Origin of the sequence: Actinacidiphila cocklensis (assembly GCF_907177275.1) — a bacterium.
Classification (GTDB): domain Bacteria; phylum Actinomycetota; class Actinomycetes; order Streptomycetales; family Streptomycetaceae; genus Actinacidiphila; species Actinacidiphila cocklensis.
In genome coordinates this window covers 115,344-230,686 of record NZ_CAJSLV010000001.1, presented here as the reverse complement: position 1 = coordinate 230,686, position 115,343 = coordinate 115,344, and the positions used below count along the sequence as shown (strand labels likewise).

Below are 115,343 nucleotides of genomic sequence, written 5' to 3'. Positions count from 1 at the left end.
ACACCCTGTCCGACCTCACCCCGCAGGAGCGACACGTGGCGACCCTGGCCGCCTCGGGGCTGACCAACGCGGAGATCGCCGGCCAGTTGTTCGTCACCACCTCGACCGTCGAGTTCCATCTGAGCAGGGTGTTCCGCAAGCTCGGCATCACCTCGCGCAAGCACATCGCGTCCCGGCTGAACCAGACCGGCCCCGAGGACTGACGGGCCGCGTACCCCTCTCGACGAGTGCGGCCGCTCCGTCGCCCTCCGGCAGAAGCCTCCGCGGCACAAGCCGGTTCAGAGAAGTCCCTGCTTCAGGGCGTACGCGACCGCGTGTACCCGGTTGCGCAGGCCGTGCCGCACGATCATCTCGTGGATGACGTATTTCACCGTTCGCTCCGAGTAGTGCAGCGCCGCCGCGATCTCCGCGGTGCTGAACCCGGCGGCGAGCTGTCGCAGGACGGCGATCTCCCTCGATGTGAAGGATGCCGGTCCGTCGCCCGCGTCGGCGGTGGGGTCGTTCCACCGCCGGGTGCGGATCTGCTCCAGCAGTGAGCCGAGGAGTGGTTGCGGCAGGGACGCGGCGCCGCGGGTGACGACGCACAGCGTGTCCGTGATGTCCGCGAGGGTGGTCCCCTCCCGTGGCATGAAGGCCACGAGTCCCATCGCGACGACGCGGACGAGCTGCTTCGCGGTGGGCTTCCTGGCCACGAGCATCAGCAGGGGGTTGTCGGCGGGGTCGTCCTGGGAGAACCGCTGGATCGAGGTCAGGGTCCTGTCCGTCACTTCTCCGGTGATGACCAGCACGACGTCAGGTCTCTCCTCGGTGTCCGGGGGAAGGACCAGTACCCGGTCGTCGGCTGTCAGATGTGCCTCGACCCCCTGCGCGGTCAGTGTGTCCTCCGACAGGACGACGATCTGTACGGTGCGCGACGATCCGGAACCGCGCGCCGGGTCAGCCTCTCCGAGAGTGCGAACTTCTTCGCGTCGCACGCAACGACCTCCTCGCTCGATGGGGCCACGCCGCCGCGGCGGCTTTCGGATGCGCGGGGCATGTGGCGCGTCCCGCGCATCCGGCACCGTGTTCGCGGGCTGACGGGTCAGAGGGTCTTGATCTGCCCGCCGTCGATGACGATCTCGGCTCCGGTGATGTTGCCCGCCACCGGAGAGGCCAGGAAGAGGACGAGGTCGGCGACCTCGTGCGCCTCGGTGATCCGGCCCAGGGTGATGCCCATGCTCTGCGGCACGATCACGTCGAGCGCTTCCTGCGCGGTCGTGCCGGCGGCCGCGGCGGTGGCGTCGGCGAAGCCGCCGGGCGCGGTCCAGAAGGGGGTGCGGACCGGTCCCGGGGAGACGGCGTTGACGCGGACGCCCTGGGGGGCGAACTCCTCGGACAGCGCCTTGTTCAGGTTGGTCAGCGCCGCCTTGGCGGCCGAGTAGTCCACGACCATCGGGAAGGGCAGCTGGGCGTTGACGGAGCTGATGTTCACGATCGCGGCCCCGCCTGCCTGGAGCAGGTGCGGCAGGGCCGCGCGGCTGGCGCGTACGGCGCTGAAGAAGGTCAGGCCGAAGACGTTCTGCCACTGCTCGTCGGTGACCTTGAGGAACGACTCGCGGGGCTCGGCCACGCCGACGTTGTTGACGAGGAGGTCGATCCGGCCGTGCCGCTCCGCGGCCTGGCGGATCAGGGTCTCGGGGCCCTCGGGCGTCGACAGGTCGACGGGCACGACGGTGATGTCGTGGTTGACCGCGAGCGCGTCGAGCTCGGGGGTGGAGGTGCGGCTGCCGGCCACGACCTTGACGCCTTCGCGGGCGAGCCCCTCGGCGACCGCCAGGCCGATGCCCTTGCTGGCTCCGGTGACGACGGCGACCTTGCCCTGGAGGTGCAGTTCCATGACGGATCCTTTTCTGGATTGATCAATACAGATCTATGACGCGGGTCGGCCTGTGCGGCACCGGCGGAGGGGCGAGCCCCCTCGTGCGGTCCGGTCGGACCTCCCTGCGTGCTCCCGGCGGGAGCGGTGCTTTCTGGATCGTTCAATCAAGTATGCGTCGAAACTATTCCGCACCCCTGGGACCGCCCTTCGTCACCCCTCGGGCGCCACCGCTCGTGCCCGTCGGCCGGAGTGCGGGCTCCAGCCGCTCACAGGGCGCCCACCCGCATCGCGTAGGCGACCGCATGGGTGCGGTTGCGCAGGTTGAGCCGCCGCGTCACCGCGAAGATGATGTTCTTGATGGTGCGCTCGGAGTAGTTGAGCTTCACCGCTATCTCGGTCGTGTCCAGACCCTCGGCCAGCAGTCTCAGCACTTCCACCTCGCGGCCCTCGAAGCCGCCCGGCAGGACCCCTCCGCCCGGATCGCGCAGCAGCGTACGCATCTCCTCGACCAGCGACCTGAGCAGTTCCCCCGGCATCTGCGCCCCACCGGCCCGGCTCGCCACAACGGCTTCGACGATCTCGGGGAAGCCGGTCTGCGCCCGGGGCAGCACGCTGACGAGTCCGTGCCGGACGGCGCGGGCCAGCCGCGGCCTGCTGATGCGGTCGGCGACCAGGACGATCCGCATGTCGGGATTGGAGGAGACGGCGGACGCCTCCGCCATCCACGTCATGGTCTCCTCGGTCACCTCGTTCGCCAGGATCAGGACGACGTCCGCGCGGTCCGCCTGGTCGACCGGCAACAGCGTCGTCCCCTCCGACCCGCGCAGGAGGACTTCGGCGCCCTGCAGGGACACCGGATCGGCCGCCCGGACGGCGATCGATGCCGAGGCAGGGGATCTCTCCTTGGAAGTCAACGCAGGTCCTCCGGGATCGGCGCGACGTGGTCTCCACGCACGATCGCGATGATGTGGGGGGGGTTCCCACGGTCGGTCTCGCCCGTGGAACCGCCGGCCGGGTGGTCTCCTGAAGCCGGGTGTCCGTTCGCCGCCCCGTGTCGAACACCGCCGCGGTCGCGCTCACGGGGCGACACGCCCCGGGCCTTCCCCGCGACAGCGCGACGGCATGCCGCACCCGGGCTCTCCGTCCGGCGCTCGATCTAGCGCTGAGACCGGATGGGTCCGCCGGCAGAGCTCCGCGGCCACAGCGCGTCCCGCGAAGTCCCCTCGGCATCGGCGCGCGATCGCCCCACCGCGCTGGTCACTCTCCCGTACATGCCCACCGTCGTTCCACGCGACAACGCTTGCTCGTTTCGAGGGACCATACAACCGCCGTAGGCAGTCGCCGGGCACGAGAAGTCCTCACCTAAGGAGGGTTGCCCTTTCAGGCGGTATGGCTGCTCGATCGACCCTGCGGCGGAACCCGCAGGCCCGAAGAAAGTGAAAGGCCCGTACCTCCCGCGCCGTTCATCCGTGGGCGAAGCCCACAATAGTTGATTGACTATTCCATAAATCGCGTTACCGTGGATATATGGCTCGCACCAGGGAGTTCGACATCGATCTGGCGGTGGACCGCGCCATGAACCTGTTCTGGCGCCGGGGCTACGCCGAGACCTCCCTGCAGGACCTGCTGAAGGAGCTGTCGATCGGCAGCGGCAGCTTCTACGCGGCCTTCGGCTCGAAGGAGCAGCTCTACCTGCGCACCCTCGAGCGGTACGTCTCCCTGCAGCACAGCGACCTGGAGAAGATCCTCGACGGGGCGCCGGAGATCCGGTCGGCCGTCCGCACGATGCTCGCCTCGCTGATCGAGATGGACATGGCCGAGCCCACGCGCGGCTGCCTCGTGGTCAGCACCGCCACGCAGTGCGCCGACCAGCCCTGGGCGGCAGAGCGCGTGAACAAGGCGATCCTGCAGGTCGAGGGGATCCTCGCCGGCGCCCTGGAGCGGGCGCAGGCGCGGGGCGAGATCTCGGCCGACAAGAACCCGAGGGAGCTGGCCCGCTTCCTGACCACGTTCGTCCAGGGGATCCGGATCGTCGGCGCGGCACAGGTCGGCAGGGAGTTCGTGGCGGACGCCGTCAACACGGCCGTGCGCACGCTGGACTGACCGCCCTCGCGGGCGCCGCCCTCACCGGCCGCAGCGCTGCCCGAACGGGCAACCTCGCTGGTCAGAGCGCTCCACTCCCCCACCATTCACGCCGGCAGCACGCCCGCCACACGTCTGACGGAGCACACGGGCGCAGAACATGTTTAGCATTCAACTTCCCAGACCTAGTGGAGAGAAACATGCCGGTCAACGACCCGATCACCCCTGAGCCGCTTCTTCAGCTCGGCCTCGGCTTCATGGCCTCCAAGACCCTTCTCAGCGCGGTGGAGTTGGGCATCTTCACCGCACTTGCCGGCGGTGGCCGCAACCGCGAGTCCCTCGCCGCCGAGGTGGGCCTGCACCCCCGCTCCTCCGCCGACTTCCTCGACGCCCTGGTGTCGCTCGACGTGCTGGACCGCGACGAGGACGGCACCTACCGCAACACCGCCGCCGCGGACCTGTTCCTGGACCGGAACAAGCCGTCGTACGTGGGCGGCATCCTGGAGATGGCCGACGCCCGCCTCTTCGGCTTCTGGAACAACCTCACCGACGCGCTGAAGACCGGCGCCCCGCAGAACGAGGTCGCGCACAGCGGCGCCCCGTTCTTCGCCACGCTCAGCCAGGACCCCATCGCCTGGCGCAACTTCCTCAACGGCATGAACGGCGTCAGCACGCCCCTCGCCGGCGCCCTGGCCGCCGACTTCGACTGGACCGGACGCCGCCACGTCGTCGACCTCGGCGGAGCCCTTGGCGCCGTGCCCGCCGCCGTCCTGCGGGCCAACCCGGACATCACCGGAGCCGTCTTCGAACTGCCCCCCGTGCGCCCGGTGTTCGAGGAGTTCGTCGCCGCCCACGGCTTGGCCGACCGGCTCGCCTTCCACGGCGGGGACTTCTTCTCCGACCCGCTGCCCGAGGCCGACGTCTACGTCATGGGGCAGATCCTGCACGACTGGAACCTGGAGCAGCGCCGGTTCCTGCTCGACAAGGCCTACGCGGCGCTGCCCGAGGGCGGCACCCTCATCGTCTACGACGCCATGATCGACGACGAGCGCCGCCGCAACACCTACGGCCTCATGCTGTCGCTCAACATGCTCATCGACACCGAGGGCGGCTCCGAGTACACGGTCACCGACGTCACCCGGTGGCTCCGGGGCGCCGGCTTCCGCAAGGCGGAGGCCCGCCCCCTGATCGGCGGCTACACCGCCGTCTACGCCACCAAGTGACCCCGGCTCCCACCGGCACACTCTGACGCGCGGCACGGCGAACGGCCCCGGCCCGGCCCACCGTTCGCCGCGCCTCAGGCGCCGGTGCCCAGAAGGCGGGTCACGAGGTGGTCGATGTCGACGCAGCTTCCCTCCGTGCCCGGCGGCACGACCTTGTGCACCCGGTCCAGGAAGTCGGCAACGGCCGAGGTCCTGATGTCGAGCGCTGCCGACCCGACCTGCGACCTGACGACGACGCGCACCACAGCGCCCCGCGAAGACAGCCGGGGCGCGACGAGGACGGCTCCTTCGCCGACGGGTCGGCTCATTCCCTCCCGCAGGAGATCCAGCGCGAAAATCCAGTCGACCGTGCCCGTCGAGGCTGTCCCGATCGACAGGAGTACGGCGTAGGGGTCCGAACGCTGATAGTGAAAACTGGCCGGTAGTGAAACCTGTGGCTCACCTCCCACGAGCACATGCACTACCAGCTCACAGGTGACCCTCGTTTCCGCGGCTCTTGACGACGGTTGATTCATTTCCTACCCGTTCAACAAGGTCTGGGGGACGGCAGCTCTTCTGCGAACGACCCTAGGCCTGCCCATGGCGGGCACTTGTCGAGCGATGTACGGAAGGTAGCCCAGGAGAGAACCCGGCGCGACGGACCAGCCGAGGTCGGCGACCTTCGGGTTCACCTGCGGGGCGCCGGCGGTTCACACAGGTATGTCACAGGTACTGCGCACCCGGCAGCAGCGTGCATTCCCGTCCAACTCCGGCATCATGTGCGAATATCCTGTAGCCGTACAAGCATGATCGTCAAGCAGAGTTCGTCGTCCTCGGCGTCCAGCAGGTGGGTGACCCATCGAGCCGGCGCAGCCGCGGAGGGACGAGGCACAGGGGGGTGGGTCGGGTGACCGACGTGGACGGTGTGGAATTCGGGGCGCTGCTCAGGCGGTTGCGTCTGGAGGCGTCGCTGACGATCGAGGCACTGGCTGAGGCCTCGGGAGTCAGTGGCCGCGGAATCGGAGACCTGGAGCGGGGACGCCGGGCAACTCCGCAAAGAGGAACGGTCGCCGCGCTGGCGAACGGGCTGAACCTGCCCGAGGCGGAGCGGGAACAGCTGCTGGCCGCGGCCCGGATCGGCCGCAACCCCCGCCAGAGCCTCGCCGACGTGCGCGCCTTCCCGCGGGGTATCGACGACTTCGTCGGCCGGGAGCACGAACTCACCCAACTGGCCGCGCTGGCCGAGCAGGCGTCCCTCGGGCGGTCACAGGTGGTGGCGGTGTCCGGGCCTCCGGGTACCGGGAAGACCACCTTGGCGCTGCAGGCCGCCCGTGAGCTGGCGGAGCGCTTCCCCGACGGCCAACTGGTACTCGACCTGCGAGGCATGGACGACGAGCCGCGCAACCCGGCGGAGCTGGCGCTGCGGGTACTCAAGGCCGTCGGGGTGTCCGACCGGGACCTCGCCAAGGCCGGCCCGCAAGGTCACCCGGAGCTCTACCGGCAGGCACTGGCCGGGCGTCGCTACCTGCTGGTGCTGGACAACGCCCGAGACGAGGCCCAGGTCCGCCCCCTCCTGCCGAGCTCCGGTGCGGTGATGGTCCTGATCACCAGCCGGAGGATGCTCACCGGGCTGGAGGACGTCGAACGCCTGCCCATCGGCGAGCTGTCCCCCACGGACGCCGGCATCTTCCTGACCGGTGTGATCGGCCAGGACCGCGCGGCCACGGACCCCGACGCACTCGCCGAGGTCGCTCTGCGCTGCGCCTACCTGCCCCTTGCCCTGCGCGTGGCAGGCAACTGGCTGGCGACGCGCACCGGCTGGACGGTACGCCGCCTGGCCGATCGGCTGGCTCTGCAAGAGCGCCGTCTGGACACCCTTGCCGCCGGCGACATCCGCGTCTCGGCGGCCTTCGACCTGTCCTACCGGCAGCTCACCCCGAATGCCGCCCGGCTCTTCCGCCTCCTCGCCCTGGTCGACGGTCCGGACGTCGGCGTCGCAGGCAGCGCCCAACTCACCGGGCAGGAGTTCTTCGACGTCGAAGACACCCTTGAGGAGCTGGTCGAGACCGGGCTGCTGGGCTCCGACCGGGATCGGTACCGTCTCCACGACCTGCTGCGGCTGTACGCCCGCGACCGGCTGAGAGCCGAGGAATCCGAGGAGGTGGCCGCGGCCGCCCGGTCCGCGATGCACCGCTGGCTGCTGGAGACCGCCGTCGTGGCCGGGCGCTGGTTCGATCCCGACTTCGGTGCCCCCGCTCCCACGTGGCAGGGAATCGTCCCGCTGTCCACCGCGGACCAGGCCCGCCAATGGCTGCAGGCAGAGGGCAGCAACTGGCTCGCAGCCTTCCGTGCCGCCGCCCTCCAGGAGGACCACGCCGCCGTGGTCGAGGTCGCCGAGGCCCTCCACTGGTTCTCCGACCAGTGGATCTTCTGGGGACACTGGCCCGAGGTCTGCGCCACTGCCGCCGACAGCGCCCACGCCCTGGGCGACCCCCGCCTCGAAGCCACCCACCTGAACCTCCACGCCTGGGCGCTGCTGATCTGCGAGGGCCGCCACCGCGACAGCATGGACCGATCGGCCGCAGCACTCGAGGCGGCCCTGCTGGCCGACGATATCCCCCAACAGGCCTGGTCCCACAGCTATACGGCCTGGGCGCTCAGCCACCTCGCCGACTACTCCGCGGCAGCACCGCACAACCGCGAAGCGGCTCGGCTGTTCGAAGCGGCGGGAGACCTGCACGGCACCCTGCACGCCATGTGCAGTCACGCCGACACCCTGCTGCGCGCGGGGCTTTACGAGGAATCCATCGCCGAGCACCTCCGTACGCTCGCCTTCCTCGATCAGGCCGGGGACGGCATCGAGCCCCACAGCGCTGCCTTCAACCGCACCAACGCGCAGACGTCGATCGGCCAGGCCCACACCCTCCTCAAGAACTGGGAGGAGGCCGCCGAACACCTGCGGACCGCGGTGAGCCTCGCCCGTGCGAGGGCCAATCCGGGGCTCGAGAGCCGCGCGCTGATCCATCTTGCCGAGGCGCTGCTGGGCGGCGGACACCGGGAGCAGGCCGAGGAGGTCTACGCCCAGTGCCTCGGCCTCGGGAGTTCCGCCAACCCGCAGCACCTGGCGACGGCCCAGGAGCGCCTGGCCGAACTCGGTCACCGATGAGCCTCGTGAGCGGCGGTCACGGTGCCTGCTGCAACGTGAAGTCACCGGGAGTCGAACGCCCCTGGACGAGCTTCACCCGAGTGGTCGCCGACTCGTAGCCCTCCATCGACACGGTCACGGTGAGCGGGTCACCGTGGGCGTCGAGCCACAGGGCGAAAGTGCCGTCCGCCGCGGTCGTCACCGTATGGCTCGACGTCCTGCCGTCGAGCCGGACGGTGGCCCCCGCGAGGGGCGCGGTGCCGCCGGCCCCGTCGGCACCGAGCACGGTGCCGGCGTATCCGCCCCAGCCCTTGGGCGGTTTGACGGTCATCGTCACCGGGACCGCAGCGACGTGGTACGGCGTGTCGGTGCTCACGCCCAACTGCGCCGGATAGTCGCCCGGTCGAGTGACCTCGGAGACCGTGGCATCCAGGGAGACCGTCACCGTGGCACTGGCCCCTGGGCGGAGTGTCGCCTGCTGTCCGTGGAGACCGAGCCAGGTCACGTCGTCCGTACGGTCGCCCTGATCGTATCCGGGCAGCACGCCGACGGTGGCGACCGGCAGCAGGAGGCTGGAGGTACCGCGTCTGCCTCCGACGCTGTAGAAGCCGGGAGCCGCACCACCGCGGTAGACCGCGGCAGCGGCGTTGGGCAGCGCTGTCCAGGTGCCGGCCCGGGGGTCGTAGGCGAAGCCCTTGTTGGTGACACCGGCCGCGACCCTGCCGCCGATGGTGAGGAGCCGGCCGTTCGCTGCCGTATAGGCCGATCCCCACAGCGCGACGGGCATATCAGCGATCCGCGACCAGCCGTCGGTCACCGGGTCGTAGGCGTAGGCGTGCTTCGTGATACCGCTGTCCGTGTTGCCGCCGGCGCAGTAAAGCATGTCGGCGATCTCGCCGCATGCGGTCCAGGAGACGGTCTCGGGGTACGAGGCCATCGCCGACCACTTGTCGGTGAGCGGGTCGTAGGCGTACACGTCCGTGGTGAGGCAGGAGTCCTTGGTGCATCCGCCGACGACGTACAGCTTGCCGTCCACAACCGAGCTTCCGGAGGCCGCGTAGGGCTTGGGTGAGGGCGCCCCGGTGGTCCAGGTGTCGGAGGCCGGGTCGTATATCTCCAGCTTGGCATCGGGTGTGCCGTCGGTGCGCCATCCGCCCACGGCATAGAACTTGCCGCCGATGAATCCTCTGGCCGGCGCGTCGCGGCCGTCGGCTGCCGAAGCCAGTTGCGACCAGGTGTCGGTACCGGAGTCGTAGGTGTACAGATCCGAGGTGTAGGTGGTGCCGTCGAAGCCGAAGGCGGAGTAGAGCCGGCCGCCGTCCGCGGCGACCGCGTTGTCCATGGTGGCCGTCGGCAGGTCTGCCACCGGCTGCCAGGCGCCGCCGTCGGCCGGGGGCGTCGACCCGGTTCCCGCAGGACCAGGGCTGCTGAGTTGCTCGGTGACGGTGAAGGTGGCGGGGGCCTTGCCCGTGTTCGTCACCGTCAGTTTCCTCGTGCCTGCGCCGTCCCACGGCAGTGTCTTCTCCACCGCTGCCGACGTGATGGTGAGCCTTCCCGCCTGGAGACTGCGGTCGATCCGGGTCACCCCGTCCGGCGCGACGCTGGCCGCCGCGGTCCCGGAGGCGAACCTGCTCTTGGCCATCGTGAAGGACTGTCTGCCAGGAGTGCCGGAGAAGAACCAGTAGAAGCCGTCGCCCAGCTGCGGATCGCTCGGAGTGGCCACCGTCAGGCCCGTCTGCCCGCCGTCGTCGGCGTTGCGAACGGTCGCACCGAGGACGCCGGCACCGGTGTTGGCGTCAGTGATGACACCGGCCACCAATCCACCGCTCACGGGAGTGATGGGGCGGTTGCCGACGAAGACGTCGTCCAGTTCCCACCAGAGGTTGTAGGCGCCGATGAAACGGAACCGCACTTGTACGGTCTTGGCTCCGGCGTAGGCGGCGACCGGAATCTCCACGTGCCCGGTCTGTGTGACGTTGTACGTCCGCAGAGTGGTCCAGGTGGTGCCGCCGTCGGTCGTGATGTCGACCGCGCCGCTCTGACCGGTCTGGTGGAAGTAGTTCATGTCGAAGGAGATCCGGGGCCTGGCGTAGTCGCTGAAGTCGTAGACCGGACTCACCAGTGACGTGTCCTGCCGGCGGCCTCCGCCGCCGAAGTAGTAGCTGTCGGCTATCGCGAAGGCCCCGCTGCCTCCGGTGGTGTTCGTCCGGTGTCCGGGGTCCGAGAACTCCCAGCCGCCGGTGGTGCCGGCTGCGTTGACGACGCTCCAGCCGTCGGGTGGGGAGTCCGTCGCGTCGAACGGTTCGGTGCGGCCGACGGTCCCTACGTCGTAGCCCGCGACGGTGTCCTTCTCGGCGTCCACGGGGAGGGCGACGTCGACCGCTCCGGTCGAGGATCCGAGGGTGACGTCCTTCGTGACCGTCCGGTAGCCGGGGTACTGGGCGACGATCTTCAGCGTGTAGTCATGGTCTTCCGGCAGTCTCAGCTCGTAGGTGCCGGTGAAGGGGTTCGTGAAGACCGGTGCGCCGGGCACGTCCTGGGCGGTGACCGACGCGTAGAGCGGATATCCGTGGCCGGAACCGTCGGTGACCTTACCGGTGACGGTCCGGGACGCGGCAGTGTCGAGCGAGATGTCCTGCGTGATCGAGTCGCCGTCGGCGACGGTGACCGCCTGGACGGTCCTGTTGCGGTAGCCGTAGGCGGCGGCGCGCAGATCGTAGCTGCCGGGCGGAAGCGTGAGCGAATAGTGCCCGCGGGAGTTCACGGTGACCTGGTATCCGTCGGCGGTGACGGTGGCCGCGGTCACCGGGGCTCCGCTGGAGTCCGTGACGGTGCCGCTCACCTTGCCGTTCGGGTAACTGCGGAACGCGGTGAGGCCGTTGGGTGTGCCGAGACCCGTCGGCCCGTCGTAACCGGCTGCCGCGGTGCACAGATAGGCCGGCTTGCACGTGCCGTTCACGCCGCTGGTGACGTCGTTGAGGGCGGACCGCTTGAAATAGGGGTAGGAGTTCGGATAACTGCCCGCGGCGGGAACGCCGGCAGCGGCGTAGACACCGGTGATGAGGGGAGCGCCGGCGCTGGTGCCGCCCATCGTTCCCCAGCCGTTGTATCCGTACGTCTGGTAGACCGCCACACCGGGGCGGGCGTCGGCGACCGCGGCCACGTCCGCCACCGTCCGCCCGTCGCAGCCTGTGTCCGTCTGGAAACCGGGTTTGGGCTCGTACGCCGAACACCCCGAACCGGTCGCGTACCACGCCGACTCGGCCCAGCCACGCGACGTGGTCGTGCTCCGGGTGAGCGTCGTGCCGCCGACGGCGGTGACGAACGGGGAGGCGGCCGGGTAGGTCACGCCGTACCCGAGGTCGCCGGAGGACGCCACCATGACGACACCGGGATGGTTGTAGTGGGCGTCGAACTCGGTGGACTCCGCCGGATCCTCACCGCTGCCGGGCACGCTGGTGTAGTCACTGCCGTAGGAGTTGGAAACGTACTGCACTCCCTGCGCGACCGCCTGGTCGACGGCGGCGAACATGTCCTCGAAGAGGGAACTGTCCGCTTCCACCAGCAGGATGTGAGCGGCGGGCGCGGAAGCCGAGACCATGTCCATGTCGAGGGATGCCTCCCCCGCCCAGCTGGCATTGGGTCCGGGGTAATCGGTACCGCCACGCTGGTCGACCTTGCGGAAGCAGCCGTTGGCGGTCGTGCACGCGGGCAGGCCGAACTGGGAGCGGTAGACGGCCAGATCGGACTCCGCCGTCGGGTCGTCGTAGGCCACCACGATGGCGACGGTGCGGCCCTCACCCCCGTCTGCCGGGAGGCTGTACGCGCTCTGCAGGTCCGCTGCACCGTATCCGTCGGGTGTCGCGGCGGCCGACAACGCCTGCTGGCGGCTGCCGGGTTCGTTGCGCCGAAGAGCAAAACACCCGACCCTGCCGGGCTGCGGCACATCGCACACCGGCTCGACGAGCGGCTCGGTGGGCTGCACGGCTGCGCCGCCGCTCGATTCCGCCGCCGCTGCCGCCACGGCAGGAGGCAGGCCGGAGAGCAGCACCGCCACCACCATCGAGACGACGGCCGTCAGGCGCATGGGCGCCGGACCAGGTCTCGCAGTGACCAGCCCTGATATCCGCAACGTGCGACTCCTGTGCGCTTGCTCCCGGGACCAGCCCTTGGGACAGCCGGTTGAAGACGAACCCATGTTCGCCACAGACGTTTTCGCAGATGTGACGACGAGAAGTCAAGTAACAATATTTGTCAGCATGTTCCGGGTATGCGACACGGCACCGACGGGGTCGGTGTCGGCCTGGACGGAAGCCTAGGAGCCGGGAACCGGCACGTGCGCCTGTCCGCGCACCGACTCTGTTCTGTGCGCGCACGGTTCCCGCGACGCTCGGTCGACGGGGCCGCCGAGCCGCCTCAGGCCTGGACCGGTCCGCCGCTCCGTGCTGATGGGAGCGGGCACGGGAGGAGGGCCTCCCTGGGCAAGGCCCCGTGCGTTCGTCGGCGCACGCCTGAAGCACCAGTTCCTAGAGTTTCACCCTGTCCGCTTTCTGAGGAGATGATGAGCATGAAGGTATTCACCACGCCGCTTCTTCGGGTGTGGGCATGGCAAAAAGACGCCGCATGCCGAGGAATGGACAGCTCCGTCTTCTTCTCACCTGTCAGCGAAAGGGGCCGAGCCCGTCGACGCCGGGAAGAAGAAGCACGGACAATCTGCCGTGCGTGCCCCGTGAGCGGCCCCTGCGGCCGCTTCGCCCATGCCTCACAGCAGGAGTACGGCGTCTGGGGCGGCTACACCGAGAGTGAGCGGCGTTCCATCAAGCGCGTCACCGACCGAACGTGATCCCATGGCTTCTGCGACCGGAGACACTCGACTCCCACGCCCGCGTGAATACTCAGTCACCAGCATTTCGCTGTGCCATGAGGAGGGGAATCCCGCGGATGTCGTCCAGCGTCACAATGACCCCTGCCAGTGCGCAGGCGACCCGCATGCCGATCAGGCTGTCGACCTCGCCGGGCTCCAGGTCCTCCCAGTCGGCGATTCCGGCGGATTCGAACGCGGCGGCCAGCTCGGCGGGCATACCTGGGAGCCGCTCCTCCAGGCGGAGACCCTCGATGACGACCTCCTCGACTTCCTCGCCGTCCACGGCATAGTAGAGACCGGCATGGCCGTTGATGGTGTACACCGTCGTCATCGCCGTCCGGCCGCCACGGGAGAGGATCTCCGCGGTGCCGTCGAAGGTGTATCCCAAATCGTCGTAGACGAAGGTCCATTGCCCGATACGTCCAGCCAACAGCGTGGCGGCGTCTCCCGTGTCGTCGGCGAATGCGGCACTTGGCAGCGACGTGTACGGATTCGGCTTGCTGTCGGGCAGCACGCACGGCCGGATGGAACCGGCGTCGACGCCGAGGGCCTCCAGCGCCTGGCGGGGTTCGATGTTCTGCGCGACATGCAGACTGTGGTTTGGATCCTGGCTGGCCAGGCCGGCTATCCACACCGGCGACCCGTCCGGATCGAGCGTTTTCCGCGGAAATCCAGGCGTAACCATGGGCGACCTCTTTCCCGTCCTCTGTCCTGTTCTGCCGCACCCGAAAAGGTGCGGCAGGTCGCTCTGACGAGATTGCGTGCCGAGCGACTGCCGAACAAGATAACCGGGGGAGAATGGTGCCCGGCAACTCGACGGTGAGCATTGGCCGACCGCCCATTCACGTCAATGCTCGGCATGAAGATCTGCTCGAAAGCGCAATGACGGTGCTTGAGAGGGCAGCGGGCGCTCCGGCGGCAACGGGGGTCCGGGTGAGGCGGTGAGGGCCGACCCCCGCAGGCGCCACGCCCGCAGGGCCTGCGCCTGGGCCGACGCGGCCCGAGTGCTGGAGCACCCGCCCCGGAGGGGTCGCGAGAATTTCTTCCTGCACTTCTTCCTGGTACGTCCCGTGAGGCTGCGATGTGCTGAGACAGCTCGCTGTGAGCCAGGCTGCTCTGCTCGTCGACAGATCAGGCGGCCGGAGACCGCCCGTGCTGGACGGCCGCGTCGGCTACGCGTCCGCATGACCTTGTCAGGGAGTTGCCGTGTCCGTAGTGTCCACTGCTCCGCTGTCCGTCTCGGACCGAGCGGACTACTGGCAGGACGCCGTATCGCGGGCGTTCGTCCCGCTGGATGTCGTCCTGCACGAAGACGCGCCGGCGGCAGCGTCGATCGTCACCCGCCAGGTGGGCTTCATGCAGGTCTCCACGGTCACGGCCGGACCGCAGACGGTCACCCGAAGTCCCCGGATGATCGCGAGAGACGGTAAGGAGACTCTGGCTCTCACGCTCCTGCACCGAGGGACCGCCGAGCGTTCGCAGGACGGCCGGGACGCCGTCGTGCGCCCCGGGCAGTTCTCGCTCTCGGACTCCAGACGCCCCTTCAGCAAGTCACTGCGGCAGGCGTTCAGCCTCACGTCGTTCCATTTTCCCAGGTCCGCCCTCGCAGTGACCGACCTCGAACTGCAGGCGGTGACGGCCACGCCCTTCGGGGAGGACGAGGCACTCTCCGCCCTTCTGGCCGGGCACCTGAAGCGTCTCGGCAGGAGCGCGGGTTCGGTCCCTGTCGCACAGGCCGACAGGCTCGCCGCGGTCACCTGTGATCTGCTGGCCTGCCTGATCCAGGAGAGGCAGGGGCGGCTGGCCCCCCAGGAGCCTGCGGCGGTCGAGGCGATGCTCCTTCGCGTCAAGGAGTACATGCTGCAGCATCTGGCGGATCCGGACTTGTCCCTTGTGGCGGTCGCCGCCGCTCACCACGTGTCGCTCCGGTATCTGCACAAGCTCTTCGAGTCGGAAGGCGCCACCGCGGCGCGGTGGATCCAGCAACAGCGTCTGGAGTGCTGCCGCAGGGAGCTGGCACGGGCGACGTCCCACGCCCCGACCGTGGCGACGGTGGCCCAGAGCTGGGGCTTCGCCAACGCCTCCCATTTCAGCCGGGTCTTCAGACTCGCCTACGGAACCTCTCCCCGGGAATACCAAGCAGCCGCGCGCGGACGTTCGAGGTGACAGAAGCCATGTACATTGCGCCCGCTCGTACGGTGAACGAAGTCCAGGTCGCCCGCCAGGCGGCCGATACGTCGCCGGGTCACTGGCGCCGTGCTCTGCACGGCACGCTCGGGGCGGTTGACGTCGCAGCGCCTTGCGAGCAGCACCCGGGAGCCATCCGGACGTTCCGGCTGAGCCACTTGAAGGTCGCCGCCATAGAAGGGGGTGCGATGCGCCTGTGGCGGGCGCAGCCACCTGTCACAGGGGACGACGGCCTCCTGGTCGTCATGCTGGTGGTCAGCGGAGCCGCTGTGGTCGAGCAGGACAACCGCCGGGTCTTCCTGAAGCCTGGCGAACTGGTCTTCTACGACACGGCACGGCCCGTGTCGCTCGAATTCCCTGGCCCGTTCCGCGTGAAGCTGATCGTCGTGCCACGCCGACTCATCGGTCTGAGAGACGAGCATCTCCAACGGATCATCGCGACGGCGATCCGTCCCGACACGACCATGAGCTCGATGGCTGCCGGGTTTCTGGTCCACCTCGTCGACACGGCGGCGAACTGCCCCGCACCCGCGGGAGTTCCCCTTGCACACAGCGCCATCGATCTTCTGAGCCTTCTGGCCGAGGAGTTGCTGAGCCTGAGGTCACCGGCCCCGGCAACCGCCGACCGTCTGCCGGCGGTCAAGAAGTTCATCGAACAACACATCAACGACCCCGACCTGACCCCGCAGACAGTGGCCCGCGCCCACTCGATCTCCGTCCGATACCTCCACAAACTCTTCCAGGCCGAAGGCGACACTCCCGGTCAGTGGATCCAGCGGTGCCGACTGCAGAAGTGCCGAGGTGAACTGGCCGGGCTGAACGCCACGAAGCGCTCCATCGCCGGAGTGGCCCGCCAGTGGGGCTTCACCAGCGCGTCCCACTTCAGCCGGGCGTTCCGGTCCCTGTACGGGATCAGCCCCGCCGAGTGGAGAGACCCCGGCGTGAAAGTCCTCAGGGAGTCCGTTGCCGGATGAGCACGAATCGTCGCCTGCGGCGCCGCTGGGACCGCCAGCTTCCCCTCCTGGACCGCAGCCGACCTGCTGCTCGCAGGGAGCAGCAGGTCGGCGTGCGGTGGGATCAGTGACGCTGATGCAGCGGGTCCGCCCCGCCGTGACCAGCTCCGATGGCGGTGTCGAACAGGAGTTTCGCGCTCACTGCTGCTCCGTCGGTATGCATGCTGTCGGCCACGGCCCCCGCCCGTGCGACGGTCTCGGCGCCGAGAGCCGTCGCGAGTGCGGCTGACAGGGATTCGGTGGTCGGAGTCGGGCCGTCGTGTGCCGCGCCGATGCCCAGGGCGGCCACCCGGCCGGCCCAGTAGGGATGGTCCGCCGACTGGGGCAGCACCACCTGCGGCACTCCGGCCTGGGCGGCTATCGTCGTGGTGCCCGCGCCGCCGTGGTGCACGACGGCGGCCACCTTGCCGAACAGCGCCTGCTGATTGGCCTCGCCGATGACGAAGCAGTCGTCGCGGTCGTCGATCCGCGCCAGTTCGGCCAAGCCGCGGCCGACGATCGCGCGGCGGCCGTGCGCGCGGATCGCCTCGATGGACACCCGGGCGATGTCCGCCGGGACGTCCTCCGCGCTGCCGAAGCCGACGAACACCGGGGGTGCGCCCGCGTCCAGGAACGCCAGCAGGTCGTCCGCCAACGGGCGTTCGTCCGGCAGGATCCACGCCCCGGTGTGCACGACGTCGAGCTCCGGGGTCTCCGGCCAGGGCCCCAGGACCGGGTCCGACGCCAGCCAGGGCCGGCCGGTGAACACGAAGTCGTAGACGTCGTCCACCGGCGGCAGGCCGACCGAGGCCCGGTGGGCGTTGAGCGCCCCGCCGTACAACGAGGTGAGGGTTTGGGCGTGCAGGTCCCACAGCACCCGGTTGTCGGTCACCTCCGGCGGGAACGACTGGCCCGGCAGCATCGCGGGGGGTGGTTGGTGGTGCGACCGCAGCAGCAGCGGACTGAAGGTGGCGTACACGTAGGGGATACCGAGTTTCTCGGCCGCCGACCGCGAGGAGAAGTGCGCGAGCCCGGTCGCCAGCAGCACGTCGCATCCCTCGGCGGCCGCGGCGACCGTGCTGAACTGCTCGGCCAGCTCGGTCCCACGCTCGGAGGTCGCCGATTCCGTCGACGGCTCCGTGATCGCGACCTTCGGCTCGCCGACCGTCACCAGTTCCGCGCCGACTCTGCTCAGCAACTCCGCGAAGACCTCGTCCGGCGGCGCGCAGACCCTCACCTGGGCGCCGAGTTCCCGTAATCGCACCGCGAGCGCGGCCAGTGGTTCGACATCCCCGCGCGACCCGTACGTCGATAACAACACACGCATTACGTAACTCCCGTCTCGTAGGTACCATCCCCTGTCGGCAATTCTGCGGCCGGACAAGGGCCTTGCGGCAAGTCCCCCAGCGCGCTGTACGTTGGCAACTGTGTAGGTTTCAGCCGCCTGCGGCAGCATCCACGGCCGTCCGGCGAACAGGACGCGTAGGGCACGTATCCCCGCTGTGGCCCTCCGACCTGCGGCGAGACGGCAGGCGAGCGCGACTTGTCATGCCCCGGGGAAGTGGACGTCGTAGCGGTCCTGGTGGGGCAGCAGATCCTCGAACGGCGCCAGCCCGTGCTGGACACGCCCCAGCGTCCGGAAGTAGTCGAACCGTTCCACTCCGGGGGTCAGTACGACGAGGAGTTCGACGCCCCCGCCGGGGGCAGCACCGAACGCATGCGTCAGTCCCGGCGGTACGAGGACCAGCCCGCCCTCCGTCACCGTTGCGGACTCCGCGCCGAGCAGGAAGTCCGCGGTTCCGCCGAGCACGTAGAACAGTTCGGTGGAGCGGGTGTGGAAATGATTCGGCGCCCCGGCCGAACCCGCGCCCAGGCTCAGCCTGTTCACCCCCGCCGCGCCACCGTCGGCCAGCAGCCGGAAGACCCCCTCGTGGGGCAGGGGCACTTCCTCGGCGTCCCCAGCCCGCACCACAAGCGCTCCCGCGCGCCCTCCCATGGCGTCTTCCGCACCCGCGACCCACACGTGGTTTCCCATCCGTCGTCCTTCCGCCGCTTCCGGTCCCTCGCACCGACCGCTCCATTCGAGCAGGGCGACAGCCGCCGAACCAGCGCCCATTCGCACGTACAGTCATCTCCGATCGGGATGGGCCGGGGGGAGGTCGGCAGATGGAACTACGGCAGCTGCGGTACTTCGTGGCGGTCGTCGAGGAAGGCGGTTTCGGCCGAGCCGCCGAGCGACTCCATACCGTCCAATCGGCGGTGAGTCGCCAGATCGGCATGCTGGAGCGGGAACTGGGCCTGTTGCTCTTCATCCGCACCACCCGCCGGGTGAGTCTCACCGGCGCCGGGGAGCGGCTGCTCCCGGAGGCACGGGCGGTACTCGCCGCTGCCGCCCGCACCCGGGCGGTGGCCGCCGAGGTCGCGGCGGGCGCGACCGGCGTGCTCAGACTGGGCACCGTGCACGGCCCGGGGGACCGGGTCTACCAGCTGCTGGAGAAGCTCGCGGTCCGCGCGCCCGGGCTCCGAGTGCGGCCCGTCCGGCTGCCGGTGACCGAGCGGCTCGCTGCGGTGCGGTCCGGCGAGCTGGACGCGGCCCTGGTCCGTGCCCGGCCCGACGCGCCCGGCCTGGAGCTGCTGCCCCTGTGGCAGGACCGGCTGTACGCGGCCCTGCCGGGCGGGCATCCGCTGGCCGAAGCCGCGGAGCTGGCTCCGGACCGACTGGCGCACCTGCCGCTGCGGCTGGCCGCGCGGGAGGACAACCCGCCCTTCCACGACCTGGTCGCCCCGCTCGCCGGAGCACCGGCCGGACCCCCCTTCACCGACCTGCTCGCCACGTTGACGTCGATCGGCGCAAGCCCCCTGGCCCCGTCCTGGACGGTGTTCTACGAGGTGGGGCCTCTGCCGAATCTGCCGCGCACGGCGATCCGGCCGCTGGCCCGGCCGGCTCTGACCACGTACCTCGCGGTACTGCCGGGGCCGCCGGGACCGGCGCTGCGCCACTTGCTGGCAGCTGCCACCGCCCACGCCCCGGAGCCCGGGGGCACGCACGGCTGAGAACCGAACACAAACGCCGCCAGGAGGAGCAGCGACGGCGCCACGCTCCTCCAGCTTCCGCCGCTCATCCGCACCGTCCCGGTCGCGTCGGCCGGCCCCACGGCCGCATCCACCGGTCGCAGACTGCGCTCGATCACAGTCCGGTGGCCAGCCAGACGGTCACGGCCGCGGTGGCGGTGAGCCCGACGTTGAGTGCGATCCGGCGGTCCTCGCCGGTCAGGTGGACAGCGATCGCACCGATCTGCAGGAGTACGAAGCCGATGGCCGCGGCCGGCGCCAGCCAGGAGGCGACGCCGGTCAGCGGCGGCACGACCAGCCCGGTCGCACCGAGTATTTCGACCGTCCCCAGTGCCCTGGTGGCGGGCAAGGGTATGCGGTCGACCCAGGCCATCATCGGCCGGAGCTGATCGCGGCTGCGGACCACCTTCACCGTGCCTGCGTAGGAGTAGAAGAGCGCGAGCAGTCCCGCGACGATCCAGTAGGCGATGTTCATCGTTCCCGTTCATGGGCCACCGGATCACGGGGACCCGTCGACGCGTCGATTGCCGCGCCGGTGGAAAGGAGGGTGGCCGGGGCGGGCCGTCGGCTTCAGGCGAGGTCGGTGGCGGGCCGGGTCGCAAAGCGGCTCATCGCCTCGATGTTGGCCTGTGGCGTCAGCGGCCGGCCGCCGGCGAGTACCTCCTGGAGGTCCCGGAAGTACTGCACATACAGGTCGGGGGTGAATGTGCTGAGCATGACGGCGGGTTGATCGGTCGGGTTGGCGAAGGTGTGCGGGGTACCGGGCGGAACCATCACGAGCGTGCCCGTGGTGGCGTCGTGGTCCTCGTCGCCGACGGTGAACCGCACGGTGCCGGAGAGGACGTAGAAGCCCTCGTCATGCCGGGCGTGGCGGTGCTGCGGCGGTCCCTGGGTGTGCGGGGCGAGGACGGACTCGGCGATCGCGAGGCGGTGCCCGGTGTGGCTTCCGTCCTCCAGAACGCGCATGCGCGTGGTCCCCAGAACGATCGTTTCGCCGCCGCCGGGACCCACCACCGATACGGCAGGGTCAGGATGCGGCTCGCCGGTCTTCGCTTCTTCGGTCATGCTCACGAGTGCACCGCCAGAAGCATGGCGGTGTCCAAGACCCGTCCCGCAGCGCCGATACCCCGTGGGTATCGTGGCAGCGTGGAGCTATGGACCCTGCGCTACTTCGTGGCGGTCGCCGAGGAACGCCACTTCGGCCGGGCCGCCACCCGACTGCACATGAGCCAGCCGCCCCTGAGCCGGGCGATCAAGCGGCTGGAGGCTGACGTCGGCGCCCTGCTGTTCGCCCGCTCGCCGACCGGGGTCACGCTCACCCCGGTCGGCATGGTGCTCCTCGACGAGGCGCGGGACCTGCTCGACCATGCCGACCGCGTCCGTGTACGCGTCGGCGCGGCGGCCGGCGTCGCGACCATCACCGTCGGCATCCTGGGCGACGGCACCGACCCGGGAGTGTCCAGGCTGGCCGCGGCCTACCGCAGAAACCATCCCGGAATCGACATCCGCATCCGCGACACCGATCTGACCGACCCGACGTGCGGGCTGCGCGCCGGACTGGTCGACGTCGCCCTCACCCGGGCGCCGTTCGACGAGACCGCCCTGGCGGTCCGGGCGCTGCGGACCGATCCGGTCGGCGTGGTCCTGCGCGCCGACGATCCGCTGGCCCGCCGCGACAAGCTGCGGCTGGCCGACGTGGGCGACCGCCGCTGGTTCCAGTTCCCGCAGGGAACCGACCCCCTCTGGCAGTCGTACTGGAACGGCGGCAGGCCACGCGAGGGCCCGGTCGTGCACGCCGTCCAGGAATGCCTGCAAGCGGTGCTGTGGAACGGCACGGTCGGCATGGCCCCGCTCGGACACGACCTGCCCGCGGAGTTGGCCGTGGTACCGCTGGCCGACATGGCGCCGAGCCGGGTGGTGGCGGTGTGGAACGAAGGCGACACCAACCCGTTGATCCGCTCCTTCATCGAGATCGCCACAGCCGCGTACCGCCACTGAGCACCCGGCAACGGTGCTGCTGCCGGGTGCTCGTGCCACCGACTGGGCGCTTACGCGGCGAACTTGCCTGCCTCGACGACCCGGTCGCGGCCCGGCGCCGGGCCAAGCGGGAACTCCCGTACCGGCGGCTACGGTGGTGTCGGCGTGAAGAACCGACCCGCACCCGCCGGGGGTTACGCGCATCGCCCGGGCACGAAGCACAGACCGGAGGACAACGGCCTTGACCGACCAGGGATTCACCGCCGACGAGATCGACACCAGCAGGCCGCATCCGGCCCGCATGTACAACTACTACCTCGGCGGCAAGGACAACTACGAGGTGGACCGCGAGGCCGCGCAGCGGGTGATCGACCTGGCGCCGGAGCTCGTGCCCATGGCAAGGGCCAACCGGGCGTTCATGCACCGGGCTGTGCGGTTGCTGGTCGAGAGCGGCGTCCGGCAGATCATCGACATCGGCACGGGTATCCCCACGTCGCCGAACACCCACCAGGTCGCGCACGAGCTGTCGCCGGATGTGCGGGTGGCGTACGTGGACAACGACCCGATCGTGGCGACCCACGCCGGCGCCCACCTGCTGGGTACGGGCAACACCGGTTTCCTCCTGGGTGATCTGCGGGACCCGCAGAGCATCCTGAACCACCCGACCATCGGCGAGCTGATCGACCTCGACCAGCCGGTCGGCCTGATGCTGATGGCGATCCTGCACTTCGTCCAGGACGACGAGGATCCGGCCGGGCTGGTCGCCGCGTACCTGGACGCGCTTCCGGCAGGCAGTCACCTGGTCCTCACCCACTCCACCACCGACTTCCACCGGTCGGACCCGAACTGGTCGCAGGCCCGGGACGTCTACCGGGACAGAAGGGCCACCGCCGCGCTGACCCTGCGGCCGTACGAGCAGGTGCTGGGCCTCTTCGGCGACCTGGAACTGCTCGAACCCGGACTGGTCCAGGCACCGCTGTGGCGGCCGGACGGCCCGGCGCCGACCGCGGAGGAGCTGTCGCACATCGGTTTCTACGGCGGCGTCGGCTACAAGCGCTGAGCCGCGCCCGCCGCGCATCCGGCCGCATACCCGTCTGCGTATCGCCACCGGCCCGCGCCGGACAGCGGAGGACGACGGCCTCGGGCGACGAGGGATCCACCGCCGGCTGCACGCCTTCTCCGTCATGGCGGTCGACAGCCGCGTCCATGAGTACCCCCAGGCCACTGGGCGTGCCCGCCGTGCTGAGCACGTCTCTTGACTCCCGCGTCCGCGACCGCGAAGAATGGCCCGACCACCTATGACAACGTTGTCGACGTAGGAGACCCGCCGTGAGCACTGACCCCGCCAGCCTGGGCAGAAGGCGTTTCGCCCAACTCGCCGCCCTGACATCCCTCGCGGTCGCCACGCCGCTGTCGGTCGGAGCCGTCCCGGCGACTGCCGCACCCACGGGCCAGGACGCGGCCGGCGGGCCGGGCGCGGGCGGTGCCCCTGACGACGTCGCCGCCGCGTACTACCAGGCGCTGCTGACCCACACCCGCTGGGCGGAGACGCAGTGGGACGCCAAGGCCGGCTCCTACGCGCGCACCGACTACAACTTCGTGGTCGTCCTCGGCAACGCCGTCCTGCTGACGCGCGGCACGTACGACGCCGCGAGCGCGGGCGTCGACAAGGAGACGCTGCGGTCGCACACCCTGGCCACGATCCGGCACTTTGCGGCGTCCAACCGCCTCACGGGCGGCACCGAGTGGGGGAAGACCCTCTTCTTCGACACCACCTTCCAGCTCTACTTCGTGCTCGCAGCACGGCTGCTCTGGGACCAGCTGGACGCGGTGACGCAGGGCCACGTCGACACGATCGTCCGCGAACAGGCGGCATACACCACCGCGTTGGGAAACGGCAACGACCCGGCTTCCGGCTCATGGACGCCCAACGGCGCCAAGGGCGGCTTCGTCGGGGACACCAAGCTGGAGGAGATGGGCGTCTACGCCCAGTCGCTCGCCCCGGGCCTTGCCTGGGCCGCCGACGACCCGCGGTTCGGCGACTGGAGTGCGGCGTACGGCCGGTGGAGCCGCAACGAGACCGGGCTGCCGGCTGCGGACCTGGCCAACCCCGCCGTGGTCGACGGCGTCGCGGTCAGTGCGAACACCGCGCAGAATCTGTACGACACCTTCATCGTGGAGAACCACGGCTCTTTCGGGCCGCATTACCAGCAGGAGTTGTGGCGCACCTCGGGCCGCAACGCCGCGCACTTCCTGACCGCCGGCCGTCCGCTGCCGGAGGTGCTCACCGCGCAGCCGAACGCCGAGCAGCTGTGGCGCACTTTGCTGATGGTGATGAGCGACGCGGGCGAGCCGCTGATGCCGATGGTCGCGGACCGTGAACACCTTTACGGGCGCGATGTGATCCCGCTGGCCTTCCTGGCGCAGGTGGCCGGGGACCGTGCGGCGGCCTGGGGCGAGGCCGCGTTGGCCGCACGGCTCGCGCCGTACCAGGCATACGCGCCGCTCTACCGGCTGGCGAAGTTCTCCGGCGAGGCGAAGTACGAGCCCGAGGCCCGCGCCGAGGTGGCGATCAGCTATCTGCTGCACGAGTGGCGCGCGGCCCACGGCGGGGTCGTCGAGCCGCTGTCGGACCTGGAGATGTTCCAACGCGCCTCGGGTGTGCAGGACTTCGGTGACGGTCCGGGCCTGGTGGCCCATCAGACCCCGGCGGCCTGGGCCGGGTCGGTCAGCAAGCCGGGATTTGTGAAATTCGGCTGGCAACCGGCCCACGACGACTGGCTGTTCGCACTCAGCGGCGTCACCCCGATGTTCCTGCCCGCGACGGCGGCGAAGGTGCTCACGCGGACGGTGGCGACGTACCGGCAGGTCCGGGACGGATTCGACGCGACCGCGACCCTGTTGACGCTGGACTCGGGAAGGGCCGGATTCACGACTCTGCCGTCCGGCGCCGTGGTCTACGCGACCAGTGGTACGGCCGCGGGTGAAGGCTCCCTGCGCGTGCAGAACCTGACGATGCCCGGTGTCGCCGGGCTCGACGGAAGCCGTACGTACACCGCGGCCGAGGGCAGCGCGCAGGTCGCCTCGCAGGACAGTGGCAACTCAGGGGCCGCGCCCGGCCCGCGCGTCGACAACGTCACGGTGCCCGCCGGCTCGTGGCGGTATGTGCGGATGCAGGGCGTCGCGGGCCACCCGACGTACGGCTACTCGCTGTACGCCTTCGAGGTCCGTGAGGGCGCGGACGGCCCCGACCTCGCGCAGGCCGCGACGGCCACCGCCTCGTCGGCCGACACCGGCAAGGGCGCCGCGCTGGCGGTGGACGGCAGTCTCACCACCCGGTGGGCCGTCGCCGTCGCGGACCGGGGCCGCTCGGACAGCTGGCTCACCGTGGACCTCGGCGCCGCGCGCGCCTTCGACCGCGTGACGCTGCGCTGGGAGACGGCGGCGGCCCGCGCTTACCGCGTCCAGGGCTCGGCCGACGGCCGGACATGGACCGATCTGGCCCGCTTCCCGCAAGCGGACCTCTCCAGTCGCGGCAACTGGCTGTCGGTCGACGGGCGGGCGGGCCTTGTGGTGCGGGGCGCGGCCAACCCGCTGTCGGTGTACGGGGATCTGGTGCTGCTCTCCGACGGCCCCGCCGAGCCGCTGCTGGTGGAGGGCCTGCCGTCGGGCGACCCTGGCGAGGTGCGGGCGGCTGCGGCACTGCCCGCACCGACGGCACAGGACACGGCGGTGAAGGCCAGTACCGCGGGGGGACATCTGAGTCTGTTCAACCTCTCCGCTGACGCCGTCACCACGACGGTGTCGGTCCCCCAGAGCAGCTCCGAACCCACGCTCTACGCCGGCACGCAGCAGGTGACCGCGGCCGGCACGGACGTGGCGGTGGAGCTGGCCGGCGCCACCGCGGCGGTCGTCCCCGCCCGCTTCACCCTGACGTCCCGCGCGGGCGGCGCGGTCCCCGCAGGTCTGCGGGTGGAGGTCGTCGACGCCGCGACGGTGCGGATCAGCGGCCCCAGCGCGCGGCTGCTGGTCACCGCACCCTCGGGCGCGAGCGCCCAGGTGGACGTCCAGCCGGGCAGGACCGCGGAGGTCAGCGTGGCCGGCGTGGCGGCGTACCCGCTCGCGGATGTCGCTCTCGGCCGCAACACCTTCCCCACCGCGCCGCGGCCCGCAGGCATGTCGGATCCTGCCGCTGCCGTCGACGGGAATCCCGCCACCTCGTGGCGTCCCGGCTCGGCGCAGGGCCGGATGGTGGTGGATCTGGGCGGGCCGGTCGACGTGCGGGAGATCCGTACCGTGTGGACTCCGGGCCGCGTCCCCGCCACGGCTGTGGAGTTCAGCACGGACGGGCTGGCGTACAGCGCGGCGGGCGAACTCCGGCGCCGCGGCCTCACCGCGGCCCTCGGTGTCGGCGTGACCGCCCGCTATGTGGCGCTGGCCGTCACCGGCGGGCGCGACACCGACGCGCGGCTGGTGAGCCTGGAGGTCGTTCCGGCCTGACGAAAGCCCCGGTTGGGGGCGGGGCACACCGGATCAGGCAGATCCGCCGTCACGACACTGCGGTGCCGATACATCACGCGCCCAGGTCACGGCCTTGACCTCCGATCTCCGGATGCCCTGCCCCTCACCCGGTCTCTTCACCTGCACGGGGCCTGGACGGCCCCGTGCTCTGTCGTGCTGCTGCCCCGGCCCTCTCGCCGCCTCCACCGTCAGCATGGAGCGCTGGATACCGACCTGCCGGAGCGAAATCCTCGCCAGAGCCCTGACCGGCCACGCGGTGCCCTGCCGTCACGCGACCGACGTGCGTCCGATGACTGACGGCAGCCGGCGCCGGCCCAGGGGCCGACCGGCCGTCAAACGACTGTAGTCCGCCGGCGGGCGCGGGACGAGACTCGGAGATGTCCTGCTCATACGTGTGCCGGGCACGTCGTCCATGTGCTGCCGCGGTCTTCCGTCATGCGTGCTTCCTTCAGGACCTCGCGCTCGCATAATGAGGGGACATTTCCGGACGAAACAGGAAAGAAGGAACACATGGCTCGCACATGGCTGATCACTGGCGCGTCCCGGGGATTCGGGCGTGCCCTGGCGGAGGCGGTCCTGGAGGCCGGCGACCGGTTGATGGCGACGGCGCGCCGTCCGGAACAGCTCGCGGACCTGGTCTCCCGCTACGGCGACCAGGTGCGGACGGTGGCGCTGGACGTCACCGACACCGCGGCCGCGCAGAACGCGGTGCGGGAGACCGTCGACGCCTTCGGGCGCCTGGACGTCGTCGTCAACAACGCCGGGTACGCCAACAGCGCTCCCATCGAGGAGATGGCGGAGGACGACTTCCGCGCCCAGTTCGAGGCGAACTTCTTCGGGGTCGTCAACGTCACCCGGGCCGCCCTTCCGGTGCTGCGCGAACAGCGCTCGGGAACGTTTCTGCAGTTCTCCTCCCTCGGCGGCCGGGTGGGCGGCACTCCGGGCATGGGCGCCTACCAGAGCGCGAAGTTCGCCGTGGAGGGCTTCTCCGAGGTCCTGGCCAACGAGGTCGCCCCCTTCGGCGTCAAGGTCGTCATCGTCGAACCCGGTGCCTTCCGGACGGACTGGCAGGGCTCGTCGATGGAGCTGCACGCCGTGGGTCCCGACTACGAGGGGACCGTCGGGGCCATGAACACGTATCGAGCGGAGAACAACGGCACCCAGCCCGGCGACCCGGTCCGCGCCGCCCGCGTCCTGATCGACGTCGCCGGCCACGACGACCCGCCGCGCCGGATTCTGCTGGGCGCGCAGGCCGTGAGCGCGGCCCTGGCGGCGGGCGAGGCGCGCGCCGTGGAGACGAGGAAGTGGGCCGAGGCCAGCGGCGCCGCGGACTTCCCCGCGTAAGGCACCCGGCGGGGCCGTCACCCGCCTCATCACACCCCTTCGGCACAGCACCGCACACACACGATCACAAGGAGATCACCCCATGTCCCGTAAGACCTGGCTCATCACCGGCGCCTCCAGCGGCCTGGGCAAGGCCCTGGCAGAACACGTCCTGGCGCACGGCGACCAGGTGGTGGCGACGGCCAGTTCCACGAAGGCCACCACCGAACTGGCCGCCCGCTACCCGGAGACCGCGATGGCGGTCAAGCTCGACGTCACCGATCCCGCGGACCGGGTGGCCGCGGTGCGCGCCACCGAGGAGCGCTTCGGCGGCATCGACATCCTGGTCAACAACGCCGCGATCGACTTCATCGGCGCTCTGGAGGAGCAGGAGGAGAGCGACTACCGCCGGCTGTTCGAGGTCAACTTCTTCGGCGCGGTCGCCCTCACCCGGGCGGTGCTGCCCGTCATGCGTGCGCAGCGCAGCGGTGTCATCGTCAACGTCTCCTCCATGGACGGCCTGGCCAGCCTTCCCGCGAACGGCTACTACTCGGCCAGCAAGTTCGCACTGGAGGGCTTCACCGAGGCCCTGTGGCAGGAGATCGAGCCCCTGGGCCTGCACGCGATGATCGTCCAGCCGGGGTCCTTCCGCACCGGCATCGAGAACAGGACCCGGGCGTCCGGTGAGGCCATCGAGGACTACTCCGCCACCGCAGGCGCCTTCCGCGCCATGATGACCCAGCTCACCCCTGAGATGTTCCCCGGCGACCCGGAGCGGGCCGCGGAGGCGATCCACGACGCCGTCGCCGGCCAGAAGCTGCCCCACTGGGTGGTCCTCGGCAGCGACGCCCAGCGGCGCATCGGCGTCAAGCTGGACCAGTTGAGGACCGAGTTCGAGGCCGGTGAGAAGGTCGCGCTCAGCACTGACTTCCCCGGTGCCGCAGCCAACGCGGTGCTCTGAGCGACGCGGGCGGTCACCCGACCGCACAGGCGAGCAGCCGACGGCGGCAGGCGGGCGAGCCCGACTGCCGCCGTCGGCTGCTCGCCTGTGCGCGCGGTTCCGTGCGTCCGGCGAGGCGCGCTCGACGTGCGTCACCGCTGCCCGCGACCTACCGTCACATGACTGATGCGTCGGTTTTCTCCGCGGACGAGAGTGTGTGCCGCTGGGCCTGCGGACCGGTCACCGGCCGGCATCCTCGCCCAGACCGCCGTCGACGCCGGCCACCTCCGAGCCTCGCACCCGCCACCGCCCCGGCGACCGGCGTGCAGGGGCGGTCCCGTAACTCTCGTAGGAGCTCCTGATGAGCGAAGTCCAGTGGAATCGTCTGACCGCCGCCGAGCTGCGCGACCTCGCGGCCAGGGACGCGGTGGTGCTGCTGCCGGTGGGCGCCACCGAGCAGCACGGCCCCCATCTGCCCACCGGCGTGGACGACTTCCTGGCCGCTGAGGTGTGCCGGCGGGCGGCGGAGCTGGCCTCGGAGCACACCGGCGTGGTGGTGACCCCGTCGGTCCCGACGGGCCTTTCCGAACACCACATGGCCTTCGGCGGGACGATATCGCTCAGCCTGCCCACGCTGCACGCCCTGCTGCGGGACATCTGCCGCTCCGTGATCCGGGCGGGTTTCTCGCGCATCCTGATCGTCAACGGGCACGGCGGGAACATGACCGCTCTGAACGCCCTGACGACGGAGCTGACCGCGGAGCTGGCGACGCCGATCGCGTTCGCCAGCTACTTCGGCGCGGGACGTGAGGTGATACGGGCCAGCCTGCAGACCCAGGACGGTCTCATGCACGCCTGCGAGGGAGAGACGTCCATGATGATGGCCGCCCACCCCGGGCTGATCCGTGCCGAGCACCTGGCCGAGGCGCACGGCCCGCGGATCACGCTTCCCGCGGAGTCCACCGACCCGCTGTACATGGCCGTGTCCTTCGACCGGATCACCGCGTCCGGCGTGGCGGGTGACGCACGGGTGGCGACCCCGGAGAAGGGCGAGACGATGCTCGCCGGCTGCGCGAAGGCGCTGGCCGACATCGTCGTGCGGGATCCGTGGGCGAAGTAGGGCGACGCGCCTCCCGGCCGCACCGGCGTTCTCGTTCCCGCCGGTGCGGCCGGTCCCTATCCCCCTCCTCGCACCGTGACATCACGCAACGGTCTGCCGACCCTGTCGGCAGACCGTTGCGTCTTTGCTGGCCGGTGGCGGGCGGCGCCCGGCAGGCCCGGTCAGTAGACGTCGTCGGCCGGGAAGAGGGTCAGCAGCCGTACGGTCTCCACGTACAGCCACGCCAGGGTCAGGGTGACGCCGAACGCCGAAGTCCAGGACTGGTCACGCGGAGCACCGCAGGTGATGCCGTCCTCGACCTTCCTGAAGTGCAGGGAGAGGAAGGTCGTCGCGAGGACGACGCCGAGCAGGCCCATGACGACTCCGAGGCCGGCGGGACGCAGGCCCAGGCCGTCCGCGCCCATGGCGGAGATCAGGAGCCAGTTCGCGAAGGCGAGGAGGCACAGGCCGAGCAGCGCGGCGCCGGCGAAGGCCCGGAAACGGCGGTCCGCCCGTACCCAGTGCAGCTTGTAGGCGAGGAGGCAGCCGCAGGAGGCGGCCATCGTCGCCAGCACGGTCTGGACGAGGAATCCCGGGTGGACATGGCGGGAGACGGTGGTGGACAGCACGCTCAGGAACACGCCCTGGAAGGCGGCGAAAGCCAGGGTCAGGGCGGGTGAAGGCCGGTTCGCACGGCGCTGGACCACCACCAGCGCCGCGGCGGCCAGTGCGGCGCCGACCGCGATCCCGTAGGCCGCGGCAGTGCCGATGACGTCGTAGGGCAGCAGCGTCCACGACAGCGTGGCCGCGGCGAAGGTCACCGCGAGCCCGGTGGCCGCTCGGGACAGGACGTCGTCCATCGTCATCAGGTCGCCGACGAAGAGGGGCAGCGGCGCGGGATCGTCGTCGTACCAGGGGCCGGGGTCCTGGCCGGTGCCGGACCGGCCCCACGCGACGGCGACCCCCGCTCGCGGGTCGCCGACCGCCGTCTTCTGTCCGCCCCGCCGGCTGAACCGCGGCCCGGACAGTACAGGGTTGCTGCTGGTCAACCAAGGCTGCTGCTCGACCGCTGTCACGCCAGATCCTCTTCTCCGTGTCGGACGTACCACTGCCGGGCGGCCGTCGCGGTCGCCGGAGCGTGGTGTTTCCCGGGCCGCGGCCCGGGGACGTCCGCGCAGGACGTCCCCGGGCCCGCATGGTGTCCCGGGGTGGCGACGCGCTCTCCGGAGGTGTCGGCCGTCACCAGACTGCACCAGCGGACAAACCGTGCGCATCAGTCACTTGACGGTCGATCCGAGGGATGTGGCCGGCCGGCGAAGGGAGGTCAGGGCAGCTCGAATCCCAGCTCCCGGGCGGCTTCCTCGGGGGTGGGCTGGGACCAGCGCTCCGCCACGGCCTCGTTCGTGGCCAGCGACCGCGTGTGGGCGGTGTCCAGGTAGAGCGTCCCGTCGAGGTGGTCGGTCTCGTGCTGCACGATGCGCGCCGGCCAGCCCGTGAGTACCTCGTCGACCGCCCGGCCGCGCTCGTCGACGGCCCGCAGCCGTACCCGGGCGGGCCGGGCCACCACCGCCTGCCAGCCCGGCACGCTCAGACAGCCCTCGAAGAACGCGGCCCTGGCCTCGCCCTCGGGCTCGTAGCGGGGGTTGACCAGCACCCGGAAGGGCAGCGGAACGCGTCCCCTCACCTCCAGCACCTCCGGCGACCCGGGTGCCGGGTCCTCCACCACCGCGATCCGCAGGGCCACGCCGACCTGCGGCGCGGCCAGCCCGACGCCCGGGGCCGCACGCATCGTCTCCCGCAGCGCCGCCACGAAGCGGTCCAGCAGCGCGTCGTCCAGCTGACCGTCGTAGGGCTCGGTGCCGCGCCGCAGTACGGGGTCACCCGCGGCGACGATCGGCAGCGGGTGCCCGGTCTCCAGGAGTTGCTCGACCTGGGCGGCCAGGGGTGGGTGTGTCGCAGAAGTAGCCATGAGATGCAGCCTGCCAGTACCTCGCGGCGTACGTGCGCGCGCATTCAGGGGTCAGGCGGGCGGGATGTTGTGATTGAACCGGAAGACGTTGGCCGGGTCGTAGCGCTTCTTCGCCGCGGCGAGGCGGTCGTACCGCTCGGCCCCGTAGACCGCGCGCACGCCCGCGGCCCCGGTCGCCTCGTCGGGTGAGAGGAAGTTCACCATGTTCCGCTCGGCCGCCCAGGGCGCCAGCCCGTCCATCACCCGCGCCAGCTCGGCTCGGAGCTCCTCGGCACGGTCGGGGGCGCCCAGGGCGAACCCGAAGACCGCGAACGGCAGTCCCCGGCTGGCAACGGAGTTGGGGAATTCCGGCTCCCGGTCGAAGGCTCCGCCCAGCGCCCGGATCTCGACGTTCGCCAGGGTGCAGCCCGACTCCGCGCCGGTCAGCTTCACGAGGGCCTGCGCCGTCTCCTCGGAGAAGTCCTCCAGGCACAGGCTGCGGTCGACGTACGGTATCGGGTCCACCGGGTCCCGGTGGATCTCGCCGATGGCCGCGAAGGGCCTGTCCTCCACCAGGTCGAGCAGCGCGGGCGCGCAGGCCCGCAGCGGTGCGAGGAGTGCCTCGCCCTCGGCCGCGGATCCGAGGTACCCGATCCGCAGGTGGACGACGAAGGCACCGCGCAGCGGCTCGGGCAGCACGGGGATGTCGGGCAGCCGCTGGATGCCGATGGACGAGGTCATGTCCTCCCCCACCGTCGGCAGCCAGCCGCGCCAGGCGTCCAGCACCCGGGCCAGGTGCTCTCCCGCGAAGTAGATGCCGCCGCCGTGGAAACGTGGGACGGGGAACACCTCGAACTCGATCTCGGTCACCACGCCGAAGTTGCCCTTGCCGCCCAGCAGCGCCCAGAAAAGCTCCGGTTCGCTCTGCGGTGTCACCTGGCGGAGTTCCCCGTCCGCGGTGACCACCGTCAGCCGGCGCACCTGGTCGGCCGCGTACCCGTGGGTGCGGCCCAGCAGCGGGCTCTGCCCGCCGCCCAGCGTGTACCCCACGACGCCGACCTCCGGTGCCGAGCCCGCCGCGGGGGCCAGGCCGAACTCCGCCGTGCGGGGCAGCACCTCGCTCCAGCGCACCCCCGCCTCGGCCCGCACGGTGCGGTTCCGCGGGTCGACGGATATGCCCGCCATCCGCCGGGTCGTGATGAGCAGCCCGCCCTCGGCCGCGGAGACCATCTGATGCGCCGCGGACTTCACCGCGACCGGCAGCCCGTGGGCCGTCGCGAACCTCACCGCCTCCCGGACGTCCGCCTCGCCGGCCGCGCCGACCACGACCGTCGGCCGCAGGGCACAGGTCAGGTTGTACGTGGCGCACTCCGCCTCGTAGCCTTCCGACTCCGGCAGCAGGACCGGCCCCCGCACGGATCGCCGCAGCGCCGTGACGTCCTCCGGCCGCAGTTTCGCACCTGCCGTGTTGGACATGTCCGCACTCACTCTGATCACAACCTCACTTGCCCACGTGGGAGCCCGGCACGGACCGGCTGCCTTCCACCGTTCACATCAACTTGCCGATACTCAACCGGCGTCGGGCTCGAACGCCCGTCGGCATGGAAGATAGGTATCACAGATACGTGTGCCCTCGCGGACGCACACAGCGACGCGATCCATCGGTATCTCAAATGACGGATCATTGATTCGAATCACTGGTACATTCAGAACGAACCGATGATTCACGTAGAACGGATCACCATGTCTCCTCAGAAGCCCCCTCACGACGTCGTCATCGTCGGCGGCGGATCGGCCGGCTGCGTGCTCGCCGCGCGTCTGACCGAGGACGCCGGCACCCGCGTACTGCTCCTGGAGGCCGGATCGTCAGCGCTGCCGGACGCCGTCGCCCATCCGCCGGCCTGGCCCTCGCTCGCGGCCTCGGAAGCGGGCTGGGGTGACACGACCGTGGTCCAGCAGGCCTCCGGCGCACCGGTGGCACTCCCCCGCGGCAAGGGCCTGGGCGGCTCGTCCGCCATCAACGCGATGGTCTTCGCGCGCGGCCACCGCACCGGCTACGACAGCTGGGGCGCCCACGGCGCCACGGGCTGGACCTACGACGACCTGCTCCCGTACTTCCAGCGCACCGAGACCGCCACGAGCGGTGCCCCCGGCCGCGGCACCATGGGACCGCTCACCGTCGGACCGGCCGAGCCGCCCAACGAGGTCCTGCTCGCCTGCCTCGACGGCGCGGTGGAGACCGGCCACCGCAGGGCCTTCGACATCAGCGGCGGCCTGGAGGAGGGCTTCGCCCCCGTCGACCTCAACATCGTCGCCGGACGCCGGCAGAGTGCCGCCGACGCCTACCTCGCCCCCGCACTGGGCCGCCCCAACCTCGACGTGGTCACCGGGGCGACCGCACACCGGCTGATCTTCGAGGGCACGCGCTGCGTAGGAGTGGAGTACGGCGCCGACGGTCGGACCCACACCGCGACGGCGGCCGGCGAGGTGGTGCTGACGGCGGGAACCATCGGGTCCGCACTGATCCTCCAGCGCTCCGGCATCGGCGCCCAGGACGATCTGCGGCCGGCCGGGGTCGACGTCTTCCACGAGCTGCCCGGTGTGGGCCGCAATCTGCACGACCACCCGCGGGCCAATCTCGTGCACCGGACACAGCGCCCGGTGCCCGAGGGGCGCAACAACCACGGCGAGGTCCTCGGGACGCTGCGCAGCACCGCGGACGCCGAAGGGCCGGACGTACAGATCATCTTCATCGACATACCGCTGCCCAACCCGGTCGCCCCGGTGCAGAACGGCTTCACCATCGGCATCTCCCCGATGCGGCCGGCCAGCCGCGGCTCGCTCAGGATCAGCTCGGCCGACCCGTACGCGCCGCCGGTGATCGATCCGCGCTACTTCACCGCGCAGGAGGACGTGCGGGCGGTGCTCTCCGGCATCGCCACGGCCCGCCGGATCGCCCGCTCCGCCGCGCTCGCCGGGTGGGGGGTCGAGGAGGTCAGCCCCGGGCCCACCGCAGTGGACGAGAAGTCGCTCGCCGACCACGCCCGCAGGTACTTCGGCTCGTACTGCCACCCGGTCGGCACCTGCCTGATGGGCGAGGACGCGATGTCCGTCGTCGATTCCGGACTGCGCGTCCGCGGGCTCGACGGCCTGCGCGTCGCCGACGCCTCCGTCATGCCCTCCATCACCTCCAGCAACACCAACGCCACGGTGTACGCCATCGCCGAGCGCGCCGCCGACCTGCTGCGCTCGTCCTGATCATCCCGGCACATACGTCACACCCGCCGCAACACCGCCATACGCCGACGGCCCCCGGGGCACGTGTACGTGTGTTCCCGGGGGCCGGTCGGACGGTCGGACGGTCGGTGACGGAGCCGCTGCGGGGGAGGCGAGCGGCCCGCCTCACTCCACCGGCTCCCAGCGGGTGACACGCTCGGCGTCGCCATCGGTGCCGGTGAGCGGGACGCCCAGCAGGGTTTCCAGGGCGGCGATCGTCCGGGCGGGGTCCACCGCGTGGACCGTGGCGAATCCCAGGTCCGCCGCGGGCCGCAGGTACTGCTCGGTGTCGTCCACGAACACGCACTCCTCGGCGGTCAGGCCCAGTTCGCGCAGCACCAGGTGGAAGATCTCCGGTTCGGGTTTGCGCGTCCCATGGACCTCCGACAGCACCACGGCGTCGTACGAACCGTCGAGGTCGTGGCCGCTGTAGAGATTCCACGGGGCCAGGCCGACGGTGTTCGACAGGATGCCGACCCTCACCCCCGCGCGGCGCGCGGCGGCGGCCGCGGCGATCACCGAGGGCTCCGGGCGCAGGTCGGCGAAGATCCGGCCCATCAGGTTGTCCGGCTCGATGCCCATGAGCCGGCCGGCCGCCTCGTTCCACTGGATCTGGGAGAGTGCCCCGCGCTCCAGTTCCCCGGTGAGCCGGACGCCCTCGGGGTTCAGGTACATACCGGTGAGCAGCGCCCCTTCGGCCAGCCCCTCGCGCTTTTCGAAGGCGAGCGCGGCGGGCAGCAGAGGGGTCGTCAGCACACCACCGAAGTCGAGCACGAGGCCCTTGCGGTGCTGAGTCATACTCACACCTTAAAGGGCCGCAGGAACCGGCTTTCCACCAGGTCGCCGGAGGTGTCACCGGACACCTGACTCCCACCCCGGCGGCGTTTCCGAGCCCGGACGAACAGAGGACGTACCCCGATGAACACCTGGACAGCCGACGACCGCGATCTGCTCTCCACGGCCGGCTCCCTCGTCCTGACCGCCGGGAGCGGTGACCGGCCCGGCGTGGAGGTCGGCATGGTCGTCGTGGACGGCGGGCTGTACGTACGTGCCTACCGGGGCGTTCGCTCCCGCTGGTACCAGGCGGCCCGGGAGCACGGGCACGGCAGGATCCAGCTGGGCTCCGTGACCTGCGACGTCCTCCTCGCGACCGGTGACGTCGAACCGGCCGCCGGACTCGATGCCGCCTTCCGCGCCAAGTACGGAGCGGCGGCGGAGGCCTTCGTCACCGGTCCCCAGGCCCGTGCGGCCACGATCCGGATCGACCCGGCACCCGGCGCCGGACCATTGACCGTCAACTGACTGATGTACCGCTTCCGTCTCCGGCGAAGAGTTGTCCCCACAGACTTCGTCCCACGGAGGGAACTCCTGCCATGCACCGCGACCAGTCACCCCTGCGGGCGCGCTCAGCGGACGCGCTCGTGCCTGCCCTGTTCCTCGACCTCGACCAGTTGCTCGACGAGTTCACCCGGCTGCCGACGCGGGCGACGTTCCACTTCGACCCGGACATGCCGGCCGTGATCACGGTCGAGTTCCTCGCGGAACGCGGGCCGAGCCTCAACTGGCACATCGGCCGCGAACTCCTGCACCAGGGGCTCACGGCGATGAGCGGTTCCTGCGACGTGCGGATGTGGCCCGCGCTGCCGCGGGAGCGGCCCACGTCCTGGCTGCTCCTGGAGTCGCAGGAGGTGGAGGCCCTGTTCGAGGTGCCCATCGAGCGCCTGGCGCAGTGGCTCGACGCGACCTACCTGGTCGCCCCGGCCGAGACGGAGATGGACGGTCTGAACTGGGACGGCTTCCTGCGAGAGTTGCTCGACGGCCCGGTGACGCCCTCCGAATGAGCGTCACGCGGTCCGGAAGGGGCCCGTACGCTGAACTTCCCCGGCCTGCGGCTCGTTGCCCTGACGAGACCTGACCGCCGGACCAGGGGAGACGCGTTCATGAGTCGCCACGAGCAGTGCCCGTACCAGGACGGCCGGGTGGTCATCGATCCCGCCTTCAAGGCCGACGCCCCTGCCAGGTACGCCCGGCTGCGGGAACTCGGCCCCATCCACCCGGCCGAGTTCCACCTCGGCCTCAAGGGCTGGGTGGTCGTCGGCCACGAACTGGCCCGGGAGGCGCTCACCCATCCCGCCCTGCTCAAGGACGCCACGCCTGCCGCCGAGGCGCTGGCCGCCGCCGGCTACGTCCTGCACAAGCCCTCGGTGGGGCTGGGCGCGCAGATGATGGAGGCCGACCCGCCCGCGCACACCCGGCTGCGCCGCCTGGCCTCGGCCGCCTTCACCCCGCGCCGTACGGCCGACCTGGCGCCGCGTATCGAGCAGATCGCCCACGGCCTGATCGACGCGCTGCCGCCGGCGGGCGAGACCGACCTCGTGGAGGTGTTCAACGCCCCGCTGCCGGCCACGGTCATCGCCGAACTCCTCGGCATCCCCGAGGAGCACCACCTCGACTTCCGCCGCTGGTCCGCCCAGGCCCTCCAGGTGGCCTCACCGGGACACCGCCAGGCACTGGCGGGTCTGCACGGGCTGCTCGCCGGCCTTGTCGCCGACAAGCGGCGCAGTCCCGGCGACGACCTGCTGTCCGCCCTGGTGGCCGTGCGGGACGAGGACGACGGCCGGCTGACCGAGGAGGAACTCGTCGGCACGGCCATGATGCTGGTCGTGGCCGGCCACGAGAGCACCGTGAACCTGCTGGGCAACGCCCTCCTGGCACTGCTGCAACACCCGGAGCAGTTGCGGCTGCTGCGTGAGCGGCCGGAGCTGATGCCCGGAGCGGTGGAGGAGTTCCTGCGTTACGACACCTCCGTGGAGCGCTCCACCAGCCGTTACGCGGCCGAGGACCTGGAGCTGGGCGGGGTGTCCGTCCCGCGGGGCGGCATGGTCGTCGTCGCGCTCGGCGCGGCGGGCCGCGACGCCCCGCAGTCCCGGGCCGAGGACCCCGGCGTGCTCGACGTGACCCGGCCCGGTGCCCGCCATCTGGCCTTCGGGCACGGCGTCCACTACTGCCTGGGAGCCCCGCTGGCCCGCCTGGAGGCAGCGATCGCGCTGCGTACGCTGCTCGGCCGGCTCCCCGAGCTGGAGCTGTCCGTCCCGGTGGACTCGCTGCAGTGGATCGGCTCCGGCATCATCCGCGGCGTCCTGTCCCTTCCGGTGCGCTACCGCAGCGTCTGACACCGGCACCGGAACGTCCCGGCCCGCGCCGTGGGGCGCGACGTCCGGCCACGGGAAAGGCCCGCCGAAGGCCGCGCGGGGTATGAGCGTGGCATCCTCACATGTATGGCGCGACCCCGGGCGGAGAGCAACGTATTCTCGCCATGGCACATGGCGCGATGTATCCGCTCGTCTGTGGCAGCGTTGGGGCGGGCGATGTTTCTTGGGTGAAGGGAGTGGGGGACGGTGGAGTCGATCGTGGGGATGCTCGTCGGCCGCGAGCGGGAGCAGGAGGTGCTGTCGGAGTTCGTGAGGGCGCCGGGGGGCCGGGCTCTCGTGCTGCGGGGCGACGCGGGTGTGGGCAAGAGCACCCTGCTGGAGCGCGTCGTGGAACTCGCGGCGGGCGAGGGGCAGGAGGTGATCAGGGCGGCCGGGGTCGAGGCGGAGTCGGAGCTCCCGTTCGCCGGCCTGCACCAGTTCCTGTACCCGCTGCGCTCCTCCATCGACCAGCTGGACGGCGGCCACCGGGAGGTCTTCGACGTCGTCTTCGGCAGGAGCGCGGGCGCACCTCCCTCGGTCATGACCCTCGGTATCGCCGTCCTGGACCTGCTCTCCCTGGTGGCGTCGGACAAGCCCCTGCTGCTGGTGGTCGACGACGGCCAGTGGCTCGATGCCGCCAGCACCGAGGTGTGCGGCTTCGTCGGGCGCCGCCTCACCGGCAGTTCGGTCAGGCTCGTCGTGGGTCTGCGCTCGGACGTGCCCTCCGGCTTCGACACCGCCGCCCTGCCCGCGCTGCCGGTGACCACCCTGTCCGAGGACGCCTCCGAGCGGCTCCTGGACCGGCACCATCCCGGGCTGGACCCGGAGGTCCACCGCCTCGTCCTGGACGAGGCCCACGGAAACCCGCTGGCCCTGCTGGAACTGCCGCCCTATGTGCGCAGCAACCGGGCCGGGCGCACCCCGGCGGAACTGCTCGGATACACCGGCGTCCCGCTGCCGCAGCGCCTGCAGCACATCTACGGCGCGCGTATCAAGGACCTGGACGCCGCAGTGAGGGCGGAGTTGCTGCGCGGCGCCCTGGACGGCGTCCGGGCCGGTACGGCGGCCGGCCGGCCGGGGGGCTCCCGCTACCGGATGGCGGACGCCGGCGAGGCCGCGGCCCTCGGGCTGCTGGACGTCGACCCGCTCACCGGCGAATTCGTCTTCAGGCACCCTCTGGTGCGTTCGGCCGTCGTCCAGATGGCGACGCCCAACGAGCGGCGCTCGGCCCACACCGCCCTCGTGCGGGTGCACGGTGACGACCTGGAGCGGCGGGCCACACACCTGGCGGCTGCTGCGGTCGACCCGGACGAACAGGTCGCCGCCGCGCTGGAGGCGGCGGCGGACTCCGCCACCCGCCGGGGCGGCGCGCTGACAGCGGTGGCCTGGCTGACGCGGGCCGCGGAGCTGAGCGAGAGCCACCAGGAACGGTCCAGGCGGCTGGGCAGCGCGGCATACATCGCAGGGCACTCCGGCCGGCTCGGTCACGCCCAGCAGCTGGTCGGCTCGAACACCGGCCCGGGCGAGGACGACTCCCCGAGCTCGGTCGTCACGTCGGCCTATGCCGCGCTCTTCGAGGAGGGGGACCTGCGGTCCTCGCAGCGCCAGGTCTTCGCGTCGATCGAGCGGATGCGCGACAGCGGCGTCCGGGACCGCGACGAGGAGCTCACGCGCCTGGTCGACCTGCTGCTGGCCATCAACCAGTACGTGGGCGACGCGGTGATGTGGGAGCGCACCCATGATCTCCTGCACTCGCTGGGCGACGCGGTGTCCTCGCATTCCCGGGTCTACCAGGACGCCTGGGGCGACGTGGTGCGCCGCGGCGCCGGGGTGCACGAGCGGGTGGAGAGCGCCCTGGCCCGCCTTCGCGACCTGGAGCCGTGGGACATCACCCGGCTGGGGGTCGCCGCCTACCACGTGGACGTCCTCAGCCAGTACCGTCCGCTCCTGGAGCGCACGGTGGAGCGCGAGGTGGAGAACGGGGCCGTGGCCGACGCCATGACCATGCTGCACCTGATCATGCTGGACCAGATCGCCGTCGGCGAGTGGGACGAGGCCGAACGCACCGGACACCGCACCCTGGACCTGACCACGTCCCTGAACCACCCGCTGTTCGTCTACCACACGCGCGGATACCTCGGTCTGCTGGCGGCGCTGCGGGGGGAGGTGGAGCAGGCCCGGGAGTTGCAGGCGATGGTCGACTCCTGGGCACGCCCCCGCGGGGTCGGCTTCCTCACCCAGATCGCTGACGCCGTCGGCACCGCCGCCGCCCTCAGCGACGGCGACCACGAGGCCGCCTACCTGTACGCCATCGGCATCACACCGCCCGGCTCCTTCGCCCCCTACGCCCACCAGGCCTCGCGCACCCTCCTCGACCTCGTCGAAGCCGCCCTGGCCACGGGTCGCGCCGAAGAGGCCCGCCGGCACGCCCTGGCCGCCCAGCAGGCCGGCCTGCCCGACATCTCCCCCCGCCTCGCGCTGCTCACCTACGGCGCCCTCGCCATGACCACCACCGACCCGCAGGAGGCCGACGCCCTCTACGAACAGGCCGAGGCGCACCCGGCCGGTGCCGCCTTCCCCTTCGAGCTCGCCCGCATCCGCCTGGCCCACGGCACCCGCCTGCGACACACCCGGGGGAGGAAGGCCGCACGGCTGACGCTGACCCTGGCGGCGGAGACCTTCGGACGGCTCGGCGCACCCGCCTGGACCGAGCGTGCCAGGGCCGAGCTCAACGCCACCAGCGGCTCCGTGCTCGCCTCCACCGCCCACCTCGCGGCGCTGACCTGGCAGGAACGCCGGATAGCCGACCTCGCCGCAAGCGGCCTGACGAACAGGGAGATCGGCGAACGCATGCACCTCTCGCCGCGCACCGTCAGCTCCCACCTCTACCACGCCTTCCCCAAACTGGGCGTCACCACCCGCGCCGCGCTGCGCGACGCGTTGGGCAAGGTGCCCGGCGACCAGACCAGGTGACCGCGGCGGCGGACGGGCCGGCACGCCGGCGGTTCCGGCCCTCGGCCGCCCAGGTGTTCAGCCCGTCGCGGCACGGGCGCGGACGCCGTGCTCGTCGAGCCAGCCGAGTACGTGGTCCGCGACGGTGCGCCACCCGTCGTCGATGACCAGCGAGTGGGCACGGTCGGCGAACTGCTTCAGGTCGGTCCCGGCCGTGGAGTCGCCGTACTGCTTGTAGACGGTGCGGGTGACGGAGTCGGGCACCAGCCGGTCCTCCTGCCCGGAGATCAGCAGCAGTGGACCGCGGCCCGCGTTGGCGACGTCCACGACCGTACGCGGGCTGCGCGCCGTGCCCGCGTATCCGAGGTCGGCGAGCAGCCGGCGCGAGGTGGGCACCGCGTAGCGCTCGAAGAGGCGGTCGGACTCCTCCACCGCCACGGTGTTGGCGAACACCTGGTGGAACCGCTCGGAGGACAGCGCGACCGGCTGATCGGCGGGGTCGGCCCGGTCGGGGGTCCACAGCGGGGCGGTGGCGCCGGGCAGCGGGACGCCGTTGATCGGCGCGGGAGCGATGGCCACCGCCGCCCGGCCGACGTCCGCGCCGACCAGGTGCTGCGCGATGAGCCCGCCGACCGAGTGGCCGACGATCACCGGGGAGGCGTCCAGCGAACGCGCGATCTGCGCGTAGTGGTCCGTCAACGCGTCCAGCGTGATGCCCGCGAGCGCACCGGGGGACCTGCGCGACTCCCGCACGTCTGCGGCCTCCCCCGGCCACCCCGGGGCGAGGGTGCGAAACCCCCGGCCGGCGAAGCGTTCCGCCCACGGCTCCCAGGACAGGGCGTGCAGCCATGCGCCATGGATGAAGACGACGGGAGTACGGTTCACAACTGGTTCCTCCGAGCATGAGACCGCCCGGCACAGGCACGCGGGCGACCGTTCAAGCATCGTGCGGTCACCGGTGGGGGGCGACAGTCGAATGACTGAATGTTCGCGGCCCCTGGATCGCTGCCGGGCGGGTGCCCGCCGCGCCGGTCACCGTCGAAGCCGGTGATTTTCGACGGTCAAGTTACTGATGCGCGGTGATCGCGTGGCGGCAACAGTGGGCTCAGCCAGCCTCCGCCACACAGAAGGACCCACAGACATGAGCGGTAACCAACCCGGGGTGCGTACCCGTCGAACGGCGTCGCACAGCCGTTGCGAGCTGACCTTGGACATCGAGCGCGTGCTGGGCGTGTCCGCGCGGCAGGCCGTCAGGGCGGAGTTCCGGTTCGATCCCGGGTCTCCGCTGATCGTGCGCGTGGAGTTCGTCATCGAAGGCGGCTCCCGCGCCCTGTGGCGTATCGGGCGGGACCTCCTCCGGCAGGGGCTGTACTCGATGAGCGGCATCGGTGACGTGACGATGTGGCCCTCGGGCCTGACGGAGGGCGCGACCGCGCGGCTGCGGCTGGCCACCGGTGACATGGCGGCCCTGTTCGAGCTGCCCGTGCCGCCGCTGGCGGAGTGGCTGGAGTACACCTACGAGCTCGTTCCCGCCGGTGACGAGCTCGCCGGCGTCGACTGGGACGTCACTGCCGCAGAACTCACCCGGAGGTCCCGATGACAGCGCCGACCGCGTACGGTGACAGCCCGCTGCCCGACGCCGCCCTCCTGTCCCCCGGCACGCACACGTATCGGCTGGAGGGTCTGGTCCAGCGCTACCACGTCCATGGCAGCGGGCCGGTGTGCGTGGCCCTCCCGGGCGGACCGGGCATCTTCTGGGAGTACCTGCGCATGCCCCTCCTCGAGGAGCACCTGACCATGGTGTACGTCGAGCCGGTCGGCACCGCCGAGGACAGCCGCCTCGCCTCGCACCCGCACGGCTACACCAGGGAGCGGTACAGCGCGTTCCTGGAGGCACTGATCGACCGGCTCGGCGTGCCCGAGGTCCACCTGCTGGGGCACTCGCACGGCGCGTTCGTGGCCGCCTACCACGCCGTGCACCGCCCGGAGCAGCTGGCGGGCGTCGTGCTCTACGAGGGCGCCCCCGTCACCGGCCCCGAGCACGGCGCGGAGGCGGCCCGCATGGTGGAGGCGTTCGCCGCCGAGCACGCCGGCCACCCGGGGCTGCCCGGGGTGATGGCCGCGTTCGGCGCCATGTCCGCGATGGGCGACGACGAGCAGACCGTGGCGGTGGCCAAGGGCGTGCTGCCCTCGTACTTCGCGGACTACTGGGGCAACGAGGAACGGTTCGCCCCGCTGCGCGACACGATCCGCGCGACGTACATCTCCGGCCTGGACGAGGACCTCACGCCCGACGTCGTCGACGACCGCGCCGCCCTCAGCGCGCTGACGGTGCCGGCTCTGGTCGTCGTGGGCCGGCACGACGTGATCTGCGGGATGCGGTGGGGCCTGGAACTGGACGAGCTGATTCCCGACTCGCGCCTGCTGGTGCTGGAGAACAGCGGTCACATGGGACACATCGAGGAGCCCGAGGCGTTCGCGGGCGCGGTCCGCGACTTCGTACGCCGCCCGACCGGGAGAGGACCGGCACACTCATGACGTTCGTCAGCAGCCCGCTGCCGGAGGCGGAGCGCGCGATCGCGGGTGACGCCCTGCGGGCGACCCTGGTCGACCTCCTCGATCTGTCGCTGGTGGTCAAGCAGGCGCAGTGGAACCTGTACGGGCCGCGGTTCCGCTCCGTCCATCTCCAGCTCGACGAGGTGGTCACCACCGCGCGCGACTACGCCGGCATGGTGGCGGAGCGCGCGGCGGCGCTGGGCGTCAGCCCGGACGGACGGGCCGCCACCGTCGCCGCCACCGGCCAGGCCGAGAACCGGGGCTGACGAATCCGCTCACGTGTGGGGGGCGGTCCCGTGATCCGGGGCCGCCCCCCACACACATGGGACGAGGCGTCTCAGGGATACATGGCGCGGTGGCTCCGGTACGCGAACGCGTCACCGGAGCTGAGGATGGTGACGATGTCCTCGCAGAAGCGGCGGTACTCCGTCTCCTGCTCGGCCGGGAGCGTCACCGGGACCACCGTCTCGCCGGGAACGACGTGCCGCAGGGTGCCCAGCAGCGCGTCCGGAGGCAGCAGCAGCAGCACCTCCATGACGCGCCGGAAGGTGTCCGCGAGGCCCATCCCCTGCTCCGGCACTCCGGCGCGCACCACGGTGAACAGGTCGCGGCAGGCGGTCAGGTGCCCGAGGTCCACCGCCGTCACCTCGATCGGATACAGGCTCGTCAGCTGGTCGCCGCGCGGACCGTAGAGGACGTATCCGGCCGGTGTGCCGGTGGACGTGCCCGCGGTGTGCGAGTCGAACCACAGCGGCAGTTTCAGCAGCACCTGCAGCCAGCTGTCGTAGGCGTCCGCGATGACCCGCTCGTCGTCGGACTCCGGTCCCGCGCTGTGGAGCATGTAGAGGCTGCCGAGAAGCGGCTCCTCCAGGCTCTGGAACTTCGCGAAGAACACGGGGTCGTCGGGCACCAGAACGTACACCGGGCACTCCTCCCAACAGCGCGGCAACTGTGCCGGTAGCCACCGGCCCGGCCGTCTTCCGTCGCGGTGAGAGACGTGGCCATGGTGTCCTGGACCGCCCCTGCTCCGGACCGGGACCACGTGTGCCAAGGAAAGCACATGTGATCGGCGTGAAGCAATCGCACGGAACATGTTCAGGATCGGCCCGTCCACGATACGTGTTCGTGGAGGACACCGGTGAGAGGATCAGAACACCTCGACGTGGGTATCATGCCCAATGTCATCCATATTGAGGGAGTGAACGGTTGTGACCAGCCGATCAGCTGCCGCGCTCCGGTCGCGGTACGTAGCTCAGGCCGAGTCGGACCTGGAGGAGAACCGTCGGCGACAGCAGGAGCTGGCGGAGAGGCTCGCGGTGTTGAAGCAGGAGGAGGCGCTCCTGGGAGAGATCCTCAGCCTCGCCGAGCGCTACGAGGGTTTCGCGGACGCGTCGCGGCTGCCCGAGCAGCTGCAGGACGAGGTCGTCGTCAGGAAGGCGAAGCAGGCACCCGCCGGGGGGACTTCGCGGCGCTCGGCACCCGCCCGAGCCGCCTCGGCCGGCACCCCGGCGAAGGCCGGTGCGAAGCGCAAGCCGCGCCAGCCCCTGCTCGGCGACCTCCTGCTGGACCTGCTCGGCGGCCACGACGAACCGCGGCCGGCGAAGGAACTGCGCGACGAGCTCATGACGAAGCACCCGGACCGCAGCCCCACACCTCAGGTGGTGCGCAACACCCTCGAATCCCTGGTCGCCAAGGGAAACCTCCAGCGGCACAAGCAGCAGCGCTCCGTGATGTACACCGTCATCACGTCCGCCCCTCGCTAGAGCGCGGCACCGCCGCAGCGCGGCGGGCGGAGCGCTGCGGCGGCCGGGACGCGGCGCTCCGCCCGGGGAGCGATCAGCCTCGCCACATGTTGTCGAACGCGGCGTTCTCCATGTCCCGCCGCAGCCGCAGTGCCTCCAGCTGGGTCACCGCCTCACCGACGGCGGCCAGCACCGTCGTGACCGCGTCCCCTGCGGTGCGCCCGTCGGGCTCGGCGGAGTCTGCCCCGATCCCCGTCTCTGCGATCAGGGCGGTGAGGACGGGCTCCCCCTTCGCCCGGCGTTCCTCGGCACGGCTCCGCGCCGGCGAGTCGACCAGCACGGTCCGCTCCGACCCCAGCCGGAACCGGTGCCTGCGCGGGTGCATGACGAGCCCGGACCTCGCCAGGTCGTCGACGTAGACCGCGGCCAGATCGCGGCCGCGGCGCCACAGCCAGTCCTCGACCGTCTCGTACGGCTCGTGCCGGGAGACCGAGGCGGCCGCCTCGTCCAGCAGCCGGTCGCCCGTCGCCGTCTGCGGGCCGGGCACCATGCGGTCGCCGTCCAGGGTCAGCGCCCCAGCCTCCAGGAGGTCGACCGCCTCGGCCCCGGCGAGCGCCAGGGACAGGTCGCCCTGCTCCACGGGCTGGTCGGGGGGCAGGGCGAGGGTGATGAGCGTCAGGTCGTGTGCGGTGGTCATGAGTCGCGCCTCGTCTCGAACAGTCGCAGCCGTACTTCGTTGCCAGCGGACGGCTCAGGCCGCGGTGCCGGCGTGGAGGGTGACGGGGACGTTGCCCCGCGTGGCCTTGGAGTACGGGCAGATCTGGTGGGCCGCCTGCACCAGTTCCTCGGCGGTTGCCTGGTCCACGCCGCCGAGGACGGGGCTGAGGACCGCGGAGAGGGCGAACTCGCCGTCGTCGCCGTGGGTGAGGGTGATCTCAGCGGTGATCGACGTGCTGGTCAACCGGATCTTGCGCAGGGTGGCGGCCCGCCGGACGGCGCCGAGGAAGCAGGCGGCCCAGCCGGCGGCCAGCAGTTGCTCGGGGTTGGTCGCGGTGCCCGCCCCGCCGAGCTCCTTGGGGAGGGCGAGGCCGGTCTCCAGCAGACCGTCGGAAGAGCGCACGTGACCGCCGTTGCGGCCCTCTCCGTCGACGTCGACAACGGCGGTGTAGGTGACTGCCATGACTGTGCTCCCCATCTGGTCGAAAAACTCGTGGCTCCCCCGGCGAGGACACGTTCCGTGTCACCGGCTCAGGTGGTGACGACATCATGGCAAGAGTCCGCGTCACCCGTCAAGCCAGTGACGGAGGCCGGGTATGACCTGCTCGAAGAGGCCGCCGAGCACGGCATCAGCCGCCACCTGGAAGCCAAGGCGGCGCTGCTCACCGGCGACGACCCGGTCCAGACCCTGCGGGACGCGTGGGACCTCCACGTCAGCTTCGGGCTAGAGCACCCGGCGTACTACTCGCTGTCCTGCCGGCGCAGCGCGTCCCGCAGTGCCACCCGGGACGCGATGCCGAGCTTGGGATAGATCTGGTAGAGGTGCGCGGCCACGGTGCGGTGGGAGATGAACAGGCGCTCGGCGATCTGCTTGTTGGTCAGGCCGGTGGCGGCGAACTCCGCGATCTGCTGCTCCTGCGCGGTGAGTTCGGCCGCGACGGGGCCGTCCGGGTGCGGGATGACCTGGCCGGCCGCCCGCAGCTCCTTGCGGGCGCGTTCCGCCCAGGCCGGTGAGTCCAGGTGCTCGAAGGCCTTCAGCGCCGCCGCGAGCGGAGCCTTGGACTCCGACAACGCACGGGACCTGCGCAGCCGCTCCCCCTGAGCCAGGCGCACCCGGGCCAGGTCGAACGGCCACCGGTCCACGTCGGGCGCGGTCAGCGCCTCGGTGAAGAGGCGGGCCGAGCGGGCGTCGTCCTCGGTGGCGAGGGCCTCGGCGCCGGCGGCCAGCAGGGCGAGCCGGGTCGAGAGCCCTGCGACGTTCGTCTCGCGCAGGGCACGCACGTGTGCGGCGGCCTCCGCGCGCCGGTCGGTGCGCACCGCGGCCTCCACCAGGTCGAAGAAGACCCAGGAGGCGTGGGCGACGTACGGAGGGAAGCTTCCCGCCGGGCTGATGTCGTTCACGTGGCCGTACGCCGCGTCGAAGTTGCCGTCGGCGATGTCCGCGAGGACCTGCACGTGCCGGGCGCAGTGGACGGCTTCCCGGATCCCGCGCGGCGCCGCCCAGTTCGTCATCGCGTCCGCGAGCGCGTGCGCGGTCTGCGTGTCGCCCCGGGACGCGGTCACCAGGCCCTTGGTGTACTGGAAGAACCAGGTGCACACGGTGTACCCGGACTCGGCGCACTGTCTCAGTCCCTCCTCCGACAGCTCCAGGGCCTCGGACCACCTGCCCCGGTGGTAGTCGTCCAGGCACAGGTGCAGCAGGGCGCCGATGTGCCGCCGTACCGGGCCGCCCTCGCGGCCCTGCCGGACCAGTCTCCAGGCCGCCTCGCGTACAGCCGCCAGCCGGTCCGGGTACAGCGCGGCGGTTCCCACCCGGACGACCCGGGCCGGATCGGGCTCCCTCGACGCGCCGTCGATGATCTCGTCCAGCTCACGCAGCGTCGCCGCGTCGACATGCGCCGGGTCGCCCCAGGTACGCGCGGCCACCAGCAGCAGCGGCGGCGGGGCGGGGCGCAGCCGGGAGACGGCTGCGTAGTAGGGCGCCCACAGCTCCTCGCGCGCACCGTAGTTGCACAGCAGCAGCAGGAAGTGCAGCGCGTCGTTGAGTGCCGGGTCCTCGGCGTCGTAGCCGTGGTCGCCCCTTTCGATCGCACCGACCAGCAGGCGGTGGGCCGTCGCGAGGTCACCGTCGCTGTTCAGCACGAGTTGCACCGCGGCGGTCGCCGAGCGCAGGGACGCACCGTGCCCGGGGTCCGCCCGCCAGGCGTCCTCCAGCAGTTCCGACGCGCTGCGCAGCGCGCCGATGGCCTCGGCGCCGACGTAGGCCGCCTCCGCCAGCCGGCGCGCGCGGTCGGTGTCCAGCGGGCTGAGGTCCGCAGCCCGGGTGAGCGCCGCGATCGCGGCCACGGCGTCCCCCCGGTCCAGGATGCGGCGCGCCGTCACCCTAGCAGGAGGGCCACCTCCTCGTCGGGCTGCAGCGTCGCCTCTCCCAGGTGCCAGGCCCGCTGCTCCGGCTTGTCGACCAGGACCTGTGCCAGCGCCCGGTGGGCCGCCCGGCGCGCGCTGCTGGTGGCCGCGGCGACCACTGCCGACATGATCAGCGGGTGCCGGAACACCAGCCGGCGCGGGGAGTCGTCCACGCGCACGAGCCCGTCCTGCTCGGCGGGATCCAGGTCCCGCAGGTCCGCGTCGCCGTCCGTCGCCCGGGCCGCGGCGGACAGCACCCCGAGGTCACCGGTGCCGTCCAGGGTGGCGAGCAGCAGAAGGGTGCAGGTCGCGGCGGGCAGGGAGCGGACGCGGGAGACGAACAGCGACTGGAGGCGCTCGCCCAGCGGGAGCACGGTCGGCAGGACCTCCTGGGCGCGGCGCTGGTCCGCGCGCAGGGCGCCGGGCAGTTCGAGCAGCGCCAGCGGGTTTCCCTGCGCGGCGTCCAGCAGGCGCCGGCGCACCGGGTGCGCCAGGTCGGGGAAGCGCAGGTCGACAAGGCGGGCAGCGGAGTCCGTGTCCAGGCCCCGCAACTCGTACGACGGCAGTCCGCCGCCGTCGAAGAAGCTGTCCACACCGGTGCGGGAGGCGGCGAGAAACCGGATGCCGCTGCCCGGCAGCCGCCGGGCGAGAAACCCGAGGACGGCGGCGGTGGCCCGGTCCACCCAGGGGAGGTCGTCCACGACCAGCAGCAGGGGGGTCCCGTGGGCCTGCGACCGCAGAAGGGCCAGCGCGGCGTTGCAGACGACCAGCCGGTCGGGGGGCGGTCCGGCCCCGAAGCCCAGCGCGACGCTCATCGCCTCCCTGTCGGAGGCGCTGAGCCGGGCGAGGGCACCGTGCAACGGGAGCAGGAGCTGGTTGAGCACCGAGTAGCTGACGTCCGCCTCGAACTCCGCACCCGCCGCGCGCAGCACACGGAACCCGTCCCCGGCCGCCGCCGCGGCGACGGTGTCCAGCACCGCGGACTTGCCGACGCCGGGCTGCCCTGACAGCAGCAACGCACCGCCCGCGTCGCCCTCCAGCGCGCCGAAGATGTGCCGAAGGTCGCGGTCGCGGCCCAGCAGGTGGTCCTGCGATCCCCTATGCAGCGCATCGGTGAAACCCACCGGTCACCGCCTTTCCCTCCGCCGGTGCCGCCATTGTAGGAGCGCGCGGGGGCACAGCGTGATCACGTGCCCCACTGTCACCAGGTGGCCGCGGGTGGTCACCGGCGGCCGCGTGACACGTATCTGCTCCGGGCGGCGGCCGGGGCCTGCAGTCGTCCGTCCGAGGTGCCCGAGGGGTTCCGGGCAGGTGCGGCAGTCATCCGACTGATGTGTGCGCACTGCCGGTTCCGGAGACTGGTCGAGGCCACGCCACCTGCGGCGACTCCCCAAGCAAGGGCGGGTCCCGCCCGCGTCGGGCCTGTCACACCGGATGCGCCAATGACCGAGAAAGGGCACCCGTATGCCCACCTTCGCTGAACACGTCATCGCCTCGCTCAAAGCCTCCGGCGTGCGGCGCCTGTACGGTCTGCCCGGCGACTCGCTCAACGGTCTGACCGACGCCATACGCCGGGACGACGGCGTCGACTGGGTACATGTGCGGCACGAGGAGAGCGCGGCCCTGGCTGCCGCCGCCGAGGCCGGGCTGACCGGCGAGCTGAACGTGTGCGTCGGCAGCTGCGGCCCCGGCAACCTGCACCTGATCAACGGGCTCTTCGACGCCCAGCGCAGCCGGGTGCCGGTTCTCGCCATCGCCGCCCAGATACCCGGTGCCGAGATCGGCTCGGGGTACTTCCAGGAGACCCGCCCGCAGGAGCTCTTCGCCGGCTGCAGCGTGTACGCGGAGACCGTCACCAGCCCGGAGTCCGGTCCCCGGATCCTGCAGATGGCGATGCGGGCGGCGGTGGAACGCAGGGGCGTGGCCGTCGTGGTCGTCCCCGGTGAGATCTTCCTCGCCAAGACCGCGCGTGGCCTGCTCCCGGCGGTGGTGCGTCCCTCGGGGACCGTCGTCCGTCCGGACGACGACGCGCTGGGCGAGGCCGCCGGGCTGCTCAACGCCGCCGAGAAGGTGACGATCCTGGCGGGCGCCGGCGCGGCAGGCGCCCACGACGACCTGGTCGAGCTGGCCGAGACCCTCAAGGCTCCCGTCGTCCACGCCCTGCGCGGCAAGGAGCACGTCGAGTACGACAACCCCTACGACGTCGGTCTCACCGGCCTGCTCGGCTTCGCCTCCGGCTACAAGGCGATCGAGGAGGCCGACACCCTGCTCATGCTGGGCACCGACTTCCCCTACCGGCAGTTCTATCCGAGCGGCGCGAAGGTCGTGCAGCTCGACATCCGCGGCGAGCAGATCGGCCGGCGCACCCGCGTCGACCTCCCGCTGGTGGGCAGCGTGCGCGACACCCTGCCCGCGCTGCTGCCCCTGCTGACCGCCAAGACCCGCCGCGACCACCTCGACCGCGCCCTCGCCCACTACGCCCGCACCCGCAGGTCGCTGGACGCGCTCGCCGTCAACGACCACGAACGCACCCCCATCCACCCGCAGTTCGTCGCGAGCACCATCGACCGACTCGCGGACGAGGACGCGGTCTTCACCGTCGACGTCGGCTCGCCCGTGGTGTGGGCGGCCCGCTATCTGACGTTCAACGGGCGCCGCCGGCTGGTCGGCTCCTTCAACCACGGCACCATGGCCTGCGCCCTGCCGCACGCGGTGGGTGCGCAGGCGGCGCATCCGGGCCGCCAGGTTGTCTCGCTGTCGGGCGACGGCGGGCTCACCATGCTCCTCGGGGAGCTGTTCACGCTCCGGCAGAACCGGCTGCCCGTCAAGATCGTCGTGTTCAACAACGGCTCGCTGAACTTCGTCGAGCTGGAGATGAAGGCCGCCGGCATCGTCAACTACGCCACCGAGCTGGACAATCCGCAGCTGGCCGAGGTCGCCGCCGCGATCGGGCTGTGGACCCGCCGGGTCGAGCGGCCCGGCGACCTGGAGGACGCGCTGCGGGGCGCCTTCGCCCACGACGGGCCGGCGCTGGTCGAGGTCATGACCGCCCGCCAGGAGCTGTCCGTGCCGCCCGCGGTCACGGTCGAGCAGGCCAAGGGCTTCACCCTCTACGCGATCCGCACGGTGCTGTCCGGCCGGGGCGAGGAACTGCTCGACCTGGTCACCACCAATGTCGCCCGGCGGATCCTGCACTGACCCGCTGTCACTACGTAAGAAAAGACACTCCCCATGACAAGCACCCCGCAGGTACGTGTGCCGGCGCACTCCCGCCCGGCAGGAGGTTCCACCGCCGCGCCGATGACCCACGCGCAGATCATGCGCGCGCTGTCCGGACTGCTGCTCGGCCTGTTCGCCGCCATCCTCTCCTCGACGGTCGTCACCAACGCGCTGCCGAGGATCATCAACGACGTCGGCGGCGGCCAGAGCGCCTACACCTGGGTCGTCACCGCGTCGCTGCTGGCGGTGACCGCGTCGACCCCGCTGTGGGGCAAGCTCTCGGACCAGTTCAGCAAGAAGGTCCTGGTCCAGTCGGCGCTGGTCATCTACATCGCCGGTTCCCTGCTGGCCGGTGTGGCGCGGAACCCCGCGACGCTGATCAGCGCCCGGGTCGTCCAGGGCCTGGGCGGCGGCGGCCTGTCCGCGCTGGCGCAGGTCGTGCTGGCCGCGATGATCTCGCCGCGGGAGCGCGGCCGTTACTCCGGCTACCTCGGCGCCACCTTCGCCGTCGCCACCGTCGGCGGCCCGCTGCTCGGCGGTGTCATCACCGACACCAGCTGGCTCGGCTGGCGCTGGTGCCTGCTGGTCGGCATCCCCTTCGCACTCGTCGCGCTGGTCGTGCTCCAGCGGACGCTGAACCTGCCGGTGCTCAGACGCCAGGTCAGGGTCGACTGGGCGGGCGCCTTCTTCGTCACCGCGGCCGTGTGCCTGCTGCTGGTCTGGGTCACCTTCGCGGGGGACAAGTACGACTGGCTGTCCTGGCAGACGTACACGCTGGTCGGCGTGTCGGTCGCGCTGGCGCTCGTCTTCCTGCTCGTCGAGAGCAGGGCGAGTGAACCGGTCGTCCCGCTGCGGCTGTTCCGCAACCGCACCATCGCCCTCGCGTCGGTCGCCTCGCTGTTCGTCGGGCTCGCGCTGTTCGCGGGCACGGTCTTCTTCAGCCAGTACTTCCAGCTGGCGCGCGGCGACTCCCCGACGAGGTCGGGCGTGATGACGATCCCGCTCATCGCCGGCCTGTTCGTCTCCTCCACGGTCTCCGGCCGGATCATCACCCGTACCGGCAGGTGGAAGGGCTGGCTGCTGACCGGCGGCGTCCTGCTGACGGCGGGCACGGCCCTGCTGGGCATGCTCCGCTACGACACCCCGTACCTGTTCGTCGCGCTGTGCATGACGCTGATGGGTCTCGGTCTGGGCACGACCCTGCAGAACCTCGTGCTGTGCACGCAGAACCAGGTGGCGCCGGGCGACCTGGGTGCCGCGTCCTCCGTGGTGACCTTCTTCCGCTCGCTCGGCGGTGCGGTCGGCGTCTCGGTACTCGGAGCGGTTCTCACCAGCCGGATCGGCCACTACGGGAGCGAGAGCGTCGGCCGGCTCAGCGCGCAGGACCAGGTGGCGGCCTCGAAGGCCTCCGGCGGCGGGCAGCTGCCGGACCTGGAGACGCTGCCGGGCCAGGTCCGCACCTGGCTGGAGAGCGCCTACGGCCACGGCATCGGCGACATCTTCATGTACGTCGCCCCCGTCGCCCTGGTCGCCCTCCTGGTGACGCTGTTCATCAAGGAGACCCCGCTGCGCGCCGCGAGCGGCCTGGCGCAGGCGGCAGCACAGGAGGTACGGGACGCCGAGGCGGCTGGTGACACCCCAGCGCCAGCCCCAGCCCCAGCGCCCGCTCCCGCGCCCGCGCCGCACAAACCGTAGGGCTTCCCCTATGGTCCGCCCCCGAGAGTCCTGGGCATGCTGGGTCCCATGTGCATCAACATCGTCGTCGTCGACGACGACGCCGGATTCCGCCGCATCGCCACGACGCTGCTGACAGCCCGGGGCCTGAGCGTCGTGGCGGAGTCCGGGGACGGCGCCTCGGCGCTGGCCGCGGTGCGGGCACACCGTCCCCACGGGCTGCTGATCGACCTCCACCTGCCCGACCTGGACGGGCTGGCCCTGGCCCGTCAGGTGTCCGGGCAGGACGACCCGCCGCGGATCGTCCTGACCTCCACCGACAGGTCGCTCTGGTCGCCGGAGGAACTGCGGGGAGCAGGGATCACGTCCTTCGTCGCCAAGGACCGGCTGTTCGACGCGGATCTGCTGAGCTTGTTCGCCCCGGCCGCACCCTGACGGCCGGTCCGGCGCGGCAGGATTCCGCTACTGCCCGAGGTATCGCAGCACCGCCAGCACGCGCCGGTGGTGCCGGGACGCCGTCTGGCCGAGCCCCAGCTTCATGAAGATGCCGGTCACGTGGCGCTCCACGGCGGCGACGCTCACGAAGAGCTTCTCGGAGATCCCGGTGTTGCTGTTGCCCTCGGCCATCAGCGCCAGGACCTGCCGCTCCTTCGGGGTCAGCGCGGCCAGCGGGTCCTCGGGGCGTCTGCGGCCCAGCAGGGCCGAGATCACGTCCGGGTCGAGGGCCGAGTCGCGGGCCACGACCCGTTCGACGGCGTCGATGAGGACCTGCGGGCTGGCGACCTTCTCCTTGAGCAGGTAGCCCACCCCGCTCGGGTCGTCCCCGACCAGGTCGAGCGCGTAGGAGGCGTCGAGGAACTGGGAGAAGACGATGACGGCGGTCTCCGGACGCGCCGCCCGGATCCTCTGCACCGCGCGCAGGCCGTCCGCCTCGTGGGCCGGCGGCATGCGGATGTCGGTGATGACCACGTCGGGGCGGTGTTCCCCGGCGGCACGGACCAGGTCCACCGCGTTGTCGACGGCCTCGACGACGTCGATGCCGGCCCTGCCGAGTACGGCCGCGATGCCTTCGCGCACGATCGGCTGGTCCTCACCGAGCACCGCCCGCAGTGGTTGGTTCATGACGGCAGCGTATACGTGTGCAGGTTTCGTGTATACATGTACGTCACCGGTCTGCCGCAGGTGTGTGTGGGGTGTGCCCTACAGAGGAGCGTGGGAGTCCCGCGGTAGCACGAGGGAACGCACGACAGACCCCGACGCGCTGTGCCCCGAGACTGAGCGCTGGATCCGCCGGTTCCCGGCGGCGTTCATCGCCGCCGAACAGCGCTCCCGCGCGTTCCGCGCCCCGTCGACCGACATGCGCCGCCGTCCGGGCGGCGCATGGCAACACACGTATGAAGGCCGGTCGACCGGCCGAGTCCTTGAGGAAGGCGACCATGACGAAGTGCCACCTCTCGCTGGGGATCACCCAGTGGGTGATCCCCTCCCTCGCCCTGCGGCTGACGTGCGAGCTCTCGTACGACACCCGGGACCCGCTGGCCGTCGCACTCGCCTTGGACGCCACCGGCGAGCACCCGGTGCGCTGGGTCTTCTCCCGGGACCTGCTCGCGGAGGGCCTGACCTGCCGGTCGGGCGAGGGGGACGTGGTGCTGTGGCCGGTGTACGCCCGCGACGGCAGGCCGCGCTCCTTCTGCGTCCGGGTGGGCGGCCTGCGCACGGCGCTGTTCGAGATCCCCGCGGAACCGGTCGCGATGTGGCTCGCCGCGACCTACACCATGACCCCGAAGGGGGCGGAGCTGAACGGGGTCGACTGGGACGAGCTGGTGCAGCTGGCGGAATGACATGCCCGAGCGGCCCGCCCGCGGGCAGGCCGCAGCGGCCCCGCCGCCTGCGACCCGACCGACACCACTACGTGTTCCAGCCATCTCACACATGTGCCCCGGGACGGAATCGGCCGTCGGCGGGAGAGGAAGGACGACCGTGCGAGACCGACGACGCCCCCTGACCAGCGACTGGCAGTGGCAGCAGAGCGCTGCCTGCCGCGGCATGAGCAGCTCCACCTTCTTCTCGCCGCCCGGAGAGCGGGGCCGGGCACGTCGCGAGCGGGAGGAGCGGGCGCGCCGGGTCTGCGGCCGGTGCGCCGTGGCCGACATCTGCGCGGCCACCGCCCTGCGACACGGCGAACCCTACGGAGTCTGGGGCGGGTTGTCCGACAGTCAGCGCCGGCGCCTGAGCAGGGGCGCCGAGGACGCGGCCGGGCAGCAGGACACGCCGGCCCGATGACCCGCCCCCCTTTCCCTGCCGATGAGCACCACCCCCACTGAGGAGAACCCGATGACCGCACCCGCACCACCCCGACACGACCCGCAGTCCCCCTGGCGCTCCGAAGGCGTGCCGGGCCGGCCGCCGGCACCTGACCGCCGGCGGCGCCGCCTGGGCTGCCTGGCCCAGGTGGTGATCCTCGTCGCCGTCTACCTGGCGACCGGCCTGGCCTACGACACCATGCACGGCGACGGCACCACGTCCGTCGACTACACCGCCTTCACCGCCCAGTTGGACTCGGGCAACGTCACAACGGTCTACTCGCGCGGTTCGCAGATCCAGGGCACCCTGAAGCAGGCGGGGAAGACGCCCGGCGGTGCCACGTACGTGCGCTTCAAGACGTACAAGCCCGCCTTCGCCGACTCCGGCCAGCTGTGGCGCGAGATCACGCTGAAGAAGGTGTCGGTCTCCGCCGAGCCGGTGTCGCAGGGACCGGGCCTGGGCCAGTCGCTGCTGGTGTCGCTGGTGCCGACCGCGCTGCTGATCGCCATATGGCTGTTCGTGGCCCGCAGGGCGAACCGGGGAGCCGGCGGGGTGGGCGGGATCCTGGGCCGCAAGCCGCCCAAGCCGGTGGAGGCCGAGCGGGGACGTACCAGCTTCGCCGACGTGGCCGGCATCGACGAGGTGGAGGGCGAGCTGAACGACGTCGTCGACTTCCTCAGGCGCCCGGACGCCTACCGCCGGATGGGCGCGAAGATGCCTCGCGGCGTGCTGCTCGCCGGTCCTCCCGGCACGGGCAAGACGCTGCTGGCACGTGCGGTGGCGGGCGAGGCCGGGGTGCCCTTCTTCTCCGCCTCCGCGTCGGAGTTCATCGAGATGATCGTCGGCGTGGGCGCCTCACGGGTGCGGGAACTGTTCACCGAGGCCCGCAAGGTGGCGCCCTCGATCGTGTTCATCGACGAGATCGACACCATCGGCCGGGCCCGTACCGGCTCCGCGGTGGGCGGCCACGACGAACGCGAGCAGACGCTCAACCAGATCCTCACCGAGATGGACGGCTTCACCGGTTCCGACGGCGTCGTCGTGGTCGCCGCGACGAACCGGGCCGAGATCCTGGACGCCGCGCTGACCCGGCCGGGCCGGTTCGACCGGGTGGTGACCGTCTCCCCGCCCGACCGCGGCGGGCGCGAGGCCATCCTGCGCATCCACACCCGCTCCATGCCGCTCGCGCCTGACGTGGACCTCGCCCAGGTCGCCGGCACCACGCCGGGGATGACCGGCGCCGAGCTGGCCAACCTCGCCAACGAGGCGGCGCTGCTCGCAGTCAAGCGCGACCGGGGCCGTGTCACGGCGCAGGACCTGTCCGACGCCCTGGAGAAGGTCCAACTCGGCGCGCGGCGACCGCTGGTGATGCCCGAGGAGGAACGCAGGCGTACCGCCTACCACGAGAGCGGCCACGCCCTGCTCGGCATGCTCCAGCCGGGTGCCGACCCCGTCCGCAAGATCACCATCGTGCCGCGCGGCCGTGCCCTCGGCGTCACCCTGTCCACCCCGGACGCCGACAGGTACGCGTACACCGAGGAGTACCTGCGCGGCCGGATCATCGGCGCGCTCGGTGGCATGGCGGCCGAGCGGGTCGTGTACGGGGTGATCACCACCGGCGCCGAGAACGACCTGGAGCAGGTCACCGGCATCGCCCGCGGGATGGTGGCGCGGTGGGGCATGAGCGACCGGGTGGGGCATCTTTCGGTGCTGCCCGCCGACAGCGAGCAGCCGTACGGGATGTCCGCCGCCCCGCAGACCCTGGACCTGGTCGACAGCGAGGCCCGCCGCATCGTCGAGGAGTGCCACGCCGAGGCCTGCCGCACCCTGGAGGAGCACCGCACGCGGCTGGACGACCTGGCCGCGGCGCTGCTGGAGCACGAGACGCTGGAGGAGGCGGAGGTCTACCGCATCGCCCGGGTCACGACCGCCGGAGCCGTACGCGAGGAGTGACCACGACCGCGCGGGGGGTCAGGCGGTGGCCGGCACCGGGATCTGGACCTGGATCGTGGTGCCGCCGCCGGGCGGCGAGTCGATGGCCAGCTTCCCGTCGAAGGCCGCCACCCGGTCCGCCAGCCCGGTCATCCCGCTGCCGGCGGAGGCCGGGCACACACCCCCGACGCCGTCGTCGGCCACCTTGATCCGCAGCACCTCACCGAACTCCAGGCAGACGTCGATCCTGGACGCCCGGGCGTGCTTGACCGCGTTCGTCACCGCCTCGGCCACCACGAAGTACGCGTTCGACTCGACGGCCGGGCAGGTCCTGCGCCCGTCCCCGCTCTCGACGACGACGGTGGGCACCGGGCACCGGGCCGCCAGGTCCTGCACCGCGGGCGCCAGCCCCTTCACCGTCAGCACGAGCGGGTAGATGCCCGAGGCGAGCTCCCGCAGTTCGTTGATCGCCGTCTGGGCGTTGTCGATCGACTGGTCCAGCAGGTCGATCGCGGCCGGGTCCGCGTCGGCCAGCAGCTCCCGGGCCAGCCGGAGCCCGATCATCAGGCTCACGAGACGCTGCTGCGCTCCGTCGTGCAGGTCCCGGGCCGTACGCCGTTGCACGGCTTCGACACTCTCCATGACGCGTCTGCGGCTGTCCTGCAGCGAGGCCGCCATCGTGTTGAAGGAGGTGCCCAGCGCCCCGATCTCCGCCACCTTGCTGGGGACGATCCGCACGCTCAGGTCACCGCCCGCGAGCTGCTCCGCGGCGGCCTTCGCCCCGCGCACCGGACGTACCACCGCGCGGTGCTGGAGCACCGTGAAGCCGGCACCGAGCGCGGTCGACGCCGTGAGTCCCACGACCGCCGCGAGCACGGCGTGGTCGCAGTCGGCACCCGCGGCCGAGCTGTCCGCCTCGGACACCGCCCACAGCAGGACGGCGAACGCGACGCCCGTCAGCAGGGCCAGCAGGCAGCCCGCCGCGACCGTGAGGCTCGTCAGCCCCACTCGCAGGCCTCTGTACTCATGTCGTGCGCTCATGCTCCGCCTACCGATGCAAAGACACTTGGGTTGGCAATGTATCCACAGAGAGCAGAACACGTGCGACGAGATACGTGTGAGGAACGGTGAATGTGAGGCGCCTCACATTTGAGGCGTCGTGCCGACCGATGGGTGTCCACCCGCCCCAGCTCCGGGGCCGAGGCGTGCCACGACCGCACGGACCGCCTCCTCGACCGCGCGCCGGGCGTCGCCGGAGTCGTCGAACGTCTCGAAGCCGTGCTCCGCCGACGGCACGTCCACGACCCGTACGCCCACACCGGCGGAGTCCGCCGCCGCGAGGAAGTCCTCGACCGTCGCGGCGAATTCGGGGCGCTCGCGGCCCACCCGGGTCAGCACGACCGGCAGCCGCCCGCTCCCCCGCACGGCCCGCACCGGGTGGAAGCGCCGGTCGACTCCCCAGCCCGGCAGGGGTGTCAGCAGCGGGTACGTCAGCGCGAGGCAGCGCAGCCAGGGCGGCGGGGCGGCCAGCCAGTCCGCCGAGAGCAGCCCGCCGGTGGACAGGAACCACAGCGCCACCCGGTCGGCGTCCACCCGGGGGTGCGCCCGTACGAGCGCCACCGCGTCCTGGACGTCCTGGGCCGCCCGGGCGAAGTCGGCGACGTCGTGCAGCCGGTGGTCCACGGTGACGCCGACCGCGCCGAGGCCCGCGACGAGGCGGGCGTAGCCGAGGAAGGCGGGCCAGTCGCGCGGGGTCGGCCGTGTGCCTTCCGGCACGGGTCCGCCATGCACGAACACCACGGCGGGGCGGCGCCCGTCGCCTTCGGGCAGGTGGAGGTCCACCCGCCCCACCCGCTCACGCGGGCGCTCCGGCACGTCGATCAGGAACGGCCGCAGATACGAGGGCGGTCCGGCCGCGGACGGCCCGCGCGCGGCGGTCCCCTCGCCCGCCGCGGCACGCAGCAGGACCCGGGCCGCCGCGTCCGGCTCCGACAGCATCGGCCAGTGTCCCGTGGCCATTTCCAGGTAGCTCATGTACGGGGCGGCGAGATAGCCGAACCGGGGGTCGCCGAGCGCGAGCACCTGCTCGACCATCGCCAGGGTCGACCCGTTCGCGGTGCACAGCACGCCGGTCACCGGCACGGCGCCGGACGCCTCCCCTTTCAGCCGCAGCGGCTGCGCCAGCGTCCCCCACGGCTGCGGCACGGCCCGCCCGGCCAGCTCGGCCGCCTCCGCCGGGCCGAGGCCCTCGAAGCTGCCCCACTCGCGCCACGCCTCGTCCTGCGGAGGGGCCAACTCCCTTGCCGCGGTGCCCTCCTGCCCCGCGGCGATCCGCCGCAGCAGCTTGTCGCGCACCGCCTGTGCGGGGACGAGCGCGGCCGGAATGTCGCCGTCCTGCGGCATCGGGGTGTCCACCAGGACGATCCGCGCGACCCGGTCCGGCAGCCGGTCCGCCGCGCCCACCACCGGGTGGACGCCGTAGCAGTGGCCGACGAGCACCACCTCGGCGGCGTCCGCGGCCTCCACCGCCCGCAGCACGTCCGCGATGTGCGCCTCCAGGTCGGCGCCTACTCCGCCGGCACGCCCCCCGGCCTGCCCCCCGCCCCGCCCGTCCATGCCGGTGAGCGTCAGCGCGTGCGCCTCCGCTCCCGCCTCGCGCAGCCGCGCTGCCACGTCCTGCCAGATCCACCCGCCGGTGTGCAGGCCCGGCACCAGGATGAACGCCGTACCAGCCGCCATGTCCTCGTCCTCTCCGCTCGCCGTCCGCGCGTCCTTCCCGCGCCCCGGTCCGCCGGTACCGTAGGAACTCCCCCGGAGGGAGGTTCAAGCCATGCCGCCCGACCACCTGTGGAGCATCGGCGAGTTGGCCGGGAAGGCCGGCGTCACCGTCAAGACCGTGCGGTTCTACTCCGACCGCGGCCTCCTGCCCGAGGCGCACCGCAGCGCAGGCGGCCACCGCAGATACGGTCCCGAGGCGCTGGACCGGCTCCGTACGATCCGCTCGCTGCGGGCGCTCGGGCTCGCCGTGCCCGAGGTCGCCCGCGTCCTGGGCGAGGACGAGCCCACCCGCGGTGGCGCGTGGGAGGACGCGGTCGCCGGCCGGCTGCGTGACGTCGGCACGCGGCTGGCGGCCTTGCGCTGGCAGGAGACCGCCCTGCAACTCCTGTACGACTGCGGCCCCGAGGAGCGGGCGGAACGCCTGCGGCTGCTCGGCGCGGTGGTCGCGACCGGGGCGCCGCCCGGCACCGCCGCCATGGCGCGCTTCTGGCGGCGCTGGCTGCCTCCGCGGATGCCCGCGCGGACCGTCTCGCGCGTCCTCGAACTGGCCGTCCCGCAGCCCCCTGACGACCCGACACCCGAGCAGGCGCTCGCCTTCGCCCGGCTGCACGCCTTCGTCTCCGCCGACTGCGCGGGCCGCACCGGCAGCGGCCAGCCCGCGGCCCACCGCAGCGGCACCGGCCACCGGCCCGCTGTGCTGTACCAGGGCCTGGAAGAGGCGTACGCCCTGGCCGCCCCCCACCTGCGGGCCGGGCGCGCACCCCACGCGGGCGAGGCCCTGGACTGCTTCGTCGCCGCCTACGCGACCTCCCAGCAGGTCCGCGACACCGCGGCCTTCCGCCGCCACCTGGCCGCCGTCCTGGCCGCCGACCCCCGCATCGACCACTACTGGGACCTGGTCACCCGCATCACCGGCCCTTCCCACCCCACCCCCGGCGCGTCCCACACCTGGCTGACCACCGCACTGGCGTGACGGCGGCCCACCCGCCTACGACGTGATCGAGCCCTGGAAGCGGTAGCGGTCGCCGCGGTAGACGGCGAGGGTGAGTTCCAGGGGGCGGCCGTCCTGGTTGAAGGCGAGTTGGAGGGCGTAGAGCACCGGCGTGGCGTCGGTGATCTCCAGGAGCTCGCGCTCGGTGGGGTCCGGCACCCGCGCCTCCACCGAGTACTCCGCGAGCCGTGGCAGCTGCGGCGGCTCGGCGCGGCGCAGGGTCGCGAACAGGGACGCGGTGGTGAAGTCGGTCTCTGCGAGGGCCGGACACAGCGCCAGCGGAAGGCGGTTGTGCTCCACCACGACGACCTGGCCGTCGATGGAGCGCAGCCGCCGCATCTCGAACAGGGTGGCGCCGGGGGCGATGCGCAGCTTCTCCGCCTCGCTGACGGTCGCCGGCCGGACGGCGGACTGCAGGACGCGGCTGCGGGTGGTCAGACCGTGCTTGGCCGCGTAGTCGGCGAAGCCCTCGACGGTGCCTGCGCCGGGCACGTCCGCGGGCTCGGTACGGCCGGGGCTCGGGGCCTCCGCGTGCCGGGTGACGAACCACCCGCGGGCCGCGGCGGACTCCACCATGCCCCGGGCGGCCAGCTCGGTGAGCGCGGCGCGCATGGTGACGCGCGACACACCGTACCGCGTCGCCAGGGTGCGCTCCGAGGGCAGCCGGTCGCCGGTCCGCGCGCCGTGGGCCGCGATGTCGTCCCACAGGCGCGCGGCGACCCGGGCGTACAGGGGCAGCGCGCCATCGGCCAGCAGGCCCCGAGGGAGAGGCGAGGAGTGGTCCTCGGAAGCAGTCATACCAGAAGCATACCAGATGACGACCATTGACGGCCATGCATGATGCCAGTACGGTTCATTCCAGCTCGAACTTCGGGGCGAAAGCCCCAAAGTATGGCGATATCGCGCAAGGAGCAGGTAATGCGGAGTTCACTGGACGAAGTGGTCAGTCGGCAGAAAGCCGGACTGGCCCAGGGCATCACCTCCGTGTGCTCCGCCCATCCACTGGTCATCGAGGCCGCCGTCCAGCAGGCGCTGGAAAGCGGCGACCACCTGCTGGTCGAGGCGACCTCCAACCAGGTCGACCAGTACGGCGGCTACACCGGCATGCGGCCCGCGGACTTCCGCGACCTGGTGCACCGCATAGCGATCGAGGGTGGTCTGCAACTGGACCGCGTGATCCTGGGCGGGGACCACCTCGGACCCAACCGGTGGCGGGCACTGCCGCCGGACGCGGCGATGGAGAAGGCCCGCGCCCTGGTGGCCGCATACGTGAGCGCCGGTTTCACCAAGATCCACCTGGACTGCAGCTTCGCCTGCCAGGGCGATCCCACCCCGCTCACCGACGACCTGGTCGCGGAGCGCGCCGCGCAGCTGATCCGGGCCGCCGAGGACGCGGCCGGTCCGCAGGGGGCCGGCCGGATCCGGTACGTGATCGGGACCGAGGTCCCGACCCCCGGCGGCGCCCACGAGGAGCTGGGCGCCCTCCTGCCCACCACCGCCGATGCGGCCCGCACGACCCTGGAGCAGCACCGCAAGGCGTTCGCGCTGCACGGCGTCGAGGACGTCTGGCCGCGCGTCATGGCCCTGGTCGTCCAGCCCGCCGTCGAGTTCGACCACCTGCGGGTGGTCGACTACCGGCGGGAGCTGACCGCGGAACTGCGCACCGTCCTCGACAAGGAACCCGCGATGGTCTTCGAGGCGCACTCGACCGACTACCAGACCGTCGAGGCGCTGACCGCGCTGGTCGAGGACCACTGGGCGGTGCTGAAGGTCGGCCCGGGCCTGACCTTCGCGCTGCGCGAGGCGCTGTTCGCCCTCGCCGCGATCGAGGAGGAGCTGGTGCCGGCCGGCGAGTGCTCCCGCCTCCCCGAGGTCGTCGAGCGGCGGATGCTCGCGGAGCCCGCCCTGTGGGAGGGCTACTACCCCGGAGACCCGGCCGAGCAGCGCCTCGCCCGCCGCTACAGCTACAGCGACCGGCTGCGTTACTTTTGGCCCGACCCGGAGATCGGCCGTGCCCAGGCACGCCTGCTCGACAACCTGGCGGCCGTGGACATCCCGCTGCCTCTGCTCAGCGCGCATCTTCCCGACCAGTACGCCCGTGTACGCCGGGGAGAACTCGCCCCCCGGCCGCGCGAGCTGGCCGTCGACCGCGTCCGTGACGTCCTGCGCGCCTACAGCCGCGCCTGCGACCCGAACCGCAAGGAACTCGTGTGACTTCCCTCTCCACCAGCCCCGTCGCCGACAACGGGGCCACCCACACCGTCCGTGAGATCGCGCAGCAGCCCGCCCTGTGGCGGGAGGTGGAGCAGATCGTGACGGCCTCCCGGCAGACGCTGGACGCCTTCCTGCGCCCGCTCACGGCCCGCGGCGACCTGCGCGTGGTACTCACCGGCGCCGGGACCTCCGCCTTCGCAGGACAGGTACTCCAGGCGGCACTGGCCCGGCGGCTGGGGCTGCGCGTCGACGCGGTCGCCACCACCGACCTGGTCGCCGACCCCCGCGGATGCCTCGCGGAGGACGTGCCCACGCTGCTGGTGTCCTTCGCGCGGTCGGGCGACAGCCCCGAGAGCGTGGCCGCCACGGATCTCGCCGACCAGGTGCTCTCCGAGGTGCACCACCTCGTGATCACCTGCAACGCGCAGGGCAGCCTGGCTCGCGGCCACGCGGAACGCCCCTCCTCGCACGTGCTGCTGATGCCCGCCGCGGCGAACGACCAGGGCTTCGCCATGACGTCGAGCTTCACCTGCATGACGCTCGCCGCCCTGCTCGCCCTCGGCGGCGAGGCGTACCAGGGGGTCACCGAGCGCCTGGCGCGGGCGGCCGAGGCGATCCTCGACGACGCCAACGTGGAGCGGACCGTCGGCGCGCTGCTGTCCCGCGCGCCCGAGCGGATCGTCTACCTGGGGAGCGGGGCGCTGAAGGGCCTCGCCGGCGAGTCGGCGCTCAAGGTGCTCGAACTCACGGGCGGCACGCTGGTGGCCGGCGCCGAGTCCTCGCTGGGGTTCCGCCACGGGCCCAAGGCCGTACTCAACGCGGGCACCGTCGTCGTGGTGTACGTGTCGAACGACCCCTACACCCGCCAGTACGACCTGGACATCGCCGCCGAACTGCGCGGGAACCTGCCCGCGGGCAGCGTCGTGACGGTCGCCGCGGCCTCCGGCGCACAGCGGGACGCCGGTACCGCCGACGGCTGGGAGGTGCCGGCCCTGGACGGCGTCGAGGACGTCGCCCTGGCCCTGCCGGCCGTGGTGTACGCCCAGCTCGTGGCGCTGCGCGCCTCGCTCGCCGGCGGGATCCGCCCGGACCAGCCGTTCCCCTCGGGCGAGGTCAACCGGGTCGTGCAGGGCGTGATCCTGCACGACCTGCACAACTGAGACAGTCTGCTCAACGGCGTGGTGTGACGGCGCCGGACGGAGGTTGCACAATGTTCCTCGGTGTTGACGGCGGAGGCACCAAGACCGCCTTCACCCTGGTCGACCGCTCCGGCCAGATCCTGGGCCGGGCGGAGGCACCCAGTTCGTATTACTTCTCGGACGGCATCGAGCTGGTCGAGCGCATCCTGAAGCAGGGCGTGGACGCGGTCTGCGCGGCTGCCGGAGTGGTCCCGGCGCAGTTCGACTACGCCTTCTTCGCCATCCCGGGTTACGGAGAGGCCGCGGGAGACCTGCCGGTCCTGGACGCCGTGCCCCGGAGCGTGCTGGGGCACGACCGCTACGCGTGCGACAACGACATGGTCTGCGGCTGGGCCGGTTCGCTGGGCGCGGTGGACGGTATCAACGTGATCAGCGGCACCGGCTCGATGACGTACGGCGAACGGCTCGGGCGCGGGGTGCGGGTCGGCGGCTGGGGAGAGCTGTTCGGGGACGAGGGCTCGGCCTACTGGATCGCGATCCGCGGCCTCAGCGCCTTCTCGCGGATGAGCGACGGCCGGCAGCCCGAGGGCCCGCTGGCCGCGCTGCTCCGCCGCCGGCTCGAACCCGCGTCCGACCTGGACGTGATCGACATCGTGTACAACCGGTGGAAGGGCGACCGCGGGCGGATCGCCGCGCTCAGCCGCGTGGTGACGGAGGCCGCCGCGCTGGGCGACGGGTCCGCGGCGGAGATCCTGGCCGACGCCGGCCGCGAGCTGGCCCTGGTGGTGGACGTCACCCGGCGGCAGCTGGGCTTCGCTCCGGACGAGACCGTGCCGGTCTCCTACTCCGGCGGCACCTTCGCCGCCGAGGCGGTCCTGGCCGCGTTCACCGCAGCGCTGCACAGCAGTCACCCCGGCTACGAACTGCGACGGCCGCTGTACGAACCGGTCATCGGTGCCGCGCTCTACGCGGCGAAACTCGCCGGAACCCCGCTCGACCGCACCGCGCTCGACACCCTGCGCTCGATACCGCAGGACGCAGGAGAGGAAGCACGATGAACACCGCCAAGAGAAGCTGGATGGTCTACGCGACCCTGCTGGTGGTCTTCTGGGGCGTCTGGGGTGCCTTCTCCAGCCAGCCCAACACGCGGTACGGCTACCCCAACGAGATGATCTACGTCATCTGGGCCTTCACCATGCTCATCCCGGCCTACTTCGCGCTGCGCGGCAACCGGTTCGACCGGCGGCCGGCCGCGGCGCTATGGGGACTGCTGGCCGGACTGACCGGGGCGGGCGGGCAGTTGCTCCTGTTCCAGGCGCTGTCCGAAGGCCCTGCCTACCTGATCTTCCCCGTGGTGTCGCTCTCCCCGGTGATCACCGTGCTGATGGCGACGGTGCTGCTGCGGGAGCGCATCGCCCGGATCGCCGTGCTGGGCGTGGTCATCGCGCTGGTGTCGATCGTGCTGCTCAGCATCCCGGGCGGGGGAAGCTCGGACTCGCACGGCCCCTGGCTGCTGCTGGCGGTCCTGATCTGCATCGCCTGGGGCGCGCAGGCGTTCTGCATGCGCAAGGCGGCTCTCGTCGGCGTCAACGACGCCACGACGTTCGGCTGGATGACCATCAGCGGGCTCCTGCTGGTCCCCGTGGCGTTCGCGATGATGGGCGGCCTGCCGTCCGGCGCGCCCTGGCAGGCCCCCGCGCTCACCGCCGTGACGCAGGTGCTCAACGCGGTCGGCGCGCTGTTCCTGGTGATGGCGCTCAGCCGCGGCAAGGCCTCGGTGGTCGCCCCCATCACGAACGCGCTGGCCCCGGTCCTGACGATCGTGCTGTCCCTGGCGGTCTACCAGACGCTGCCGAACGTGTGGGGCACCATCGGCATCGTGCTCGCCCTCGTCGGCTCGACCCTGATGGTGTACAGCGACGAGAAGTCCGGCGAGGACCCCGCCGAGGCCGTGGCCCCCGGGGCCGACGCCGGCGGCAGGGTGCAGGAAGCCCCGCTCGCCCACCGACCCTGACCGACGCCCACCACGACCCGGCCGGTGCGGACGTGACCCGTCCGCACCGGCCGGCTCCATGAACCACGCCGATCGTGCCGATCCGGCGGAAGGAATCCACCCATGTCCCTGGTATCCACGGGAGAACTCGTCGCGCGGGCTGTGGCCGGCCGCCGGGCCGTCCCCGCGTTCAACGTGATCACGCTGGAGTACGCCGAGGCGGTCACCGCCGGCGCCGAGGCGGCCGGCTCACCGGTGATCCTGCAGATCAGCGAGAACGCCGTGCGCTTCCACGGCGGCCGGGTCGAGCCGCTCGCGCGGGCCGCCGCCGGGGTCGCCCGCACGAGCCGGACCGACGTCGCCCTGCACCTCGACCACGTGACCGACGTCCGGTTGCTGCACGAGGCGGCCGACGCCGGGTTCTCCTCGGTGATGTTCGACGCGGGCGCGCTGCCGTACGCCGACAACCTGGCCGCCACCCTCGCCGCGGCGCGCTGGGCACACGGCGCCGGACTGTGGCTGGAGGCCGAACTCGGCTACGTGGGCGGCAAGCCCGGTGCGCCCGCGAGCGCGCACGCGGCAGGGGTACGCACCGACCCGGACGAGGCGGCACGCTTCGTGGCGGACACCGGCGTGGACGCCCTCGCGGTCGCCGTCGGCAGCAGCCACGCGATGACCGAGCGCTCCGCGTCCCTGGACCACGGGCTGATCGAACGGCTCCGCGACGCGGTGCCGGTCCCCCTGGTCCTGCACGGCTCGTCGGGCGTCGGCGACGACGACCTGCGCGCCGCCGTCACGGCGGGCGTCGCCAAGGTCAACATCGGCACCGCGCTCGGCATCGCCTTCACCCGCGCGGTCCGCGACGCTCTGCAGGCGCGTCCCGACACGGCCGACCCCCGGCACTACCTCGACCGCGGCCGGGCGGCCGTCGCGCAGACCGTGCGCGAGCTGTGCTCCGTCGTCGCGCTCTGAGCGCGGGACCGCGGCGACGAGCGCGGTACCGCCGCGAATCGGCGCCCGGCGGGAGGTGAACCTGGGATCGGTAGGCGCGGCAGCGCACCTAGCCTCCAACCGTCAGGACACACACGACGGCACTGCCCGGTCGGCAGCGCGCAGCCGGTGGTCCGCAGCCAACGGCAGAGCCGGCATCTCCGCGCAGTAGCGGATGCGGTGCGCCAGGCACGACGGGAGGCTCGGGTGGGCGGGCAGGAGATGCTGGGCCTGTGGTGGACGGTGCCGGCGGGGCTGGCGGCGGTCGGGTACGCGTGCTCGCTGGCCGGGGTGACGCGGGCACAGCGGGCGGTGTGGGTGACGGCGCGGGTCGTGGAGGTGCACCAGCCGGCGCACCATGACTCCAAGAGGCCCGGGATACCGGTGACGGTCGCGTTCCAGGATCCGGCCACGGGGCGGGAGTTCAGGCTGCGGCACGCCGGACGGCACGGGCACGTGGTGGAAGCGGCCTGGGTGGGCCGGGAGTTCCCGGTGCGCTATCCGCGGCGCAGGCCGGAGCGGTTCCGCCTGATGGTGGACGTGTGGGGAGAGAGGCGGGGGCTGATCTGGCCGAACTGCACGGTCCTCCTGACGCTGGTGGGGCTGGTCGTCCAGTCGTTCTTCGTGTGGGGCTGGCCGTGGGGGCTGGTCTGCGTCGGCGGCCTGCTGCTGCTCAACGGGGCGCTCAGCCGGGACGGTGACATTGCGCGCGCCCGCGCGGCTCTGATGGACGGGGCCGTCGCCGTCCCGGGCCGTGTCGTGGCCGTCACCAGGGACATCCACACCGACGGGGAGGGCGGCGAGATCGTCAACCACGCTCCCGTCGTCGCCTTCACCACCCACGAAGGCGTTCAGGTCACCGCGCTGTGCCGCGAGGGCATCGCGAACCCCGGCCTGTCGCTCGGCCGCGACGTGACGATCCACTACGCGCCCTCCGACCCGTCCGTCCTCACCCCCGACCCCGAGCACGACCGCCGCGAGCGGGCAGCGGGCGTCAGGTTCGTCGTCGGGCTGCTGCTCGCCGGGACCGCGGCGGTCGCGGTGGGCGCGGCGGCCCTGTGCCACCTCCTGGCCGTCACCTGACGATGCAGGTCATGGCCGCCCACAGCAGCGGTGAGTGCTCGATCCCGCCACCGGTGCGCCAGCGGTCCAGTTGCCCTCGCTGCCAGACGCCGAGCCGGCGGACGGGGTCGGGGTGCTCGTGTGCGGCGTCGACGGCGATGACGGCCTCGGTGAGGGGGCGTACGGACTCCGGCACGCCGGCCAGCCGGTGGAAGGCGAAGCTGGTGGGCAGCACCCAGCGGGTGGCGGTGACCAGTTCGGCACCGTTGTGGATCATCGCGGACGCCAGGCCGAACGACTCGGCGAACCGCAGGTCGCCCCCGCTCTCACAGGCGATCAGGGCGACCCGCGCCGGCGCGGGCCACAGCTGTGCCCCGGGGACGCCGTCGGCCCGCAGCGGGAGGGTGCCCAGGAGGAGGTCCTTGGCCGAGAGCGGCCGGTGGGTGCGGATCACCTCCGTCAGGCCGTCGGTTCCCGGACCGCAGCACAGATGCAGCGCGCCGTCCTCGCTCTGGCCGCCCTCGACCGGCGCGCCGCTCACATGCCCGACGTACATCAGCCGGCGTGCCCCCTTCCTCAGCACCGCGCCCAGCCAGTCCCGGTCCAGGTCGGTGCGGCGGAACGCCTCGGCGGGGGCAGCCACTTGCGGCACGACGGCACCCGCGTCGAGACGGCTCTGTACGAGCGACAGCAGCCCGGGGTCCGACCCGGGCGCGCCCAGCACCGAGCCGAGCGGGGAGTCGGCCCGGAACCCGGGTACCCGGGGGTCGAGGACGAGCACGACGGCGTCGGCGTGGGCGTGGGCGTCGGCGTCCGGCGCTTCGCGGGAGGGGGCGCCCGGCCGCCGCAGTGACGCCGGCGCCGTCGTCACGACGTCCGCGAGGTCGAGGAGCCGTACGTCACCGCCGCCGTCACCGCCGACCGCGAGCAGTTCCCACGGGACCTGGGCGACCCGGGGCGACGGCTGGATCCGCACCAGCGGACGGCCCGCGCGCTCCGCCACGTGGCGGATCTGCTCGGTCAGGCCCGATGGCCACAACGCCTCGGCCAGCACGCGCGCGAGCAGGCGTTCCGCCTCGTACGCGGCCATCGCCCCCGACGCGAAGGCACGCCGCATCCCCTCCGCCCCCTCCCCCGCGCCGGGCAGAGCGGCCGTCAGCGCGCGGACCGCCTGGTCGACCTCCCCGCAGGGCGCGTGCCCGGTGCCGAATCCCTGGGCCACGCGCGTCCACGTCCAGGTCATGTAGAGGTCGCCGGCGTCGGCCAGCCGGACCTGGACCACCGCGCGGTCCGTCAGATCGTCGGCGACCAGAACAGCACCTCCTCCTCGCTCACGATCCGCCGGTGATAGCGGAATTCGGCTGCCTTGACGTACTGCTCGAGCGCGATGCGGCCCGTCTGCGGTGACATCACCACCTTCGGCGGCGGTGCGACGCGCAGGCCGACGCCGGCAGCGGCCTCGGCTGCCACGCCGCCCAGCGTCATCGGGCCGGCGGTGGGCGCGTACGTCTTCATGGCGGCCGCCGGGAAGGCCGTCCCCCCGGCGGGGGCGGCCGGCGGCGTACGGTCGGTGCGGCCCAGAACCAGCGAGGCGCCCGCGCAGCGGTGTTCCACCAGTTCGAAGAGCAGCCCCTGGTCCCCGCTGCGGATGACGAGGCGGAAGGCCAGCCCCATGGCGTCGTTCGCCAGCTCCAGCCACTGGCTGCGCGCGTGGGCGGTGGCGAAGTCGTAGCGGGCGGCCTCCAGCGTCAGGGCGACGGGTAGTGCGAGGGAGACCGCGGTGGCGACCGACGCCCTCTCGTGGGCGCCGTGGTCGGTCCGGTTCAGGTTGTCCTCAAGGGCCTTCGCGAGCATGAGGTCCACCTGTGCGCACCGCTCGTACAGTCCGCGCTCCTGGTACACGTCGCGCGCGCCCTGCGCGAGCCGCGCCATCTCCTCGGTGTCGCCCTGCTCGTACGCCTGCCGGGCGCCCAGCAGCATGGTGTCGGCGGCGGCGATCGTGGCGCCGAGCCGTTCGAAGCGGGCCAGGCTCGACGCCGTCAGGTCGTTCGCTGCGGCGGCGTCGCCACGGCACTCGGCGAGAAGGGCACGGGCCTGTTCGCAGACCGCGAGATCCTCGAACTGGCCCTGCCGTTCGAAGACCGCGGAGGCCTCGGCGTACAGCTGCTCGGCGCGGTCGAGGTCGCCGGCGCGCATCGCGGCATAGGCCCGGTGGGAGATCAGCTGCTGCCGTCCCGAGGTGTGTCCCAGCCTCAGGTAACCGTCCTCCGAGCGGGCGAAGTAGTCCTCCGCCAGGTCGAACCGCCCGGTCGAGGCGCAGACGACCCCCAGGCAGTCCAGCAGATGAGGCTCGACCGCGGGAGTGGCGGACAGCAGCGCCGAGGCCAGTTCCTCGGCCGCGCCCCACTCGCTGCGGTCCAGCAGCAGATGCACCCGGGACAGGCCGATCTCGGCGGTGCGCAACCCCTCGGGATCGTCGAACTCGGGCAGCAGGGCCGCCGCCTCGTCCACAGCCGCCTGCGCCTCGTCCAACCTCCCGGTCCTGCGCATCAGTTCCGATCCGGCCTGCAGTGTCTTCAGCAGGACTTCCAGCCACAATTGCCGACCGAGCGGCCCCATCGGCACGGATGACAGACCACGCACCAGACCGAGGGCCTGCTCGACGCAGAGGGCCGCCCCCGGCAGATCCGTGGCCGTGAGCCGGACCGCCGCGAGGTCGGACAGCAGGTGCCCGCGCAGGAGCCGCACATCGGGAGAGTCCTCGATCGACTCGGCGACGGTGAGCAGTTCCTCGTAGACGGCCCGCGCGGCGGCGGGATCCGGGGTCAGCTGGTGGCGCTCGGCCAGTTCGAAGCCGCTGTCGAACGGCTCGCCGTACAGCGACATGACCGTCTCGTCCTCCGGCACGGCTAGAAGTCCTCTTCGGTCGCGGCGGCGGCGATCTCGGCGAGGAACGGCCCCGAGTGGCTGTCGTACGCGTCGTGGATGTCGTGGGTGTCGTACGGCGAAGGCCGCGCCGCCGCCAGCCGCTGCCGGGCCAGGGCGCGGACCGCGTCGCGGTGGACCGCGTCGCCGGGGGCGCCGGTGCCCGGGTCGAATCCGGGGAGCAGGACGCCGACCTCGATGCGCGGCGGCATCGCGGGCAGGCCCCGCTCAAGCTCCCGGTCCGCGTCAAGGTCCGTGTCCGCGTCAAGGCGCAGGTCCGCGAGGCCTGTCCACAGGTCGTCCCGCCGGGCGAGCGGCACCCGATGTGCCCGGCCGCCGTTCACGCGGACCTCGGCCACCAGGGGAGCACCGGCGACGGGCGCGGCGGCATCCGCGACGACCTCGACCTCGATCCTGCGGCGGGCTCCGACCGCGCGGGCGGTCCACGACACCGCGTCCTCCGCGGCGTCGACGAGGCCCGGCGGGTAGCGGAGCCAGTCGTTGTTCCCCGAGCCCCGGGCGATCACCCGGCCGCCCGCTGCCGGCGGTCCGCCCGCGGCGAGGGCGTAGTCGCGGGGGCGGGCGAACAGCGCGCCGAGGTCGAGCGGCGCGCCGGCTGGAGGCCGCCGGTCCAGGGCCGACCGGAGGCGGCGCAGGGCCGGCCCGTCCATCCCGGCGCTGTCGGCGGCGTCGTCGAGCAGCCGCAGGACGCCGTCCAGGTGGCGGCCCGTACCCGTCGGCCCCGGCGTCGCGCGCCACCACTGGAGGAGCGGGTCGAGCGCGGCCTGGTGCTCCTCGATCAGTTCGGCCACGCAGTCGTCGGGCTGATCGTCGAAGGCCGTGTCGAACAGTTGCTGGCACTGGTGGGTGAGCGCGGCCAACTCCAGCCCGAGCACGTCCGGTTCGAGCGCCGGTATGCCGTCCGCGTACGAGGCGGGCCACCACCGGGCCGCCCAGTGCCCGAGGGCGAGCCGCGCCGCGCCGCCCGCCAGCGCGGTCGCCCCGTACGCCACCCGTACGCCGTCCGGCCCACCCGCCGCGCGGTCGTGCACGGCGGCGGCGACCCGTTCGCCGTGGACGGCCCACAGCCACTGCTGCGCGCGCTCCGGATCGTGGATCTCCGCGGCCGGAGGGGCCGGTTCGTCCAGGACGGGCCAGGTCAGCACGGCTCCCGCGACGTCGAGGACGGCCCGGGTGAAGGCGGGGCACGCGGGTTCGCCGCCGACCCGGACGGTGCCGTCCGCGTCCCGGGTGACCTCGATGCCGGCGGCCTGCGGCATCACGCGCTGCTCGCCTCGGACGCCCGCGCGGGGGCCGCCGCCAGCGTACGCAGCGCCGACCGGACCCTCGCGCGGTGGTCCATCATCACCGACCGTGCGACCCCGTCCAGCACGGCCCACGCCGACGCCGTGTCGTCCAGCGGCGCGTCCCGGACGTCCCGCCCGTGCAGCCGCACCCACAGTCGCCGCATGTAGGCGGCCCACGGGGTGCGCAGATCCTGCGCGAGGGCGTCCAGGACGCCGCCGTCCGGGTCGGGGGCGGGGCCGGGGGAAACGGTCATCCTGCGCGCCCGCAGGACCGACGCCTCCCGCTGCCAGCGGCTGTTGACGGCGCGGTGCGCGGCCGTCAGACCCGCCCGCCCGGCACCGGAGTCCTGACCGCCGAGCGGATCGAGGCCGACCGCGAGCCGGCCGCCCAGCACCACGGCGACCCGCAGGCTCTCGTCGTACAGGCCCAGCGGGGCGCAACTGCGGCCGGCCTCGCGGCGAACCAGCTCGGGCACCGCCGGCAGTTCCTCGCGGTGCGCGGACGACTGGAGCACGGTGAAGAGCCGCTCGAAGAGTGTCCGGTCGAACGGCGCGGAGAGCGTGGCGGTCGAGGCGCTTCGGCCCACCGCGGGACGCGGCGGCACCTGATGCACGGTCAGCCCCAGATGCGCGGGCAGGTCGTCCCGCCCCCAGACACCGCTCGCGCGCGCCCACAGGGCACGGCCGAGCAGGCTGCCGTGTCCGCCCTCGACCATGGCCGTGAAGGCCGGTGCGCCCTTTCCCGGTGCCGGCGGCCCGCAGGCTTCGAGGACTTCGGCCGCCAGGGCGACCCCCGCGACGGCGTCCTGCGCCGGGGCCGTTCGGCGGTCTCCCCACGCGGCGGCCAGCTCCGCGTCGAGCCGCGAGCGGCGGGCGGTGTCGGCCAGGTGGTCCTTCAGCGCCTCCACCGTGCGCCCGCCCGCCGCGTCCGCGATGTCCTCCAGTACCGCCCTGGCCACGGCGTCCGCACCGGCGGCGGGAGCTCCGTGCTCGGTGGCCATCTCGAAGCAGCGCTGGAAGTACAGGTCCTGAGGGTTGCCCGCCACGACGCCCAGCGCCCGGCGGGTCCTCTTCAGCAGCGTGAACCACCGTGCCGTCGCCTCAAGTCGCGCCCCGCACTCCCGGATCAGCTCGCCGAGCCGCCCGGCCTCGCCGGCGTCCAGGAAGTCCGCCGCGAGCTCCGGACGCAGCGCGGGCCTGACCACCAGGGGCAGCAGGATCAGCTTGACCGTACGCGTCAGCGGCGCACCCCCGGGGCCGCTCAACGGTTCGAGCCCCGGGCCGAGTTCACGCCAGGCCCGGTCGATGACCATGCCGCGCGGGCGGCGTTCGCCGGTCGGCTGGCTCTGGGACGGCATGGCACGACAGTACGTCCTGATGAAACCGGCCGTCGAACCTGGGATCGGTAGGCGCTGCCCGGCCCCTACCGTCCGTCCCATCAGCAGGACTGGCACCTGACGTCAGCGGGAAGGAAGGCACAGCATGGGAATCTTCGGAAAGCGCAGGAGCCGCGAGGAGCGGGCCGCCGAGATCGCCGGAAAGGTGGCCGACGGCAAGGGTTTCTACGGCCGTATGACGCGCGCGGCCCTCGGCGGGGAGGACTTCGCCAGGCTCCAGCAGACGATGGACGCGTACAACTCAGGTATCAACGTGCAGCAGTTGCTCGCCACGGGGGCGCCGACCGTCTCCGCCGTCGTGGTGTCGATCAGCGACACCGGCAAGCTGGTCAACTTCGACCCGATCGTGGACCTGGTCGTCCAGCCCTCCTCCGCAGTCGCCGACCGGATCGCGCTCCAGACCATCGTCTCGAAGCTGCGCATCCCGCGCACCGGCGACCAGGTGCTGCTGATCGCCGACCCCACCCGGCCCGGCGGCTACCTCTACGCCGGGGACGGAACGGCGCGGTGACGACAGCGCTGCGGGAAGTCCTGGCGACCGGCACCGTCCTGCCGGCCTTCGACGGCCGGGTGCTACCGCGTCGTGCTCGCTGTGGCCGGCGGTCGGCGCCAGGCGCCTGCGGATCACCGTCAGAGAAGAGCAGTGCCCCGCGGCTCGGGTTCCGCAGCTCAGGCCCCGCCGTACCGCACCGGCCGTGTGCCGGGATGGCTGGAAGGCGCCGCTCGAAGCCGCCCGGGGGCGGGAAGGTGTGGACAACGGGGGCGTGCAAGGGTTAATCGAGAGTGAGAGGTGGCGGCCCATACACGGCCGCCCAAGGGGGGAAGGCGTCCGATGAGCGGCCTCAGCAAGGGCATCGAACGGGCCGAGGCACGGCTGAAGTGGGACCCGAGCCCGCTGGGGGCTCCGCCGAGCGATCTGGACCTGATCGCGGCGACGTACCGGGTCGGAGCGGAGCACGGCGACCCGGCGTACCTGGTCGCCTTCGACAGCCGGTTCTCGCCCGACGGCACGATCTGGCTCAACCGCGACAGCACCGACGGCAAGGGCCTGGGCTTCGACGAGGTGCTGACCCTCGACCTGGGCCGGCTCGGCTCCGAGTACGGCCGGGTCGTGGTGGGCGTGGCGATCCAACAGGGCTTCGGCCGACTGGAGTTCCGGAATGTGGCGAACCCGGCCTACCAGCTCGTGACCGGCTACACCGTGCTGGCCGAGGGCGACTTCACCTCGGTCGGCCCTGCCACGGGGGCGACGGTGGCGGAGTTCACGCGCAGCGCGTCGGGCGCGTGGGAGTTCCACAGCCTGCTGGTCGGCTACGACGCCGACCCCGACACCCTCAGCCGGACGATGGGCCATCCGCCGGCCTGAGCACCGGCCCGGCGGTTCGTGGTTGCCGTCCCCGGCGAAGGCCCCGGGATCACAGGGACGATCCGCCGCGACCGCTGAAGGGCCGCTGCACGCGATACGCCTGCTCCCTGAGAGCCACCGGGGCCGAAGGGGCGCCGGGCGCCGACCGCGCCCGGCGTCCCCTGTGCCGTCAGGGTTGTCAGCAGGTCGGGACGCCTGGCAGCCAGGCGTCCGGCACGTCGATGTAGATGTTCGAGATGTACCCGCCGTAGCCGGGCAGGTAGGCCCATCCGTCGTTGCTGTAGCCCTCGGCGTTGACGAGTTGCCCGTGCACCTGGCAGCTGACGGTGACGTTGGTCGGTCCGCCCAGTGTCGCCACGGTGCTGGAGCCGGTGTTCGCCTGGGAGTGGATGCGTACACCCGTGCCCCAGGTGGTGAACTGGCTGCCGGAGGTTCCGCCGCTGGTCCACAGGTAGGTGACCGTCACCCAGCCGTTGTCGTTCAGGCCCACGTTGTAGAAGGTGCCGTCGGCGAGATCGATGCCCGCGGGGTTGGACACGGTCCGGCCGAAGCCGTCGTGGCCGCCGTTGTAGCCGCTCTGGTAGGCGGCCTGCGCCTCGGGGACTCCCTGGGCCAGGTCCTGGAAGGTCTGCCGGACCGAGGACGGGTTCCAGTAGTCGTCCTGGGTGTTCCACGGGCCGACGTCCCAGACCGGCGCGGTCTCGCAGCGTGCGGGGCCGCAGACCTGCACCGAGTACTGCCCGCTCCCGTTGGGCGACAGGCCCCGTCCCGAGGGCAGTGCGACGAAGTGGTCGCTGGACTTGATCACATGGCCGTTGGCGGTGGTGCCACCGACCAGGCCTTCGCGGGTGGCGTAGACCCGGGCGCCGACCGCTGCGGGCTGCGCCACGGCCAGCGGGTCGGCCGTCCGTTCCGCGTGCAGGCGCAGGCCGCGGATACGGGCGCCGGCGGTGGCGTCCTGCAGGGTGATCCGGCTCTGGACGACGATGGCCTCGGCCGGCAGATCGGCCGGGACGCTGCTGGTGGCTTCCCGCCACTCCGACCAGCTGCCGTCGGCGGCCCGCCCCCGTACGTCGACGACGGCGCTCGCGCCGGCCGGCAGGTCCGCTTGCAGATCCGCGGTGACGCGGTTGACCGGAGCGGAGAGGGTGTGGGCCGCCTCGGTCTGCGAAGCGAATCCGGCCGAGGCGCTGCCCGCGGCCGCGGGGTGGAAGGCCGGGGACGCCACCCGCAGCGCTCCGGCGGTGTGGGCGAGGTTCACCTCGTCGGCGCCCGCCGGGCCGAGGTCCACGGTCCAGCCGGCTGAACCGGGAGTGGGTGCCGGGCCGGAGGCGGCGGCGGGCAGGGCTCCGCCGAGGAGCAGGGACCCGAGCGCGGCGGCGACGAGGAGCAGCCGCGAGGCGCGTGTTGAGGGCGGGCGTGGGGAGTCTCCCGAGGGAGATGATGTGTACATGGCAGCTGAAGTTACTGGTCGAGGCAGAGCCCCGCCAAGAGCGCCCCGCCATCACGCCGGAGCCCATCGACGCGGCAGCAAGGCGGCCGCCCGCCCCCGAAGCGACCGGAGGAACCCCACCATGGCCGGCGTCCTCGGGGCCGGTGCCGGCATCGGTGCGACACTTATCGCCCCGAAGACGGCCGCCACCGCGAGGCTCCGCGAGCTGCACACCCGTTCGACCGGCCCGGTGCAGGCAGCCCCGGCCGGTGATGGCCGGACAGCTCGGGGCTGCGCAGCGAACTCCAGCACAATCGACCGTCCCCGCCCGGCAGTTCGGCGTACCCGCGGTGATGCCGCGGGCGCCCGGCGCGGCCGGTGGCCCCCACCGGGAAGGGTCCGGTGGGGGTCAGGCGTCGACCCTCAGGTCGAGATCCTCACCCATCCGGGGGCGAAGGCGGCGCTGTTGGGTGCCGTCTCGTCATCGCCCCAGTAGGCGTACGTGGTCGGGTCCTGGGCGAAGGCGATCAGCCGGCCGTCGGCCTCGTTGGAGAGCATCGGGACGATGTACGACGGGCCGCCCATCTTGGTCCAGCCGCTCGCGAAGGCGCCGCTGTTGTCGGCGGTCTCCTCGACATACCAGACGGAGTTGTCCTGGGGGTTGCGGGCGGCGATGACGATGCGCCCCCTGGCGGGACCGGACGTGGTGGGCTGCTCGCCCTCGTTGCCGACGCTGAGGTCGTTCGCCGCGCCGCCGACCTGCGTCCAGCCGCTGTCGAACGCGGCGCTGCCGGGCGCGGTCTCCTTCGTCGTCCAGACCGAGCTGTCGTTCGGGTCCTGGGCCACGACGACGATGCGGCCGTCCCCCTCACGGCCGAGCGACGGGCGGTTCTTGGCCGGTCCACCGACCTGTGCCCAGTCCGGTGAGAACGTCCCCGTGCCGGCACCGGTCTCCTCGACGTACCAGACGGACGCGTCGACGACGTTGCGGGCGAAGACCGCCATGCGGCCGTCGGCCTCGTTGGACACGGTGACGTCGAGGGCGGCATCCCCGACCTTCTCCCAGCCGGGCGCGTAGGAGCCGGAGTTGACCGCGGTCTCCTCGTCCATCCAGATGGAGCCGTCCGTCGGGTCCTGGTCGAAGACGACGACACGGCCGTCGGCTTCCCGGGCGAGGGTCGGCCGGCTCTTCGCCGCTCCCCCGATCCTGACCCAACCGGCCTCCATGACACCGCTGTCGGGGGCGGTCTCCTCGGTCGACCACACGGAGTCGTCGGTCAGGCTGGTGGCGACCAGGACGATACGGCCGTCGGCCTCGGCTGTGGCCGTGATGTCCCGTGCGCTCGTTCCGACCTGCGCCCACGTCTGCGGCCAGGTGCCGTTCGGGCTGTTCTGCGCGGTTGTCCAGACCGAGTTGTCCGTCGTGCTGAGCGTGAAGTCGCGGATGCGCCCGTCGGCCTCGCGCGCGGTGGTGAACCGCCCGTTGCCCTTGTTGGCGACCGTGAAGGGGGTCGCGGAGAACGTCCGGGTGCTGCCGTCTGTCAGCAGGGCGCTCACCGAGACGGTGTAGCTGCCGTTCGGCACCTTCGCCGTGTCGAGCGTCGCCGGGTACGTGGGACCGCCGGGGGCGCGGATCTCCAGCTTCTCGGGGCCGGCGATCTCGTAGTTGACGTACTCGACGATGCCTTCCTGGCTCGCGGTGGCCGTCAGCTGGACCGTGCCCGTCACGGTGGACCCGCTGGTGATGCCGTTGATGCGGATACCGAACCCGGCGGGGACGGTCGATGTGATCTTCTTGTAGCGCAGCCCGACGTATCCGCTGGTGGGCCAGCCCTCAAGGCTGCTGCTGTGGATGTTCGCCGAAGTGGGGCCGTGGGTCGGCTGTCTGGAGTTGCTCTCGGCGTAGTAGGTGAACGTCCCCGTGGACTTGTTGGTCCACTTGTCGAACAGCCATATGTGCTCGTGCGGGTAGGCCATGGCGTCGCCCTGCTGCAGGTTGCTGAAGCTCCCGATGCCGGTGTCGTAGGCGGAGTTGGGCGTGCCGTTGACGTTCGTGAAGTCGTAGGGCGCGGGATCGGTGACGATCAGGCTCCTGCTGAGGTGCCAGGCCATCGAGACGAATCCCGAACAGTCCTCGCGGTATTCGGTGCCCTGCGGGTCGGGTGCCCAGGCGCTCTGGTCGTAGGGGACCTTGTCGGTGACCCAGGACTGGGCTCGGGTGATCATCTCGGCGCCGGTGATCGGGCCGCCGACAGTACTCGTGGCGTGTGCGGCCGGCGCCACGCACAGCAGGGCGGCGGTGACGGCGGCCAGCGCGAGGCCGGTCGGGCCGCGGCGACCGCGCCAACGGTGGAACAGGCGTGTGGACATCGGGATATCGGGCTCCTTGACATCGGCTGGTTGTCCGCCGGGTTACGTTGTCCCGCCCCTTCGGTTCCGGGGCCAGGCGCTCGGTCCGGGCGGGGGCTCAGGACACCGCGTCGGCGGCGAGCATGGCGAGCACGGCCGGGTCGCCGGCCGCGTCGTATCCGTCGGGGCGACTCGCGCCGAACTCGGTGAACGCGGCGACGACGACCGTGCTGCCGTGCCGGATCAGGTAGTAGTGGTTGACCTGCGGTCCGGCGGCCGAGAGGCCGGCGACGGCGTTCCAGGTGCGGGACCAGGCGGCGCCGGCCTCGTTGCGGGCGGTCCGGGTCACCCGGGCGTCGGCGGCGAGCGCGGAGCCGCGCTGCAGGTTCTGCGAGGTCGCCTGGCAGTCGCGCATGCCGGACTGGATCGCGGTCGCGGCGGTGGCGGCGGCGGCGGCGTCCGGGAAGCTGAGGATGTCCTCCTGAGCGGGTGTGTGCTGGGCGCTGACGTATGCCTGCTCGTGCCAGGCCGTGACACCGGGCGCGTTCGCGCACTCGTTCAGGCTCACCCGGTGCTCCGCCGACAGCGGCATCGCGACCAGGGTGCCCGTGGCGCGCCAGCGGGCGACCTCTTGGTGAGGGAGGCGGGACGGCGGGATCGGCGCCGGTATCCGCCGGTCGGACCCGCCTGCCGGCGCGGTCGCCGGGGCGTGCGTCACCGCGGGCGGCTGCGGCCCCGCCGCGGTCCCCGCGGTGGTCGGCAGCGCGGCGCCGGACGGGCCTGCGGGTGCGGGAAGGTTCTGGCTCACCTGGGACCGGGCCGTCGCACCGCACGCGGCGACGCCGGCGGAGATCGCGCAGAGGGCGAGACCGGCGAGGAGGCGGCGCAGGACGCGCGCGACGCGGTACGTGTTCATGGCTGGGCTCCAGCGGGATCTGGTGAGGGAAAGCGCCGTAGGCAGCGCCGTTTCCGCGCAAGCACCGCGCAACGGCTCTCTGCGAGTGGGAGTGTGTCCGCGGTTCACGGCGCAGAGCCATTTCTCCGGTCAAGTCCGGTCGCTGCGTGACCGCCGGCAGGGCACGCGAAATCGCCGATGAACAACGGCGAATTCGCCTTCCCTTCTGCTCGCCCGGCCGTCCGTTCTCTTGCTCGGTCCCGGAACGGTGACCGCCCGCCGGACCGTTGCCCGGCCGGACACGGCGCCTGTCCGGGCTTGACCGGAAAACTGGCTCCCCGCAGCCCTCACGAACACAGTGGTCGCACCCACCACTCGGACGCACGAACAGCCAAAAAGGGGAGCTGCACCATGAAGGCCCTAGCCAGATCCGCACTCGTTGTCGCCGCCATGACGGCCACCGCCCTGGTCGGGGTGACGGGCACGGCCAATGCCTCGATCATGGTCGAGAATCAGCAACTGGCCAACGTGGCGGAGAGCAACGACGGTCCCGCGTGCGTGATCGACGTGAACGGCAGCTTCATCGACTACTGCGGGCCGAACTGGGGCGGTGCCGGCTGGTGGAACTTCGAGTCCGTCTACCCCGATGCCCCGAACCACGCCTACGCGAACGTCCGGATCCGCAACACGTCGACGAACCTGTGCCTCACGGTTCTGGACCAGGTCGGCCCGGGCGGGGTCGTCGGCAGCAAGGAGGTCTCTCCGCGCTCCTGCAACGGAGCGCCCAATCAGGAGTGGGCCAGCACCCGGAGCGCGGCCGGCTATCTCAACTACTTCAACTTCCAGTACCGCGTGTGCCTGGACGGCGGCCACGGGGACACCTACGGGTACCCGGAGAACGGCTGCAACGCCCACGGGGAGAACTACTGGGAGGACTGGTTCTACCTCGCCCCGGGGACACCGTCGTAGAGATCTGCCCCGTTCACCCTGCTGCCACGGCCGCTGGAACCGCGGGGGGCTCACCGGTGTCGCCGGTGAGCCCCCCGGGTCAGGCCCTGTCGCGGACGACGGCGAGGTCGGTCGTGAGCGCCCGGCCGCGTACGTCTCCGTGTGCGGTGCCGCGTGCGGTGTGCAGTGCGAAGGCCTGACGGAGGGTTTCCAGCGAGGCCGGGTAATCCTTTGTCACGGCCTGGGCGATACCGAGCCTGTCCAGCGCCGCGGCCTCCCCGCGGACGTCGTTCGAGGCGCGCGCGCTTTCGACGGCGATCGTCATGGCGCCGACCCAGTCGTGTGCCCTGCCGTGCAGCAGGAGGTAGTCGCTCAGGACGACGGGCAACTGCCAGGCGACGGCGTGATGACCCCGTTGTGCCGCGAGCCGGACCGCGGCAAGCAGGCCGGGGAGTTCCTCCTCGCACCATTGCAGGGCCTGTGCCCGGTCGGCGAAGGCCATCGGGGTGCAGCCGGCCGGCAGTGCGACGTCCAGCGGGCGGGCCGGCGGGGCGAGGAACCGGCCGGCGGCGCGGGCGCTGTGCAGGCAGAACGCGAGGAGCCGTGCCACGGCGGCGTCCGCCTCCTCGGGCCGCTCCCGGGCGAGACCGGCGGCGTAGACGCGTAACAGGTCGGGCAGTCCGAAGCGGCCGAAGTGCCCCTGCCGCACGAGGTGTTCGTCCTGCAGACACTCCAGCAGGTCGCGGGCCACCGCGGGGTCGACACCGGCGAGGGCGGCTGCGGTCCGCGGGGTGAAGTCGCCACCCGGGTGCAGCCCCAGCAGGCGGAACATCCCGCGCGCCGGCTCGGGCAACCGGGCGTACGACAGATCGAGGACCGGTCGCAGGGCGCGGCCTCCGGCGCGTATCGCGTCCAGGCCGCCCTCGGCCAGATACTCCGCCGCGTCCGCCACCCGCCACCCGGTCCGCGCCCGCAGCCGCGCCCCGGCCAGGGCGACCGCGAGCGGCAGGCCGCCGCACAACTCCGCCACGCGGACGGCGTCGTCGATCTCCGCGGCAATCCTTTCCCGACCCGCCGTCGCCGCCAGCAACTCCACCGAGTCCCGCACCGTGAGCGCGTCGAGCACATGCACGCTCGTCCCGTCCAGTCCCGCCAGGCTGCGCCGGCTGGTGATCAGCACCAGACAGGACGGGTCGCATCCGATCACGTCACGCACCTGGGCCTCGTCGGCCGCGTTGTCCAGCAGGATCAGCGCGGCCCTGCCCCGCAGACGGTCCCGGAACATCGCGGCGCGCTGGACCACGCCGTCCGGGATGTGCTGAACGGGCACCCCCAGGGCGCGCAGGAAGCCGCCGAGGACCTCGGCCGGCGCGGCGGGCGGCCGGTTCGCGTCGACGCCGTGCAGGTCGACGTAGAGCTGGACGTCCGCGAACTTCCCGGACCGCACCAGCGTGTGCGCGGCCTGAAGGGCGAGCTGGGTCTTTCCGACCCCGCCCATCCCCTCGATGACGCAGACGGCTGCCGTCTGCCTTCCCGCCGGCGACAGCGCCGCCCGGAGGATGCCGGCGAGTTCCCTCTCCCGCCCCGTGAACGTCGCCGGCGCGCGGGGCAGTTGCCTGAACACGCCGGCCGGACCGCCGTTCTTCGCCCTCGCCTGCACTGCCACGCAGGCAGCACGCCAGCGAGCCACCGTCGGTTCGCCGGCTCCGAGCGCACGCACGATCGCGACCACGAGGTCGAGGTCCAGGCGTTTGCGGCGCGCCTGGAAGACGTCGCCGATCGTCGACTGGGAGACTCCTTGCGTGGATCTGAGCAGCGGCCCGACCCGCCTGGCCAACGCACGGTAGGACGGTCCGCCGGCCCACAGGCGGTACTCGTTCAACGCCGTGATGAATTCGGCCAGATCCGCGGCGCGACCGGGATCAGGGCACGAACCCTCTGAACCTGACATCGGTTTCCCCCCGTGGGCATGTCGATGGGCGCATACGCGGCCGGGATGGACCGGCTTCCGTGACGCACACCCTCTTTTGCGTGGCCGGCGAGCGGCCGGATAGGGCCAGCGTCCTGTCGACGCCCGTCGTCGTCGATCGTTTCTGCGAGAGGTGAAACGTCGCCTCGCCGCGGCCGCGGCGCCGAGCGGGGCAGCGAGGGCCAGGGGCTCGCAGAACCCTCGGTTCGGGCAGCGGCTAGCCTTCCGTACGGCCGGAGACCAGGCGGGCCGACGGCATCGGCGCCGACCGTCTGGCAGGGAGGGGACGGCGATGCTCAGCCTGCGCTTCACCATCGAGGATCTGCTGCAGGTGCGGTTCGCGCCCGAGCCCGCGCCGCTGATCGAGGCCGGCCTCGCGCTGGCGGTACTGCACGCCGGCAGCCACGAGCCCTCGCTCGCCCACTGGCGCGGGAGGACGGTGACCGGTCTGTCGACGCGTTCCGAGTCCGCGGTGGGACGTGTGGCCGGGTTGCTCCGTCCCGACGGCCTCGGCCCGACCTTCCTCGACCCGCCGATCGCCGACCTGTCCGAGGCGCTGGACAAGGTCTCCACGGTCAGCCGGCAGCAGACGACCGCGGAGCTGGAGCGGCTGTGGCAGGGGCGCTCCCGCCCGGGCGGCGCCTGGAGGTCCGCGGTGGAACACCACGAGGCCCCCGCGTGGCGCGAGTTGGTCGCCTCGCTCGCCGAGTGCTGGCGGGCGGTGCTGGAACCCTGGTGGCCGCGACTGCGCGAGGGCTACGCCGGTGACGTGGCCTGGCGCGGCCGAGTCCAGCAGGAGCAGGGGCTGCGGGCGATGCTGGCCGGCCTGTTTCCCGGCGCGGCCTGGTCGGGAGCCGACCTCCGGCTGCCGGGACCGCGCACCGCGACGGTGGACGTGGGAGGCGCGGGACTGACCCTGATGCCGTCACTGCTGTGGCGCGGCGTACCGCTGCGGACCCGGCATCCCGACGGGTCCCTGCTGCTGGTCTACAGCGCGCTGACGCCGCTGCCACTGCTGCCGGAGCCCGATCGCGGCGCCGACCCGCTCGCCGGGCTGCTCGGGACGACACGGGCGCAGGCACTGCACCTGCTGGCCGACCCGCACACCACCACCGGGCTGGCCCGCACCCTCGGCGTCAGCGCCGGCTCGGCCTCCGCCCACGCCAAGACGCTGCGCGCGGCGGGGCTGGTCGCCACGGTCCGCGAGGGCAAGGAAGTCCGCCACACCTGCACCCGGCTCGGCCGCCTGCTGCTGGCCGGCGGCACGCTTCCGGCCGATCATGGACCGGACGGGTGACGTCGGGAGCCGATGATCCTGAAATGCCCGGTCCGGGGCCGGTTCGTTTCGGCGGCCGGTCGAGTCTTCTTCTACAGGAGCGGGTTCAGGACCAGCCTGGGCCGCGAGCAGGAGGAGGCGCGTCGTGCGTAAGTTGGTCGTGAGCAGCCTGGTCACCGCGGACGGTGTCCACGGCGATCCGCAGGTGTGGGCCGGGGAGTACTCCGACGAGGAGGCCGGCGCGGCGTGGCTCGAGGCGCTGAACAAGAGTGATGCGTTCTTGATGGGCAGGAACACCTACGAGCTGTTCGTGCAGATGTGGGGGAACCCGCAGGGGCCTTACCTCGAACGGCTGCACGAGATGCCCAAGTACGTCTACTCCTCCACGTTGACGAAGGCGGACTGGAACAACACCACGATCGTCGCCGGCGACCCGGTCGCCGCCGTGCGGGAGCTCAAGGCGCAGGGCGACGGCGACCTGATGCTCTACGGCTACGGCCGGCTCGCCCAGGCGCTGCTCGAGGACGGGCTCGTCGACGAGCTGCACTTCGTCGTCAACCCGGTCGTGCTCGGCAGCGGGACCCCGCTGTTCCGTCCGGGCAAGCGCGTGAACCTGCGCCTGGACTCGGTCACCCAGCGCGGCAACGGCGCCGTCACCCTGGCGTACGTGCCCGCGTGAGGCGCGGCGAGCAGGACCGGCGGGAGCCGGCCTTGTCCTTGCCGATGACATCATCCACGCCGGCCAGAGCCGATGCGCCGGCAGTCTGGACACGGATCTCAGCACGCCTCAGCCGGCGCCCGGGACTCCCCACGCAGAAACCGGCGGCACGGCCCACCGTTCGGCCGTGGTGGCCCGCAGCGGACTCAGAGGGTGAGCTCAGCGCCGGCCCCGGGCGTGCCCGTCCGGGGCCGGCACCTGCATCAGGGCGGCGGCTCAGGCGGTGGCTGTGAAGGTGTAGGCGCCTGCGGGCAGGTCGTACGTGGCTGACGCGGTGGGCACGGCCTCCGCGGGGGCGGTGACGGAGGCGGGTCGGGAGGTGGGCACGACCACCGTCGCGGTGACGTTGGCGGGAACGGTGACCTGGAGCGTCACCGTGCCGCTCGCGATGGACCAGCTGCTCCGGGCGGTTCCGCAGGGCGTCTGGTAGGTGGCGGCGGCCGAGGTGAGTCCTCCGCCGGTCCTGGGGGCGATGAGCAGGGCCTGGTAGCCGGGGGCGGCCGGGGCCAGCCCGGCGACGTGCCGGTAGAGGAAGTCGCCGACCGAGCCCAGGCCGTAGTGGTTGAAGGAGTTCATGCCGGGGTCCTGGAAGGTGCCGTCGGTCTTGATGCCGTCCCATCGTTCCCAGATGGTGGTGGCGCCGCGGCTGATCATGTAGCCCCATCCGGGATAGCCGGTCTGCAGCAGGATCTGGTAGGCGATGTCCGCGTGACCGTTGTCGGCCAGCACGGGCAGCAGGTTCTCCACGCCGAGGAAGCCCACGGTCAGGTGCCCGCTGCCGGCCGCGACCTTGGCGGCGAGCTTGTCGGCTGAGCGCTGGACGAGCGCGGCGGGGACCAGGCCGAAGGCGAGGGCGAGGACGTAGCCGGTCTGGGTGTTGGTGCCGATGGAGCCGTCCGAGCCGATGTACTGGCCGGCGAAGGCGGCCGCCACCTGGCCGGCCAGCTGCCCGTAGGAGGTCGCCTGGGAGGTGCGGCCGGTGGCAGCGGCCAGCCGCGAGACCAGGCGTGCGGCCCAGCCGAAGTACGCGGTGCAGATGAGGTCGTGCGGGGTGTCGTCGCTGACGTTCAGCCAGTCACCGTACGTCGTCTGGTTGCGGATGAGGTTGCTGCCGGCGGTGCTGTGCAGGTAGTCGACCCAGGCCGCCATGGCGGTGAAGTGCCGGTCGGCGACCCGCAGGTCGCCGAAGCGCTGCCACAGTGTGTAGGGGATGATCACGCCCGCGTCACCCCAGCCGGCGGTGCCGGAGCCGCTGATGACGGCGGGCGCGACGTCGGTGAACGCGCCGTCGGACTGCTGGTCGTCGACCAGGGCGTCGGTGAACTCGGCCAGCAGGCGGTGCGTGTCCAGGTTGAAGGTGGAGGTGGCGGCGAACGCGGCGATGTCGCCGGTCCAGCCGAGGCGTTCGTCGCGCTGCGGGCAGTCGGTGGGGATGGACAGCATGTTGCTGTGCTGGCCCCAGGTGATGTTGTGCTGGATCTGGTTGACCAGGGAGTTCGAGGTGCTGAAGGTGCCCAGCTGGGCGGCGCTGGTCCAGGCGGCACGGCCGGTGAGGGTGGCGGTCGTCGGGGTGAAGCCGGCGGGGAGGCCGGTGAGCTCGACATAGCGGTAGCCGTGGACGGTGAAGCGGGGCTCGTAGGTCTCGGCGGAGCCGGTGCCGGCGAGGGTGAACCGGTCGGTCGCCTGCGCGGTGCGCAGGTTGGTGGTGTAGAGCGTGCCGTCAGGGTTGAGGACCTCGCCGTGGCGCAGGGTGACCGTGGTGCCGGCCGGGCCGGCCAGGGTGAGCCGGTTCCAGCCCGCGAAGTTCTGGCCGAGGTCGGCGATCCACACCCCCGTCTGCGGCTGGGTGATGGCCACGGGCGGGAAATCCGCCTGAACGGTGACGCCTCCGTCGACCTGGGAGACCAGGGTGGGCAGCGCGAGCGAGGCGACGGTGACCGCCGTCCAGGAGGTGTCGTCGAACCCGGCCGTGTCCCAGCCGGTGACGGCCAGGCGGGCGTCGTAGGTCTCCCCGGCGTACAGGTCGTCGGCCCGGATCGCGCCGGCGGCAGTCTTCCAGCTGCCGTCGGTGGCGATGGTCTGGGTCGTGCCGTCGGTGAAGGTGAGCCGGAGCTGGGCGGAGTACCAGGGCTGCGTGCCGTACTTCTGGCTGCCGGCGAAGCCGATGTTGCCGCTGTACCAGCCTTTGCCCAGCCAGGCCGCCAGCGCGTTGGAGCCCTGACGGACTTGTGAGGTGACGTCGAAGACCTTGTACGGCACGCGCTTGTTGTAGTCGGTCCAGCCCGGGGACAGGGCGTCCGAGCCCACCTTGGCGCCGTTCAGGCGGGTCTCGTGCAGGCCCAGCGCGGTCGTCAGCAGCCGCGCGGATGCCACCGGCTTGGAGATCGTGAAACCCTTGCGCAGCATGGGAGACGGTGTGATCACGCGCACCTGCGTGCCCCACGGGCCGCCCCCGGCCGCGGCCACGTTCATCGCGGCCGGCCAGCTACTGTCGTCGACCCCTGCGCCGTTCCAGCCGGTCGGCCCGGACTGCGCGGCCTTCCAGGACGTGTCGCTGTAGACGACCCGGCCATCGGGCAGGAGCAGCTTGGCGAGCAGACCGGTCGGCGACACGCTGGTGTTCGTGCAGGCCACCGCGATGATGTTGGTCCCGGCCGTCAGGAACGCGGCGAGGTCGACCAGTGCGGCGGCCTTCCAGGAGTCGGTGCCCCTCGGCGAGGAACTGACCAGGGTGCCGTTGACCCAGACGTCCCAGGTGTCGTCGGCGGTGATCATCAGCACCGCGCTCGCCGGGGCGGAGGATAAGGCGAGCGTGCGACGGAAGTAGCGGGTGGCGGCGGGTGCCGAGGAGGCGGGGTTCCCCTCGGGGTACCAGATCCAGCTCGCCCCGGAGAAGTCCGGGGGCGCGGCCTGACCGATGAAGGCACCGTGCCATTCGGTGGCCGGGTCGAGCAGGCCGGTCTCGAACCACTGCAGGTCGCTCCAGGCACCGGCCCGGCCCTGCGTGTCCCACACGCGGACCCGCCAGTAGTAGCGGACCAGGCTGCTGGGAGCCGGGCCGCCGTAGGCGATGTCGATCTGCTGCGCGGAGGAGACCTGGCCGCTGTCCCAGATGTCCGCGCTGCCGGCGCTCGTCGAGGAGACCTGGATCTGGTACCCGGCCTGGTGCTGCTGAGGGGCCGCGGAGCCCAGGACCCAGCCGAAGCGCGGTTGGGCCGTATCCACGCCGAGAGGGTTGGTCTGGTGTTCGACGGTGTGCGCGGTGACGCCGAGCGGTGATGCGGCGGTGAGGTCCGGGGCTGTCACGTCGGAGTACCACGGGGCGACACCGTAGGCCCCCAGATCCATCGCGGCCGACCAGGCGGAGTCGTCGAAGGCAGGCTGCTCCCATCCGCTCGGCGCGGTCTGCGCGCAGCGCCAACTGCCGTCGGTGGTCGGGTCCGTGGTGCCCCCGCCCGTCGCGACGTGCAGGTGCCCCACCAGGCCGGCGGGGCCGCCGGAGTTCTTGCAGGCGATCGCGATCGTGTTGCCCCCGGTGGTCAGCGCCGGGCGCAGGTCGACGTAGAGGGACTTCTTCCAGGAGTCCGCCGCACGCGCGGAGGCGGCCAGGTGCTGCCCGTTGAGCCACACGTCGACGGCGTCGTCACCGGTGACCACCAGCTGCGCGTCGCTGACGGCCCCGGCCGGGACCGTGAATGCCCTGCGAAAGTACCGGTGCGCGACGGGGGCGCTGACGCTCGGGTTCCCCTCCGGATACCAGATCCAGTGGGCACCCGACAGGCCGACCGGCGTGGCCGGGGCGCTGAGCGGGGCGGCCGCAGCGGCATGGGGGCTCGCGAGCATGCCGGCGGCCACTACTCCCGCCGCCACGCCCGAGCCGGTGCTGAGGAAACGCCGCCTGCTCAGCGGCAGCCGGTCCACGCCGGGCTCGGTGACGCTTCCGTTGTGCGTCGATTCACTGTGCAACGCCGTACTCCTTCTCTCGAACCGCCTCCGTGTGGTGGCCGCAGGCGGCAGGTGCCGGGCAGACCGCATGCGCCCGACGCATGCACATCCACCAGAGAGTGTGAAACGTTTCAGTTCCTAGCGTGCGAGGGCAATGTAGAGGCACGCCCGGGGCGGGTCAATCGTTGCAACAGTGAAAACCGAGAGCCCGGTGCGCAGGGTGCTCGCGCGGGCAGGCGTCACGCCGGCGGTCCTGGCGGCCCGGCATGGTGCGGAGGCGTGACTGTCCGGGGGAGGGCGCGGCTTCTCCGGCTGCCCTCCCCCGGCTACAACTGCCGTGTCATACGTCGATCTGCTCGAAGATGTGCGGATACGACTCGATGTCGTCGGGGAACTCGGCGACCATGCGGTGGAACTCCGGGCTGCCGAGCGCCGCGGCGAGGGCCTCGGTCGACTCCCAGACCGCGACGTTCATCACAAGCCGGCTGTCCGCCGTGCCCTTGTGCAGCTGCAGGGTGACGAATCCCGGCTGAGCCATCATGAACTCCGCCTGCCTGCGGAAGAGGGACCGGAACTCTTCAGCCCTCTCCTTCGGAACGACGAAGGTGTTGGCCATGACGATGCGCCCGGTCTTCTCCTTGAGCTGCGCGAACATCGGCGTATTCGGGTCGAGACTCTGCAGCTTGACCATTTTCGGAACTTCCTCTCGCTGTCGGTGAACGGGTGCCGCTGGGTGTCGCGTCCTGCGGATACCAGCGGAGTTCCAGTGTGTTGGCGTTCCGGTCCTGGATGTGGACGGACGTGGCGCTGCCGCACTTCGGCACGAGGCCGAGCGGTTACGGCTGACGATCGGGCGGGTGAGCCGGTGGGCTCACGTGAGGGCGGCGACCAGCAGGGCGAAGGCGCCGATGATGACGGCGACACGGACGTAGTGCCCGCGCTCCCAGCGGTTCAGCTGCTCCTGCCAGTCCTCGGGCCGGTTCTCGGGGGTCCACGTCTTGTTCCGGTTGTTGATCGGAACGAGCAGCAGAAGCGACATGACCACGCTGACGGCCAGAAGCGCGCCGGCGGTGACGACGAGGCCGGCGCCGTGGTGGTGCCACCCGGCGACAGCCCAGGCACCGACGAGGACGAGCGAGCCGATGTACCAGAACGGCATCACGGCGCCGAGCATCCGACCCCCGTGGGCGTGGCCGAGTTGGCGACTGTCCTCCGGGAGGGCATTGAGGATCGGGTTCATGACGAAGGCGACGGAGAACTCCACCCCCACCATCACGCCGACGACCACGGTGGTGACGACCTCGAGCGCGTTGAGCATGATGACCCCTTCTGGTATCTAGCGTCGCTAGCTGATGAGGCAACGCTAGCGCTACTGTCGCTCTCATGTCTAGCACTGCTAGGATCGAATCATGTCGGTACAGGAACGCAAGGCACGCGAACGGGCGGAGCGCGAGCGCCTCATCGTGGCGACGGCCCGCGAACTCGCCGAGCAGCAGGGCTGGGACGCCGTCACCACCCGCCGGCTCGCCGAACGGATCGAATACAGCCAGCCCGTCCTCTACAGCCACTTCCGCGGCAAGCGCGAGATCATCGGCGCTGTCGCCCTCCAGGGCGCCACCGAAATGGCCGCGGCGGTGCGGGCCGCGACCGCCGCCGCGGACGGCCCGCGCGCCCGGGTGTACGCCCTCGCCCGCGCCTATCTCGACTTCGCCGCACGCAACCCGGCGGTCTACGACGCCCTCTTCCAGCTCGACGGCGGTCTCGCGTACGCGCAGGAGGACACCCCGGAACCTCTCAAGGACGCCTTCGCCGCGCTGCTGGAGTGCCTCGGCGAGGTCACTGGGGACGGCGTCGGCCCGGGACTGTTCACCGAGGTGTTCTGGGCGTCCCTGCACGGGGTGGCGACCCTGACCCGGTCGCGACGGCTGCTGCCGGAGGACACCGAACCGAGGGTGAAACTGCTGGTGGACCGGCTCGCCGTGGTCTGACACCCACCTACCTGGGTACGGCGAACGACCTGACCTGCGCGAATGGTATTTCGGCAGGAGCAGCGCCGGAGGGCGGCGGGGCCTGAGGCCCCGCCGCCCTCCGCCGGTCGGATCGGATCAGTTCGCTGATCAGTACGCGGAATTCACGTTGTCCATCGTGCCGTACCGGTCGGCGGCGTAGTTGCAGGCCGCGGTGATGTTGGCGACCGGGTCGTAGATGTCATGCGACGTACCAGCCACGTGGTAGGTGTTGAACGTCGGATCGATCACCTGCAGCAGACCCTTCGAGGGAATGCCGTTGCGGGCATTGATGTCCCACAGGTTGATCGCCTTCGGGTTACCGCTCGACTCACGGGTGATGTTGCGGTGGATTCCCTCGTACGTGCCGGGGATCCCCTTCTTGTGCATGATGTCGAGCGACTGGCGGATCCAGCCGTCCAGGTTGTTCGCGTAGTGCTTCGCGGTCGGCTTGTGCGCGGCGATGTGCGCCTTCTTCGGCGCGGTGGTGGTCTTCTTGGCCACGGCCACGTGGGCACGATGGGTCGCGCGGTTCGCGGCGGCCTTCGCCTTCGCACGCTCGTTCGCCTCGGTGGCGGCCTGCTTCTTCGCCGCCACGTCAGCGGCCTGCTTCTTCGCCGCCACGTCAGCGGCCTGCTTCTTCGCCGCCGCGTCAGCGGCCCGCTTCTCGGCCTGCGCGGCCAGGACGCCCTTGGCCTGCGTCTTCTGCTGCGTGGCCAGGTCGCTCTTCGGCTGCGGGGCAGACTTCTGCGACGCCGCACCCTCCTGCACGCCCAGTTTCTCGGCGTGCGTAGCGGCGGAGGCGGAGACCCCGGTCGGGGCGCTCGCCGCGGTCGCCGAACCGGCTCCGGCGGTCGCTTCCAGCCCGGTGACGGTCAGCACGACCGCGGCTGCGGCGAGCGCGCCGGCTGCGGAGATCTTGTGCCTCTTCGACATCTGGTTGAACTTCGCGAACGTCGGGAGCTTCTTCGGGATCGTGGGGAGCTGCATCAGAAATGACCTCTTCCGTAGTGGACCCCTGAATTGTTGGAGGTAGCGGTATCCCGGGTCAAAGACCCCCACTGCGGTCCGCATTCGTAGTCGCATTACGGAGGGCCGATAGCCCGTGCAATATCGCGGCCGTCGTTACTAAGCTGCTTGGTATGTGACCCACGCCCTATAGAAGGCATCACAGAGCAGCCCCCCGGCTTTCACCGGGAGTGAGAGCGCCGGCGCTATTCGTGACTGCTTATTGTGGCCCCGGTCACTCAAAAATCTGGACGAATCGGGAAAGACCGCCACATTGCACCGGCCGCCGCCTGCGGCAGGAACCCCTGCGCCACTCGGCAAGGGCAACCCTGATGTCGAGGGGCTCAGCGGCCTCCAGCGCGTGACGATCCCCCGGGCTGGGGGCGGGCCGGGCCGCGGGACGGCCGGCGAGAGGCCCGCGCTGGTAATCTCGGAGTTCGCTCGCGGACAGCCTGTGCCCGCGCCGGGACAGGGCAGGTGCCCAGGTCCGTTCAGGGCGCCGAAACGAGGAAGGACCCCCATGAGTGCGAAGCAGCCGGCCGCCGGCCGCTCCGGACCCGGCAGGTCCGACCAGGAGAGGGCACTGCGGGGCGAGCTCTCGATCCCGGGGACGCCGGCGCCTGGCCTCCCGCCGGCCGGGTCATTCGCGGAGCTGGAACTGCCGGTCGAGCTGATCAGGGTGCTGGCAGGGCTCGGGGTACGGGAGCCGTTCCCGATCCAGGCCGCCACCCTGCCGAGCGCGCTGGCCGGCCGGGACGTCCTCGGCCGCGCGCGGACCGGCTCGGGAAAGACCCTCGCCTTCGGGCTTGCGCTCCTCGCACGTACGGCGGGCCTGCGCGCCGAGCCGAAGCGCCCTCTCGCGCTGGTCCTGGTGCCGACGAGGGAGCTCGCGCAGCAGGTGAGCGAGGCGCTGGCCCCCTACGCGAAGGCGCTCGGGCTACGCTCGGTGACCGTGGTCGGCGGGCTGGCGATCAGCCGGCAGGTGGCGGCGCTCCGGGCGGGTGCCGAGGTCGTGGTGGCGACGCCGGGGCGACTGGCCGATCTCGTCGCCCGGCGGGACTGCCACCTGGACAGGGTGCGGATCGCGGTGCTGGACGAGGCGGACCAGATGTGCGACATGGGTTTCCTGCCGCAGGTCTCGGAGACCCTGGACCGGATGCCCGCGGGCGGGCAGCGGATGCTGTTCTCCGCGACGCTCGACCGCAACGTCGATCAGCTGGTCAGGCACTATCTGAGCGAGCCGGTGCTCGCCACGGTGGACCGGGCGGAAGGCTCGGTCGCGACGATGGAGCACCACGTACTGAACGTCCATCCCGCCGACAAGTACGCGACGGCCACCGAGATCGCGGCCCGGGACGGGCGCGTGCTCATGTTCCTGGACACCAAGCACGGTGTGGACCAGTTCACCCGCCACCTGCGGAGCAGCGGCATACGGGCGGGTGCTCTGCACAGCGGGAAGTCGCAGCCGCAGCGCACGCACACGCTGGCCCAGTTCAAGGACGGCGAGATCACGGTGCTGGTGGCCACCAACGTCGCTGCCCGTGGCATCCACGTCGAGCACCTGGACCTCGTCGTCAACGTGGATCCGCCCTCCGACCCCAAGGACTACCTCCACCGCGGCGGGCGGACCGCGCGTGCCGGTGAGTCCGGCAGCGTCGTCACGCTGGTCACGCCCGGCCAGCGCCGGGACGTGAACCGGATGATGTCGGACGCCGGGATCCGGCCCACGGTCACCCAGGTTCGCTCCGGCGAGGAGAGGCTGACCGGCATCACAGGCGCGAAGCGCCCGCCGGTGCAGGACAGGGCGAAGACCGGCAACGCGGCGTTCCACGGTCTGGGCACCCGCGCGGGCCGTCCGCCGAAGGAATCCCGCAAGGCCGCGGAGGCCCGGACGATGGCGGAGGCCCGCAAGGCCGCCCGAGTGCGCAAGGCCTACTGACGGGTGGTACGCGCCGCCCCTCGGGAGACACAAGGAGGCACCCGCTGCCTCGCATCGAGTGGAGCGTCGAGGAGTGCCGATGGCAAGCAGGGTCCATCAACCCCAGGAAAACGCCGAGTTCGAGTTCATCCTGGCGAGGGCGGACGTCCCGGTGCTCGCGTACTTCCACGGGGTGTGGCCCAAGGCCGCGGCAGCCTGCAAGGAGATGGACCCCCTGGTGCGGGAGGTGGCCGATACCTATCAGGGCCGGCTGATCGTCGTGCGGGCCGACATCGCAAGGTGCCCCGGCCCAGTACGGCGGTACGGCGTCACCGGCGCGCCCTCCTTCGTTCTGATCGACCGGGGTGAGGCGACGGCAATCGCGAACGGTCCGATGTCCAGGACCGCGCTCGGGGAGTTCCTGGACGCCCACTTCGCATACCCGGCACTTCACGCCCAGCCGAAGCACGGTCACACAGGTGGTGACCTGCACGGATGAGGCTTTCGGCAAGGACAGCCCCAGAGCTCAGGGCGAGTCCGGCGAAACGGATGCCGCCGCGGACTCGGGGACCTGGTCAGCACCGCGGCGGGTGCGGGCGATCCGGGAGCGGCGACCGGCGACGCGGGTCAGCACGGCGGTGAGGAGAGGCCACAGGCCGCGGGGGGACGCGGACGATGCCGGCTCCCTCGCCCAGATCGCCTCGATCGACGCCGCCGACCAGCCCGCCGACGACACCTGGCGCGCGCTGAGCACCCGCAACGCCACCCGCCTCCTGCCACACCTGGCCTGAGGAGGGGTCCGCGTCCGCGCGGCCGGCCCCCGGTCTTGCGCGCCGGGCGTTCGCGCCCGGGCTCGGCCCCGATCAGGCCGGGCAGCAGGACGGCGCCGCCGCAGTCGGCGGCCGGGGCGCCCCTCGGGTCCGTGCCGAAGGCCACCCGCAGTTCGCCGATGGCGTGGTCGAGCAGTTCGGCGTGCCGGAGGATGATCGAGCCGGTCCAGAACCTCGCGTCTGGCGCCCCACGGAGGAAGGAGCCCGGAGCTACGGCGTCAGCACGATCCTGCCGAAGACTTCACCCGCGTCCATCTTCTGGTGTGCCAGCACAGCTTCGTCCAGCGGCAGCAGTTCGTGCACCACTGCTTCGATCTCGCCACGGCCGGCTGCGGCGAACTGCTTGCCGCGTACGGCGGCCAGGTCGGCTGGGGTGACGGTGGCTGCGCTGAAAGCGGCGAAGGACATCGACTTCTGGAACGCCGCCATGATCTTCGTGCCGAAGTCCGCGGGCGGCTGACCTGCAACAGCGCCCACGGCCACCATGCGGCCGTTCGGGTTGAGCCTGTCGAAGAACGAGGGCATGTCCGCACCGGCCACAACGTCGATGATGACGTCATAGCCCGCGGGATCGGCTTCCCCTCCGTCGCCGGAGCGGTCCAGCACGTGGGTCGCGCCGAGACGCCGCAGCCGCTCGCCGCGCTCGGATGACGACGTCGTGACCGCCACCGCGGCGGCACCACCGCGAGCCGCGAGCTGCACGGCCATGATCCCGATACTGCCGGCCGCGCCACGCACCAGGACCGTCTCGCCGGGGACGAAACGGGCGTGGCGAAGCCCGAAGTGGGCCACCGCACCGGCACTACCGAGCGTCACCGCGGCGGCGGCGGACAGCCTGTCGGGCAGGGGAAGGATCTGCTCGACCGGCGCGACGGCCTGTTCGACGTAGCCTCCGCCGGTGCCGGTGAAGCCCCACACCCGTCGACCGATCCACGCCGCGTCGACGCCGTCACCGACCGCGGTCACGGTGCCCGCCACCTCGCCACCCGGGATGTGGCCCTCCTTGAAGCCGTAGGCGGCCAGAGCCCCGCTCCGGATCACGGTGTCGACACCGCCGACGCCCACCGCTTCGGTGGCGATCAGCACCTGCCCGGCAGCAGGTGCGGGTACCGGCAGGTCGACGACAGCCAGACCGTCAGGACTTCCGAACGTCCGGATCGAGATCGCCTTCAATGTGGTCTCCAGGTTTTCGGACTTCCCGAGCGCGAGAACTTCTTCGTCGAGGACGGTAACGGACGCCCCCGTCCGTTTAGGTAAAGTGAGAGCGGTGACCGACCGTTTGCCTCATACGTTGCGTTCCGACGCGCTGGACAATCGCGAACGCATCCTCGAAGCGGCCCGAGCGCTGTTCTCCGACGACGGCCTGGACGTGCCGATGCGGGAGGTCGCGCGGCGTGCAGGAGTGGGACCTGCCACCTTGTACCGTCACTTCCCGAACAAGCAGATCCTGGTCGCCGATGCCTTCGCGGACCAGCTGGACGCGTGCCGCGCCATCGTCGACGAGGGGTGCGCGGATCCTGATCCGTGGCATGGCCTGTGCCTGGTGATCGAGAAGATCTGTGAGCTGCACGCCCGCGATCGGGGCTTCACCGAAGCCTTCCTGTCGACCTATCCGGGGGTGAAGGACGTCGCCGCAGGCCGTGAGTACACGGTGAAGGCGGTTGCCGAACTGGCCCAGCGAGCCAAGGAAGCAGGTCGCCTGCGGTCTGACTTCGTCCTGGACGACCTGGTTCTCATACTCATGGCCAACAAGGGGATTCACGCCGCAACGACCGCTGCGCAGGTGAAGGCCTCCCGGCGCTTTTCAGGGCTGGTGATCCAGGCGTTCGAAGCCTGCCCCCGGCACGCACCACTACCGCCGGCGGCACGACTGGCGTCCGCACCACCCCACGGCTTGTCGCGGTAGACGCCGGTTTTGCAACGTGGCGTGCAGGTGCAGGCTGTACCTCGCCGCACTGCTGCCCGGCGCCACCGCACCACACTTCGACAGCTCGCGCCCGATGCGACCGGCATCACCGGTCGGAGACTACGCCCAGGCGGGATCACGGCCGGTCAGGCCGAGGATGCGGTCCAAGGTGGGTGCGTCGGCCGGTACCGCCACCTCCGGTCCGTACATGCCCATCTCCCGCCCCTGCTCCACGCCGGCGAACACCGTGTGGTGCAGATGCGCCAGCAGGTCGGCGGGCAGTTCCAGCCGCTGTCCGGTCGCGACCGCCAGGTCCCAGCCGTGCAAGGCCAGCTCGCCGACGATCATGTCGCCCAGGACGGACGCGGGCAGCGTATGCGGCGTGCCCATGCTCGTCTCGCCCTCCCAGGCGCTCGGCGGCGCCCACGACGACGTGATGTCGTCCAGCAGGGCGAGCAGGCGGCCGCGCCAGTCGCCGGCCGCCAGGTCCACATCGGACTCGGCGGCCGCCGGCTGCGGAACGGACTCCTTGCGCCCGCCGCCGGCGAGCGACGGGCCCCAGAACAGGAGGTGGTTGACCAGTGCCCGCACGTCGTACTCCGTGCACGGAGTCTTGTCGGCGAGCTGGTCGTCGGTGATGGTGCGGGCGACTGCGGCCATGGCCTCGGCAGCGTTGGACAGATGCGACATGGCAGCGACGCTAGGCGGCCCGGGCCGGAGGAGTATTGAACAAACGCGACATACGCGCTGCCGTGGGGGGCGGGACGTTCGGGAGCTGCGGAGTGCGTGGACCAGATCCGGCCGCCCGCGTGGAGCGATTCGGCGATGGCCGGCGTGGAACCGAGGCCGAGTGCTTCACCCCGCGGCCCCACGCCGTTCGGCTCGCACCACGTCGTAACGCTGTAGCCATGCGAGCAGTTCGTCGTGGCGCAGTTGATACGCCGTTCCGGCCGACCTCAGCAGGCCGTGATCGTGGCACCAGCCCAGGAACGCGGCCAGGTGCCACGGCAGTCGGCCCCTGGTCGCGGCGATCACCCCCAGGTACTGGCGGGTGGTGATAGCCACGAAACCGGGGCCGGCGGCCAGGCCGCAGGCCGCGGCCGTCGCGGCGGCCAACGGCCACGGCACCCACAGCCAGTCGACGAAGAGCAGCGCGTACAGCGCCACGCCCGTCATCACGGCGCCCGCGACCAGCCCGGCCAACGCATCGTTGCGCAGCGGGGACAGCGGGGTGGGCACGCCCGGCGGATCCGGATCGGGGTCTCCCCCGCCCTTGTTCCGGGCCGCCCGCAGCCCCGCTCGTACCCCCACCACCAGACCGATCGCCCCGGCACCGCAGCCGGCGGCGAGCCCCACGAAGTCGCCGAGTTGGCCGGCCGTGGAGCCGGCGAGCGCCATGACGGCCAGAGCGGTCGGCGCCGCAGCGACGACCAGCCGGCCCCGGTCGACGTCGGCCCGCACCGAGAGAGCCAGGCCCAAGCCGAAGACGAACGCGAACGCGCCGCCGGCGGCCAGCGCAAACCCCTGCCCGAACAGCGGCGCCAGCGGCAGCATCAGAACCCCGCCGAGTACGGTGCCGAGCGCCACCCGGTTCCAGCCGAGCCTGCCGCGCAGTCGCTGGAACAGCATCCGGCGGGGCTGTACGTGGCGGCCCCGCGCCTCCCAGGCGGCGACCATCGGTGCCGGGGTCAGCAAGGCCAGCAGCACCGCTCCTGGAAGAGGGAGCGCGCCGTTGCGGCGCAGGCAGAGAGCCAGCAGGGCGAGGGCGGGCAGCCAGCAGGCCAGGGTGATTGCCACTGCGGCGTAGCGCGCGGCACGCGGCCCCGCCACCGGCCACAGGGTGTGGACCTCGAAGTCCCGCGACGACGTGAAGCCGCCGCCGTCGGTCGGTGCCGCGGTGCCCCCGCGCAGGCTCGCCGCGAGCAGGCTCAGCCACCGGGTCACGTCCCGCGCCTCGTACCGTTGGCGCCGCTCCGCCGGGTCAGCGCCGCACACGGTGGGGATCAGCGCTTCCAGGAGCGCAGCACGCACATCCTGCCGGGCCTGTGCGGAGTCCGGAACGCCCGCGAAGGAGCCGAGCTGGCCGGCTCCGGACTCCGACTGGGACACCAGCGACGCCAGCGTGAGCATCCAGGGAGATGTCAGCGCGGCGGCGGTGGCCGTTCCAGGGGCGAACAGCTCCTGCTCGATCGCCCGCAGCCGGGCCTGGTGCAACGCCCGCTCGACCAGGTAACGCCGGCCGTCCGTGGCGCCCACGGCCTCGATGCGGACCGTGGCGCAGTCCAGCAGGCGCTCGCCAGCCCGGCTGAGCCCCTCGTACTCGGTGCTCCGGCAGGTCACGACCAACGGCCCCTCGAACCGGTTGAGCTGGACGAGGACGGCGGCCGCCCTGGACCGGCCGCCACCCGGCGGGTCCAACTCGTCGAGGCCGTCCAGGACCGGCATGACCCTTCCGGTCGCCAGCAGTTGCCGTGCCGTTGTGTCGGAGCCGCCCAGGTAATCACGGGCCAGTCGCTCGGTGAACCAGTCGGTGAACGGCACGGTGATGTCCCACCCCGGCAGGCCCATGGGCACTGGGACCGGTCCTTCGCCGTCCAAGCGGTCGAGGAGTCGGTGGACCAGTTCGTAAGCGAGGAGGGTCTTACCGGCGCCCGGCCCGCCGGTGATGACGAGCCGCCTGGGCACGAGCGCCTCCACGTAGTCGGCGACACCGGCGAAGTCCCCTCTGGGCCATGCCCGTTCGGCATCCCTACCGCCCTGGAGGACGGTGCTGAAGGTGACGTTGATCGCCTTCGTGTCGTCGCCCAGCAGCTGCCGGCGCCGGCGCGTCACCTCGCCCAGCACGGCATCGGACAGCGCGGCCAGGGCGGCATCCCTGCCGTTTGGCGTACGGTGCGGGGAGCGTAACCGCGCTATCGACCACATCGCCACGATGCCCGCGAAGAACGAGCCGACCGTCCAGGCGAGGCCGGTGGACCTCGGGCCGAGCCGGGCGAACAGCAGAAAGGTCAGCGCACCGCCCAGAGCGGACAGCGGCACGTCCCGCAGCCGGTGCCGCCAGGTCGGCGGCGGCATGCTGACCGTCACGAGTCCGGGGCCGGTCCGCCGCTCGGGCGCCGGCCCGCCGATGTCCTCGATGACGAGGTGGACGCCGTACGTCTCCAGGGTCTGCCGGAACCCGGGCAGTTCCGCGAGGGCGGTGACCGGGACGGCGTCCAGTACGCCGGGGGCCACAGCCTTCTCCGCCCGGGTGACGGCCACCAGATGCGGCCCGCACAGGACCGCCGTCCCCGAGCCGCCGCGCCACCCCGCCCGCCCCGGCACGATGCCGGTGTCGACGTGCACCGTGAGCAGTCCGGATTTCATGGCGTGCAGCGGGTCCACATGGCCGCGCACCGGCATCGTGTCCCGCTCGTGCGCCGAGCGTCTGGCTGCGTCGGGGAAGCCGAGGCCGAGGCACGGGACACGGTCGCGGCCCACAATGCGCCCGAAGCGTACCGGCGGGCCGGGCGGCGGCCGCCACTGCGCGGCATTGATCCGCAGCAGCGCCGCGTCGGCGTCTGCGGGCAGCACCGGGCCGGGCAGCTCTGGCAGCCACACTACGTCAGCGGGCAGCCACTCCGTGCGTCCCAGCTCGCCGAGCTGCCGTATCTCGACCGCACCGCCTACCTGTGTGCCCTCCAGCACGTGACAGGAGGTCAGCACCAGGTCGTCACCGAGAACGTAGCCGCTGCCGGTATGCCGGCTGGCCGGGTTCCATATCTCGACGACCCTCGCCTCGTCCATCCGCCGCCCCGTCGATCATCCGCTGAGCTGCCGGTCCGCCGAAGCGGTCACAGCGGGCGCTGGGCGGACTCGCCGGCGATTCTCAGATCGCCGCCCTGGTCGTTCACCGGTTGCAGCGTGAGTTTTACGCGATGGGTCTGCGCTGCGCCGGCCGATCCGTGCGCCTCCACGGTCCAGGGCAGCACGAACACCTTGGCCTTGGCTCCGCCGTCTTTCCGGACCTCCACGGTGAACTCCAGCTCTACGGGACCGGTGGTGAACCGCACGGCCTCGTCCCGGCCCTCCTCCAGGGCGGCCTGTAGCTCGGAGCGGATGGCGCTGACGGTCTCCCCCAGCTCGGCCCACGGTTCCTGTGCCACTTCGTAACCCCCGGGAACGGACTGGACAGCGTGCTGCGGTACGGGAGTTGACACCGAGGAGGTGCGCCCCGAGCCGCCTGTCCGAACCGTACCGGACCACACCGGTCTGCGGAACGCGGTCGTGTCCCTCGTCGTGGCGCAGCGGATCACACGGCTGTCGCGTCGGTGGTGTTGTCGCGCGTCGGACGTTGTGGCAGGAGTCGTTTCTTGCGGGTTCTGCTGTGTGAAGGACTCTGACGTGAGCGCGGCTCCGGCTCCCTGACGTACGAGAAGCCGTTCCTCCTTGAGGAGATCCCATACGCCCTCGACCTCGTCGGGCACGCCCAGGACGACCGGCGCGACTACAACACGGTCCGACCCCGCGAGGCCCCCGCCTGGAACAGGCCCCACGACATCCACACCGGCGCCGCGGACCCGCTCGTCCCCCTCTCTTCGGCGGAGCCGCTGGGCCTCGCGCTGGAGGAGACGTGCTGCGTGGTGGTGGCTTCTACGCGTCGAGAGCTTTGGGCAGTTGGTTTCGGGAGGTGATGCCGAGTTTGGGGAAGATCTTGTAGAGGTGGGCGCCGACGGTGCGGTGGGACATGTGGAGGTGCCGGCCGATGTCGCGGTTGGTGAGGCCTTGGGCGGCGAGGCGGGCGATACGTACCTCCTGGGGGGTGAGGGTGGCAGGGCCGGGGGCGGTCTCGGGTGAGGGGTCGCCGGTGGCGCGCAGTTCGCTGCGGGCCTGGCCGGCCCAGTAGGTGGCGCCGAGGGGTTGCAGGAGGTCGAGGGCCAGTCGCAGGTGGGGGCGGGACTCGGTGGTGCGGCGGGTGCGGCGCAGGTGCTGGCCGTAGGTGAGGTGGAGTCGGGCGCGATGGTAGGGCCAGTCGGCCAGGCCGGGGGCGGCGAGTGCCGTGGTCAGCAGGGCTTCGACCTGGTGGTCGGGGGCGAGGTGGGCGCGGGCGTGGTTGACGGAGATGCGGAACGCGGCTGCGGTGGTGTGCGCGGTGAGGGGTTCGAGGCGGTCCAGGATGCGGCGGGCTTCGGGAACGCGGCCGGCAGTGCGGGCGGCGTCGGCGAGTTCGGCGATGGTGAAGAGTTCGATGCTGTAGTGGTGAACCGGGTCGGTGGGGTCGAAGAGGCGGGCGAGGCGGTCGAACGCCTCGTGGGCGTGTCCTGCGGTCAGGGCGTTGATGCCCAGGGCGCGGTGGGCGACGGCGCGCAGGTAGGGGGTGAGGTGGCGGTCGGTGAGGATCTCCTGGCCGAGAGCTTGGGCCTCGTCGTGCTGGGAGCGGTGGGCGGCGATGGTGATGCGGTGGCCCAGGGCCATCAGCCGCCAGACGGGTTCGTCGATGGCGGTGGCCAGGCGTTCGCATTCCCGGCTGTTGTCGAGGGAGCGGTCCCATTGCCCGACCCAGATGTCGGCGCGTGCCCAGACGCTCAGGAACCGGGCGAGCATCATGGCGCGGCCCTGGTCGCGAATGTGGGAGGCGGTCGCGGCCATGGCGGCGGCAACGGAGGGGTATTCGCCGAGGAGGCCTTCGATGGCGATAGCGTGGCTCATCTGCAGGGGGTCGAAGGGCGACTGCTCGCGGATGCGGGCAGCACGTTCCAGGACGGCCCGGCCGCGTTCGATCGGCTGGAGGCAGGCCAGGACCAGGACGGCGTTGCAGTCCTCCATGCGGGGGTCGAGGTCTGCGACGGTGGCGGCGAACCAGGAGCGCAGCTCGGCGGAGCTGCTGTGCATCCAGCAGCGCAGAGCCGCAGCCCACAGCAGGTTTCGTGACAGTTCGAGCTCGTTCGCCTGTCGGGCAGCGAGAGCATGGCCCACGAGGGTGCGGGTGAACAGCGGGTCATCGGCGGGCCGCAGACCGGCGAGTTCTTCCAGCAGGGCGCGGCGGGCCTGGTCCTTGGCACCCAGGTCGATCAGGCGGGTGCTGTCGAGCAGGGCAGCGGTCTTGGTCTTGCGGTCGGGCAGGTTGCAGGCCAGTTCGGCGGCGCGCAGCAGCTGGGCGGCCCGGTCGGCGTCGGTGGGGGCCAGGGTCGCGGCGCGTTCCAGGGCGTCGACCGCCACCGACAGGGCGCCGCGGGCGACGGCGCGGTCGGCGAAGGCGAGCAGGTCGTCGGTGATCTGCGGGGCGGGGCCCATGGCGGCGGTCGCACGGTGCCACACGGCCCGGTCGGGTTCGGCGGCCAGGACGGCGGCGAGCGCGGCATGGGTGGCGATACGTTCGGTCAGGGCGGCGTTCTGGTAGACCGCGGAGGCCACCAGGGGGTGGCGGAACCGCACGGCGGGACCGTCGGCGGTGACCAGGCCCGCGGCGACCGCCGGCTCGATGGCCTCCACTCCTGGTAGGGCGCCGGTGATCCGGGCGGCGGCGGCCAGGAGTTCGGGCAGGCGGCAGCCGCCGTCGGCGGCCAGGGCGAGCAGGACCGCACGGGTGGCCGGGGGGATGTCGGGCAGGCGGGCGGCGAAGGCCCGCTCCAGCCGGGCGCTGGTCGGCAGATGGGAGTGCAGGGGGCCATCGGTTCCGTCGGACTGCCGGACGGCGGCGGGCAGTTCGAGCAGGGCGAGGGGATTGCCGCGGGCGGTCTGCAGGATCCGGTCCCGGATGCGGAGCGGCAGGTCGCCGGCCTGCTGTTCCAGGAGCCGCCGGGAGGCGTCGGCGGGCAGCGGTCCCAGGCGCAGCTCGGGCAGGCCTGTGTCGGCGAACGGATCGTGGTGGCCTTCGCGGACCGTGGCCAGGACGGCGAGGGGTTCGCCGGCCAGCCGCCGGGCGACGAAGGCGATGACATCGGCGCTGGGCCGGTCGAGCCAGTGCGCGTCCTCGGCGACCACCAGCAGCGGGTTCAGCCCGGCCGCCTCCACCAGCAGGTCCAGGGCCGCGAACGCGACCCCGAACAGGTCCGGGACGACCGTGCCGGCCTGGCCGAGGGCGGCTTTCAGGGTCTGGCGCGGCTTGGCGGGCAGTGCCCCGTCGCGCAGCAGCGGCCACAGCAGCTGGTGCAGAGCCCCGAACGGCAGCCGGGCCTCCGCGGGAATCCCGTGGGCTGCCAGGACCGTCAGCCCGCTAGTGCGGGCTTGCCGCACCGCGGTGTCCAGTAGCGCGGACTTGCCGATTCCCGCCTCCCCGTGCAGTACCAGCGCCCCGGCGCCGCGCCCGACCGCGCCGACGAACTGCGCCAGTCGCGCCTGTTCGGCCTGCCGGCCGTGCAGCTCCTCCATCTCCCGGCCCCCTCTGGCTGTGCGGTCACCTGCTGCCTTGTTCGGCACCGGGGTCGACGATCGCTGATCACGGCGGGTGATAATCGACTCTCAGCGCACAGGAATGGACGTACGCATGGGAAGGGGTGGGGACTGTGCTCCTCGTGGACACCCGGCAGGTCGCCGCCCGGGACCGGGCCGAGGCCGTCACCGCCGCGCTGACGGCCGGCTGCGTCGCCTCCCGGATCGTGCACCAGGATCCCGCGGGCGAGGTCCACGCCTCGATGCACCTGTGGTCGATCGGACCGTGCAAGCTCGTCACCGCCCAGGCCACCAGCCTGCGCCAGACCCGCACCCCCAAGCACCTGCGCGGCGACGACCAGCCCGAGATGCTCGCGCTGGCGATGCACTCCCACGGCCTGGCCCATTACGACAAGGGCGGCCACCAGCAGGTCGTGCGCACCGGCGACCTCATGATCAACGACCTGACGTCGCCGTACGAGGTGAACTGGCCCGGCAACGGCGGCTCCAGCGCGTTCAACGTCAGCTACGACCTGCTCGGCGTGCCGGTCGACCTGGCCCGCCGCGCCACCCCGCTGCTGCACACATCCCCCCTGTACGGGCTGGTCCAGCACCACCTGGGCACATTGATCCGCCAGGCGCCGGTGCTGTCCGACGACCCGGGAGCCCCCGCCCTGGCCACCGCGACCGTCGAACTGCTGCGCGCGCTCGTCGTGTCGGCCGCCGCCGACGACAAGCTGGCCCGCCCGGTGCGGGCGGACACGCAGCTCACCCGGATCATGGCCTACGCACGGCAGCACCTGACGGACCCCGACCTGACCCCTGCGCGCCTGGCCGCGGTCCACCACCTGTCACAGCGCTCCCTGTACCTGCTGCTGCGCGCCGGCGGCATCAGCCTGGAGCAGTGGATCATCGCCCAGCGGCTGGAGGGCGCTCGCCGCGACCTGGCTGCCGCGGGCAAACGCCACCGCACCATCGCCGCGATAGCCCGCACCTGGGGATTCACCGACCCGAGCTACTTCACCCGCCGCTTCCACCGCGCCTACGGAGTGCTGCCCAAAGACTTCCGGGCGGCGGCACGGTCAGCCGACTGATGCCCGCGCAGTCATCGCCTTCCTAACGTCCGGGGCATGACCTTCACCCATGACCTCGAACAGATCACCCGGGCCAATGCCTCGGGGCGGCCGCCGGTGGTGTTCGTGCACGGCCTGTGGCTGCTGCCGGGCAGCTGGGACCGGTGGGCTGCCCTGTTCGCCGACGCCGGCTACGCGCCGGTCCTGCTCGGCTGGCCCGACGACCCCGACAGCGTGGACGAGGCCCAGGCCCACCCGCAGGTGTTCGCCGGCAAGAGCGTCGGGCAGATCGCCGACCACCTGGCCGACCTCGTCGGCCGTCTGGAACGCGCCCCGGCACTGGTGGGCCACTCCTTCGGCGGACTGCTCGTGCAGATCCTCGCCGGCCGTGGCCTGTCCCGGTCCACCGTCGCGATCAGCCCCGCCCCCTTCCGCGGCGTCCTGCCGCTGCCGTTCGCCGCGCTGCGCTCCTCTGCGCCGGTCCTGGGAAATCCGGCCAACCTGCACCGGGCCGTGCCCCTGACCTACGACCAGTTCCGGTACGCCTTCGCCAACGCCGTCACCGAGGACGAGGCGCACGAGCTGTACACCGCCTACTGCGTGCCGGGTGCCGGAAAGCCGATCTTCCAGGCGGCCACCGCCAACATCAACCCGTGGACCGAGGCCAAGGTCGACACCGGCAACCCCGGGCGGGGCCCGCTGCTGGTGATCACCACCGACCACGACCACACCGTACCGCCCGCGATCGCCCAGGCCGGCTACACCAAGCAGGCGCGCAACCCCGGCGTCACCGAGATCGTCGCGGTGCCCGGACGCGGGCACTCCCTCACCATCGACGCCGGCTGGCGGCAGGTCGCCGACACCGCGCTGGCCTTCCTGCGCCGCTCCCTGTAAGCCGCGCCGCCCGCCCGTTCGCACACAGCGGACCGATTCCCGCCACCTTGCAAGGAGAACCCAGATGAGCACGTTCACCGTCTCCGACGGCACCACGATCCACTACACCGACTGGGGACAGGGCCGGCCCGTGGTGTTCAGCCACGGCTGGCCGCTGTCCGGTGAGGCATGGGCCGAGCAGATGCGGCTGGTCGCCGAGCACGGCTTCCGCGCCATCGCCCACGACCGTCGCGGCCACGGGCGCTCCGACAACGGCTGGACCGGCCACCGCATGAACACCTACGCCGACGACCTGGCCCAGCTCATCGAACACCTCGACCTGCACGACGCCGTCCTGGTGGGGCACTCCACCGGCGGCGGCGAGGTCACCCGCTATCTCGGCCGCCACGGCACCGCCCGCACCACCAGGGCCGTCCTGCTCGGCGCCGTCCCCCCGCTGATGCTCCAGACCGAGGCCAACCCCGGCGGCCTGCCCCGCTCGGCCTTCGACAGCATCCGCGACGGCGTCGCGCGCGACCGCGCCCAGTTCTACGCCGACCTTGCCATCCCCTTCTACGGCGCCAACCGCGAGGGCCACACCGTCTCCGAGGGCGTACGCCACGACTTCTGGCGCATCAGCATGCAGGCCGGGCTGAAAGCCGCCTACGACTGCATCGCCCAGTTCTCCGAGACCGACTTCACCGACGACCTCAAGAGCATCGACATCCCGGTCCTGGTCGCCCACGGCGACGACGACCAGATCGTCCCCATCGGCGCCGCCGGCCTGCGCTCGGCCGAACTCCTCAAGGACGCCACCCTGCGCGTCTACCCCGGCGCCCCGCACGGCCTGGTCGGCTCCTTCAAGGACGCCTTCCACGCCGACCTCCTCGCCTTCATCAACGCCTGACACCCCCCGCTCCCGTAGTCCCGCCGCCACCGGCGGCGGGACCCCCGGTCAACAGGAGAACACCATGCCCCGCACCTCACGCCGCCGCAGCGCGATCACCGCGCTCTCCCTGGCAACCGCCCTGGCCTGCGCACCGCTCACCACGGCGACCGCCGGCCCCGCCCGCACCACCGCCAAGCCGACCATCGTGCTGGAGCACGGCGCGTTCGCCGACGCATCGGGCTGGAACGCCGTCGCCACCACCCTGCAAGCCGCCGGCTACACCGTCATCGCCCCCGCCAACCCCCTGCGCGGCCTGTCTCAGGACGCCGCCCGCCTCACCTCCCTCCTGGCCTCCATCGACGGCCCCGTCGTCCTGGTCGCACACTCCTACGGCGGCGCGGTCATCACCCAGGCCGCAGCGGGAAACCCCCACATCACCGCCCTGGTCTACATCGCCGCCCTGATGCCCGACACCGGCGAGAACCTCGGCGCCCTGGCCGCCCGCTCCACCGACTCCCAGCTCACCCCCGCCCTGCGCCCCCTGCCCTACACCGACCCCGACGGCGCCCAGGGCGCCGAACTCAGCATCGACCCCGCCCAATTCCGCGCCGTCTTCGCCGCGGACCTGCCCGCCGCCCGCACGCGCCTCCTGGCCGCCGAACAACGCCCCATCGACGCTGCCGCCTTCACCGCCACCGCCACCGCCGCGGCCTGGCACACCATCCCGACCTGGGCACTGATCGCCCGCCAGGACAAAACCCTCGGCGCCGACCTCGAACGCTTCGAAGCCAAGCGCGCCGCGGCCCACACCGTCGAGATCGACAGCTCACACGCCGCACCGATCTCCCACCCCGCTGCCGTCACCGCCCTCATCCTCGCCGCCGCCCGCACCACCAACTGAACCGCCGCGTGATGGGCCAACGGCGACAGCCGCGTGATGCCCTCCTCGCGGACCCAGGCGCCCTCAGCGCGCAACTGGTCCAGGGCGGCGTTCATTTAGCGGGTGGTGGCCCTTCCCGAGCGCCGGGCGCCTCGGAATGTGACATGAATCCCGCGGATGTGATGTAGCCCATATCGCCGGCCCGCGATGTCACGGTCCGCGGTCCAGGTCCCCTCTTTGACCGCGTAATCGGCACACGAAGGGGAGCCCCGGTCGGGTGCGGCGTAGCGCGGCAACCCCAGCGCCCGTGGCGCTGCCCGGGTCCTCCCCCTCGCTGCTGGACGCCGCGCCCGCCCTGCCCCCGCGTGCGTAGCGAAGACCATGTTCCGGAAGGCATACCTCCCATGGCAGTAAAGGACGCCCGACAGTCCTTCCTCGCGACGGGCCGCGGCAAGCTCACGCTGGCCTTGCTGTGCGCCATCGCGTTCCTCGACTTCATCGACGCCTCGATCATCAACGTCGCCCTGCCGGCCATTCGGAGCGACCTGGACTTCTCCGTCCAGAACCTCCAGTGGGTGCCGAGCGGCTACCTGCTCACGTACGGCGGCTTCATGCTGCTCGGCGGACGGCTCGCGGACCTGCTCGGACGGCGCCGCATCGTGGTGACGGGGACCGTGCTGTTCTCGCTCTCCTCGGTCATCGGCGGGGTCGCGAACTCCTCCGGGATGCTGATCGGCGCACGGCTCGCGCAGGGCGCGGGCGCCGCCCTGATGCTTCCAGGTGCCCTGTCCATCCTGACGACCATGTTCAAGGAGGGCGGTGACAGAACCAAGGCGCTCAGCGTCTGGGGCGGCGTCGCCGGCGGTGCGTCAGCGGCCGGTGTGCTCCTCGGCGGACTGCTGACCGACGGACCCGGCTGGCGCTGGGTCATGTGGGTCAACGTCCCGGTCTGCGTGCTGGTGATCGCCGGGCTGTTCCTGCTGGTCGAGGGCGACCGGCGCACCTCGCGGCCGGCGAACTTCGACATCCTCGGAACCCTGCTGGTCACCAGCTCCGTGCTGCTGCTCGTCTTCACCCTGGTGAAGGCGCCGGACGTGGGCTGGGGTGCGACCCGTACGCTCGGCGGCCTCGCAGGCGCCGCGGTGATCACGGGCGCATTCCTGATCAACGAGCAGCGCGTCAAAGACCCGCTGCTGCCGCTGTCGATCTTCCGGATCAAGGGGCTCGGCGCCGCGGACTTCACCCAACTGGTCGCCGTGGCGGGGTTCCTGTCGATGTTCTTCTTCCTCAGCCTCTACATGGAGAACGTCCTCGGCTACTCACCGATGGAGACCGGCTCCGCCTACCTGCCGCTGTGCGTCGGTGTCGGCATGGCGGCGGGCATCGCGTCCCAGCTGATCCCGCGGATCGGGACGCGGCCACTGCTGATCGTCGGGCTGCTGCTCGCCGGCGGCGGCATCTTCTGGCTGTCGCGCATCCCGGTGGACGGTCACTACCTGGGCGACCTGCTGCCCGGGCTGATGGTCACCTCCTTCGGTCTCGGCTTCGCCTTCGTGTCGATCACCACCGCGGCCAACGCAAACGTGGAGCCCGAGCGCGCCGGGCTCGCCGCGGCGCTGCTCAACGCCTCGCAGCAGATCGGCGGGGCGCTCGGGCTGGCGATCTTCTCCGCGGTCGCCACGTCGCGCACCGAGGATCTGGTCGCGGAGCAGGCGCCCATGCCCGAGGCCCTCACCTCGGGTTTCTCCCGGGCGTTGCTGGTCAGCAGCTTCTTCCTCTTCGCCGCGGCGATCGTGGCCCTGCGAGCCGCCAACAGCCGCGGTGAGGCGGCGGAGACGCCCGCCGTGGCGACGACCTCGGAGCCCGTCCCCACCGGGTGACCCGGCTCGCGGCGCCCCCGGTCCGCCACGGATGCCGCCGGCTGACTCCCGGTACTGCTTCGCCCCGCCGATGACACGGCGGGGCGCTGCACGCGTCCTGGTGGCTCCACACCTACGACCACCACCGCGTACACACCGCATTCAAAGGCCAACCACCCGCCACCCGCGTCCCCGACCTCGCAGGGCAATACCACCAGGGCAGATCTATGCTGGGACGAGTGGCGCTCGGGGGAACAGAGGGCGCCACACAGGGCCGCGCAGCGCGTCGACGCATCTGCTGTCGGCAGGGATTCAGCGGGGGGCCAGGGGCCAGGGGGCTCGGGTGCGCCGTAGGGCGGACCGGGTGCCCGGGCCGGCGCAGTCGGCGTCCGCGAGACCACATGCCTGAGGCAGAAGGGGTCAGCGATGGAGGTCGAAAATTCTGTATGCCTGGTAACAGGAGCGAACCGCGGCATAGGGAGAGCCTTCGCACGCGTGCTGCTGAAGCACGGCGCTGCGAAGGTCTACGCGGGCGCCCGCGATCCGTCGACCGTCACCGATGAAGGCGTGACCCCACTGCGCCTGGACGTGACCAAGCCCGAGGATGTCGAAGCCGCCGCTGCGGCCGCCGGCGACGCCACCATCGTGATCAACAACGCGGGGGTGTTCGGCGACGGGACACTGCTGGAGGGCTCCTTCGACGGCGCCCGCCAGGCCTTGGACGTGAACTTCTTCGGGACCTGGGCCGTCTCCCGCGCGTTCGCACCCGTCCTGGCCCGCAACGGTGGCGGCGCCCTGGTGAACATGCTCTCCGTGGCGTCATGGGTCGGACGGCCGGACTGGCCCGGATACGCGGCTTCCAAGGCCGCGCAATGGTCGCTGACCGAAGCGACCCGCCAGGGCCTGAGTGACCAGGGCACCCTGGTGATCGGCGTGCACTCCGGCTTCGTGGACACCGACCTCGCCGCATTCACCGACGCGCCCAAGATCGAGCCCGCCGACGTCGCCGAGCAGACCGTCGAAGCCCTGAAGACCAACTCACCAGAAGTACTCACGGATGATGCCACCAGGAAGGCCAAGGCCGCTCTGTCCGAACCGCCTGTCCCCTTCCGCTGATTCCTGATGTCGTTCGCCAACGGCCGGTCCTCCCGGGACTCCTTGTACTGCTCGGGCAGGAGGGCGTCCTTGTCCGCCTGCACGTAGTGTGCGGAAATGACGAGAAGCGAGCGCATCGCGGACCAGTTGGACCGGCATTGGCACAAGAACCTGCGGCCGCGGCTGCACGGTCTTGCCGACGAGGAGTACTTCTGGGAGCCGGTGCGTGGCTGCTGGAGCATCCGCCCACGTGGCACGTCGGCCGCACCGACGTCGGCAGGTTCGGGGGAATGGACGATGGACTCCGCGTCCCCTGACCCGGTGCCGGCGCCGGTGACCACGATTGCCTGGCGGCTGGCGCACATCATCGTCTCCTGCCTGGGCTACCGGGTCGGATGGCACTTCGGCGGCCAGGACGTCGGCTCCCGGACATTCGCCTACGCGGGGACCGCTGACGAGGCGCTGAAACAGCTCGATGAGATGTACGGGAGATGGAACGCGGGGGTCCGCGAGCTCTCGGACGCCGACCTGGAGAATCCGCCCCCGGCGGGTCCCGAGCGGTTTCCCATGGAGGGCATCGTCCTGCACGTCAACAGGGAGCTGATCCATCACGGCGCCGAGATCTCCCTGCTGCGCGACCTCTACCGCTGGCAGGACGGAGCCGTACCGCGCCGCATATGACTTTCCGGTCAACGGATCGGTGTGGCACCGCCTGCGGTTCGCACATGGCGGTACGTCGCACGGGACACCCGTGCGACGTACCGATCATGCCGGACGTGCGGAGGCGGTCGCCTGGAGCGGCGCGAGTGACCTACGTGGCCGGCACCCCGCTGACGACAGCCGCGGTGCCCTTGGTCACGACCAGCTGCACGCTGGTGACCGATCCTTCGAGCCGGCTGTCGCCCGCGTAGGAGACCGTGAGGGAGTGCGTGCCCACCTTGAGCGTGCGCGGCAAGGAGACCGTGGCTGCGCCGCCGGCGGTCAGGGCCGAACTGCCGAGGGTGGTCGTGCCTTCCTTGATCGTCACTTGTCCCGTCGGGATGAGGGAGGCGACACCGGTGACTGTCACGGCGACTTGCGGCACGTGGCCGTACGGGGTGCTCGCCACCGTGGCGACGACCGTGCTGGCGCCCTTGGCCGCGCCGACGGCCACGAGCGTGGCGTTCAAGGTCGTCGTCTTGCCTGCGGTCACCGAACTGCTCAGCACCAGCGGCTGGTAGCCGTCCCGTGCGACGACGATCTGCAGGGTCTTGTTGCCCTGGTCCAGCCACTGCGAGTAGTGGCCGTTGCTGTCCGTCCGCAACGTCCAGCTGTCGAGGGCGCCGTTGACCTGGATCGTCGCGCCTGCCAGCGGCGCCGCCACGGAGCCGTTCCAGGAGTACACGGTGCCGGTGAGCTTGCCCCAGCTGGACGGCGCAGCCACGGTCAGGGTGACCGGGACCGGTGCCTGCCCGTACGGGGTGTCGCTGACCAGGGCGAGCGAGGCGGTGTAGGTGCCGGGCTGGGTGATGGTCGCGGCGTCGAGGGTGACGGTCACCGTGCCGGTCTCGCCCGGCGCCAGCGAGATCTTGCTGGCGCTCTCACTCAGCCAGCTGACGCCGGTCGCCTCGGCCTGGTCGTAGCCGGGGAGTACCGCGGCCCAGGTGACCGGCGGGTTGAGGCCGCCGAGGCCACCGCCGACCTGGTAGACGCCCAGCGCGCTGCCACCGCGGTAGACGGCGTTCATCGCGTTGGGCAGTGCGCTCCAGCTGCCGGCGACGGGGTCGTAGGCGTAGCCGGCGTTGGTGCGCTCGGTGCTGTGTCCGGTGATGCCACCGGAGACCAGCAGCTTGCCGTTCGCAGACGCATAGGCGGATCCCCACAGGTCGATCGGCAGACTGGGCATCTTCGCCCAGGCGTGCTGCGCCGGGTCGAAGGAGAAGGCGTCCGCCGTGCCGTTGGCCTGGTTGCCGCCCGCGCAGTAGAGGATGCCGTTCACGGCTCCGCAGGAACCCCAGGCTGCGGCCTCGGGATAGTCGGGTGCTGAGCTCCAGGTGTTCGTGGCCGGATCGTAGACCGAGACCTGGCCGCTGCCGCAGGCGCTCTCCCCGCAGCCGCCGACGACGTAGAGCTTGCCGTCGAGCACGGCGCTGGCGGCTCCCGCCAGGGGGTGCGGGGCGGAGGCTCCGGTACTCCAGCTGTCGGTGGCCGGGTCGTAGATCTCCAGCCTGGGGTCCAGTCCCCCGCCGGCCTGCCATCCGCCGGCGACGTAGATCTTTCCGTTGATCAGGCCGTGCGCGCCCGCGTAGCGGCCGTCGGAAGCGGCGGCGTGCGTGGTCCAGGCCCCGGTGGCGGGGTCGTACACGTACACCGAGTTGAGGATGCCGGTGTCGGACAGGCCACCGATGGAGTAGACCTTGCCTCGGTAGGTCTCGACCATGTTGTCCTGGACTGGGACCGGGTAGTCCGCGATGGGGCTCCAGGGCTCACCGGAGGCTGCCGCCGGGCGGACCGGCAGGTCCGCCGTCTTGGTGGTGCCGCCCTGGCCGGTCCTCGCTGCGGAGTAGGGCGAGTAGCTGCCGGGCACCCGCTGGAGAGCGGGGCCCGTGCCCGTCGCCTGTGCGGTGAAGGCACCCGTCCGCTCGGTGAGTTCGGCGTTCGCCGTGGCAGTGCCGTTGTTGGTCACGGTCAGGCTGACCGTGGTCTTGCCCTGCCATGCGAGGGACTTGCTCACCGAGCCCGGAGTGACGGCCAGCCGGCCGGCCTTGAGCGCGAAGTCGTGCCGTACCGCCTTGTCGGCCGCCAGGGTCACCGAGGCGCTCGCGGAGCTGTAGTCGGCCCTGGTGGCGGTGACGTTCTGCGCTCCGGTCGCCGGGACGAACGTCGAGTAGAAGCCGGGCTGCAGTGCCGGGTCCACCGTGGTGCCCAGGGTCTGGGCGTCGGTGGCGGGGTCCGTCGCGACCTCGACCTGGGCGCCGGCCAGGCCCTTGCCGGTGTTGGTGTCGGTGACCTGTCCCTGCACGAGGGCACCCTGGATCGGCACGCAGCCGGAGTCGCCGATGAAGACGTTGTCCAGTTCCCACCAGAGGGCGTTGCTGCCGGTGAAGTGGAACCGGACCTGAACCGCGGACTTGTGGGCGGCCTGCGGGAGTTGCACCGCGAAGTGGTCCAGGGCGAAGTTGGTGTCGTAGTGCCAGACGCTGGACCACGTCTGGCCGCCGTCGGTGGTCACCTCGACGTCGGCGGTCGAGTTGCTGAGCGTGGAGGCGTAGTCGGAGTTGAACTCGACGGCGGGGGCGGCGTCGTCGGACATGTCGACAACCGGGCTGACCAGTGAGGTGTCCATGGCCGCGGTGCCGACGAACCGGCTGTCGGCCACGGCGAAGCCGCCGGAGCTGTCCCCGCCGGCCCAGTTGCCGCGCGCGCCGGGATTGTCGAACCGCCACGGCCCGTTGCCGGTCGCGTCGGTGACCGTCCAATCGGCCGGTGCCGTGGTGGCGTCGAAGGTCTGCCTGGCGCCATCGTGCTTCCGGGTGTACCCCGCGGCGGTGCAGCCGGTCGCGTCGACGGGCACGGCGACATCGTCGGTGACGTCCCCGTCCGCCACCGAGACCGACGAGTCGGTCGCCTGGTAGCCGGCCTCGGTCGCGGCGACATGGAGGGTGTAGTCGGTGTTCTTGGGCAGCTTGACGCTGTAGGCGCCGGTGTAGGGGTCGGTGTAGACCGTGCCCGGCATGCCGTCGACGGTGATCCTCGCGTACAGCGGGTAGCCGTGCCCGGAGCCGTCGGTGACGGTGCCGCTGACCGTGGAGGTGGGCAGCGAGTCGAGCGAGAAGCTCTCGGTGGCGCTGCCGCCGTCGGTCACGCTGATGCCGGTGCGGGTCTGGGTGCCGTAGCCGAAGTCACTGACCTGCACCGTGTAGGTGCCGGGCGCCGCGGTGATGCTGAAGGCGCCGGTGGCGTCCGTGGTGTCGGTGTAGTCGCCCATCGTGACCGTGGCGCCGGCCAGCGGCTCGCCGTCGGTCTGGCTGGTGACGGTGCCCGACACGGTGCCGTGCGGGCCGGTGCGGAAGGCTGCGAGGCCGTCGGGGGTGCCGAGGCCGGTCGGGCCGTCGTAGCCGGCCGTCGCGGTGCACCAGTAGGCGGGGTCGCAGCTGCCGTTGGAGCCGGTCGTCACGTCGTTGATCGCGGAGGTGTTCTGGTACGGGTAGGAGTTGGGGTAGGTCCCGTCGGCGGGCGTGCCCGCGTCGGCGTAGACGCTCGCGATGATCGGCGCGGAGGCGCTGGTCCCGCCGAACTCCAGCCAGCCGCTGACCTGGTACGAGTCGTAGACCGCGACTCCGGTGGCCGGGTCGGCGACCGCGGAGACGTCCGCCACGGTGCGGTGGGCGCAGCCGGTGTCCTTCTGGAAGGCCGGCTTCGGCTCGATGGTCGAGCAGCCGCTGCCCGGCCCCTGGGTGGAGCCGTGCCAGACCGACTCGGTCCAGCCGCGCGCGCTGCTGTCAGCGACCAGTGAGGTTCCGCCGACGGCCGTCACATGCGGGGAAGCGGCGGGGTACCCGACGCCATAGGCGTTGTCGCCGGTGCTGGCGGTGAGCACCACCCCGGGGTGGTCGAAGTACTGCGTGTCGGCTTGCAGGTCCGACTCGTCCTCGCCGCTGCCGGGCGCCGCGCTGTAGTTCGACCCGTACGAGTTGGATACGTACTTGGCGCCGAGGGCGACCGCCTCGTTCACCGCGGTGCCCAGGTCGTCGGTGCTGGGCGTGTCCGCCTCGACCAGGAGGATGTGGGCGTTCGGCGCCGC

92 protein-coding genes and 3 pseudogenes (2 of these 95 cut by a window edge) are annotated in these 115,343 nt (G+C 71.8%); 54 read left to right on the top strand and 41 right to left on the bottom strand.

Features of this window, described 5'->3' with window-relative positions:
• On the top strand, window positions 1-203 hold the end of the coding sequence (locus NFU81_RS00870; RefSeq protein ID WP_251483722.1) for a LuxR C-terminal-related transcriptional regulator. Its footprint begins 2,566 nt before the window's first position; only the last 203 of its 2,769 coding nucleotides appear in the window; its start codon lies off the left edge, out of view; the stop codon is at window positions 201-203.
• A gap of 75 nt (window positions 204-278) precedes the next feature.
• Here NFU81_RS00870 and NFU81_RS00865 read toward each other — a convergent pair whose 3' ends face one another.
• The 3 genes from NFU81_RS00865 to NFU81_RS00855 form a co-directional block, all read right to left on the bottom strand.
• Window positions 279-974, bottom strand: coding sequence for a helix-turn-helix transcriptional regulator (locus NFU81_RS00865; RefSeq protein WP_251483720.1), 696 nt, complete (start codon window positions 972-974; stop codon window positions 279-281).
• A 107-nt stretch (window positions 975-1,081) separates the two neighbouring features.
• Window positions 1,082-1,876: an SDR family NAD(P)-dependent oxidoreductase gene (locus NFU81_RS00860; protein WP_251483718.1), complete on the bottom strand. Its 795-nt coding sequence runs from the start codon at window positions 1,874-1,876 to the stop codon at window positions 1,082-1,084.
• A gap of 248 nt (window positions 1,877-2,124) precedes the next feature.
• Entirely contained in the window at window positions 2,125-2,772 is a 648-nt protein-coding gene (locus NFU81_RS00855) for a response regulator transcription factor (RefSeq protein WP_251483715.1), read from the bottom strand.
• A gap of 613 nt (window positions 2,773-3,385) precedes the next feature.
• Between NFU81_RS00855 and NFU81_RS00850 the strand changes: the two genes are divergently transcribed.
• Window positions 3,386-3,961 carry a TetR/AcrR family transcriptional regulator gene (locus tag NFU81_RS00850; protein ID WP_251483712.1) on the top strand — a complete coding sequence of 192 codons (576 nt, stop codon included), beginning with the start codon at window positions 3,386-3,388 and terminating at the stop codon, window positions 3,959-3,961.
• A 179-nt stretch (window positions 3,962-4,140) separates the two neighbouring features.
• The gene (locus tag NFU81_RS00845; protein ID WP_251483710.1) at window positions 4,141-5,163 is read left to right on the top strand and encodes an acetylserotonin O-methyltransferase; all 1,023 of its coding nucleotides are present in this window, start codon (window positions 4,141-4,143) and stop codon (window positions 5,161-5,163) included.
• Between the two features lie 74 nt (window positions 5,164-5,237).
• On the opposite strand, the gene NFU81_RS00840 is transcribed toward NFU81_RS00845, so the two are convergent.
• Window positions 5,238-5,678, bottom strand: a complete 441-nt coding sequence (locus NFU81_RS00840) for an SsgA family sporulation/cell division regulator (RefSeq protein ID WP_251483707.1) — start codon at window positions 5,676-5,678, stop codon at window positions 5,238-5,240.
• 371 nt (window positions 5,679-6,049) lie between these two features.
• Between NFU81_RS00840 and NFU81_RS00835 the strand changes: the two genes are divergently transcribed.
• On the top strand, window positions 6,050-8,308 hold the full coding sequence (locus tag NFU81_RS00835; protein WP_251483705.1) for an ATP-binding protein: 2,259 nt from the start codon (window positions 6,050-6,052) through the stop codon (window positions 8,306-8,308).
• A 16-nt stretch (window positions 8,309-8,324) separates the two neighbouring features.
• On the opposite strand, the gene NFU81_RS00830 is transcribed toward NFU81_RS00835, so the two are convergent.
• On the bottom strand, window positions 8,325-12,374 hold the full coding sequence (locus NFU81_RS00830) for a carboxypeptidase regulatory-like domain-containing protein (RefSeq protein ID WP_251483704.1): 4,050 nt from the start codon (window positions 12,372-12,374) through the stop codon (window positions 8,325-8,327).
• A gap of 480 nt (window positions 12,375-12,854) precedes the next feature.
• On the opposite strand from NFU81_RS00830, the gene NFU81_RS00825 reads away from it, so the two are divergent.
• Window positions 12,855-13,130: a WhiB family transcriptional regulator gene (locus NFU81_RS00825; RefSeq protein ID WP_251483702.1), complete on the top strand. Its 276-nt coding sequence runs from the start codon at window positions 12,855-12,857 to the stop codon at window positions 13,128-13,130.
• A 52-nt stretch (window positions 13,131-13,182) separates the two neighbouring features.
• Here the strand turns inward: NFU81_RS00825 and NFU81_RS00820 are convergent, their stop codons facing one another.
• Window positions 13,183-13,836: a hypothetical protein gene (locus NFU81_RS00820; protein WP_251483700.1), complete on the bottom strand. Its 654-nt coding sequence runs from the start codon at window positions 13,834-13,836 to the stop codon at window positions 13,183-13,185.
• Window positions 13,837-14,357: 521 nt separating this feature from the next.
• Here NFU81_RS00820 and NFU81_RS00815 point away from each other — a divergent pair.
• Together NFU81_RS00815 and NFU81_RS00810 are read left to right on the top strand one after the other, a co-directional pair.
• Complete coding sequence (locus tag NFU81_RS00815; RefSeq protein WP_251483698.1) at window positions 14,358-15,317, top strand: helix-turn-helix domain-containing protein; 960 nt, start codon at window positions 14,358-14,360, stop codon at window positions 15,315-15,317.
• A gap of 8 nt (window positions 15,318-15,325) precedes the next feature.
• Window positions 15,326-16,312: a helix-turn-helix domain-containing protein gene (locus NFU81_RS00810; RefSeq protein WP_251483695.1), complete on the top strand. Its 987-nt coding sequence runs from the start codon at window positions 15,326-15,328 to the stop codon at window positions 16,310-16,312.
• 103 nt (window positions 16,313-16,415) lie between these two features.
• Here the strand turns inward: NFU81_RS00810 and NFU81_RS00805 are convergent, their stop codons facing one another.
• Window positions 16,416-17,657 (bottom strand): glycosyltransferase, encoded by a 1,242-nt coding sequence (locus NFU81_RS00805; protein ID WP_251483693.1) that lies wholly within the window; start codon window positions 17,655-17,657, stop codon window positions 16,416-16,418.
• A gap of 219 nt (window positions 17,658-17,876) precedes the next feature.
• A complete protein-coding gene (locus tag NFU81_RS00800; protein ID WP_251483690.1) occupies window positions 17,877-18,365 on the bottom strand; it encodes a cupin domain-containing protein in 489 nt (162 codons plus the stop codon).
• A 131-nt stretch (window positions 18,366-18,496) separates the two neighbouring features.
• Between NFU81_RS00800 and NFU81_RS00795 the strand changes: the two genes are divergently transcribed.
• Window positions 18,497-19,384 (top strand): LysR family transcriptional regulator, encoded by an 888-nt coding sequence (locus NFU81_RS00795; protein ID WP_251483688.1) that lies wholly within the window; start codon window positions 18,497-18,499, stop codon window positions 19,382-19,384.
• A gap of 133 nt (window positions 19,385-19,517) precedes the next feature.
• Here the strand turns inward: NFU81_RS00795 and NFU81_RS00790 are convergent, their stop codons facing one another.
• Window positions 19,518-19,877: a DoxX family protein gene (locus NFU81_RS00790; protein WP_251483686.1), complete on the bottom strand. Its 360-nt coding sequence runs from the start codon at window positions 19,875-19,877 to the stop codon at window positions 19,518-19,520.
• Between the two features lie 95 nt (window positions 19,878-19,972).
• The gene (locus tag NFU81_RS00785; protein WP_251483684.1) at window positions 19,973-20,467 is read right to left on the bottom strand and encodes a cupin domain-containing protein; all 495 of its coding nucleotides are present in this window, start codon (window positions 20,465-20,467) and stop codon (window positions 19,973-19,975) included.
• A gap of 96 nt (window positions 20,468-20,563) precedes the next feature.
• Here NFU81_RS00785 and NFU81_RS00780 point away from each other — a divergent pair, with 96 nt between their 5' ends.
• The 6 genes from NFU81_RS00780 to NFU81_RS00755 all read left to right on the top strand — a co-directional run bounded on the left by NFU81_RS00780 (window position 20,564) and on the right by NFU81_RS00755 (window position 29,283).
• The gene (locus NFU81_RS00780; protein WP_251484086.1) at window positions 20,564-21,400 is read left to right on the top strand and encodes a LysR family transcriptional regulator; all 837 of its coding nucleotides are present in this window, start codon (window positions 20,564-20,566) and stop codon (window positions 21,398-21,400) included.
• A gap of 220 nt (window positions 21,401-21,620) precedes the next feature.
• The gene (locus tag NFU81_RS00775) at window positions 21,621-22,439 is read left to right on the top strand and encodes an SAM-dependent methyltransferase (RefSeq protein WP_274037407.1); all 819 of its coding nucleotides are present in this window, start codon (window positions 21,621-21,623) and stop codon (window positions 22,437-22,439) included.
• Between the two features lie 269 nt (window positions 22,440-22,708).
• Window positions 22,709-25,879 (top strand): discoidin domain-containing protein, encoded by a 3,171-nt coding sequence (locus tag NFU81_RS00770; RefSeq protein WP_251483682.1) that lies wholly within the window; start codon window positions 22,709-22,711, stop codon window positions 25,877-25,879.
• Window positions 25,880-26,410: 531 nt separating this feature from the next.
• On the top strand, window positions 26,411-27,244 hold the full coding sequence (locus NFU81_RS00765) for an oxidoreductase (RefSeq protein ID WP_251483680.1): 834 nt from the start codon (window positions 26,411-26,413) through the stop codon (window positions 27,242-27,244).
• Window positions 27,245-27,326: 82 nt separating this feature from the next.
• Complete coding sequence (locus NFU81_RS00760) at window positions 27,327-28,184, top strand: oxidoreductase (protein WP_251483678.1); 858 nt, start codon at window positions 27,327-27,329, stop codon at window positions 28,182-28,184.
• Between the two features lie 340 nt (window positions 28,185-28,524).
• On the top strand, window positions 28,525-29,283 hold the full coding sequence (locus NFU81_RS00755) for a creatininase family protein (RefSeq protein ID WP_251483676.1): 759 nt from the start codon (window positions 28,525-28,527) through the stop codon (window positions 29,281-29,283).
• A gap of 161 nt (window positions 29,284-29,444) precedes the next feature.
• Here NFU81_RS00755 and NFU81_RS00750 read toward each other — a convergent pair whose 3' ends face one another.
• The 3 genes from NFU81_RS00750 to NFU81_RS00740 all read right to left on the bottom strand — a co-directional run bounded on the left by NFU81_RS00750 (window position 29,445) and on the right by NFU81_RS00740 (window position 32,686).
• Complete coding sequence (locus NFU81_RS00750; RefSeq protein WP_251483674.1) at window positions 29,445-30,311, bottom strand: Bax inhibitor-1/YccA family membrane protein; 867 nt, start codon at window positions 30,309-30,311, stop codon at window positions 29,445-29,447.
• 275 nt (window positions 30,312-30,586) lie between these two features.
• The gene (locus tag NFU81_RS00745) at window positions 30,587-31,231 is read right to left on the bottom strand and encodes a peptide deformylase (RefSeq protein ID WP_251483671.1); all 645 of its coding nucleotides are present in this window, start codon (window positions 31,229-31,231) and stop codon (window positions 30,587-30,589) included.
• Between the two features lie 51 nt (window positions 31,232-31,282).
• Complete coding sequence (locus NFU81_RS00740) at window positions 31,283-32,686, bottom strand: FAD-binding oxidoreductase (protein WP_251483668.1); 1,404 nt, start codon at window positions 32,684-32,686, stop codon at window positions 31,283-31,285.
• A gap of 267 nt (window positions 32,687-32,953) precedes the next feature.
• On the opposite strand from NFU81_RS00740, the gene NFU81_RS00735 reads away from it, so the two are divergent.
• Complete coding sequence (locus tag NFU81_RS00735) at window positions 32,954-34,468, top strand: GMC family oxidoreductase (RefSeq protein WP_251483666.1); 1,515 nt, start codon at window positions 32,954-32,956, stop codon at window positions 34,466-34,468.
• Window positions 34,469-34,612: 144 nt separating this feature from the next.
• Here NFU81_RS00735 and NFU81_RS00730 read toward each other — a convergent pair whose 3' ends face one another.
• Entirely contained in the window at window positions 34,613-35,284 is a 672-nt protein-coding gene (locus NFU81_RS00730; protein ID WP_251483663.1) for an HAD-IA family hydrolase, read from the bottom strand.
• Between the two features lie 120 nt (window positions 35,285-35,404).
• On the opposite strand from NFU81_RS00730, the gene NFU81_RS00725 reads away from it, so the two are divergent.
• The 4 genes from NFU81_RS00725 to NFU81_RS00710 all read left to right on the top strand — a co-directional run bounded on the left by NFU81_RS00725 (window position 35,405) and on the right by NFU81_RS00710 (window position 40,650).
• On the top strand, window positions 35,405-35,788 hold the full coding sequence (locus tag NFU81_RS00725) for a DUF2255 family protein (protein WP_251483660.1): 384 nt from the start codon (window positions 35,405-35,407) through the stop codon (window positions 35,786-35,788).
• Window positions 35,789-35,859: 71 nt separating this feature from the next.
• A complete protein-coding gene (locus NFU81_RS00720) occupies window positions 35,860-36,327 on the top strand; it encodes an SsgA family sporulation/cell division regulator (protein WP_251483657.1) in 468 nt (155 codons plus the stop codon).
• 99 nt (window positions 36,328-36,426) lie between these two features.
• Window positions 36,427-37,659, top strand: a complete 1,233-nt coding sequence (locus tag NFU81_RS00715) for a cytochrome P450 family protein (protein WP_251483654.1) — start codon at window positions 36,427-36,429, stop codon at window positions 37,657-37,659.
• A 243-nt stretch (window positions 37,660-37,902) separates the two neighbouring features.
• Window positions 37,903-40,650, top strand: a complete 2,748-nt coding sequence (locus tag NFU81_RS00710; RefSeq protein WP_422665121.1) for an AAA family ATPase — start codon at window positions 37,903-37,905, stop codon at window positions 40,648-40,650.
• A gap of 57 nt (window positions 40,651-40,707) precedes the next feature.
• On the opposite strand, the gene NFU81_RS00705 is transcribed toward NFU81_RS00710, so the two are convergent.
• A complete protein-coding gene (locus NFU81_RS00705; RefSeq protein ID WP_251483649.1) occupies window positions 40,708-41,514 on the bottom strand; it encodes an alpha/beta hydrolase in 807 nt (268 codons plus the stop codon).
• A gap of 256 nt (window positions 41,515-41,770) precedes the next feature.
• Here NFU81_RS00705 and NFU81_RS00700 point away from each other — a divergent pair, with 256 nt between their 5' ends.
• From NFU81_RS00700 to NFU81_RS00690, 3 genes and pseudogenes are all read left to right on the top strand, one after another.
• On the top strand, window positions 41,771-42,229 hold the full coding sequence (locus tag NFU81_RS00700; protein WP_251483647.1) for an SsgA family sporulation/cell division regulator: 459 nt from the start codon (window positions 41,771-41,773) through the stop codon (window positions 42,227-42,229).
• The gene (locus NFU81_RS00695) at window positions 42,226-43,167 is read left to right on the top strand and encodes an alpha/beta fold hydrolase (protein WP_251483645.1); all 942 of its coding nucleotides are present in this window, start codon (window positions 42,226-42,228) and stop codon (window positions 43,165-43,167) included. Before NFU81_RS00700 ends, NFU81_RS00695 begins: the two co-directional genes overlap by 4 nt.
• Window positions 43,164-43,427: pseudogene (locus tag NFU81_RS00690) on the top strand (ferritin-like domain-containing protein); the annotation flags it as partial. The gene NFU81_RS00695 and the pseudogene NFU81_RS00690, both read left to right, overlap by 4 nt.
• A gap of 95 nt (window positions 43,428-43,522) precedes the next feature.
• On the opposite strand, the gene NFU81_RS00685 reads toward NFU81_RS00690, so the two are convergent.
• Window positions 43,523-44,107, bottom strand: a complete 585-nt coding sequence (locus NFU81_RS00685; RefSeq protein WP_251483642.1) for a hypothetical protein — start codon at window positions 44,105-44,107, stop codon at window positions 43,523-43,525.
• A 286-nt stretch (window positions 44,108-44,393) separates the two neighbouring features.
• Here NFU81_RS00685 and NFU81_RS00680 point away from each other — a divergent pair, with 286 nt between their 5' ends.
• Entirely contained in the window at window positions 44,394-44,948 is a 555-nt protein-coding gene (locus NFU81_RS00680) for a hypothetical protein (RefSeq protein ID WP_251483638.1), read from the top strand.
• 73 nt (window positions 44,949-45,021) lie between these two features.
• On the opposite strand, the gene NFU81_RS00675 is transcribed toward NFU81_RS00680, so the two are convergent.
• Together NFU81_RS00675 and NFU81_RS00670 are read right to left on the bottom strand one after the other, a co-directional pair.
• Window positions 45,022-45,624, bottom strand: coding sequence for a GOLPH3/VPS74 family protein (locus tag NFU81_RS00675; protein WP_251483636.1), 603 nt, complete (start codon window positions 45,622-45,624; stop codon window positions 45,022-45,024).
• 54 nt (window positions 45,625-45,678) lie between these two features.
• Window positions 45,679-46,107 carry an organic hydroperoxide resistance protein gene (locus NFU81_RS00670; protein WP_251483634.1) on the bottom strand — a complete coding sequence of 143 codons (429 nt, stop codon included), beginning with the start codon at window positions 46,105-46,107 and terminating at the stop codon, window positions 45,679-45,681.
• Between the two features lie 117 nt (window positions 46,108-46,224).
• Here NFU81_RS00670 and NFU81_RS00665 point away from each other — a divergent pair, with 117 nt between their 5' ends.
• Entirely contained in the window at window positions 46,225-46,455 is a 231-nt protein-coding gene (locus NFU81_RS00665) for a hypothetical protein (protein ID WP_251483633.1), read from the top strand.
• Here the strand turns inward: NFU81_RS00665 and NFU81_RS41140 are convergent.
• A pseudogene (locus tag NFU81_RS41140) lies at window positions 46,386-49,174 on the bottom strand (AAA family ATPase). The gene NFU81_RS00665 and the pseudogene NFU81_RS41140 overlap by 70 nt on opposite strands.
• Before the next feature lie 340 nt (window positions 49,175-49,514).
• Between NFU81_RS41140 and poxB the strand changes: the two are divergent.
• The 3 genes and pseudogenes from poxB to NFU81_RS00645 all read left to right on the top strand — a co-directional run bounded on the left by poxB (window position 49,515) and on the right by NFU81_RS00645 (window position 53,378).
• Entirely contained in the window at window positions 49,515-51,248 is a 1,734-nt protein-coding gene (gene poxB / locus NFU81_RS00655; RefSeq protein ID WP_251483632.1) for a ubiquinone-dependent pyruvate dehydrogenase, read from the top strand.
• Window positions 51,249-51,350: 102 nt separating this feature from the next.
• Window positions 51,351-52,937, top strand: a pseudogene (locus NFU81_RS00650) (MDR family MFS transporter); the annotation flags it as partial.
• Between the two features lie 63 nt (window positions 52,938-53,000).
• Window positions 53,001-53,378 (top strand): response regulator, encoded by a 378-nt coding sequence (locus NFU81_RS00645; protein ID WP_251483631.1) that lies wholly within the window; start codon window positions 53,001-53,003, stop codon window positions 53,376-53,378.
• A gap of 27 nt (window positions 53,379-53,405) precedes the next feature.
• Here NFU81_RS00645 and NFU81_RS00640 read toward each other — a convergent pair whose 3' ends face one another.
• The gene (locus NFU81_RS00640; RefSeq protein WP_251483630.1) at window positions 53,406-54,065 is read right to left on the bottom strand and encodes a response regulator transcription factor; all 660 of its coding nucleotides are present in this window, start codon (window positions 54,063-54,065) and stop codon (window positions 53,406-53,408) included.
• A 314-nt stretch (window positions 54,066-54,379) separates the two neighbouring features.
• Between NFU81_RS00640 and NFU81_RS00635 the strand changes: the two genes are divergently transcribed.
• The 3 genes from NFU81_RS00635 to ftsH all read left to right on the top strand — a co-directional run bounded on the left by NFU81_RS00635 (window position 54,380) and on the right by ftsH (window position 57,200).
• Window positions 54,380-54,784, top strand: a complete 405-nt coding sequence (locus tag NFU81_RS00635; RefSeq protein ID WP_251483628.1) for an SsgA family sporulation/cell division regulator — start codon at window positions 54,380-54,382, stop codon at window positions 54,782-54,784.
• A gap of 139 nt (window positions 54,785-54,923) precedes the next feature.
• Window positions 54,924-55,226 carry a WhiB family transcriptional regulator gene (locus NFU81_RS00630; RefSeq protein WP_274037397.1) on the top strand — a complete coding sequence of 101 codons (303 nt, stop codon included), beginning with the start codon at window positions 54,924-54,926 and terminating at the stop codon, window positions 55,224-55,226.
• Between the two features lie 51 nt (window positions 55,227-55,277).
• Window positions 55,278-57,200 carry an ATP-dependent zinc metalloprotease FtsH gene (ftsH, locus tag NFU81_RS00625; RefSeq protein WP_251483626.1) on the top strand — a complete coding sequence of 641 codons (1,923 nt, stop codon included), beginning with the start codon at window positions 55,278-55,280 and terminating at the stop codon, window positions 57,198-57,200.
• A gap of 18 nt (window positions 57,201-57,218) precedes the next feature.
• Here ftsH and NFU81_RS00620 read toward each other — a convergent pair whose 3' ends face one another.
• Window positions 57,219-58,220 carry a sensor histidine kinase gene (locus tag NFU81_RS00620; protein ID WP_251483623.1) on the bottom strand — a complete coding sequence of 334 codons (1,002 nt, stop codon included), beginning with the start codon at window positions 58,218-58,220 and terminating at the stop codon, window positions 57,219-57,221.
• 102 nt (window positions 58,221-58,322) lie between these two features.
• The gene (locus NFU81_RS00615) at window positions 58,323-59,918 is read right to left on the bottom strand and encodes an alpha/beta hydrolase (protein ID WP_251483621.1); all 1,596 of its coding nucleotides are present in this window, start codon (window positions 59,916-59,918) and stop codon (window positions 58,323-58,325) included.
• Between the two features lie 91 nt (window positions 59,919-60,009).
• Between NFU81_RS00615 and NFU81_RS00610 the strand changes: the two genes are divergently transcribed.
• Window positions 60,010-60,930, top strand: coding sequence for a helix-turn-helix domain-containing protein (locus tag NFU81_RS00610; RefSeq protein ID WP_251483619.1), 921 nt, complete (start codon window positions 60,010-60,012; stop codon window positions 60,928-60,930).
• Window positions 60,931-60,945: 15 nt separating this feature from the next.
• Here NFU81_RS00610 and NFU81_RS00605 read toward each other — a convergent pair whose 3' ends face one another.
• Window positions 60,946-61,746, bottom strand: a complete 801-nt coding sequence (locus NFU81_RS00605; protein WP_251483618.1) for a GntR family transcriptional regulator — start codon at window positions 61,744-61,746, stop codon at window positions 60,946-60,948.
• Between the two features lie 120 nt (window positions 61,747-61,866).
• Between NFU81_RS00605 and NFU81_RS00600 the strand changes: the two genes are divergently transcribed.
• The 6 genes from NFU81_RS00600 to NFU81_RS00575 all read left to right on the top strand — a co-directional run bounded on the left by NFU81_RS00600 (window position 61,867) and on the right by NFU81_RS00575 (window position 68,367).
• Window positions 61,867-63,162, top strand: coding sequence for a D-tagatose-bisphosphate aldolase, class II, non-catalytic subunit (locus NFU81_RS00600; RefSeq protein ID WP_251483617.1), 1,296 nt, complete (start codon window positions 61,867-61,869; stop codon window positions 63,160-63,162).
• Window positions 63,159-64,322, top strand: a complete 1,164-nt coding sequence (locus tag NFU81_RS00595) for an SIS domain-containing protein (RefSeq protein ID WP_251483616.1) — start codon at window positions 63,159-63,161, stop codon at window positions 64,320-64,322. Before NFU81_RS00600 ends, NFU81_RS00595 begins: the two co-directional genes overlap by 4 nt.
• A gap of 50 nt (window positions 64,323-64,372) precedes the next feature.
• Window positions 64,373-65,359: a BadF/BadG/BcrA/BcrD ATPase family protein gene (locus tag NFU81_RS00590; protein ID WP_251483614.1), complete on the top strand. Its 987-nt coding sequence runs from the start codon at window positions 64,373-64,375 to the stop codon at window positions 65,357-65,359.
• Entirely contained in the window at window positions 65,356-66,315 is a 960-nt protein-coding gene (locus NFU81_RS00585) for a DMT family transporter (RefSeq protein ID WP_251483613.1), read from the top strand. The genes NFU81_RS00590 and NFU81_RS00585 overlap by 4 nt, the downstream gene beginning before the upstream one ends.
• A 102-nt stretch (window positions 66,316-66,417) precedes the next feature.
• The gene (locus NFU81_RS00580; protein WP_251483612.1) at window positions 66,418-67,266 is read left to right on the top strand and encodes a class II fructose-bisphosphate aldolase; all 849 of its coding nucleotides are present in this window, start codon (window positions 66,418-66,420) and stop codon (window positions 67,264-67,266) included.
• 225 nt (window positions 67,267-67,491) lie between these two features.
• Window positions 67,492-68,367: a DUF3592 domain-containing protein gene (locus tag NFU81_RS00575; RefSeq protein ID WP_251483611.1), complete on the top strand. Its 876-nt coding sequence runs from the start codon at window positions 67,492-67,494 to the stop codon at window positions 68,365-68,367.
• Here the strand turns inward: NFU81_RS00575 and NFU81_RS00570 are convergent.
• Genes NFU81_RS00570 through NFU81_RS00555 form a run of 4 tightly spaced genes read right to left on the bottom strand, consistent with a single transcriptional unit; the run spans window position 68,360 to window position 73,936 of the window.
• Window positions 68,360-69,628 (bottom strand): CHAT domain-containing protein, encoded by a 1,269-nt coding sequence (locus tag NFU81_RS00570; protein ID WP_251483610.1) that lies wholly within the window; start codon window positions 69,626-69,628, stop codon window positions 68,360-68,362. The genes NFU81_RS00575 and NFU81_RS00570 overlap by 8 nt on opposite strands.
• A gap of 11 nt (window positions 69,629-69,639) precedes the next feature.
• Window positions 69,640-71,253: a tetratricopeptide repeat protein gene (locus NFU81_RS00565; RefSeq protein WP_251483608.1), complete on the bottom strand. Its 1,614-nt coding sequence runs from the start codon at window positions 71,251-71,253 to the stop codon at window positions 69,640-69,642.
• Between the two features lie 2 nt (window positions 71,254-71,255).
• On the bottom strand, window positions 71,256-72,551 hold the full coding sequence (locus tag NFU81_RS00560; RefSeq protein ID WP_251483606.1) for a hypothetical protein: 1,296 nt from the start codon (window positions 72,549-72,551) through the stop codon (window positions 71,256-71,258).
• On the bottom strand, window positions 72,551-73,936 hold the full coding sequence (locus NFU81_RS00555) for a hypothetical protein (RefSeq protein ID WP_251483604.1): 1,386 nt from the start codon (window positions 73,934-73,936) through the stop codon (window positions 72,551-72,553). The genes NFU81_RS00560 and NFU81_RS00555 overlap by 1 nt, the downstream gene beginning before the upstream one ends.
• Before the next feature lie 124 nt (window positions 73,937-74,060).
• On the opposite strand from NFU81_RS00555, the gene NFU81_RS00550 reads away from it, so the two are divergent.
• On the top strand, window positions 74,061-74,486 hold the full coding sequence (locus NFU81_RS00550; protein WP_251483602.1) for a hypothetical protein: 426 nt from the start codon (window positions 74,061-74,063) through the stop codon (window positions 74,484-74,486).
• A 279-nt stretch (window positions 74,487-74,765) separates the two neighbouring features.
• Window positions 74,766-75,341: a TerD family protein gene (locus NFU81_RS00545; RefSeq protein ID WP_274037392.1), complete on the top strand. Its 576-nt coding sequence runs from the start codon at window positions 74,766-74,768 to the stop codon at window positions 75,339-75,341.
• Window positions 75,342-75,519: 178 nt separating this feature from the next.
• Here the strand turns inward: NFU81_RS00545 and NFU81_RS00540 are convergent, their stop codons facing one another.
• The 3 genes from NFU81_RS00540 to NFU81_RS00530 form a co-directional block, all read right to left on the bottom strand.
• Complete coding sequence (locus NFU81_RS00540) at window positions 75,520-76,794, bottom strand: hypothetical protein (protein WP_251483598.1); 1,275 nt, start codon at window positions 76,792-76,794, stop codon at window positions 75,520-75,522.
• A 402-nt stretch (window positions 76,795-77,196) separates the two neighbouring features.
• On the bottom strand, window positions 77,197-79,143 hold the full coding sequence (locus NFU81_RS00535; protein ID WP_251483596.1) for a DUF8189 domain-containing protein: 1,947 nt from the start codon (window positions 79,141-79,143) through the stop codon (window positions 77,197-77,199).
• A gap of 97 nt (window positions 79,144-79,240) precedes the next feature.
• Window positions 79,241-80,038 (bottom strand): hypothetical protein, encoded by a 798-nt coding sequence (locus NFU81_RS00530; protein ID WP_251483595.1) that lies wholly within the window; start codon window positions 80,036-80,038, stop codon window positions 79,241-79,243.
• A 390-nt stretch (window positions 80,039-80,428) separates the two neighbouring features.
• Between NFU81_RS00530 and NFU81_RS00525 the strand changes: the two genes are divergently transcribed.
• On the top strand, window positions 80,429-80,986 hold the full coding sequence (locus NFU81_RS00525) for an RICIN domain-containing protein (RefSeq protein ID WP_251483594.1): 558 nt from the start codon (window positions 80,429-80,431) through the stop codon (window positions 80,984-80,986).
• Window positions 80,987-81,065: 79 nt separating this feature from the next.
• On the opposite strand, the gene NFU81_RS00520 is transcribed toward NFU81_RS00525, so the two are convergent.
• Complete coding sequence (locus NFU81_RS00520) at window positions 81,066-82,847, bottom strand: ATP-binding protein (RefSeq protein WP_251483593.1); 1,782 nt, start codon at window positions 82,845-82,847, stop codon at window positions 81,066-81,068.
• A gap of 379 nt (window positions 82,848-83,226) precedes the next feature.
• On the opposite strand from NFU81_RS00520, the gene NFU81_RS00515 reads away from it, so the two are divergent.
• Both NFU81_RS00515 and NFU81_RS00510 read left to right on the top strand, forming a co-directional pair.
• The gene (locus NFU81_RS00515; RefSeq protein ID WP_251483592.1) at window positions 83,227-84,231 is read left to right on the top strand and encodes an ArsR/SmtB family transcription factor; all 1,005 of its coding nucleotides are present in this window, start codon (window positions 83,227-83,229) and stop codon (window positions 84,229-84,231) included.
• A gap of 124 nt (window positions 84,232-84,355) precedes the next feature.
• Complete coding sequence (locus tag NFU81_RS00510) at window positions 84,356-84,889, top strand: dihydrofolate reductase family protein (RefSeq protein WP_251483591.1); 534 nt, start codon at window positions 84,356-84,358, stop codon at window positions 84,887-84,889.
• 255 nt (window positions 84,890-85,144) lie between these two features.
• Here the strand turns inward: NFU81_RS00510 and NFU81_RS00505 are convergent, their stop codons facing one another.
• From NFU81_RS00505 to NFU81_RS00495, 3 genes are all read right to left on the bottom strand, one after another.
• On the bottom strand, window positions 85,145-88,894 hold the full coding sequence (locus NFU81_RS00505; RefSeq protein WP_251483590.1) for a family 78 glycoside hydrolase catalytic domain: 3,750 nt from the start codon (window positions 88,892-88,894) through the stop codon (window positions 85,145-85,147).
• Between the two features lie 319 nt (window positions 88,895-89,213).
• Window positions 89,214-89,564 (bottom strand): antibiotic biosynthesis monooxygenase family protein, encoded by a 351-nt coding sequence (locus NFU81_RS00500; RefSeq protein ID WP_251483588.1) that lies wholly within the window; start codon window positions 89,562-89,564, stop codon window positions 89,214-89,216.
• A gap of 180 nt (window positions 89,565-89,744) precedes the next feature.
• Window positions 89,745-90,191: an anthrone oxygenase family protein gene (locus NFU81_RS00495; protein WP_251483587.1), complete on the bottom strand. Its 447-nt coding sequence runs from the start codon at window positions 90,189-90,191 to the stop codon at window positions 89,745-89,747.
• Window positions 90,192-90,282: 91 nt separating this feature from the next.
• Here NFU81_RS00495 and NFU81_RS00490 point away from each other — a divergent pair, with 91 nt between their 5' ends.
• The gene (locus NFU81_RS00490) at window positions 90,283-90,861 is read left to right on the top strand and encodes a TetR/AcrR family transcriptional regulator (RefSeq protein WP_251483586.1); all 579 of its coding nucleotides are present in this window, start codon (window positions 90,283-90,285) and stop codon (window positions 90,859-90,861) included.
• A gap of 129 nt (window positions 90,862-90,990) precedes the next feature.
• On the opposite strand, the gene NFU81_RS00485 is transcribed toward NFU81_RS00490, so the two are convergent.
• A complete protein-coding gene (locus tag NFU81_RS00485; RefSeq protein WP_251483585.1) occupies window positions 90,991-91,869 on the bottom strand; it encodes a transglycosylase SLT domain-containing protein in 879 nt (292 codons plus the stop codon).
• A 538-nt stretch (window positions 91,870-92,407) separates the two neighbouring features.
• Here NFU81_RS00485 and NFU81_RS00480 point away from each other — a divergent pair.
• The 3 genes from NFU81_RS00480 to NFU81_RS00470 all read left to right on the top strand — a co-directional run bounded on the left by NFU81_RS00480 (window position 92,408) and on the right by NFU81_RS00470 (window position 94,596).
• On the top strand, window positions 92,408-93,826 hold the full coding sequence (locus NFU81_RS00480) for a DEAD/DEAH box helicase (protein ID WP_251483584.1): 1,419 nt from the start codon (window positions 92,408-92,410) through the stop codon (window positions 93,824-93,826).
• A 79-nt stretch (window positions 93,827-93,905) separates the two neighbouring features.
• Entirely contained in the window at window positions 93,906-94,304 is a 399-nt protein-coding gene (locus tag NFU81_RS00475) for a thioredoxin family protein (protein ID WP_308208242.1), read from the top strand.
• A gap of 139 nt (window positions 94,305-94,443) precedes the next feature.
• The gene (locus tag NFU81_RS00470) at window positions 94,444-94,596 is read left to right on the top strand and encodes a hypothetical protein (protein WP_251483582.1); all 153 of its coding nucleotides are present in this window, start codon (window positions 94,444-94,446) and stop codon (window positions 94,594-94,596) included.
• 249 nt (window positions 94,597-94,845) lie between these two features.
• Here NFU81_RS00470 and NFU81_RS00465 read toward each other — a convergent pair whose 3' ends face one another.
• Window positions 94,846-95,808 carry a zinc-binding dehydrogenase gene (locus tag NFU81_RS00465; RefSeq protein ID WP_251483581.1) on the bottom strand — a complete coding sequence of 321 codons (963 nt, stop codon included), beginning with the start codon at window positions 95,806-95,808 and terminating at the stop codon, window positions 94,846-94,848.
• Between the two features lie 94 nt (window positions 95,809-95,902).
• Between NFU81_RS00465 and NFU81_RS00460 the strand changes: the two genes are divergently transcribed.
• Entirely contained in the window at window positions 95,903-96,541 is a 639-nt protein-coding gene (locus NFU81_RS00460; protein WP_251483579.1) for a TetR/AcrR family transcriptional regulator, read from the top strand.
• A gap of 120 nt (window positions 96,542-96,661) precedes the next feature.
• On the opposite strand, the gene NFU81_RS00455 is transcribed toward NFU81_RS00460, so the two are convergent.
• The 4 genes from NFU81_RS00455 to NFU81_RS00440 form a co-directional block, all read right to left on the bottom strand.
• Window positions 96,662-97,231: a TIGR03086 family metal-binding protein gene (locus NFU81_RS00455; protein WP_251483577.1), complete on the bottom strand. Its 570-nt coding sequence runs from the start codon at window positions 97,229-97,231 to the stop codon at window positions 96,662-96,664.
• 165 nt (window positions 97,232-97,396) lie between these two features.
• On the bottom strand, window positions 97,397-100,327 hold the full coding sequence (locus tag NFU81_RS00450) for an NACHT domain-containing protein (RefSeq protein ID WP_251483575.1): 2,931 nt from the start codon (window positions 100,325-100,327) through the stop codon (window positions 97,397-97,399).
• Window positions 100,328-100,374: 47 nt separating this feature from the next.
• Complete coding sequence (locus NFU81_RS00445) at window positions 100,375-100,686, bottom strand: trypco2 family protein (protein ID WP_251483574.1); 312 nt, start codon at window positions 100,684-100,686, stop codon at window positions 100,375-100,377.
• 487 nt (window positions 100,687-101,173) lie between these two features.
• Window positions 101,174-103,891: a helix-turn-helix transcriptional regulator gene (locus NFU81_RS00440; protein WP_251483563.1), complete on the bottom strand. Its 2,718-nt coding sequence runs from the start codon at window positions 103,889-103,891 to the stop codon at window positions 101,174-101,176.
• Between the two features lie 134 nt (window positions 103,892-104,025).
• Between NFU81_RS00440 and NFU81_RS00435 the strand changes: the two genes are divergently transcribed.
• From NFU81_RS00435 to NFU81_RS00405, 7 genes are all read left to right on the top strand, one after another.
• Window positions 104,026-104,985, top strand: coding sequence for a helix-turn-helix domain-containing protein (locus NFU81_RS00435; protein ID WP_251483559.1), 960 nt, complete (start codon window positions 104,026-104,028; stop codon window positions 104,983-104,985).
• 36 nt (window positions 104,986-105,021) lie between these two features.
• Window positions 105,022-105,858: an alpha/beta hydrolase gene (locus tag NFU81_RS00430; RefSeq protein ID WP_251483556.1), complete on the top strand. Its 837-nt coding sequence runs from the start codon at window positions 105,022-105,024 to the stop codon at window positions 105,856-105,858.
• A 64-nt stretch (window positions 105,859-105,922) separates the two neighbouring features.
• Window positions 105,923-106,744, top strand: coding sequence for an alpha/beta fold hydrolase (locus tag NFU81_RS00425; RefSeq protein ID WP_251483553.1), 822 nt, complete (start codon window positions 105,923-105,925; stop codon window positions 106,742-106,744).
• 64 nt (window positions 106,745-106,808) lie between these two features.
• Window positions 106,809-107,627 carry an alpha/beta fold hydrolase gene (locus NFU81_RS00420; RefSeq protein ID WP_251483550.1) on the top strand — a complete coding sequence of 273 codons (819 nt, stop codon included), beginning with the start codon at window positions 106,809-106,811 and terminating at the stop codon, window positions 107,625-107,627.
• A 383-nt stretch (window positions 107,628-108,010) separates the two neighbouring features.
• The gene (locus tag NFU81_RS00415) at window positions 108,011-109,486 is read left to right on the top strand and encodes an MFS transporter (RefSeq protein WP_251483548.1); all 1,476 of its coding nucleotides are present in this window, start codon (window positions 108,011-108,013) and stop codon (window positions 109,484-109,486) included.
• 405 nt (window positions 109,487-109,891) lie between these two features.
• Entirely contained in the window at window positions 109,892-110,581 is a 690-nt protein-coding gene (locus tag NFU81_RS00410; RefSeq protein WP_251483545.1) for an SDR family oxidoreductase, read from the top strand.
• Window positions 110,582-110,677: 96 nt separating this feature from the next.
• Complete coding sequence (locus NFU81_RS00405; RefSeq protein WP_251483543.1) at window positions 110,678-111,241, top strand: DinB family protein; 564 nt, start codon at window positions 110,678-110,680, stop codon at window positions 111,239-111,241.
• A gap of 130 nt (window positions 111,242-111,371) precedes the next feature.
• Here the strand turns inward: NFU81_RS00405 and NFU81_RS00400 are convergent, their stop codons facing one another.
• Window positions 111,372-115,343 carry the 3' portion of a carboxypeptidase regulatory-like domain-containing protein gene (locus NFU81_RS00400; RefSeq protein ID WP_251483541.1) on the bottom strand. Its footprint extends 507 nt past the window's final position, so only the last 3,972 of its 4,479 coding nucleotides appear in the window; its start codon lies beyond the right edge, outside the window; it ends in the stop codon at window positions 111,372-111,374.

Coding starts and splice junctions, on each gene's coding strand:
- NFU81_RS00420 (WP_251483550.1), top strand. CDS start 106,809: ATGCCCCGCACCTCACGCCGCCGCAGCGCGATCACCGCGCTCTCCCTG.
- NFU81_RS00840 (WP_251483707.1), bottom strand. CDS start 5,678: ATGAATCAACCGTCGTCAAGAGCCGCGGAAACGAGGGTCACCTGTGAG.
- NFU81_RS00810 (WP_251483695.1), top strand. CDS start 15,326: ATGTACATTGCGCCCGCTCGTACGGTGAACGAAGTCCAGGTCGCCCGC.
- NFU81_RS00760 (WP_251483678.1), top strand. CDS start 27,327: ATGTCCCGTAAGACCTGGCTCATCACCGGCGCCTCCAGCGGCCTGGGC.
- NFU81_RS00550 (WP_251483602.1), top strand. CDS start 74,061: ATGGGAATCTTCGGAAAGCGCAGGAGCCGCGAGGAGCGGGCCGCCGAG.
- NFU81_RS00410 (WP_251483545.1), top strand. CDS start 109,892: ATGGAGGTCGAAAATTCTGTATGCCTGGTAACAGGAGCGAACCGCGGC.
- NFU81_RS00745 (WP_251483671.1), bottom strand. CDS start 31,231: ATGGCTACTTCTGCGACACACCCACCCCTGGCCGCCCAGGTCGAGCAA.
- NFU81_RS00710 (WP_422665121.1), top strand. CDS start 37,903: ATGCTCGTCGGCCGCGAGCGGGAGCAGGAGGTGCTGTCGGAGTTCGTG.
- NFU81_RS00830 (WP_251483704.1), bottom strand. CDS start 12,374: ATGCGCCTGACGGCCGTCGTCTCGATGGTGGTGGCGGTGCTGCTCTCC.
- NFU81_RS00405 (WP_251483543.1), top strand. CDS start 110,678: ATGACGAGAAGCGAGCGCATCGCGGACCAGTTGGACCGGCATTGGCAC.
- NFU81_RS00755 (WP_251483676.1), top strand. CDS start 28,525: ATGAGCGAAGTCCAGTGGAATCGTCTGACCGCCGCCGAGCTGCGCGAC.
- NFU81_RS00795 (WP_251483688.1), top strand. CDS start 18,497: ATGGAACTACGGCAGCTGCGGTACTTCGTGGCGGTCGTCGAGGAAGGC.
- NFU81_RS00455 (WP_251483577.1), bottom strand. CDS start 97,231: ATGTCGCATCTGTCCAACGCTGCCGAGGCCATGGCCGCAGTCGCCCGC.
- NFU81_RS00440 (WP_251483563.1), bottom strand. CDS start 103,891: ATGGAGGAGCTGCACGGCCGGCAGGCCGAACAGGCGCGACTGGCGCAG.
- NFU81_RS00430 (WP_251483556.1), top strand. CDS start 105,022: ATGACCTTCACCCATGACCTCGAACAGATCACCCGGGCCAATGCCTCG.
- NFU81_RS00725 (WP_251483660.1), top strand. CDS start 35,405: ATGAACACCTGGACAGCCGACGACCGCGATCTGCTCTCCACGGCCGGC.
- NFU81_RS00535 (WP_251483596.1), bottom strand. CDS start 79,143: ATGTCCACACGCCTGTTCCACCGTTGGCGCGGTCGCCGCGGCCCGACC.
- NFU81_RS00485 (WP_251483585.1), bottom strand. CDS start 91,869: ATGCAGCTCCCCACGATCCCGAAGAAGCTCCCGACGTTCGCGAAGTTC.
- NFU81_RS00590 (WP_251483614.1), top strand. CDS start 64,373: ATGTTCCTCGGTGTTGACGGCGGAGGCACCAAGACCGCCTTCACCCTG.
- NFU81_RS00540 (WP_251483598.1), bottom strand. CDS start 76,794: ATGTACACATCATCTCCCTCGGGAGACTCCCCACGCCCGCCCTCAACA.
- NFU81_RS00640 (WP_251483630.1), bottom strand. CDS start 54,065: ATGAACCAACCACTGCGGGCGGTGCTCGGTGAGGACCAGCCGATCGTG.
- NFU81_RS00560 (WP_251483606.1), bottom strand. CDS start 72,551: ATGCCGCAGGCCGCCGGCATCGAGGTCACCCGGGACGCGGACGGCACC.
- NFU81_RS00700 (WP_251483647.1), top strand. CDS start 41,771: ATGAGCGGTAACCAACCCGGGGTGCGTACCCGTCGAACGGCGTCGCAC.
- NFU81_RS00425 (WP_251483553.1), top strand. CDS start 105,923: ATGAGCACGTTCACCGTCTCCGACGGCACCACGATCCACTACACCGAC.
- NFU81_RS00740 (WP_251483668.1), bottom strand. CDS start 32,686: ATGTCCAACACGGCAGGTGCGAAACTGCGGCCGGAGGACGTCACGGCG.
- NFU81_RS00450 (WP_251483575.1), bottom strand. CDS start 100,327: ATGGACGAGGCGAGGGTCGTCGAGATATGGAACCCGGCCAGCCGGCAT.
- NFU81_RS00615 (WP_251483621.1), bottom strand. CDS start 59,918: ATGGCGGCTGGTACGGCGTTCATCCTGGTGCCGGGCCTGCACACCGGC.
- NFU81_RS00720 (WP_251483657.1), top strand. CDS start 35,860: ATGCACCGCGACCAGTCACCCCTGCGGGCGCGCTCAGCGGACGCGCTC.
- NFU81_RS00525 (WP_251483594.1), top strand. CDS start 80,429: ATGAAGGCCCTAGCCAGATCCGCACTCGTTGTCGCCGCCATGACGGCC.
- NFU81_RS00530 (WP_251483595.1), bottom strand. CDS start 80,038: ATGAACACGTACCGCGTCGCGCGCGTCCTGCGCCGCCTCCTCGCCGGT.
- poxB (WP_251483632.1), top strand. CDS start 49,515: ATGCCCACCTTCGCTGAACACGTCATCGCCTCGCTCAAAGCCTCCGGC.
- NFU81_RS00610 (WP_251483619.1), top strand. CDS start 60,010: ATGCCGCCCGACCACCTGTGGAGCATCGGCGAGTTGGCCGGGAAGGCC.
- ftsH (WP_251483626.1), top strand. CDS start 55,278: ATGACCGCACCCGCACCACCCCGACACGACCCGCAGTCCCCCTGGCGC.
- NFU81_RS00605 (WP_251483618.1), bottom strand. CDS start 61,746: ATGACTGCTTCCGAGGACCACTCCTCGCCTCTCCCTCGGGGCCTGCTG.
- NFU81_RS00695 (WP_251483645.1), top strand. CDS start 42,226: ATGACAGCGCCGACCGCGTACGGTGACAGCCCGCTGCCCGACGCCGCC.
- NFU81_RS00645 (WP_251483631.1), top strand. CDS start 53,001: ATGCTGGGTCCCATGTGCATCAACATCGTCGTCGTCGACGACGACGCC.
- NFU81_RS00845 (WP_251483710.1), top strand. CDS start 4,141: ATGCCGGTCAACGACCCGATCACCCCTGAGCCGCTTCTTCAGCTCGGC.
- NFU81_RS00805 (WP_251483693.1), bottom strand. CDS start 17,657: ATGCGTGTGTTGTTATCGACGTACGGGTCGCGCGGGGATGTCGAACCA.
- NFU81_RS00500 (WP_251483588.1), bottom strand. CDS start 89,564: ATGGTCAAGCTGCAGAGTCTCGACCCGAATACGCCGATGTTCGCGCAG.
- NFU81_RS00820 (WP_251483700.1), bottom strand. CDS start 13,836: ATGGTTACGCCTGGATTTCCGCGGAAAACGCTCGATCCGGACGGGTCG.
- NFU81_RS00415 (WP_251483548.1), top strand. CDS start 108,011: ATGGCAGTAAAGGACGCCCGACAGTCCTTCCTCGCGACGGGCCGCGGC.
- NFU81_RS00735 (WP_251483666.1), top strand. CDS start 32,954: ATGTCTCCTCAGAAGCCCCCTCACGACGTCGTCATCGTCGGCGGCGGA.
- NFU81_RS00675 (WP_251483636.1), bottom strand. CDS start 45,624: ATGACCACCGCACACGACCTGACGCTCATCACCCTCGCCCTGCCCCCC.
- NFU81_RS00765 (WP_251483680.1), top strand. CDS start 26,411: ATGGCTCGCACATGGCTGATCACTGGCGCGTCCCGGGGATTCGGGCGT.
- NFU81_RS00785 (WP_251483684.1), bottom strand. CDS start 20,467: ATGACCGAAGAAGCGAAGACCGGCGAGCCGCATCCTGACCCTGCCGTA.
- NFU81_RS00495 (WP_251483587.1), bottom strand. CDS start 90,191: ATGCTCAACGCGCTCGAGGTCGTCACCACCGTGGTCGTCGGCGTGATG.
- NFU81_RS00480 (WP_251483584.1), top strand. CDS start 92,408: ATGAGTGCGAAGCAGCCGGCCGCCGGCCGCTCCGGACCCGGCAGGTCC.
- NFU81_RS00715 (WP_251483654.1), top strand. CDS start 36,427: ATGAGTCGCCACGAGCAGTGCCCGTACCAGGACGGCCGGGTGGTCATC.
- NFU81_RS00790 (WP_251483686.1), bottom strand. CDS start 19,877: ATGAACATCGCCTACTGGATCGTCGCGGGACTGCTCGCGCTCTTCTAC.
- NFU81_RS00475 (WP_308208242.1), top strand. CDS start 93,906: ATGGCAAGCAGGGTCCATCAACCCCAGGAAAACGCCGAGTTCGAGTTC.
- NFU81_RS00600 (WP_251483617.1), top strand. CDS start 61,867: ATGCGGAGTTCACTGGACGAAGTGGTCAGTCGGCAGAAAGCCGGACTG.
- NFU81_RS00860 (WP_251483718.1), bottom strand. CDS start 1,876: ATGGAACTGCACCTCCAGGGCAAGGTCGCCGTCGTCACCGGAGCCAGC.
- NFU81_RS00635 (WP_251483628.1), top strand. CDS start 54,380: ATGACGAAGTGCCACCTCTCGCTGGGGATCACCCAGTGGGTGATCCCC.
- NFU81_RS00555 (WP_251483604.1), bottom strand. CDS start 73,936: ATGCCGTCCCAGAGCCAGCCGACCGGCGAACGCCGCCCGCGCGGCATG.
- NFU81_RS00825 (WP_251483702.1), top strand. CDS start 12,855: ATGAAGGTATTCACCACGCCGCTTCTTCGGGTGTGGGCATGGCAAAAA.
- NFU81_RS00670 (WP_251483634.1), bottom strand. CDS start 46,107: ATGGCAGTCACCTACACCGCCGTTGTCGACGTCGACGGAGAGGGCCGC.
- NFU81_RS00490 (WP_251483586.1), top strand. CDS start 90,283: ATGTCGGTACAGGAACGCAAGGCACGCGAACGGGCGGAGCGCGAGCGC.
- NFU81_RS00730 (WP_251483663.1), bottom strand. CDS start 35,284: ATGACTCAGCACCGCAAGGGCCTCGTGCTCGACTTCGGTGGTGTGCTG.
- NFU81_RS00850 (WP_251483712.1), top strand. CDS start 3,386: ATGGCTCGCACCAGGGAGTTCGACATCGATCTGGCGGTGGACCGCGCC.
- NFU81_RS00585 (WP_251483613.1), top strand. CDS start 65,356: ATGAACACCGCCAAGAGAAGCTGGATGGTCTACGCGACCCTGCTGGTG.
- NFU81_RS00620 (WP_251483623.1), bottom strand. CDS start 58,220: ATGAGCGCACGACATGAGTACAGAGGCCTGCGAGTGGGGCTGACGAGC.
- NFU81_RS00800 (WP_251483690.1), bottom strand. CDS start 18,365: ATGGGAAACCACGTGTGGGTCGCGGGTGCGGAAGACGCCATGGGAGGG.
- NFU81_RS00580 (WP_251483612.1), top strand. CDS start 66,418: ATGTCCCTGGTATCCACGGGAGAACTCGTCGCGCGGGCTGTGGCCGGC.
- NFU81_RS00515 (WP_251483592.1), top strand. CDS start 83,227: ATGCTCAGCCTGCGCTTCACCATCGAGGATCTGCTGCAGGTGCGGTTC.